The following is a 113,493-nucleotide window of genomic DNA, read 5'->3' on the forward strand; positions in this document are numbered from 1 at the left end:
TGCCCGTCTGCCGGGGCTATCATCCAGTACGCCAACGGGATTGTTGATTTTCAGTCAGAGCACTGCATTGGCTGCGGCTACTGTATTGCCGGGTGTCCATTTAATATTCCGCGCCTCAATAAAGAGGATAACCGCGTATATAAATGTACGCTGTGTGTGGACCGCGTCAGCGTCGGGCAGGAACCTGCCTGCGTGAAGACCTGTCCGACCGGGGCAATCCATTTCGGCACCAAGCAGGAAATGCTGGAAATGGGCGAACAGCGTGTGGCAAAACTGAAAGCACGTGGTTATGAACATGCCGGTCTCTACAACCCGGAAGGTGTGGGTGGCACGCACGTGATGTACGTTCTGCATCATGCCAACCAGCCGGAGCTGTATCACGGCCTGCCGAAAGAACCGCAGATCGATACCTCTATCAATCTGTGGAAAGGGGCGCTGAAACCGCTGGCCGCTGCCGGATTTATCGCCACCTTCGCCGGACTGATTTACCACTACATTGGTATCGGTCCGAATAAGGAAGTGGACGACGACGAGGAGGATCATCATGAGTAAGTCGAAAATGATTGTGCGCACGAAGTTTATCGACCGCGCCTGTCACTGGACGGTGGTGATCTGCTTCTTCCTGGTGGCGTTGTCGGGGATTTCGTTTTTCTTCCCGACTCTGCAATGGCTGACGCAGACCTTCGGTACGCCGCAGATGGGGCGCATTTTGCACCCGTTCTTCGGACTGCTGATCTTTGTGGCGCTGATGTTCATGTTTGTACGCTTTGTTCACCACAACATCCCGGATAAAAAAGATATCCCGTGGCTGAAAAACATTGTGGAAGTGCTGAAAGGCAATGAACACAAAGTGGCGGACGTGGGTAAGTACAATGCCGGACAGAAAATGATGTTCTGGTCGATCATGAGCATGATTTTCGTGCTGCTGATTACCGGCATCATTATCTGGCGTCCGTACTTTGCGCAGTTCTTCCCGATGCAGGTCGTGCGCTATAGCCTGCTTATCCATGCGGCTGCGGGGATTATCCTGATGCACGCCATCCTCATCCACATGTATATGGCATTCTGGGTGAAAGGATCGATTAAAGGCATGGTCGAAGGGAAAGTGAGCCGTCGCTGGGCGAAGAAACATCACCCACGCTGGTATCGCGAAGTTGAACGACAAGAAGCGAAAAAAGAGAGCGAGGAAGGGGTTAACTAACTCCTGACGTGCCCTGATCGTAATGGCGCTACACCAGTAGCGCCATTTTTTTGCCAAAAAAATGTCATGTTTTGATAAGCCGGATGACGGGCCTACACGCGCATTTTGCTGATGTAGGCCTGCCATCCGGCAATACGGTTTACTCCAGTTGTGAGTTCAGGCGCTCAATCTCCTCACGCCATTGCGCCTGTAACAGCGGCTTTTGATGTTTCGGCTTGCGGGCAAGATCGTCAGCCAGACGCTGCTCCAGCTCAAGAAGTTGTTCCAGCAATCCATCGCTGTCACCGTTTATTTCGGCTCTCGCATCGACCACCGTTTTGGGAACGGTTATCTCCGAGGATGTTTCCCGAATACGCGCATTGACCGCGTCCAGATCGTGCCATTCACTGAGTTCGCCGTTGTCGATCAACCAAAACCGGTTACAGCTTTGGCTAATAAGCTGACGGTCGTGACTGACCAACAACACGCCGCCGTTATAGCTTTGCAGCGTTTCTGCCAACGCCTCTTTACCTTCCAGATCCAGATGGTTGGTCGGTTCATCGAGCATCAGCAGGCTGTAGCGCGCAAGCGTTAGCCCAACAAACAGCAGCCGGGAGCGCTCACCGCCGCTTAGGGAACTGATCCGCTGCGCGTGACGAACCCACGGAAAACCCGCGCTAATCAGCGCCATTTTGCGGATATCAGGCTGCGGAGCAAACGGCTCCAGCGCGTCAAATAACGAATCGTTATCTGCGAGTTGGTGCAGCGTCTGGTCGTAATACCCCAACGTAACGCGCGGGTGCAACACCAGTGAAGGTGATGCCAGTTGTGAGTGAAACTGTTGCCAGATAAGCCTTAACAACGATGATTTCCCACAACCGTTGCGCCCGACAATCGCCACGCGATCGCCGCTTTTTAACCGGAGACCGGCAATGGAAAACAGCGTATCGGCGTCGGGAGCAGGGGCCACGGACAGATTAGTCATCTCCAGCAAACGATCCGCACGCAGGGCATCTCCCTGCAATGTTAGTGTCCACTGACTTCCTGACGTCACTTCAGTCTGTACCTCTTTCAGGCGCTGTACCTGCTTTTCCATCTGCTTGGCCTTGCGGGAAAGATCTTCGTTGTCGTAGACCCGCCCCCAGGTAGCCAGCCGTTTGGCGCTGGCGGTCACCCGGTCTATCTCCTTTTGCTCAGCCTTATGGCGCAGAGCATCGCTGATGTCTCTTTCTGCCAGAGCCTGACGCGCCGCGCTACAGGGCAGATCGAAGGCATGGAGAGTTCGATCGCGCAGGATCCAGGTTCCGTGAGTCACCGCGTCTAACAGCTGCGGGTCGTGGGAAACCACCACAAAACTGCCAGACCAGTTTTGTAAGAACTGTTCCAGCCACAGTAATGTTGGCAGATCCAGGTGGTTACCCGGCTCATCCAGCAGCAGCAGGTCAGGGTTTCGCATCAGCGCCCGCGCCAATAACAGACGCGTGTGTTGGCCGCCGCTCAGCGTGTGTGCTGTCAGAGATAAATTCTCCGGCGTGAACCCCATTTCGGCGAGCAGTGCTTCAACTCGCCACTGCTGACCTGCGCGTTCATGCTCGGGCAGTTGAGCCAGAACGGCTTCCTGCAGCGTGAGTGGCAATATTTCGTCAGGCAGATGTTGTTCTACACGGGCGAGATGGCAGTGATTTGCCTGCGCGAAAACCCCACTGGTCGGCGAAATTGTGCCATCGAGCAGTTTTAACAGCGTGCTTTTGCCGCAGCCGTTGTAACCGATAAGCCCGATGCGGTCGCCTTTTTTCAGGGTAAAGGAAAGATCGTCGAATAGCGTGCCGAATGCCGTATCAACGTGTAAGGATTGTGCGGTTAGTAATGTGCTCATTGTTGCTTACTCAAGAGTTACAGGCGTAAAAACGCCTCGTCAAACATCGCTGACGATAACCCGGTAAGCCCGAGAGAAGGGGATTTAGAAGTTAGCTTCGCTCAAGCAGAAGTTATCGCAGCACGATACCGATAACGCTTGAGCACTGGCGATCGCCAAAAGCATGTGAAACGATAAAACGTTCACAGTACAGCATAAGTATCCTCCTTATTATTTTCCAAATGTTAATCGATGGTGAAAGTGTAATCGTAAGTCACGCAGTCACGCAAGTTCTGAGCGCCCGGCAGCAGAGTGCCGCCGGGCAAACCGTCAGATAGAGGTACGACGGTAGTCGCGGTATTCTGCCTGCCAGAAGTTATCGTCAATCGCCTGTTGCAGCGCTTCGGCGGAGGTTTTCACCGCCACGCCTTGCTGCTGGGCCATTTTACCGACGGCAAACGCGATGGCGCGGGAAACGGTCTGAATATCTTTCAGCTCAGGTAACACCAGTCCTTCGCCGTTAAGCACCAGCGGTGAATACTGCGCCAGCGTTTCACTGGCCGACATCAGCATTTCATCGGTGATACGCGATGCGCCAGAAGCAATTACCCCCAGACCAATTCCCGGGAAGATATAGGCATTGTTACATTGGGCAATGGGATAGATTTTCTCTTTCCACAGTACCGGTGCGAACGGGCTACCGGTCGCAACCAGCGCGTTACCCTCGGTCCAGGCGATAATATCCTGTGGCGTGGCTTCTACGCGGGAAGTCGGGTTAGACAGCGGCATGACGATCGGACGCGGGCAATGCTTATGCATTTCGCGAATGATCTCTTCGGTAAACAGGCCAGTCTGTCCGGAAACACCAATCAGGATGTCCGGCTTAACGTTGCGTACCACATCGAGTAACGACAGCACATCTTCTTGCGTATCCCAGTGCTGCAGATTTTCGCGTTTTTGCACCAGTTTGGTCTGGAAAGAGAGCAGGTTCGGCATCTTATCGGTTAACAGGCCGAAGCGATCGACCATAAACACGCGTTGACGCGCCGCTTCTTCGCTTAAACCTTCACGCTGGATTTGCGCGATGATCTGCTCGGCAATTCCGCAACCGGCGGAACCTGCCCCGAGGAAGACAATGTTCTGTTCGCTTAACTGGCTACCGGCCGCACGGCTGGCCGCAATCAGCGTGCCAACGGTTACCGCAGCGGTACCCTGAATATCGTCGTTAAACGAGCAAATTTCATCGCGATAGCGGGTCAACAGCGGCATGGCGTTTTTCTGTGCGAAGTCTTCAAACTGCAACAGCACGTCCGGCCAGCGATGCTTCACGGCCTGGATGAATTCATCGACAAATTCGTAGTATTCATCATCGGTGATACGCGGATTACGCCAGCCCATATACAGCGGATCGTTGAGCAGTTGCTGGTTGTTGGTTCCGACGTCCAGTACCACCGGCAGGGTGTAGGCCGGACTGATCCCACCACACGCGGTATACAGCGACAGTTTACCGATTGGAATACCCATCCCGCCGATCCCCTGATCGCCAAGACCCAAAATACGTTCCCCATCGGTGACAACGATGACCTTGATATTGTGGTTAGGAACGTTTTGCAGGATATCGTCCATATTGTGGCGGTTCTGATAAGAGATAAACACGCCGCGCGCGCGACGATAAATCTCGGAGAAACGCTCACAGGCCGCGCCGACCGTTGGGGTATAGATAACTGGCATCATCTCATCAAGGTGATTATGCACCAGGCGGTAAAACAGGGTTTCGTTGGTGTCCTGGATGTTGCGCAGGTAAATATGTTTATCGATTTCGGTTTTGAATCCCTGATATTGGATCCAGGCGCGTTCAGCCTGTTCTTCAATCGTCTCGACCACTTCCGGCAGTAACCCCAGCAGGTTGAAGTTACGGCGTTCTTCCGCACTGAAAGCACTCCCTTTATTCAGTAAAGGGAATTCCAGCAGAACCGGGCCAGCGTAGGGGATGTAAAGGGAACGCAGTTTTTTAGTTTCGTTTTCCATGTCACTCACTCTTTTTTGAATAACCGTCCCTGGCACTCTTTATGATCGTATGTGGCCTGTCCGCCAGGGAAACGGCCGAAGTATAAAGCATTGTGAATGGGTTAAGGGGTTTTATAAGCAAAAACACCACTGCGGTTGCAATGGTGTTTATCTCGTTATTCAGTCAGACGTGCGAAAGGCTATTTGGCGTCAGCGCGGCGCTTTCTTCCGGTAGGATTATTGACCACGTTGGTTTTGTCACCTTCGGTCACGACTTTACGTTGATTTGAGATTTTGTGGTCCAGTCCGAGAATATGACGGGCCTGACGGTTCGATTTCATTCTAACTCCTTAATCCTGTTACTGGTTTCAAGGGCGAGTCCGTATGAGAACGGACGAAATACAACCTGATAGAAAGCCGATGTTGAAAATAGCGGCTTTCTGGATGGTCGGTCATTTAAGCTGAAAGGTCAATGCTTAAGCGGCAAATGAGAACTATCCCGTATGTGCCATGCTTTTTCTCAGCCGTCCTATACTTGTAACTCCAACGACAACACAGGAGAACGGTAATGACTATCCATAAGAAAGGTCAGGCACACTGGGAAGGCGACATTAAGCACGGTAAAGGTACCGTATCGACCGAAAGTGGGGTGTTGAATCAGCAACCGTATGGGTTTAATACCCGATTTGAAGGGGCGAAAGGCACCAATCCTGAAGAGTTGATTGGCGCGGCGCATGCAGCCTGCTTCTCAATGGCGCTTTCGCTCATGCTGGGCGAAGCGGGTTTTACCCCAGATGCCATTGATACCACTGCCGATGTTTCTCTGGATAAAGTGGATGCCGGATTTGCTATCACCAAAGTCGCGCTACACAGTCAGGTGAGCGTCCCGGGGATAGATGCCGCCACGTTTGACGGCATCATCCAGAAAGCAAAAGCCGGCTGCCCGGTATCACAGGTACTGAACGCGGAAATCACGCTGGATTATCAGTTAAAATCGTAAAGATGGTGTGCCGGATGCGACGGGGTCTTATCCGGCACCAGATGTCTTTATTGCGCCACCCAGCCGCCATCCATATTCCACGCCACGCCACGCACCTGCGACGCCCCGTCTGAGCACAAAAATAGCGCAAGCTCACCCAACTGTTGCGGCGTGACGAATTCGCGCGACGGCTGTTTTTCCGCCAGCAGGGCGTCACGCGCAGCGTCAGGCTCAGCGCCTTCGGCAATACGTTTATCGATTTGCTGCTGGACCAACGGCGTAAGCACCCAACCGGGGCACAGCGCATTGCAGGTAATACCCGTCTGCGCGGTCTCCAGCGCAATGGTTTTGGTTAATCCCACCACGCCGTGCTTCGCCGCCACATAGGCGGATTTCTCTTTTGAGGCCACCAGGCCATGAACAGAAGCGATATTGATGATGCGTCCCCAGTTACGCGTACGCATGCCGGGAAGCGCCAGGCGCGTGGTGTGAAAGACAGAAGAGAGGTTAATGGCGATAATCGCGTTCCATTTATCAACCGGGAAGGTCTCCACCGGTGAAACATGCTGGATCCCGGCATTGTTGACCAGAATATCCACACCGCCAAATTCGCTATCGGCATAGCGCATCATGTCGGCAATTTGCGCTTCATTGCTCAGGTCCGCGCCATGATAGCCCGGCGTTTTGCCATACTGCGCAATGGCATCTTTGGCGGCTTCCACATCACCAAATCCGTTAAGGATCAGGGTAGCGCCCGCTTGCGCCAGCACCTGTGCGATGCCTAATCCAATACCGCTGGTAGAGCCGGTAACCAGAGCGGTTTTTCCCGTTAAGTTCATGATGATTCTCCTTAAACAATTCCGGTGGTGTAGAAGACGCCGATAACAAACAGCACGGCCAGGCTTTTAATTACGGTAATGGCGAATATCCCGCCGTACGCCTGACGATGGCTAAGACCGGTTATGGCCAGCAGGGTAATGACCGCACCGTTATGTGGCAGGGTATCCATACCACCACTGGCCATTGACGCCACGCGGTGGAAGACCTCGAGGGGAATATTGGCGGCATGGGCGGCGGCAATAAAAGTGTCAGACATGGCGGCGAGGGCAATACTCATCCCGCCAGACGCTGAACCGGTGATCCCGGCAAGCGTAGTGATGCTGATAGCCTCATTGAGCAGCGGGTCGGGAATGGCCGCCAGCGCTTTTGACAGCACGAGGAAACCTGGCAGGGCGGCGATCACTGCGCCAAAACCGTATTCTGATGCGGTGTTCATGGCTGCGAGGATCGCGCCGCCAACCGCCGTTCGGCTCCCTTCCGCCAGGCGACCTTTAATGTTGCGATAGCCGAAGAGCACCACCAGCAGGATCCCAGAAATCAGCGCCGCTTCTACCGCCCAGATAGCGGTGATTTTACCGACTTCGGTGGTAATCGGTTTGGCAAGGCCCGGAAGTTCCAGTTGATGCGTAGCGCCATACCATTGCGGGATCCAGTGGGTAAATAGTAGGTTAAAAACGCCAACCAGGATCAGCGGAGAGATAGCAATTATCGGGTTCGGCAGGTTAATGTTATCCGGCGTTTCCGGCTCGTTTAACAGTTCAGTGCCGTACCCTTCATTCTTTGCCTGCGCTTTACGACGCTGGCGCTCGAGATAAACCAGACCGACAACGATGATAAACAGAGAGCCGATCAAACCCAGCCAGGGCGCGGCCCAGGCGTTAGTTCCAAAGAAGCTGGTCGGAATAATGTTCTGGATCTGCGGCGTGCCTGGCAGAGCGTCCATGGTGAAGGAAAACGCGCCCAGCGCAACGGTGGCTGGGATCAGGCGCTTCGGAATATTACTCTGACGGAACAGCTCCGCCGCAAACGGATACACCGCAAATGCCACCACGAACAACGATACGCCGCCGTAGGTCAACAGTGCACACACCAGCACAATCACAGGGATGGCGTGACGACGCCCGAGAATGTTGATGGCGGCGGCAACGATGGAGCGAGAAAAACCCGATAACTCGATTAACTTGCCAAACACAGCGCCCAGTAAGAACACCGGGAAGTAAAGCTTCACAAAACCGACCATTTTTTCCATAAACAGGCCGGTGAAGGCAGGGCCGACGGCGCTGGGTTCAGTGAGCAATACAGCACCTAATGCCGCGATGGGGGCAAACAGGATGACGCTATATCCGCGATAGGCTGCCAGCATCAGCAGGCCCAACGCTGCCAGGGCGATTAATACACTCATCATGACTCCTCAATATCATTGTTATAGTGGGGGTACAGAAAGAGAAGTTACGGTTTCAGGGCAAAGCGCAGCTGATGCTCTCTGCGTTGCTGGATATATTCCTTGCGCGAATCATCCCAGCGATAAAATCCCTGACCGCTGCGCAAACCGGTATCACCGTTAGCAACCTTGTCAGCGACCAGAGACATCATGTCGCTCCCGGTTGCCAGCTCCGGTAGCAGATGCCGACAAATGTCCTGTACCGTAGAAAGTCCGGTCATATCCGCCGCCTCCAGCGGACCGACCATCGCATAGCGGCGACCGAGCGAGGCGCGCATTACCTGATCCACCACCTCTGCGCTGGCGATCCCGCTTTTTACGATATGCAACGCTTCACGCAGCAGAGCGAACTGCAGGCGATTACCGACAAACCCCGGCGCGGCGCGGTCGAGCACGACGGCTTCAAGCTGCATCGAAAGCAGCAGCTGTTGCAGTTCCTGCAGATATTCCGGCTTCGTGGCCGTGCCGGGTACAATCTCAACCAGTGGAATAAAATGCGGCGGGTGCCAGAAATGGGCGATTAACAACCGCTCAGGATGGGCGAGCTTTTCTGCCAGCGCATCCGGCGGCAGGCCGCTGGTGTTACTGGCAATGACGGCCTCAGGCGCGATCAGTGCTTCCAGTTGTGCATACAACGCGTGCTTGAGATCGAGTCGCTCCGGGATGGCTTCGATCAGTAACCCGCACGCGGCAATATCGTGCAGCGAGGCAGTACCATGCAGACGACTCACAGCCTGTTCTTTGTCGTTTTTAGGAAACTGTTCGGTGGCAATCAGTTCATCCAGAATACCGCTGGCAACTGCGCCAATGTCTGCAATACGGTTGCTATCGGTGTCGTACAGCCAGACATCGTGACCATAACGGACGAAGTGGGTGGCAATACCGACACCCATTAAACCCGCGCCCAGTACGCAGATATGCTTACTTTTCATGAGATACCTCCTGCGGGCGCTCAACCGCCAGCGCCACCCCCTGACCGCCGCCTACGCACAGCGTAGCCAGCCCTTTGGCGGCGTTACGGCGGGCCATTTCGTGCAGCAAAGTCACCAGAATTCGGCAACCTGACGCCCCAATGGGATGGCCCAGCGCAATCGCGCCGCCGTTTACGTTCACCCGATCGCTGTCCCAGTTCAGGGATTCGCCAACCGCCAGCGCTTGCGCGGCAAAGGCTTCGTTGGCTTCAATGAGATCGACATCATTCAACGTCCAGCCAGCTCGCTTCAGGCACTGAAGTGATGCCTCTACCGGCCCAATGCCCATAATCGCAGGGTCGACGCCGGAGACAGCGTAGCCCGCCACTCTGGCAAGAACCGGCAGATTGAGTTCTGCTGCTTTGGCGGCGCTCATCAACATCACCGCGGCGGCGCCATCGTTGATTGAAGAGGCATTCCCTGCGGTCACCGTGCCGTTACCTGGGCGAAACACTGGTTTGAGCTGCGCCAGCTTTTCAGCCTGCGTATCCGGACGAGGCTGTTCGTCATGATCCACGACACGCGGCGGTTTTTTGCCCTGCGGGACGCTGACTGGCGTGATTTCCGCGCTAAAACGACCGGCTTCAATGGCGGCGGCCGCTTTTTGCTGTGAGCGCAGGGCAAAGGCGTCCTGCTGCTCGCGACCGATCACGAACTTATCCGCCAGATTTTCCGCGGTAATCCCCATGTGATAGTCGTTAAACGCATCCCACAGACCGTCATGCACCACGCTGTCTTTCATGCTGGCATGACCGAGCCGCAGTCCCGCCCGGGCGCCGTCGAGGAAATAGGGCGCATTACTCATGCTCTCCTGCCCACCGGCAATCACAATTTGCGCATCGCCGCAGCGAATCGCCTGGACCGCCTGATGCACCGCCTTCATGCCCGAGCCGCACACCAGATTAAGGGTTAACGCGGGCGTGGTGACCGGCAGTCCTGCGCGTAACGCCGTTTGCCTGGCAGGGTTCTGGCCGCAGCCTGCCGTCAGAACCTGGCCGAAGATCACTTCATCAATTTGCTCAGGTGCCACGGCGGTTTTTCCCAGCAGCGAACGGATCACCACTGAACCTAGTTCAACCGCGGAAAGCGGCGCCAGCGCGCCATGAAAACTGCCAATTGGGGTGCGCGTTGCCGCGACAATAACAACATCCTGCATGGTCAGCTCCTCAGCTAAAGTGCATTTCGGGGACATTTTCGGGAACGATCAGCTTGCCGGCGGTTCTGGCGACTATCTCATCCACGCTGATACCCGGCGCTCGCTCGCGCAGAATGAACGCCCCATCGGCAATCTCCAGCAGCGCCAGATCGGTAAGCACGCGTTTAATACAGGCCACGCCGGTCAGCGGCAGGGTGCAGGCGGGAAGCAGCTTTGACTCGCCGCTTTTAGAGGCATGCGTCATCACCACGATGATGTTGTCGGCTCCGGCAACCAAATCCATCGCGCCGCCCATGCCTTTCACCATTTTTCCGGGGATCATCCATGAGGCGATATTGCCGTTAACATCCACTTCAAACGCGCCGAGCACCGTCAGGTCGACGTGACCGCCGCGGATCATGGCGAAGGATTGCGCCGAGTCGAAGATTGCCGCGCCTTTGCGCGCCGTCACGGTCTGTTTCCCGGCGTTGATCATGTCAGCATCAATTTCGTCTTCCGTGGGAAACGGGCCCATACCCAGCAAGCCGTTTTCCGATTGCAGCATTACGTCCATGCCTTCAGGAATGTAGTTGGCCACCAGAGTAGGAATACCAATCCCAAGGTTGACGTAATAACCGTCTCGCAGCTCGCGGGCGACACGCATCGCCATTTGTTCACGCGTTAACATGGTCAGGCTCCTTTCTGGCGCAGGGTGCGTTGTTCAATACGTTTTTCAAACTGCCCCTGGATAATGCGGTTAACGTAAATTCCGGGGGTGTGAATTGCGGCGGGGTCCAGCTCTCCAGGAGGGACAATTTCTTCAACTTCCACGACGGTAATACGCCCAGCGGCAGCCATCAGCGGATTAAAATTTTGTGCGGTGTGGCGATAAATAACGTTGCCGTACCAGTCGGCTTTCCAGCCTTTAACCAACGCAAAATCACCGGTTATCGCCTGCTCTAAGATGTAAGGGCGTCCGGCAAACTCGCGAACTTCTTTCCCTTGCGCGACCGGGGTTCCGTATCCGGTCGCGGTAAAGAATGCCGGGATCCCCGCGCCGCCCGCGCGCAACTGCTCAGCCAGCGTGCCTTGCGGCGTCAGGATAGCTTCCAGTTCACCGCTGAGAACCTGCTGCTCAAACAGGGCGTTTTCACCTACATAAGATGCGACCACTTTGCGTACCTGGCGCGTTTCCAGCAGAACGCCAAGGCCAAAACCATCCACGCCGCAGTTGTTTGACACAACCGTAAGCCCCTGAACCTCCCGACGGCGTACTTCGGCAATCAGGTTCTCAGGGATCCCACATAAGCCAAAACCGCCCGCCAGCAGCGTCATGTTATCGGTCAGTCCTTCCAGCGCCTCTTGATAGGTGGCAACCCGTTTATCCAGTCCAGCCATATACTTGCCCCTCCTGTTGTCCTTGCCGACATCATTGGGGGTGAAAAATGATTTGTTAATTTTAAATTTGTGACTCACTCATTGGGTTTTTTTATCAATTTAATGTTAATTAAAGGTATTCAACAAGTTAAAGGAATGAGAAATGGGAATGAGCATCAAACAGTTACGCGCGTTTTTAGCGGTAGCTCACACTCTGAATTTTGCTCATGCCAGTGAAAGACTGAATATGTCGCAACCCGCTTTAAGCCTGGCGATTAAAGGACTGGAGGATTCACTGGGCGGGGCGTTACTGTTGAGAACCACCCGCAAAGTGACCCTGACGCAGGAGGGAGAAACGCTGCTCAACATGGGGCGACAGCTGCTGGCGGACTGGGAGAATACGGAAGAGGCAATGCGCCAACGCTTTACGCTGCAGCGCGGGAAAATTTCTATTGCCGCCATGCCCTCATTCGCCGCTAACGTCCTGCCATCGGTACTGAAAACGTTTCGTGATTCCTACTCCGGGATCAACGTAACGGTACATGACGTCATTAACGAACAAGTGATTGAGATGGTCAGTGAAGGGCGGGTGGAGATGGGCATCGCCTTTGAGCCGGACTCTTCAGGGCATCTGCATTTCACCCCGCTCGGCGTGGATCGTTTTATCGCGATTGTTCCGCCGACATGCAAACTGGCGGGCCGGGATCGTATTGCGTGGCGCGAATTACTGACGCTGGATTTTATCACCCTGCAACGTCCTTCCGCCGTGCGCCTGATGCTGGAAGAACAGCTGGTGCAAAGTGGGCATACGCTGGAAGTGGCGCTGGAGAGCCATCAACTGGTGACGGTTGGTCGCCTGGTGGCGAGCGGACTGGGCGGCAGCGCCGTGCCCGCATTGTGCCGCACGCAAATGACAGAGCTGGGCGCAACCTGTATCGATCTGGATACGCCGGTGATCCAGCGTCGGATCGGCGTTTTGCGTTCGGCGCATCATAAGTTATCTACCGCTTCTGAAGTGCTGGTGGATTCCCTGAAAAAGGCGTATTGCACCTGACTCTCACGCAATACGCCAACCGTTCAGCTCATGCAACCGCCCGCCAGCAGCGAACTTCACCACCACTATCACTTTTCAGCAATGCCTGTTTCTTCTCACAGCCGCTGGTTGCCAGTGGGCACCTGTCACGGAAAAAACAACCCTGGGGCAGCGTTCGGTTCCCCGGTAGTTCGGTTTTCCGTAACACCAAATCCTCCGCCAGCGGTGCTCCCGTTTTAGGGACCGAATCCAGCAATAATCGCGTGTAGGGATGGGCGGGCTGCGTGAGTACCTGCTGCGCATCGCCCAGCTCAACAATTTGCCCGAGGTACATCACCGCCACGCGGTCGCTCATATGGCGGACCACCGACACGTTGTGCGAGATCAGCACGTAGGTCAGGTTTCTGCGCGCCTGCAATGACACCAGCAGATTGAGAATTTGCGCCTGCACGGAGATATCCAGCGCCGAAGTAGGTTCATCGAGCACAATCACGTCCGGCTCTGATGACAACGCCCGGGCGATGGCAATACGCTGGCGCTGTCCACCGGAAAACGCATGCGGCAGGCGGTCGAGATATTCAGGACGAATTCCCACTTGTCGCGCCAAATCTTCAGCAAGCATACGGCGCTCACGTTCTGCAGGACGTTTTTGGATCCACACCGGTTCGGTGATAATCCGCCATACCGGTAAGCGCGGATCCAGCGATGAAAGGGGATCCTGAAAGACCATTTGCATACCGGTATGCTGCTTGTCACCACGGCGCGCATAGTTGCCCTGACTGGGTTTCAGCATCCCCATCAGCAGTTGCGCCAGCGTACTTTTTCCACAACCGGACTCACCAACAATCCCCAGCGTTTCCCCCTGACGGATCTGTAAATCCAGACCATTGAGGGCATGCACCCGTTCCGTTACCTTGCCGAGCCAGTTTTTACGCGCAGGGAAGTTGACATGAACATTCTGCAGCGCCAGTAAAAAATCAGACATGTATTGTCTCCAGTTGCGGATACCAGCAGGCAGATTGTTGATCCCCGCCTCCCTGACTGCGTAACGCAGGTGTTTCTTCACAACGGGGGCCAGCGGCAAAGCAGCGCTCGCGAAACGCGCATCCCGTCGGTAAGCAGGTTAAGTTCGGCACGGTGCCGGGAATGGCGGGCAGCAATGCGCGCGGCTCGCCGTGTTCCGGCGCGCATTTCAGCAGACCAATGGAATAGGGATGCGTCGGGCGTTGAATAACGGTTTGCGTTGGGCCACTCTCAATCACGCTTCCGGCATACATGACGTACAACCGGTCGCATAACTGTGAAACCACCGCCATATCATGGCTGATAAATAACACGGCTGTCCCGCTGGCTCGCGCTTTTAACTTCAGCAAACGCAGCACCTGCAGTTGCACCGTGACGTCCAGAGCGGTGGTCGGTTCATCGGCAATAATAAGCTCCGGTTCACACGAAAAGGCCAGCGCTATCATTACGCGCTGGCGCATCCCGCCGGAAAGCTCAAACGGGAAACGCTTCATGACTTCCGCCGCGTCCGGGATTTGCATCTCCTGGAGTAAAGCGATAGCTTTCTGACGGGCATCCGTGCGGCTTAACGCCTGATGATGGCGGATAACTTCCACCATTTGCTGACCGATGCGTCGGGTCGGATTCAGCGCCGTCATGGGTTCCTGAAAGATCATCGCTACGCGTGCGCCGCGCCATTGGCGCATTTGCTTCTCGCTGGCATTGAGCACATCTTCCCCCAGCAGCGAAACGCGTCCCTGGTGGATATGATAACTGCCTTCCGGCAGCAGACGCATGGTGAGCATGGCCGTCACGGACTTACCGGAACCGGACTCACCAACCACCCCAACGATTTCTCCGCGGTTAATATGCAGCGATACATGGTTAAGCGCATGCACGTCAGCTTTATAGCCGGGAAAACTCAAATGCAAATCTTCGATTTCCAGCACGGGTTGTGTCATGACTGTTTTCCTCCGGCTTTCGGGTCAAGCAGATCGCGAATACCATCGCCAAAGAGATTAAAGCCCACGGCGGTAATCAGAATGGCGGCGCCGGGGAAAGCGCAATACCACCACTGATCAAGCACATAGTTACGGCCTATTGCGACCATCGCTCCCCATTCAGCGCTGGGTTGCTGTGCGCCCAGACCGATAAATCCGAGCGTAGCGGCCATCAGGATCGCACTGCCGATATCCAGCGACGCTTGCACAATTAGCGGGGGCAGAGAGTTACGTAAAATGTGCCAGCTAATCAGATGCCAGCGTGATGCGCCGTAGGTCCGCGCCGCCTGCACATAGGTAAACTGGCGCACTACTAACGTTTGACCGCGTGCGAGGCGTACATAAAACGGAATACGTACGATAGCAATCGCCAGCATGGCGTTAAACAGGCTTGGACCCAACGCGGCGGCCAGCGCCATCGTCAGCACCAGCGAGGGAATGGACAGCATAATGTCCATTATTCGCATAATAATTGCATCGGCGCGTCCGCCCATGACGCCAGACAAACAGCCCAGCAGCGAACCCAATCCCCCGGCGATACCCACCACGACCAGCCCCGCAACGACCGATTGTTGGCTACCCACCAGAACGCGGCTGAACAGATCGCGGCCGACTTCATCGGTACCAAACCAGTGAGCGGCTGACGGGGGCAGCAGGCGCGCACTCAAATTGATGGCATTAGGGTCGTGAGGGGTTATCCACGGCGACAGCACCATCAGCAGCAGTATCAACACAATGATGACCCCGCCAACCAGCGTCAGCGGGCTGCTTTTCATCATCCAGAACAGTTTAGCCCAGTCCGTGCGACGGCGTGTTGTCTGAGGCGCGGCTGGCGTTTCTTGTGTGAGCATCATTGTGCGTCTCCGCGTCCAATTCGTGGATCGATCCACAAGTAGAGTAAATCCACCACCAGGTTAACCAGCACATAGGCGAAAGAGACCACCACGGCAAATCCCATTACCGCCGGGAAGTCGAGCGCCTGAATCGACGTCACCACCCAGGCACCCATTCCCGGCCAGGCGAAGACCGTTTCAGTCAGCACCGCACCGTAGAGCAGATCGCCCAATGCCAGGCCGAGAACGGTTATCGAGGGGATAAGCGCATTTGGCAACGCGTAACACAGCACGATGTACCAGCCCGGCAACCCGCTGGCGCGAGCGGTGCGAATGTAATCTTCACTCAGTTGCTCCAGCATGGCGGAGCGAATCTGACGGGCAACGATCCCCAGGTGCACAAAGGCCAGCGTCAGTGATGGCAGGATCAGATGCTGAAGCGCATTGAAAAAGACTTCGCCATTGCCTTCCAGCAGTGCATCAATCAGATAGAACCCGGTGACGTGAGTTGGCGGATCCAGCCAGTCGTCTAAACGTCCACCGCCGGGTAAAATTTGCAGATGACCATAAAACAGCACGATAACCCCCAGCCCCAGCCAGAATGCTGGCGTGGAGATACCGGTGATCGCCATCAGACGAACGAGGTGATCAAGCCAGCGGTTGCGCCAGACCGCAGATAAAATGCCCAAAGGAATACCGATAACCAGCGCCAGCAACAAGGAGCAGAAAGCCAGCTCAAGGGTGGCCGGGAAGAAGATGCGCAGCTCATCCAGCACCGGACGTCCGGTGCGAATAGAGGTGCCTAAATCGCCGTGAAAAATGTCGCTGACATAGCGAAAAAACTGGACATACAGCGGCTGGTTCAGCCCCAACTGTTGGCGAATATTTTCGACAATTTCATCACTGGCGCGATCGCCTGCCAATAGCCGCGCGGGGTCGCCAGGTATCAGGTGCGAAATAATAAAAGTGATTACGCAAACACCGATAACCACCAGAATAAGTCCCCAGCATCGCTGGCGTAAAATGCTCCAGAACGTCATTAGCTTCCCCTTGCGGAGCCAGAGCGGCTCCGCATTAACGTGGCTTATTTACTCATGGTGGAGATATTGAAGACCTGTTCCAGCATGGGGTTGAATACAAATCCTTTGACGTCTTTGTTCATCGCCAACTGATAGTTTTTCTGGAATAAATAGACGTAGGCGGCTTCATCAATCACGATAGTTTGCGCCTGCTGGTAGTCATTGGTTCTGGCAACCTGATCGGTCGTGGCCAGCGCGCTACGCAGCAACTTATCGACCTCACCGTTTTCATAGAACGAACGGTTACCCGGCAAGCCTTTCTTATCTGACTCAAACCAGTAGTTCATAAACATGTACGGATCGGCGAAATCTGGGCTCCAATTGCCAATGGCAATGTCGTAATCTCCTTTGCCCACGCGGTCACGCATGGTGGCGTTCGCCAGTTTTTCCAGCTTCACCTTAATGCCCAGTTTGCCAAGGCTTGCCTGGGTCGCGAGCGCGATAGGTTCCCAGTTGGGGTCATTATCCGAGTACAGGAAGCTCAGGCTGTCAGGTTTGGAGGCAACTTTCTCCCACGCCGCTTTCGCTTTGGCTTCATCGAAACTGTACTGCATGGCCTTGTCGTCAAAACCCCACATGCCTTCAGGGATCGGACCCCGCATTTGCTTACCGTTGCCGCTCAGGATCCCGTTTACCATGCCTTTATAATCGGTGGCCCACGAGATAGCGCGGCGTAAATCCACCTGATTGAGCGGCGCTTTACTGTTATTCAGATACAGATAGGTCACGCGCAACGAGGGATAATCCGCCACGTTAACTTTGCCTTCCTGTTTTAAGGCGGCAAGCTGGTCAACCGGAAGCGCATCGGCAATGTCGATATCACCCCGCGACAATTGCAGACGGCGAGAGGCGCTTTCACCGATGATTTTTACCGAAACCCGCTTAAACGCCGGTTTTGCACCGGCATAATATGGGTTAGGAACCAGCACCAACTGCTGTCCCTTTTGCCAGCTTTTGAGCATGAAGGGACCGGAGCCTGCCGTATTCTGCGCCAGGAATCCGCGGGCATCGTCTGCGGAATGCTCTTTTAAGACGGCCGGGTTAATAATTGAAGCCCCGTCATTGGCCAGCGTATACAGGAACGGCGCAAATGGCTGGCTGAGGGTAAACTTCACCGTATTGTTATCGATAGCCTCAACCTTCAGATCTTTCGGGAACGCTTCTGCAGGCCCCTGGCCGATTTTGAGCAAGCGTTCAAAAGATTGCTTTACCGCATCAGCCGTCACCGGCGTTCCGTCGGCGAATTTGGCATCGTTTTTCAGGATAAACGTCCACTCTTTCTGGTCGTCAGAGGCCTTCCAGCCGCTGGCCAAATCGCCTTCAACTTCCGTGGAGCCTTTACCGCCATCCGTTTTGTACTGAACCAGCCGCTGATAAGAGGGATAGGTGACCGTCCAGTCGTTGTTATCGATGGTCACGGCGGGATCGAGCGTCTGCGGATCGGCAGCTTTGCCGATCACCAGCATATCTTTGGGAACGGCGGCCTGCGCAGCGGGCAGGGCAAACGCCAGCGCAACGGCTATCAGAGCGGGGCGAAAAAACGCTTTTAACGCAAGTGTAGTCTTCATAACCAGGCTCCAGAATTAAAGGGAATGTTGTGTTGTTATGGGTGTGACAGTGTAACAATCTATCTGATCGTCAAGCAGTGGATAGCGGGCGGCATCAGGTAATTCAAAATGCCACCACTCGCTGGTGATACCGACAAAACCGCCGCCAAACATAATGGCATTGAGCAGCAGGCGGTTGCGCTGCGCAGCCGGAGGAACAGAAGGGTGCCAGGCATGGGAACGGTCGTGCATCTCATCAAAGCCCGCGCCCATATCGAGAAGATTGCCACGATCGTCCATTAGCGTAACGTCAATGGCCGTCCCGCGGCTGTGATTGGATCCTATCGCCACATCAACAACATACTGAGGATCTGGACACGCATTCCACAGCACCGCCTGCGCCTGCTGCGGGCGATACGCGTCGTATACCACAAGTTTCAGGCCCGCCAGTTGCGCAATACTGATGCTTTTCGCCAGCGCAGTGACCGCCTCGGTGTGCAACAGGCAACGAGCTTCCCGGTAGATAGGGGCGCCGGTAATGTTGTCTGCCGTAGCGTATTTAAGATCGATATGCAGCGACGGGAATATCACCGACAGATCGACCAGTTCTGGGGTTTCTGACATAGCACGTTTCCTGTTTATTGTTCGAATTGACCAAATTGTTGTTGTAACTGGCGATTGGTTTGCAGGCGTTCTGCGAGGGAGTCACCCAGTTGTGCCACCACCGCAGAGAGTAATAAGTTGAACAGACAACTCACCGGAGCCAGTGAGTCCCAGAAATGTCCGGTGTCAGTTTTCACCTGAAGTAAGTCAATGGAATAGTCTCTGGCCCACGGGCACCACACATCGGTGATTAACGCCAGCGGAATGCAGCGTTCTGTGGCAACGCGGCAATATTGTCGCGAGATAGCGGAATAGGCGCGCATATCGGTGATCACCACGTAAGGCTGGGTGAATCCTGAATTCAGCGACTCGACCCAACTGCCGGAAAGACCTTCGGAGTAGCTGACTTTAGGCCGCAGGTATTCCAGGTGACTGAAAAAGGCGTTAGCGATCCCGCGGGTGGACTGGATCCCAAGGATATACACGGCTTCCGCATGCGCCAGCCGCTGCGCTATGCGTAAAAACGTTTCGCCTTGCGCGAGTTGATAGACATAGGTAATGGCGTCGATTTCCAGTAACAGCGACTGCTGCGCGCGATCTGGCAGGCTTTGTTGCTGGTGCCAGGAGTCCAGCCGCTCGTTCATCCCCCAGGGTTGATAGGCGACGACGGGTAGCTCCCGCAGGCTGGCTTTTGCATCTTCCAGATTGCGAAAGCCCAGTTTACGCAGATAGCGTCCAACGGTAATGCCGCTGGTTCCGGTCGCTTTAGCAATACCATCCGCGGTTTCAAAAGGGATCTGCACAGCATGGGCTAACAGCCACCCGGCCACGCGCTTTTCGCTGGGCGTCAGTTGGCTAAAGGTCTGCTCTATGCGGGTAAATAACTCCGGTTTCGCTGTCATTACCTTCTCGCTGTTAATTGTTTGTCAGAGTACGGTTCACTGTTAGCAAATTAACAATGCAGGACGCGTGCCATGTTGGTAACAGCGGCACGCTGACCATTTTTGTTAAAAATCAGCCCATATCCGTTAACTAATGATCAACATTTGTGCAGCGTAGTTCAGTTTTGGTGCAGCGACAGGGGAAGAGGGGTATGAATCTGCTGATTTCGTCGGAACGATCACATTGTGGCCACGTTTTACGCCCAGACATCAGAATCAGTAATGTGAAATATAAATTTCAGCCATATCAATGGTGGCAATCTTTATTCTTATGACGTTAGGGGTATTATTTTTTGCGAACTACATTAACGGTTTGAAGCGCAAGTGTAGATATTATTTATATTATAAATGGAGTACTACAATGAATAAATTCTCCCTTTCTACAGCAGGTATTCTGGTCGCAGCGCTGTTAACCAGTGTCAGCGTCAATGCAGCAACTGATAACGCTAAAACTGAAGTGACTCCAAAAGGCATGAATTGCCAGGAGTTTATTGATTTGAACCCGCAAACTATGGCCCCGGTGGCTTTCTGGGTGCTCAATGAAGATGAAGATTTCAAGGGTGGCGATTACGTAGACTATAACGAAACCGTGACGACTGCAGTTCCTCTGACCGTTGAACTTTGTAAAAAACATCCGCAGAGCGAATTAAGCAAAATAAAAGACGAAATCAAAAAAGAATTATCCAAATAAGATTAAGTCATTATTAAAACCCAGCCAAAGTGCTGGGTTTTGCTATTTGTGACAATGTCACCTATTTATTTTGTGATACTTAAGAAAACTTTATAAAGATATAAACGCCTGTGCCGATACTGGATAAAAGTTAGCCTTTTGCAGAAGGAGTTTGTATGGCCTGGTATCCTACTCGTATTTCAACGCGTTTAACCATCGGCGGCATTCTGCTGCTTGCAGTCACGACCCTTGTTATTGTGGTGATTATGCTCTGGCGTGGTCAACCGCGCGTCGTTGAAATCAACACCGCCCTGATCGAAGAAACAGGGCAAGGTTTAACCCGCCAGTTGAGTACCGTATTGTCCCGAATTGAAGGTGAGACCGTCAGCTTGTCACGACTGGCTGAGGTGCTGCCAAATGATGAATCTCTTTACCAAAGCGTCGTTCCGCATCTGATTGGTGAAGATAAAGATTCGATTATTACCGGCGGCGGCATCTGGCCAGAACCAGACGCTTTCACCGCAGGTGTGGAGAAAAGAAGCTTTTTCTGGGCGCGTAATGCTGAAGGTAAACTGGTGTATTCCAACGACTATAACATCGAAGGGTCAAGCGGATACCACAATGAAAACTGGTATCAGCATGCTAAAGGGCATTCACAAAACAGTTGCCTATGGTCTGATGTCTACCAGGACGCCAGTTCAGGCGTCAACATGGTGACGTGCAGCGTACCTTATCAACTGGCGGGCAAGTTTGCCGGTGTCGCCACCACCGATATTCGCCTGGATAACGTCGCCACTTTCATGCAGCAGCAGGGAAACAGCACCGGTGGTTACGCGTTTGTGGTGGACAAGCAGGGACAAATCCTCTATTTCCCGCAGGCCGATCTGGCGAAATATAAAACCATTAACGATCTGGCGCAAAGCGCGCAATGGCTTATCCCGGTGGAAAACGGTCTGAAATCTCTGCGCCCAGCGGACGGGGTGAAAACGATTACGCTTGCAAATGATAACGTCCTGAATTCGGCTTCACGGGTGATGCTGTTCCCGATGGCGGATACCGGTTGGGTTGTTGGTCTTGCGACGCCTGAATCGCGTATCGTCGGCCTTGCCAAAGTGATGATGCAGGACGTGCTGGAAGTGTTGATCCCGATCATGACTCTGTTGCTGGTGGGATCCTGGCTGGTGGTTCGCCGACTGATTTCACGTCTCGATGATACCCGTCAGGCTCTCGATGACATTGCGCAGGGAGAAGGCGATCTTACCCGTCGCCTGGATGTGCGTGGCAAAGATGAGATTTCCGCTATCGCCGAAGCGTTTAACCTGTTCGTCGATAAAATCTCAGCCATTCTGATCACTGTCAGAAGCAGTAGCGTAGTGGTGGCGAATAACGCTGTCAGCCTGGCAGACAGTAATATGGAACTTTCATCTCGCGTGACGCAACAGGCCGCTGCGCTGGAAGAGAGTTCAGCGGCGATGGAACAGTTAAATGCGACCGTTCATCAAAATGCCAGTAATACACAACTGGCGGATGAACTCTCTGATAGCACCGCGCAAACGGCCAACCGCTGCGGCGATGTTATGCAGGGTGTTATCTCTACAATGGATAACGTCAGTGCCTCATCCGGCAGAATGGTGGAAATTGTCGCGGTTATCGACAGCATTGCGTTCCAGACCAATATTCTCGCCCTGAATGCCGCGGTTGAAGCCGCCAGAGCAGGTGATGCCGGGAGAGGGTTTGCCGTTGTGGCCTCCGAAGTGCGCACGCTGGCCCAGCGCAGCGCCACCGCCGCGCAGGAAATAAAAGCGTTGATTGATGAATCCGTTTCTCATGTAGGTAGCGGAAGTCAGCAAATTCACAATGCGGGCGAACGTCTGGGAGAACTGGTCAGTAATGTACGTCAGGTACGTCAGTTAATGGGGGAAATACGCGTTGCGGGTGAAGAACAACGCAAGGGCGTTTCCGAAGTTACGCTGGCCGTTACCGAAATGGACAGCACCGTTCAGCAAAACGCCTCGTTAATAGATGATGCTGCCGCGCGAACGCAGGCGCTGAAAGAGGAGGCGGAACAGCTGGCGATGCTGGTCTCATCATTCAGATTGCCTGAGCCTTCAGTTGCCTGATGGATCGGTTAAGAGCGTCCGTATTACCGGGCGCTCTTGCGTTATAAATCTAATTCGGACGACCATTAACGCCCCCAACGACTGCGAATATAGGTCACGGCTTCCTGCGTTTGCGGCTGATTAAGGTAATCTTCGCGAAACAAAATTGTGCCGTTAATGTGCGGTTCAGACTCGTTCAGATCGAGCTGTTTTTTTAGCTCCGGCACGCCGCCTTTAACCGTCCAGTCAGGTTCTTTTCGCGACGGCTCACCGACTTTGTACAACGCCACCCCAATATACAGGCGGGTGTTGGTTGATTTGACGACATCTGCCCACCATTTCGCCAACACATCGTAACGCGCCGCGTCGCGGGCAAAAGGCCAGTACAGCTGCGGGGCGATGTAGTCCAGCAAGCCTTGTTGCACCCAGCGGCGGGTGTCCGCATACGATTCATCATAGGCTGCCGCGCCGCGCGTGTCGGAGCCCGCCGGATCGTGCGAACGGTTGCGCCACACGCCCGCAGGGCTGACGCCAAATTCAACTTCAGGTTTGAGTTTCTTGATAGTTCGTGAAACCTGCGCGATCAGGCGTTGCGTGTTATCGCGCCGCCAGTCAGCTTTGGAGACAAATCCCTGGCCGTATCTTCTGAAGGTTTGGCTGTCGTTGAGCGCAGAGCCGGGAGACTCGGTATAGAAGTAATCATCGAATTGCACGCCGTCAACCGGGTAATTCTCAACGACTTCAGCCACGATACTGGTTATCCAGTCACGCACTTCGGGAATACCGGGATCTAACACAAAACGCTCGCCCGAGGTACGGATCCAGTCCCGATGCAGGACATAAACGCTGGAAGGCGTCTGTGACAGCGTGTTGTTTAATTCGGTAACCGTTGCCGGTTTAGTGTTCACGGACACGCGGTAGGGGTTAAACCAGGCATGGACTTTCATTCCGCGTTTATGCGCTTCATCGAGCATAAACCGTAACGGATCGTAACCCGGATCCTGACCAATCTTACCGGTCAGGGTATCTGACCACGGCAAGATTGTAGAATGCCACAACGCAGTGGCATCGGGCTTCACCTGGAAAAAAACGGTGTTAATACCAAGACGTTTCAGGTTATCCAGCTTGTCCGTCAGCGCCTTTTGCTGCTGGCTGATACGAACGGCAGGCGAGCTGATGTTGACGGATGAAATCGGCGGCCAGTCAAGACGCGAAACCGTTGCCAACCAGATACCGCGCACCGGCTCCTTGCTCTGCTGCGGTTTGCCCACCGGGGGCAGTGGGGTGATTTTTGAACCGGGCGGCTGTGAAGAACAACTGCCAAGTAGCAACATACTGCCTACGAGCAGCGCAAACCATTTCATGTTGGTTCGCGGCAGCCTGGCTCGGGAACGGGCGAGAATAGTCGCCAGTTTTTTCTGATAATTTGCTGAAATAAAACCGGATGCTGACATCAGATTTTGCTCTTAATTTTTCTTGTTTCGGCTGTTAGCCCAGGGATCGAACGCCGGTTCGGTGGTGTTATTTGAGGCAAGGTCATGCAGTGAATCCAGGTACAGCGCTTCAACTTCTGCCCGCGCCCACGGCGTGCGGCGCAGAAACTTCAGACTGGATTTAACGCTCGGCTCATTTTTAAAGCAGTTGATATTAATGCGTTGCGCCAGCTCAGCCCAACCATAACGATCAACCAGTGCATTGACCTGCATTTCAAGCGTTACGCCATGTAAAGGGTCTTTAGAAATATGAGCATTCATATGAAGTCCAGTTCAGTGGTTCCAGATTTTGTCAGTAGTGCAACGGGAAGAAGGTTACAAGAAAGCGGGTCGACCAGCAATGGCATCTGTTCCTCAGGCTTTCATGATTAAGAAGTAAACATCAGCCAAACATTGCTGAAGAAAAGATCTGGATTAGATGCGTTCATTAATCTTAAGTGGGTATTTATACCTGGATTGTTACTCCAGTTTCTCTTTATTTATGTATTATCGCTGTCATTCGACTATTAAAATAAAAAAACAAAAGATCTAAAAAAAGCGAAAATAACATATCCATAATGTTAACTATTGATAAAATTAAAGTAACATTTAGTAAAACATGGATATTTTGTTTTTCATGGACGAGAGTTTACATATCATGATATAATATTGCGGAAAAATTTGCAGGCTATTAATCTGCATGTAATGTAAATGAATTTCTGAGGAGACTATTCCAGTGGGACGTAAATGGGCAAATATTGTTGCTAAAAAAACTGCTAAAGACGGTGCAACGTCTAATATATATGCAAAATTCGGTGTGGAAATCTATGCTGCTGCCAAACAAGGTGAACCAGACCCAGAATCAAACTCAGCTTTAAAATTCGTTATTGAACGTGCGAAACAAGCACAGGTTCCTAAACACGTTATTGATAAAGCAATTGATAAAGCCAAAGGCGGCAGCGATGAAACGTTCGTGCAAGGGCGTTATGAAGGCTTTGGTCCAAGTGGTTCACTGATTATCGCTGAAACATTGACGTCAAATGTTAACCGTACGATTGCTAATGTGCGCTCAATTTTCAATAAAAAAGGCGGGAATATCGGAGCGGCAGGTGCTGTCAGCTATATGTTTGACAATACCGGGGTGATTGTATTTGCAGGAACAGATCCTGACCATATTTTTGAAATTTTGCTTAATGCTGATGTAGATGTTCGCGATGTAACCGAAGAAGAGGGAAACATCGTTATTTATACTGAATCTACAGACCTTCATAAAGGAATTGCAGCCCTGAAAGCCGCTGGGATTAATGAATTCTCAACAACAGAATTAGAAATGATTGCTCAATCAGAAGTTGAACTTTCACCAGAAGATTTAGAAATCTTTGCAGGACTCGTTGATGCCCTTGAAGATGACGATGATGTTCAAAAAGTCTATCACAACGTTGCAAACCTCTAATTATAAATAAAGGAATCTGTTATTGCGGCAGATCTTTAACTTATAAAGTTGTTACAAAAATATCTAGCCCGATACATTGATTATAAAAAAAGAAAAAACTTACGGTAGAAAATCAAAGTGACTGTCTGCTTTTGCTCAAGGCAGACAGTCATGTCCAGCAGTTTTCAGTCAGGATTAGCACGGGGAGCTTTTCCAGGAATGAAAAAAACCGCTTCCTGGCTTCCTGACTCGAAGGCGACAACAGCTCTGACCTTATCGTTTTTCATCACTGTGTACCAACCGGAACCGCCAAACTGAGAATGGCTAAAGAGGGATCTGCATTCGGGGTCATCTGACGAAAACTTGTTACCGTAGCAGATAAGGGAAGGGTAAGGATTTGATGGAACGGCGTCAGCTAAGGGGTATGAACTAAGCATCCATCAAATACCAAATTGCATTTAACATAATATACATTATACGCACTCACATGGAGTAAGGTAGAATCTGAAGCTCTATGGTAATCCTTGTGCTGCTCAATAATGATGGCAAAACCTCTTTTCAAATGCCGTTACCAGCGCTAACCATTTTCGACCTGTGCGGCATCACTCACTGAACATCAAAATCGATAACTGTATTTCACGCAGGCAAACCACAGACATGCCAATCTGTCTTCCTGGCATATTTCTGCCCTTATCCTTCATTATCATATAATCTTCTAAATGAAATGGCTCACCGGCAAGGACTTATGCGGTCCTTTCTGCCTTTTTCTCTCATACTGGAGATTCATTCATGGCTGACTGGAACCCTTCGCTTTATCTGCAATATGAAACTGAACGTTCAAGACCCGCAGCGGAATTACTCAACAGAGTGGCGTTAGAGAGTGTTCGTTCAGTTGTTGATCTTGGCTGTGGTCCGGGAAACAGCACGGCATTACTGCATCAGCGCTGGCCTTCGGCTGTAATAACCGGGGTTGATTCCTCACCCGCCATGCTGAATGAAGCGCGCAACGCATTACCGCAATGCCATTTTATTGAAGCGGATATCAGTCAGTTCCAGCCCGAGCATCCTGTGGATCTGCTTTACGCAAATGCGTCTTTACAATGGGTACCCGATCACTATGAACTATTGCCGAACCTGGTATCGCTGCTGGGTCGCAACGGCGTTCTGGCCGTACAAATGCCGGATAACTGGCTGGAACCCACGCATGTTCTGATGCGCGAAGTGGCTTATGAACAGGGTTTCCCGGACCGGGGTCGTGCGCCACTTCCTGGCGTACATGCCTACTATGATATTTTGACCGAAACTGGCTGTGAGGTGGATATCTGGCGTACCACGTATTATCACATTATGGATTCTCATCAAGCAATTATCGACTGGGTGAGTTCTACAGGCCTGCGCCCCTGGTTGCAGGATTTGAGAGAAAGCGAGCAACGTCAGTATCTGGCGCGCTACCACGAACTACTTCAGGAGCAATATCCACTGCAGGAAAATGGCAAAATTTTACTGGCATTTCCCCGATTGTTTATTGTTGCGCGACGCAATAATTAAGCATTTATCATCAGATAGATCACAGGAATAGTGGATCGCCTATGAGCGCCCTCGCCTTTTTAACATAAGGATCTAGTGACAATGCGAGGCATCTGCTAGTGTCTTGCCACGTGTTTCTGACGGGAGTTGTTATGTCTAAAGTCTACATTGGTGGGTGTCTTTGTGGTTCGATCCGCTTCACGGCCAGCAGTCCTAATAATTCCCATACCTGCTCCTGCGATATATGCCGGAAACATACGGGCGCACCGACCGTCGTCTGGATTGAGTTTGATGCAGAAAATGTAGAATGGACGGGAAAAGCCGGAAAACCGACAACCTGGCGCTCGTCAGAAACGAGTTGTCGAGCCTTTTGCCCTCAGTGCGGCAGTTCCGTGGGCGCTATTGATGACGCCCCGGTAATTGCACTTTTAGCCGGGGCTTTTGATGATCCTAACGATGAAGACCTGGCACCTGAGTTTCATTCGTTTTCCGATATGCAGCCAGCCTGGTGGCAAAACGAACGTAACTAAGTTAGTTGGTAATGCTTATCAGGCATGTGTTTTGCTGGCACATTTGTTTCATCGTTCATCTGCAGCAAATCAATTTCGATCGCATTGCAAATCGCATCCAGCGGCAGGTCATTGTTCTCTGTGCCAAACGGATCTTCAAGCTCTTCTGCAAGCGTGTCGAGCGAGATAAAAGTATAGGAAATCAGCACCGAGATAAACGGTGTCATGTAGTGCAGATCCACCACTAACGCGAATGGCAGCATGATACAAAACAGGTATACCGTGCGATGAAGGATCAAAGTATAAGCAAACGGGACCGGGGTATTCGCAATCCGCTCACAACCAGCCAGTACCGCAGACATATCGTTTAACCTATTGTTTAAACTATGAAATAATATGTCTGACAGTTGACCATTACGCCTGCGCACGGCCAACCACTCTCCCATCAACAACAAAATGCGGTTTGCTGGAGATTGTGAGGCAAATACCGTCTGCAGATCTTTCTCGCTGAGGTACTTCGCCAACGGCTCTGCCTGTGGCTTTCGACGTAAAGTCATGCGTAAACAGTGGGCAAACGCGATTTGCAGACGAACAAACTGCCCTAATTCGGCGTCGTCCGGTAAGGTGGTTTTTACCTCACGCAGTAGCGATCGGGAAGCAATCATCAACTGCCCCCACAGGTGTCGGGCCTCAACGTAACGTGAGTAACAGGCGTTATTGCGAAAACCTAAAAAGATTGCAATCGCCACGCCGAGGATGCTGAATGGCGCCAGGGTGAATTTGATTCCCAGCATCGTATACCACGGAAGCATGATAATAACGGCGATGGAGAGCAGGAAGTTCAGCAGCAGTCGTGAAAAGATTTTAGATAATACTGACCCATGCCAGACGAATATCAGGCGTAGCCAGTGTTGTTGGGGGCGAACGATCATGGTTTTCTTCGGGAAAATGTGAAATCCATCACATTAGACGCGATCATGATCAATGTTGCAAGTTAATCGCAACATTAACTAAACAACTTTAGCGCTGCCAGAACCACCGCGCACCGGAGTTACAGAACGGTGTAGTCATTAATAAACAATAGTATGTTGTAACTAAGGAATGTTCTATAAAAAACCCGGCCTGAGCCGGGTTGTCTTCTTAGCATAATGGCTTAACGGCTTCACGCATGCCTTTTGCCAGAATGGTATCCAGATCGGCTGAAACCTGCTCCACGAGTCCGGAAACCTGAGTCAGGTCCTGTTCCCAGTGTTCTTTAACACCCAGTACCGACTTGACTAACTCTTCGGTGCTTATCTGGCGGTCATAATGCTGGGACCACAGCTGTTGAAAACGTGCCACCCAGTGCGCATCATCCTGGACCGGATAAGCCTCACCGTTACGCTCTCCACGATAGAAAGCAATCAGCGCGGCAAGCGCAAACGTCAGGCGCGCCGGCAGTTTGCCGCTGGCCTGTTGCCCTGCCAGCAGCTGCGGCAAAATACGGGTACGGAATTTAGTCATGCCGTTCAGGGCAATAGACAGCAACTGATGCTTGATGTACGGATTGCAGAATCGACCGGTCACCGCGCTGGCGAAAGACGCCAGCTCATCGCGGGGTAAATCCAGTACCGGAATGATCTCTTCATAAATCGCTTTTTCAACGAAGGCGCAAATCTCTGCGTCATTCATCGCCTCGCCCACGGTGTCCAGCCCTGCCTGCCAGGCAACGGGAACCAGTGCGGTGTGTGCGCCGTTGAGAATCGCCACTTTTCGTTCTTTGTACGGTTTGATGTCATCAACAATCAGGACATTAAGCGGATATTTATCCAGACGCAGCTCTGCAGCTAATGACTTCGGTCCCTGAATAACGAACAGATAGAAGTGTTCTGCAGTGTCGAGGAAGGCATCGTGATAGCCCAACTCAGCTTCCAGTTTCTCCACTTCGTCACGCGGATAACCGGTAACAATGCGGTCCACCAGCGTGGAGCAAAATGCGTTGGCCTGATCCAGCCACTGAATAAATGCCTCCGGCAGCGCCCACTCCTGAGCATAGCGCAGGACCAGTTCACGCAGCGCATCACCATTGTAATCAATCAGTTCGCAAGGAATGATAATCCAGCCTTTATCCGACGCGCCATTAAAATGGCTGAAGCGTTCGAACAACAGTCGGGTCAGTTTAGCCGGATAACTCACCGCCGGTGCATCCTCAAACTTATCGCCCGCGTGGTAGCTGATGCCCGCTTCAGTCGTGTTGGAGAACACAAAACGCATATCTGGATTATGCGCCAGCTTCAGGAACTCATCGTATTCGCTATAGACGCTGATTTCGCGGTTAACCGAACGGATCAAACGGGCATCGCTTACGGCCTCGCCCTTCTCATTCAAACCACGAATGATGGTGGTATAGAGACCATCCTGCGTACTCAGAGATGGCGGGAAGGTACTTTCGATAGGACGAACAATGACTACACCAGCGTTCAGATCGGTATGTTCGTTCAGCAAATCGACTTGCCAGTCAACAAAGGCGCGCAGGAAGTTTCCTTCACCAAACTGAATAATGCGTTCAGGATACTGAGCACCGGGGAAATCGCGACGATTTAGTGTTTGCACAATGGGTTCCCTTTTTAATTAGTCATACAACCTGATTGAATTGGTCCAATAGGTTAGCAAACTTTAATACATTGAAACCCTGTTTTGATCAATCCCCGGCGACAAATTAGAGAGTTTTGTAGAAAAGTGTGGTCCCGGTCAGCTTCCCGTCAGGTATTTTTGCATAGTCCGGTATCACCCCTACTTTTTGCCATCCACAATTGTGGTAGAACAACTCAGCGTCACTCCCCGTCGCTGTATCAAGCACCAGCAGCGTTTTCCCTTGCTGACGCGCGCAGTTTTCGAGTTCGTTCATCAACGTCCGGGCAACACCACCGCGCCGCGCTGAGGGGTGAACCAGCAGCTTGGCGACATCAGCACGATGAGGTTGGTTTTCGGGTTGATCGATAATGAGCTGGACGGTACCGACAAGCACCCCCTGTGCGTTCTGTGTACCCAGAACAATCCTTTCTCCACGGTCAACGCTTTGCGCGACACTTATCCAGAAAGGCCGTGATTTATCACCACTAAAAGGGAGCATAAAGCTGACAGAGGCGCCATCATTGACGCATGTTTCAAGGATGTCGCTGAATTCATCGATTCTCGACAGAATCTGGGCCGCGCTCAGCACAAAGCAGGGTTTACAGGAAGCCATTTTTTTCTCCTTAGAATGACCCCTTCATACTGCTTTTAACAATTGCACAACACAAGGAGTCATATCATAGGATTATGTTATCTATGGCTTGTTCATCTGGATCACTAGCCAGTGATAGATAACCGTGACAACGTAACGCTGCTGTTCATCGTTTAACGCCACACCCTGAGGGATATCATGCCATTTCGCCAGACATCCCCGACAACAGGTCGCCGTGGCATGTTGAGCGATAAATACCGGATGCCCGCGCATAGGTGTCTGCTTACCGTCATTGGCAGGAAACGCGGGCGCCAGCCGTTTGGCAATAAAATCCGTGGCGTGTTGTTCGATAACCGGCGCGCCTTTATCCAGACAATACTGCCTTTCTTTCTGGCCAAGGCGAAACCGCGAGCGAAACGTTGATTTCGCCAGCCGGGCAAAAAGAGGATCGAGCGTGTTCATCAGTAAACCGAGCGCCCCAGTTGTTGCGTTAGTTGCTCCAGCACGGCGATACCCGCCAGCGAATTTCCCGCCGCATCCAGTTCCGGACTCCAGACGGCAATCGCCATCTCGTGAGGCACGATAGCCACGATACCGCCCCCCACACCAGATTTCGCCGGTAAGCCCACTCGCCAGGCAAATTCCCCTGCGTTCTGATACATGCCACTGGTCGCCATCAGCGCGTTGATCTGCCGGGCCTGCATAGGCGTAACCACCGGCTCAGCAAGATGAAAAGCATGTCCCTGATTCGCCAGAAAGACGAACGTGCGCGCCAGCTCCACACAGCTCATTTTCAGTGCGCAGTAGTGAAAGTAATTTTGCAAAACGGTGGTCACGTCGTGGTGAAAATTGCCAAAGGACTTCATTAGCCAGGCAATAGCCGCGTTACGCGCCGAGTGCTCAAACTCAGAACGCGCCACCGTCGCATCATAGGCGATATCCGAAACGCCGCTTAACGCCCGTACCACTTCCAGCATCCGTTGACGCGGTGCGCTCAGACGTCCTTGCAGCATATCGCAAACCACCAGCGCCCCGGCGTTGATAAAGGGATTGCGTGGGATCCCTTGCTCCATTTCCAGCTGCACCAGGGAATTAAAAGGATGCCCGGAAGGATCCTTGCCGACACGTTGCCAGATCTCATCTTCCTGATAGTGACGCATCGCCACGACCAGACTGAGCACCTTTGAAATTGACTGAATAGAAAAGCGCTCTTGCGCATCCCCCGCCTGATAGTGCTGTCCATCGACGGTGCAAATAGCAATACCCAGTTTTGAACCGTCGACAGAAGCTAAGGCAGGAATGTAATCAGCGACTTTACCCTGACCAATCAGCGGACGAACCTGCTGCACAATGGTCTCTAAAATTGAATTGTCCATGGCCCTGGCCACAACATGCTCCTTGCTCGCAGGTATGAAAGGCCTGCGAGTATAACAGAGCTGAATACGCAGCGTCAGGCCGGAAGGCGGAATCTGGCCACGGTCTGCATGAGCGGGTGAGATTCATGACGCAGACCGAAACATCGCAGAATTAAGGCCGGTGCCCCCGTCGGAGGCACCCACACCATCAGAGGCGGTTTTTCCAGACGGTCTGTACATTACAAAACTCATGCAGACCAAAGTGTGAAAGCTCGCGGCCAAAACCACTTTTCTTCACGCCGCCAAAAGCAACGCGGGCATCGCTGGCGCTGTAACCATTGATAAATACGCCCCCACACTCCAGGCGTGACGCCATCTTCTGCGCCAGAGCTTCATCCGCGGTGAACACCGTGGCTGATAAGCCGAAATCACTGTCATTAGCCAGCGCTAAGGCATGTTCCGCATTCTTTGCAACGGTAATCGCTGCAACCGGGCCAAACAGCTCCTGACGAAAAGCTGTCATCTCCGGGGTGACATCACCCAGAACCGTCACGGCATAGTAATTGCCCTGACCCGCGATTTTTTCCCCGCCGAGAAGTAACCGCGCGCCTTCGGCAAGGGAGGCTTCGACCTGCTGATGCAGCTCATCGCGCAGATCAAATCTTGCCATCGGACCCAGATCGTTTTCTTCGTTCAGCGGGTCGCCCATTTTGAGCGCGCTCGCGGCCGCCACAAAACGAGCCGTAAATTCTGCCGCAATTCCTTCTTCGATAATAAAGCGCTTTGCTGCCGCACAAACCTGTCCGGTATTCTGATAACGACCGGCGACCGCCGCCTTAACGGCCAGATCGAGGTCAGCATCATTAAGGACAATAAACGGATCGGAACCCCCCAGTTCAAGCACGCATTTTTTCAGCGCCGCACCCGCCTGAGCACCAATCGCCGCACCGGCTCGAACGCTGCCCGTCACCGTTACCGCCGCGATACGCGGGTCATTGATCATCTGACTTACCCCGGCGTTATCGGCATTCACCCAACCATAAACACCCGCGGGAACGCCCGCATCAGCAAAAACCTGCGCGATAATCGCAGCACAGCCGGTTACGTTTGGCGCATGCTTTAACAGATAGCCATTTCCGGCCAGCATAATTGGAATGGCGCCGCGAAGTACCTGCCAGAGCGGGAAGTTCCACGGCATGATCGCCAGAATAGTTCCAACGGGGCGATATTCAATCACCGCCTGGTTGTTCTCCACCAGCGTAGGTTCCGGGTTGAGCATCGCCGGTCCATGTTCGGCGTACCAGTCACACAATGCGGCTGATTTGGCAACTTCACCACGCGCCTGCTTGATGGGTTTCCCCATTTCACGTGAGATACACTGCGCCATCTCTTCCGCGCGATGACGCAGAGCCTGCCCGATATGACGCAGCGTTTGCGCACGGTGCTCAACGGCAGTGTGTTTCCATTCGCGGTAGCCATTCGCGGCAAGGCTCAGCGCATGTGCAATCTCTTCAGTACTGGCCCACGGCATTGCCGCCAACTTTTCACCGTTGGTAGGGTTAACGGAAATCGCATGTGTTGCTGCTGTGATAGTCATAAGTGCCTCTCTTTATCGCAGGGTATGGTCATATCATGCGCATATTTACTCTTTCTGAAAAATGAATAATATTAACCACACCATTCACGAACAGAGAATATTATGGATCTGACGCAACTGGAAATGTTCAACGCCGTCGCGGAGACAGGCAGTATTACGCAGGCCGCCGCGAAGGTGCATCGCGTGCCATCCAATCTCACCACCCGTATTCGCCAGCTTGAAGCCGACCTTGGCGTCGATCTGTTTATTCGTGAAAATCAGCGTTTGCGGCTTTCCCCGTCCGGGCACAATTTTTTACGCTACAGCCAGCGGATCCTCGCCCTGGTTGACGAGGCGAGAATGGTCGTCGCCGGCGATGAACCGCAGGGGTTGTTCTCTCTTGGCTCGCTCGAGAGTACTGCCGCTGTGCGGATCCCTGCCACGCTGGCTGAATATAATCAGCGTTACCCCAAAATTCAGTTTGCGCTGGCGACAGGTCCTTCAGGCACGATGCTGGACGGCGTGCTCGACGGGACGCTGAACGCCGCCTTTGTCGACGGCCCAATTACTCATCCAGGTCTTGAAGGAATGCCGGTCTACCGTGAAGAGATGATGATAGTCACTCCGCACGGTCATCCCCCTATCCAGCGGGCCAGCGACGTTAACGGTTGCAGCATTTACGCCTTTCGCGCCAACTGTTCCTATCGTCGCCATTTTGAAAGCTGGTTTCATGCCGATCGCGCAATGCCCGGCACCATTCATGAAATGGAGTCGTATCACGGCATGCTGGCTTGCGTCATTGCCGGTGCGGGTATCGCGCTGATCCCGCGTTCGATGCTGGAGAGAATGCCAGGACACCATCAGGTCCACGCCTGGCCGCTAAGCGAAAACTGGCGCTGGCTGAATACGTGGCTGGTCTGGCGCAGAGGGGCAATGACGAGGCAACTGGAAGCGTTTATTGAGGTATTGAACCCTCAGTTGTCGAAAAGCACGGAATAATTCGCGATTCTCAAACAACGCCATAAATAGCGTTCCGGGTGAATTCACACGCCCGGAATTTCATTAATAATGAAACAGTTAAAATTACGCGAAATGTTCGGCAGTCAATTTTGCCACCCAGTCAATGAAATGAGATCTGTATCACGAAATGATTGTATTTTAGCCAGCAAAAGTTTTAAGATCGTGGCCTTACCTTTTCGCAGCTAATCCACCTAATTGATATGACAACAGACACTGTTTCCCGCAAGGTCGCGTGGCTTCGGGTAGTTACGCTTGCCATTGCCGGTTTTATTTTCAATACCACCGAGTTTGTCCCTGTCGGTTTGTTATCCGACATCGCACAAAGTTTTAATATGCAGACCGCTCAGGTCGGGATCATGCTGACGATCTACGCCTGGGTTGTCGCCCTGATGTCGCTGCCTTTCATGCTGCTTACCAGCCAGGTAGAACGCCGCAAACTTCTGATCTGCCTGTTTGTCGTTTTTATCGCCAGCCACGTTCTCTCTTTCCTGGCATGGAATTTTACCGTGCTGGTGATCAGTCGTATCGGTATTGCTTTTGCCCACGCTATTTTCTGGTCGATCACCGCATCGCTGGCGATTCGCCTGGCTCCAGCCGGGAAACGCGCGCAGGCTCTCAGCCTGATTGCGACCGGTACCGCGCTGGCGATGGTGTTGGGCCTGCCTATCGGGCGCATCGTTGGCCAGTATTTTGGCTGGCGTACCACCTTCTTCGCCATCGGTATGGGGGCGTTAGTCACCCTACTTTGCTTGATTAAGCTCCTGCCAAAATTACCCAGTGAGCATTCCGGTTCATTAAAAAGCCTGCCGGTTTTATTCCGCCGTCCGGCATTGATGAGCCTGTATCTGCTGACGGTGATTGTGGTCACCGCGCATTACACGGCCTACAGCTATATCGAACCGTTTGTACAGACCGTCGCCGGGCTGAGCGCAAACTTTGCCACCGTGCTGCTGCTGGTTCTGGGTGGCGCGGGTATTGTCGGTAGCGTCATTTTTGGCAAGCTGGGTAATCAACATGCTTCCGTATTGATTAGTAGCGCCATTGCCCTGTTGACGGTGTGTCTGGTGCTGTTACTGCCCGCAGCGGACAGCGAAATGCATCTGGCCGTCCTGAGTATATTCTGGGGCATCGCCATTATGTTGATAGGCCTGGGTATGCAGGTCAAAGTGCTGGCGCTGGCCCCGGATGCCACCGACGTCGCAATGGCCCTTTTCTCAGGTATCTTTAATATTGGGATAGGCGCTGGCGCGCTGGTGGGAAATCAGGTGAGTCTGCACTGGTCAATGTCTACGATTGGTTACGTAGGTGCAGTGCCTGCGATTGTGGCGTTCATATGGTCGGTGATTATCTTCCGTAAATGGCCAGTATCACTGGAAGAGCAGCCTCAGCATTCATAAAAGCGTGCCCGGTAGACAATACCGGGCACGTTGTTTTAAGCGTAAGTTTTAATGATTTCCAGCACGCCGTTAATAATAAACTGCACGCCCATACATACCAGCAGGAAGCCCATCAGACGGGAGATCGCCTCAATACCGCCTTTGCCGACCAGGCGCATGATCCCGCCTGAACTGCGCAAACAGCCCCACAAGATAACCCCGACCACGGCAAAAATAATCGGCGGTGCGACCATTATCACCCAGTCCGGAAACTCAGCCCCATGACGCACGGTGGACGCCGAGCTGATGATCATTGCAATCGTACCCGGACCCGCGGTGCTTGGCATGGCCAGCGGAACAAATGCAATATTGGCAGTCGGTTCATCTTCCAGTTCTTCTGATTTGCTTCTCGCTTCCGGAGAGTCATGTGCCTTCTGCTGTGGAAACAACATTCGAAAGCCGATAAACGCAACGATTAACCCACCCGCGATACGTAACCCGGGAATCGAAATCCCGAAGGTATTCATCACCAGTTGTCCGGCATAATACGCCACCATCATGATGGCAAACACGTAAACGGACGCCATGAGTGACTGACGGTTACGCTCTGCGCTGTTCATGTTGCCGGCAAGGCCGAGGAACAACGCCACGGTGGTTAACGGGTTTGCCAACGGTAACAGGACTACCAGCCCCAGTCCTATTGCTTTAAACAAGTCCATCATAATGTCATCTTTCCTGTGCGTTAATCGTCAACGGCAAGTATACGGTGAAATCCGGGAGATAAGCCATTTTCGCGGTGTAAGGATTCATTTTTCATCCGCACGTATAAACCATAATTTTCAAACCGTTAAAATTCCACTCGCCAGATATTGAGTCTGATGATTTAGCAAAACGTGGCATTTGCTGACCCATTCATTTGACTTATATTTGCCTAAGCAATAATATCAGCCGTGACTAACTACTTGCCAGGGCAACCATTGTGAAAAGCACCAGTGATCTGTTTAACGAAATCATCCCACTGGGTCGTTTGATCTACATGGTTAATCAGAAAAAAGATCGTTTACTAAACGACTATCTGTCACCGCTGGATATCACGGCATCGCAGTTCAAGGTGCTCTGCTCTATCCGTTGCGCGGTGTGTATTACCCCTGTCGAATTGAAAAAAGTGCTGTCTGTCGATCTCGGCGCCCTGACGCGGATGCTGGACAGGCTGGCCTGTAAAGGCTGGATAGAAAGGCTTCCGAATCCACATGACAAGCGAGGCGTGCTGGTGAAACTCACCGAGCATGGCGCGGCAATTTGCGAGCAGTGTCATCAATTAGTAGGGCAAGACCTGCACCAGGAACTAACAAAAAACTTAACGGTGGATGAAGTGACCACGCTTGAGCATTTGCTTAAGAAAATCCTGCCGTAAACAGAAAGAGGTATGACGATGTCCAGACGCAATACTGACACAATCACTATTCATAGCATTTTGGACTGGATCGAAAATAACCTTGAATCGCCGCTCTCGCTGGAAAAGGTGTCAGAGCGTTCAGGTTACTCCAAATGGCACCTGCAACGGATGTTTAAAAAAGAAACCGGTCATTCACTGGGTCAATACATCCGTAGCCGTAAAATGACTGAAATAGCGCAAAAATTAAAAGAGAGTAACGAGCCGATCCTTTATCTGGCGGAGCGTTACGGCTTTGAGTCCCAGCAAACGCTGACCCGGACATTCAAAAACTATTTTGATGTTCCGCCGCATAAATACCGTATGACGAATATGCACGGCGAATCACGCTATTTGCTGCCACTCAATCAATGTAATTGCTAATCGCCAGTTAACGACGTAACCGAGGAAATCATGAAACTTCTGTCTTATGCGATGCTGGCCCTGCTGTATGTTGTTTCGGGCCAGAGCATGGCGGAACAGACCGCGCAGCCTGCCACACAAAACAGTCGTGACGCGATGATTATGCCGCCTGCGCACGATCGGTCCCCGTTCGATTTTAATCATATGGGTGCAGGCAGCGACAAATCCGACGAATTAGGTGTGCCTTATTACAATATGCGCAACCTGTAATTTTTTTGCCCCGTCACTGCGGGGCTTTTTTTTACCCTCTCGCCTGCGCAGTCTTACGCAACCGAAAGCCAAACACATTGATGTACAATCCAGCCATGATCAGCAGCGCACCGAGCAGTTGTAATCCGGTAAGCGTTTCATCCAGCAGCACGGCCGCGCTCGCCAGTCCAACAACCGGCACCAACAGCGACAACGGCGCGACACGCCAGGTTTCATAACGCCCGAGTAAAGATCCCCAGATGCCATAACCCACAATGGTCGCCACAAACGCCAGATAAACCAGTGACAGAATGGTGGTCATATCTATCGTCACCAGACTTTGGATAATTTGCGTTGGACCATCGAGAAGTATTGAGGCGAGAAAGAATGGGACAACAGGAATCAACGCACTCCATACCACCAACGACATCACCGCCGGGCGTGACGTATGCTGCATGATTTTTTTATTAAAGATATTACCGCTGGCCCAGCTTAGTGCCGCCGCCAGCGTCAGCATAAAACCGAGCATGCCGACATGCTGTCCGTTCAGACTGGCCTCAATCAGCACCAGCACGCCAAATATGGCCAGCGCAATCCCTACCCGTTGTTTACCTTGCAGACGTTCACCAAAGGCGAATGCCCCCAGAATGATGGTGAAAAACGCCTGAGCCTGTAATACCAGAGAAGCTAACCCGGCAGGCATACCGAATTTGATGGCGCTAAAGAGAAACGCGAACTGCCCAAAACTGATGGTCAGCCCATAGCCGAGCAGCAGTGAAAGCGGAATTTTCGGCCGGGCAACGAAGAAAATCGCCGGAAATGCCACCAGTAAAAAACGCAACCCAGCCAGCATTAAGGGTGGCATATTGTGTAGCCCCACTTTGATGACGACAAAGTTCAGCCCCCAAACCACAACGACCAGTAACGCTAATAACCCGTCTTTACGCGACATACCACCGCCCCTGCGAATATTAAATTTTTGTAAACAAATTAAAGTAACGGAAATCGTTGTGCCGTAACAGATCATTAATTCAGGTAGGCCACACAGGGCATTTTCGGACAACTTATTGAGTGTACATCACACTTTTAGCATGCTATTTGTTTCTGATATCTAAAAAAAACATAACAACATGCATTGTCGGGCAGGAAAATGAATATCTCTCTGAGAAGGTCCACTCTCGCGTTACTCGCGTCATCATTGTTATTAACGATTGGGCGTGGCGCCACGCTGCCCTTTATGACGATCTACCTCAGCCGACAGTACAATCTGAGCGTCGACCTGATCGGTTATGCGATGACGGTCGCACTGACCATTGGCGTCGTGTTCAGCCTTGGCTTTGGTATTCTGGCCGACAAGTTTGATAAAAAACGCTATATGCTGCTGGCTATCTGCGGCTTTGCCTCTGGCTTTATTGCTATTCCACTGGTGCATAACGTAGTGGTAGTGGTTTTGCTCTTTGCCCTGATCAACTGCGCCTACTCCGTCTTCGCCACGGTGCTGAAAGCCTGGTTTGCCGATAATCTCTCGGCGACCAACAAAACTAAAATTTTCTCGCTTAACTATACCGTGCTGAACATCGGCTGGACCGTAGGCCCACCGCTGGGCACGCTACTGGTGATGCAAAGCATTAACCTGCCGTTCTGGCTCGCTGCTGCATGTTCAGCACTCCCTCTGGTATTTATCCAGACCTGGGTAAAACGTTCACCAGCAGCATCAGAAGGTTTGAACGCCGCAGTTTGGTCCCCCTCGGTACTGCTGCGCGACAGAGCATTATTCTGGTTTACGCTGTCAGCATTTTTGGCGTCATTCGTTGGTGGTGCCTTTGCGTCCTGTATTTCGCAATACGTTATGGTGGTTGCAGACGGCGATTTTGCCGAGAAAGTGGTGGCAGTCGTCCTGCCTGTTAACGCCGCCATTGTGGTATCACTGCAATATGCCCTCGGGCGCAGGCTCACCGCCACCAATATCCGCCCGCTAATGACTGTAGGCACGCTGTTCTTTGTGGTCGGTCTGGTTGGCTTCACCTTCTCCGGCAACAACCTGGTGTTATGGGGCATTTCTGCGGCCTTTTTCACTATCGGCGAAGTCATTTACGCACCGGGTGAATACATGCTCATCGACAACATCGCGCCTGCAGGAATGAAAGCCAGCTATTTTTCCGCCCAGTCGTTAGGCTGGTTGGGCGCAGCGGTAAACCCATTAGTCAGCGGCGTCATTTTAACCACATTGCCGCCGTGGTCGCTGTTTGTGGCGCTGATGGTGGCGATCGTTCTTGCCTGGGCGCTAATGATAAAAGGTATGCGCGCCAAACCCTGGGGCCAGACGGCGGTCTGCTAATGATGATCGCGACAGAGCCAAAGCCGCTCTGTCGCGAATCTCAAATGGCGACCAGCCCTCGAACGCCTTCGGATTCCATATTTTTACCGTCACCGCTTTGAATAATGCTGCCTCGCGACATGAGTAAGTATTTGTCGGCCAGTTGCTGCGCAAAATCATAGAACTGCTCCACCAGCAAAATGGCCATGTCACCCCGGTGCGCCAGTTGAGAAATCACCTGCCCAATTTCTTTAATCACTGACGGCTGGATCCCCTCCGTGGGCTCATCGAGGATCAACAACTGCGGGCGACTGGCCAGCGCTCGTCCAATCGCCAGTTGCTGCTGTTGCCCGCCGGACAAATCTCCGCCCCGCCGATGTTTCATCTCCTGTAGCACCGGAAAAAGCGCATAGATATCATCCGGCACACGTCTGGCCTCCTGTGCTGAAAAACGGGAAAGGCCGAGCAGCAGGTTCTCTTCTACCGTCAGACGCGGGAAAATATCGCGACCCTGTGGTACATACGCCACCCCGGCCCTGACCCGCTGATGCGGCTTCCAGTGGGTGACATTTTTCTCCTGCCAGAGCACACTCCCGCTGCGGGCAGGAATAAGCCCCATCAGGCACTTAAGAAGCGTCGTTTTCCCCACGCCGTTACGCCCCAGCAGACATGTCACCTCGCCGATACGCGCCTCAAAGTTCACACTTCGCAGAATATGGCTGCCACCATAATATTGATTCAGTTCTTTCACCTGCAGCATCTGTGCTCCTTAACGCCCGAGATAAACTTCAATAACCTGCTCGTTGGCCTGCACTTCGCGCAGACTTCCCTGAGCCAGAACGCGTCCCTGGTGTAAGACCGTGACGCGATCGGCAATGGTTTCGACAAATCCCATATCGTGCTCAACAACCATCAGCGAGTGCTTCCCGGCAAGCTTACGAAACAGCTCCGCAGTGTATTCCGTCTCCGCATCCGTCATACCCGCCGCGGGTTCATCCAGCAGCAGTAAATGCGGCTCCTGTACCAACAGCATGCCAATTTCGAGAAACTGTTTTTGCCCGTGAGAAAGCAGCCCGGCGCGGCGGGCCCGCTCGTTGCCCAGCCGCAACAGCGCCAGTATTTCATCTATACGATCCCGTTGTTCGCCTGTGAGGCGCGCCCGTAAAGAGCCCCAGACAGATTTATCGCTTTTCAGCGCCAGCTCCAGATTTTCCTCCACCGTTAACGCTTCAAATACCGTGGGTTTCTGAAACTTCCGCCCAATTCCCTGACGTGCAATGGCGATGGGGTCCAGCGTTGTTAAATCGGTCGACTGATCGTATATCGCCCGACCACTTTGCGGCCTGGTTTTGCCGGTAATAACATCCATTAGCGTCGTTTTTCCGGCACCGTTGGGACCAATGATGCAACGCAGTTCCCCAACGCCAATATTGAGCGTGAGATCCGTTAACGCCTGGAAGCCATCGAAGTTAACGTTAATTTTTTCCAGCTGGAGCACCGGGTCCGTTTGGTTGCGAAACCGATCGCCTGGCATCTGGCGAGTAAAAAGCCCTTCATCTGGCTGCATTATTTGTCTCCCTTGCGAAACAGACCCATCACACCACGAGGTAAAAACAACGTAACGCCAATAAAGATCAGGCCAAGAAACAGTTGCCAGTATTCCGGCATAATGACGGTAAACAGGCTTTTAGCGCCGTTCACCAGTACGGCGCCAAATACCGGGCCAATCAGGGTTCCACGCCCGCCGAGGGCAACCCAAATCGCCGCTTCTATCGAGTTGGTCGGCGACATTTCGCTGGGGTTAATGATTCCCACCTGCGGAACATACAACGCCCCCGCCAGGCCGCACAGCACGGCGGAAAGCGTCCACACCAGCAGCTTGAAACCTTTCGGATCGTAACCACAGAACATCAGTCGGTTCTCGGCGTCGCGCACGGCAGTGAGAATTCGACCAAACTTACTGCGGGCCAGCGCCAGTCCCAGCCATATTGCCAGCACCAGCAGCATGACCGTCGCCAGAAACAGCGCGATACGGGTTGAGGTCGCGGTCACCGGAAATCCCAGAATGGTGGTAAAGCCGGTAAAACCGTTATTTCCCCCAAAGCCGGTTTCGTTGCGGAAAAACAGTAACATTCCGGCGAAAGTCAGGGCCTGGGTCATGATGGAGAAATAAACCCCTTTGATTTTTGAACGGAAGGCAAACCAGCCAAATACCAGCGCCAGCAGGCCCGGCACCAGCACAACCAACAACATCGCCCAGATAAAATGTTGCGTTCCCCACCAAAACCAGGGCAGCTCGGTCCACGACAGAAACGACATAAAGGCCGGTAATCCTTCGCCGGAAGCCTGGCGCATCAGGTACATTCCCATCGCATATCCCCCCAGCGCAAAGAAAATACCGTGGCCCAGCGAGAGCATTCCCGCATAGCCCCACACCAGATCCAGCGCCACCGCCACAATGGCATAGCAGAGAATTTTCCCGGCCAGAGTCAATGTCCACACCGATATGGCCAGCGGATGATCCGCAGGTAACAGCGCCAGAAACGGCAGAATAATCAGCGCCAGCAGTAAACCCAGCCCCAGGATGCGTGTCGCGCGTGGCGCTTTACGCGCCAGCGTTAATGTCATTGGCATCGTCATCAGTCAATAACCCTCCCTTTCAACGCGAACAGCCCCTGAGGACGTTTCTGAATAAACAAAATAATCAGCACCAGAATCATAATCTTACCGAGAACCGCTCCCACCTGAGGCTCAAGAATTTTGTTGAAGATCCCAAGCCCAAACGCAGCGGCTACACTCCCCGCGAGTTGTCCCACGCCGCCCAGCACCACCACCAGAAACGAATCAATAATGTAGCTTTGCCCCAGCTCCGGTCCTACGTTGCCTAACTGCGAGAGCGCTACGCCCCCCAGTCCGGCAATCCCTGAACCAAGACCAAAGGCCAGCATATCCACTCGTCCGGTAGGTACGCCGCAGCAGGCCGCCATATTGCGATTTTGCGTCACCGCACGTACGCGCAGTCCGAGACGGGTTTTATTCAACAACAGCCAGGTGAAGAACAGCACCAGAATGGCAAAGCCAAGCACCACAATTCGGTTCCACGGCAAAATCAGATTGGCATAAACCTGAATGCCCCCGGAAAGCCATTCCGGATTTGCGACTTCAAGGTTTTGCGCGCCGAAGGACATACGCACTAACTGGATAAGCATCAGACTGATCCCCCACGTTGCCAGCAGGGTTTCGAGCGGACGCCCGTATAAATGGCGGATCACTCCGCGCTCGAGTAGCATTCCAACCCCAGCGGTAAGCAAAAAGGCGACCGGTAGTGCAATAACCGGATACCAGGCCAACCATTGCGGGAAAAACTGGCCCATCAGCTGTTGCACCATCCAGGTACCGTAAGCGCCGAGCATTAACATCTCACCATGCGCCATATTAATGACGCCAAGTAAGCCGTAGGTTATCGCCAGACCCAATGCCGCCAGCAGCAAAATGGAGCCCAGCGACAATCCCATAAATGCCTGTCCAAGAAGATCGCCAACCTTCATGCGATGCGCGATGGCATTCAGGCTTTCGTCAGCGGCAGCACGAACGCGGGCATTCGGTTCATGTTCAGCATGGGTGAATGGCTGCAGGCGCGCCTGGGTTTCAGGATCGTTCGACGCCCCTAGCAGTTCGATTGCCTGACGTCTGATCTCAGGCGAAGTACTGGTCAGTTGCAGGTTTGCCAGTGCAATAGCCAGTAAAGATTTCACGCCAGCATCGGGCTCCTGGGCCAGTCGTTGCTGCAAAAACGGCAGCATCCCCGGCTGGGCCTCACGCTGTAATGTACGCGCTGCCCCGCTCCTTTGCGTGACACTGTCACTTAAGAGCTGGTGGACGGCCAAGGTTCCGGCAACCAGATTACGCAGGCGGTTAGTCAGGCGGATTTTTTTTAGCTCCCCGTTCGGGCCTGCCGCCGTTCCTAGCGGTTGTACGTGCGAGCCGTTCATGATGAACGCGTTTTTCGCGTTATCTGTCAGCAGGTTCTCATCACTCAGCGCTTTGAGCACCGGCAAGCGTTGAACATCGGGTTTTACCGACCATTGTTCTAGCAAGGCGGCCTGCTGAGTCCGGTTGGCGGCGGTAAAGGTATCGGCATCTGCGGCCTGCGCTATCCACGGCAAAAGCCACGTCAGCAACAACACACCACGAATAAAGCGCATGGCTTTCATGAGCATTCTCCAAAGCGTTGCCCTCCCGCAGGAGGGCGTAAGATCAGTTGCTGGCGGTTTTAACGGGCTGTTCAGATTTTTTATCATTACCGGCGATATACGGACTCCACGGCTGGGCGCGAACCGGCGCTTCGGTTTGCCACACCACGTTAAACTGGCCGTTGCCTTCAATCTCGCCAATCATGACGGGTTTATGCAGGTGATGGTTGGTCGCATCCATGGTCAGGGTAAATCCTGATGGTGCCGCGAATGATTGTCCTGCCATAGCCGCCCGGACTTTATCCACATCGGTAGTTCCGGCTTTTTCTACTGCCTGCGCCCACATATGCAGGCCAACATAAGTGGCTTCCATAGGGTCGTTGGTCACCACCGAATCAGCATTCGGTAGCTTATGCGCTTTGGCATACGCCCGGTAATCCGCGACGAACTTCTTGTTGGCCGCATTATCTACGGACTCAAAGTAGTTCCACGCAGCCAGGTTGCCCACCAGCGGTTTAGTATCGATACCGCGCAACTCCTCCTCACCCACAGAGAATGCCACCACCGGTACATCCGTGGCTTTCAGGCCCTGGTTCGCTAACTCTTTATAGAATGGAACGTTAGAATCCCCGTTGATGGTCGATACCACCGCCGTTTTTCCCCCTGCGGCGAATTTTTTAATACTGGCAACAATGGTCTGGTAATCGCTGTGTCCGAATGGGGTATACACCTCTTCGATGTCTTTATCAGCCACGCCTTTCGAATGCAAAAAGGCGCGTAAAATTTTGTTAGTCGTACGCGGATAGACATAGTCCGTACCCAGCAGGTAGAAGCGCTTAGCGCTGCCGCCGTCCTCACTCATCAGATACTCAACCGCCGGGATCGCCTGCTGATTAGGCGCAGCGCCGGTATAGAAGACGTTAGGCGACATCTCCTCACCTTCATATTGCACCGGGTAAAACAGCAGACCGTTCAATTCTTCAAATACCGGTAAAACCGATTTACGCGAAACCGATGTCCAGCAGCCGAAAACCGCCGCTACCTTGTCCTGGCTCAGTAACTGACGTGCTTTTTCAGCAAATAACGGCCAGTTCGAGGCTGGGTCAACCACCACCGGTTCCAGCTTTTTGCCCAACACACCGCCCTGCGCATTGATTTCATTAATAGTCATCAACGCCACATCTTTCAGCGGCGTTTCGGAAATAGCCATGGTGCCGGATAACGAATGCATGATGCCAACCTTAATAGTGTCGGCCGCCTGAACGCTAAAACTCATTCCCATTGCGACAACAGAGGCGGAAAGCGCAAAAGCTTTTAAAAATGTACGACGCTGCATAGTTTCACTCCTGAAATTAGTCTTGTTGAAAGCTCCGGTGCAGCCGGGCAGACAAAACGGTGCAAATTAAGGGTATTCAGAAGTGATAAGGCAAAAACGATGCCAGATATTAAAACATCATATAAAATCAATGAATTAGAATTTTAGGCACAAAAATCAGTATTAATTTTTGCCGCCAGAAGGATTAATCGCGTGAAACATTGAACCACAATGAGACAACTCTGCATTATAAACGTGCAACAATCTGTGTCTGTCACACACGGTCATAACGGCGTGCCCCGGTATAAAAACATGGTTATTTGTTCGCAGATAACCGTGCCTTGTCACTATTATTTATTTTTCCCGACGTAATCACGTCAAAATTTTACTTTTCCGCCGAAATAATCACACAGTTCAGCCTTTGTTTAAGATTGAATTGCTACTATAGTCATAAGCGAGGTGAACTTAAGGTAAGAGAGGAAACTCACAAATAAAGGAGCATTTACTATGCTGGGTAATATGAATATTTTTATGGCTGTTCTGGGAATTATTTTATTTTCCGGTTTCCTGGCCGCGTATTTTAGCCACAGATGGGATGATTGATGAACGGAGATAGTCCTGAACCGACCCGGCCCCTTGCTGCGTAGCTGCACAAGGGGCCATTTTTTTACCTGAATTCCCCCTTCCGGCACCTTTTCCCTGATGTACAGATAAAAAAAACCGCCGGATAAACCAGCGGTAAATGCTTGCATGGATAGATTTGTGTTTTGCTTTTATACGCTACCTGGCAATTCCCTGCGAAGATAACGGATAGTTGGCTAATCTATCATCGACAACCCCAATGAACGTTAAACGAAACGTAACTACCTTCTATAAGTCATGTTGGCCGCTAATGAGATTCTTGCAAACCGTACAGTAATCCATGTCATCGCCATGGTTATAAAATGAGCTATTTATTGCTTCATAGTGTATGGTAAGCACCCCATCACAAGGACAATCAATATGTCGATACTCAAAGATATTAAGATGCGTACTTTACGACCAGTGAAAAGTACCTGTCCTCACTGCTGCCGCCAGTCAATGCACAGCCTGTCGAGAATAAAAAACAACATAACGTTAGTCTGCCCCAACTGCGGCAATACCTACCTTCCTTCCCAAAGCAAACCAGTCAAGTAACGTAAGAACAGGAAAACAATGCCGACCTTTCACCAGCAGCACTCCCTACCCGAGCGTCTCTATGAGATGCAAGGCATCAATACCCAACAACGATTCATTTTGCTGAAGAAAAAATCCAGCTAACAACCGGGCACCACGCCCGGTTCAATTTTCTGGCTGACCTGTCTTAAGCGCTCAAGCCACGATGTTCCAGCATGGGTTCCATGCGCGGTTCACGCCCGCTCCACTGGCGATAAAGTTCAGTTAAATCAGTGCTGTTTCCGCGGGACAAAATTGCTTCGCGGAATTTCTGTCCGTTTTCACGGGTTAATCCGCCCTGCTCTACGAACCACTGATAGCCGTCATCGGCCAGCATTTGCGTCCACAGATAGGCATAATAACCTGCGGCATAACCGCCACCGAAGATATGGGCAAAATAACTGCTGCGATAACGCGGCGGCACGGCCTTGAGATCCAAACCTTCCGCCGCCAGCGCCTGCTGTTCAAATTGATCGACCGGATGAGATGACTCGCTCAACTCCAGAGAGTGCCAGCGCATATCCAGCAATGCAGCGCTGAGCAGTTCGGTCATGTCGTAACCTTTGTTAAACAGACTGGCCCGCTGCATTTTATCCCGCAATGCCTGCGGCATTTGCTCCCTGGTATCAACATGTCGGGCAAAACGGGCAAAGACCTGAGGATGGCTCGCCCAGTGTTCATTGATCTGTGAAGGAAACTCGACAAAATCACGCGGAGTGTTGGTCCCAGAAAGCGTGGCATAACGCTGAGTGGCGAACAGACCGTGCAATGTATGTCCAAATTCATGAAATAGCGTAATAACATCATCCCACAGCAGCAATGCAGGCTGATCCTGCGCAGGTTTTTGATAATTACAGACGTTGTAAATAACCGGTTTGGTTTCGTTAAGCAGCGATTGCTCAACAAAATTGCCCATCCAGGCTCCGCCGCTTTTTGATTCCCGGGCAAAGAAATCACCGTAAAATAGCGCCAACCCTACGCCATCATGATCGAATATTTCCCATACCCGAACATCCGGGTGATAAACCGGAATGTCGAATCGCTCAACGAATTTGATGCCAAAGAGTTGATTGGCCGTCCAGAAAACGCCCTCGTTCAGCACCGAATCCAGGGCAAAGTAAGGTTTGAGCTGTGCCTCATCAAGGTCATATTTCTCACGACGGACCTGCTCGGCATAAAACGACCAGTCCCAGGCCTCGGCGCTAAACGACTCGTGTTCTTGAAAGATAACGTTCTGGATTTCAGCCTGCTCATTCAACGCCCGCGCCCGCGCGGCTGGAACAATAGCTCGCATAAATGTCAGTGCCGCTTCCGGCGTTTTTGCCATCTGGTCGGCAATTTTCCAGGCTGCGTAATTGGCAAAACCAAGCAGTTGCGCCTGCTGCATCCGGATTGCTACCAGTCGCTGAATAATAGCTCGCGTGTCGTTGCCATCATCATTTTCAGCCCGCGTCCATGCGCGGGTGAACAGTTTTTCGCGGGTCTGACGATCGCGTAAAACCGCAAGCGCCGGTTGCTGTGTTGTGTTTAATAGCGGGATAACCCAACGCGCTTCAAACCCTTTCGCCCTTGCAGCTTCGGCGGCAACGGCAATTTCTTCTGTGCTCAGCCCCTCCAGATGCCGGATATCATCCACCACCATAGCACCTGACGTGTTTGCTGCCAGCAACCGTTGATTGAACTGGCTGGTCAGCGTGGCTGACTCCGTATTGAGCGCTTTAAGTTTGGCTTTATCGGTCTCGTTCAGACGGGCGCCGGCCAGTACAAAACGCTGATACACGACCTCCAGCAGACGTATTGATTCGCTATCCAGACTTAACGTACCACGCCGTTGCCAGACAGCTTCGACACGGGCGAAAAGCGCGCCATTGAGATAAATATCATTGGCAAGATTCGCCAGCTCTGCGGAAAACTCTTCGTCAAGGCGCTGTAGTTCATCGTTGGTGTGCGCCGCCGTCATCGCGAAGAAAACGCTGGTCACGCGCGTGAGCAGCACCCCGCTTTGTTCAAGCGCCAACAACGTATTAGCAAAATCAGGAACCTGTGAGTTTTGCACAATAGCGTCGATCTCGGCGCGTTTTTGCCGCACGCCTTCATCAAACGCTGGACGATAATGCTGCACGTCGATCTGATCAAACTGCGGTGCCTGATATGGCAATGTGCTGTGGTGTAAAAATGGATTCGTTAACGACATCTTTCACTCCTGAAAACGATTTGTTTACCAGAGTAGACTTCCCGGTAATCGACCGCAATCGCGTTAAGCAGGAATAGCTCTGAACGGAAATGACGTGCTATGGTAGTACTACATAAAAAGCGTTGAGGAACAGTGAGATGATCGTTTTAGTAACCGGAGCAACCGCAGGTTTTGGTGAGTGCATTACGCGTCGTTTTATTGAGAATGGGCATAAAGTTATTGCCACCGGACGCCGCCAGGAGCGCCTGCAGGAACTCAAAGATGAGCTGGGTGACCGCCTCTATACCGCGCAACTGGACGTACGTAATCGTGCATCAATTGAAGAGATGCTGAACGCCTTACCCGCTGAATGGCGCGATATTGATGTTCTGGTCAACAACGCGGGACTGGCGCTGGGCCTTGAGCCAGCCCACAAGGCCAGCGTTGAAGACTGGGAAAATATGATCGACACCAACAACAAAGGCCTGGTTTATATGACCCGTGCCGTTCTGCCAGGCATGGTTGAGCGCAACCGCGGTCATATTATCAATATCGGTTCTACCGCGGGAAGTTGGCCATACGCTGGCGGGAACGTCTACGGTGCGACCAAAGCGTTTGTTCGCCAGTTTAGCCTGAATTTACGTACTGACTTACACGGCACTGCGATTCGCGTTACCGACATTGAACCGGGTCTGGTTGGCGGTACGGAATTCTCAAACGTACGTTTCAAAGGCGATGACGCTAAAGCTGAAAAAGCCTACGAAAATACCACTGCGCTGACCCCGCAAGATGTTACAGAAGCGGTATGGTGGGTGGCGTCCTTACCCGCTCATGTCAACATTAACACCCTTGAAATGATGCCTGTCACACAGTCTTTTGCCGGACTGAGTATTCATCGGAGCTAATTTCTCTGCCCGGCCTTACGCCGGGTATAGATAGCCTGAAATAAGTGATAAGATCTCCGGGTTAACTCTCTAAAAAGTAAGAATGAATGACCGTAGAAACGCAGCTCAACCCTACACAACCGGTAAATCAACAGATTTACCGTATTCTTCGTCGTGATATCGTGCACTGTCTGATTGCACCCGGTACGCCGCTGTCGGAGAAAGAGGTTTCCGTACGCTTTAATGTGTCACGCCAGCCGGTACGAGAAGCATTCATCAAACTGGCAGAGAACGGTCTGATTCAGATCCGCCCGCAGCGTGGCAGCTACGTAAACAAAATTTCGCTGTCGCAGGTGCAGAACGGCTGTTTTGTTCGCCAGGCAATTGAATGTGCCGTGGTCCGCCGCGCCGCATCACTGATCACCGATAAACAGTGCTATCAGCTCGAACAAAATCTGCATCAGCAGCGCATCGCGATTGATCGAAAACAAATCAATGATTTCTTCCAGCTAGATGACGAATTTCATCAGAAACTGGCTTTAATCGCTGAGTGCCAGCTCGCCTGGGACACCGTTGAGAATATTAAGGCCACGATTGACCGCGTTCGCTATATGAGCCTGGATCATATCTCTCCGCCTGAAATGCTGCTGCGTCAGCATCACGATATTTTTACCGCACTTGAGAAACATGATGGCGATGCCGTTGAGCGCGCAATGATGCTGCATCTCCAGGAAATTGGTGAGTCCGTTCAGCTAATCCGTCAGGAAAATAGCGACTGGTTCAGCGAAGATTAATATTACGCTCACCTCACACCGAGGTGAGTTTCTCCTGCCTTCCCCTCTCCCGCACATCTGCACAAAAAAAGCTGTGATTTTGATCGAAAACAAAAAAAATCATTAACGAGAAGCGTATTTATATTGCGCCCGTTACGTGGGACTAGAGCCCACGGGCTTTGACGGTAAGTTGGAAAGGAGAAAACACCATGAAAACATACGATCGTAATCGTAACGCAATCACCACTGGCAGCCGCGTCATGATTAGCGACACCGGACTTACAGGCCGCATTACAGCGATAGATACCGATGGCCTGACCGCTGAGCAAATTCGCCGCGGGAAAACAGTGGAAATCGAAGGGTGTGAAGGTAAATATGCCCCCCTCGAACTGATTCGTTTGGGCATGAACTAATTGGTGTGAATGCCAGAAAACAATGCGCCATCTGGCCTGTTTATAGCCAGATGGCGACTTAAATGATGTTCTCGTTACTTCAGTTTTGCAGCATACTTCGCAACGGTTGCTTTCGCCCCTTCAGCCAGTAAAGCAAGGTAGGCTTGTGTGACCTGATTCTTGAACAATTCTACCTGCGGCAGTTCACGACCAAAAATAGCATCGATCGCCAGCAGCGCCTGGACACGATCTTCGCCCTCGTTACTGCTATGCACCGCTTTCTGGATCACCGGTAACAGCGGATCGCTGATTTCAATCGCCTGGCCCTGATCATCCACACCGCCGACGTAACGCATCCAGCCAGCCACGCCCAGCGCCAGCAGTTCAAAGTGGCTACCGTGCACAATGTGCCAGCGAACGGAGTCCAGCATACGCTGCGGCAGTTTTTGACTGCCGTCCATCGCGATCTGCCAGGTGCGATGACGCAGTGCCGGGTTGCTGTAGCGCTCAATTAACAGATCGGCATAGTGCGGAAGATCCACACCTTTCACTTTTAACGTGGGCGCTTGTTCCTGCAACATCAGCGCGCGCGCGGCGAGGCGATAATTTTCATCGCCCATGCAATCGTTAATGTGCTGATATCCCGCCAGATACCCCAGATAAGCAAGGAAAGAGTGGCTGCCGTTGAGCATACGCAGTTTCATCTCTTCAAACGGAATGACATCAGCAACCAGCTCCGCTCCCGCCTTCTCCCATTCAGGGCGGCCAGCGACAAAGTTATCTTCAATAACCCACTGACGGAACGGTTCACATGCCACGCCTGCCGGATCGCGTACGCCGGTAATGTGTTCAATTTTGTCCAGCGTATCCTGGGTAACTGCAGGGACAATGCGGTCAACCATTGTCGACGGGAATGTGACATGTTGTTCGATCCACGCAGCCAGTTCCGCATCCACCGCCCGGGCATACGCGGTGACAACATTGCGTATCACATGACCGTTTTCCGGCATGTTGTCGCAGGACATCACGGTAAAGGCGGCTAAACCCGCAGCTTTGCGGCGTGCAAGCGCCTCAACCACAACGCCTGGCGCAGTTTTTGGCTGTTTTGGGTTTTGTAGATCGGCGGCAATCATTGGGTTGTCTAACATCAATTGACCGGTCGCCGGAGAATGGCAATACCCTTTCTCGGTAATGGTCAGGGAAACAATCGCAACCTGCGGTTCACTCATCGCAGCCAGTACGCTTTCCAGCCCATCAACCTGCGCATGCAGCGCATTTTTCACCACGCCCACGACTCTTGCAGTCCATGCATCTGCGGACATTTCTGCAACGGTATACAGGTTATCTTGCTGTTTCAGATCGGCAATCTGCTGCTCGCCGCCAATCAGGTTCACTTCGCAATAGCCCCAGTCACTGCCGTGATCCGCAGCGAGAATGTCAGCGTAAACCCCCTGATGTGCGCGGTGAAATGCGCCAAACCCCAGATGAACAATACGCGGGACCAGTTTTGTACGATCGTAGTCGGGAAGTGCAGCCTTTGCCGTTAAGAGCTTGTTTTGCATGGTATGACCTACTTATCAATGAAATCAGGATTGATTCAGAGTAACGCCTGTATGGTTGTATGTTTTGATTTGCATTAAGCTTTTAATGATTGGTATGACATCACTTAAAGCTGTGTACCATAAAAGGTAAATTTGGCGGCATATTGCCGCCAAAGGATATTAATGTTTCTGCCACTGCTGGTATTCACGTTTAAGCCTTTGCGGTGCAGTTTCCGGCATCATCAGCAAACCAATAACTGAGATGACGCCAAGTACAATCACATAGGTTGCGAGTCCATAATAATGTCCACCAGTTACTTGCAGAATTTTTACTGCTACTAAACCAAGAATCCCACTACCAATTAGCGATCCCAACTGCCAAATTAATGCTATTCCGCTACAACGAATATGAGTCGGGAAAAGCTCTGGGAAATAAGATGCCTGAGGTGCATAACACATACTATGCCCAACGCTCAGTACCAGGATCATTACTATTTGCGTAAGCCAAAAGCTATCCTGATTGATTGCAAGGAAGAAAGGAATAATCATAACAACCTGGAGCAATGCGCCGATAATATAAACTGGTTTACGCCCAATTTTGTCGCATAGCGAGCCCATCATCGGTATTGCAATTATTTCTATAATCACCGCAACAATCATTGTCTCCATCAAGATATTTGCATCGAGATTGTTTGCCTTACCGTATGCAAGGACAATCACTGTAAACATTGCAAATGTGCAGGCCTCAATCAGCTTCGCACATACTCCCTTAACGACAATTCCCGGAAAATCACGGATAACTTCAACTAATGGACGTGATTCTTCTGCTTTTGTCTCCCTAATCTGAGCAAAGACTGGTGATTCATCAATTTTTAAGCGGATAAATAACCCAACAATAACCAGCAACAGACTTAACAGGAACGGTATACGCCACCCGTAATCCATCATTGCCTCTGGAGAAAGTGTGGCATTTAACAACGCAAAGAGTGCTAACGGCAGAAGAAAACCAACTGGGGCACCGATTTGAACCCAACTCGAAAAAAATCCACGATGTTTGGGCTCAGAATATTCAGCAGTCATCAATACTGCACCGGCTTGTTCTCCTCCAACACCAAAGCCCTGTAATACACGAATAAATATAAGTAAAGCTGGAGCCCATACACCTATTTTTTCATATGTAGGTAACAACCCAATACAGAATGTCCCTAAGCCAACGATTAATATAGTAATAACCAGTGCTTTTTTGCGCCCGACCTTATCGCCAATATGCCCAAAGACAATTCCTCCTAATGGTCTAGCCAGGAAACCAACGGCATAGGTTGCAAAAGCAGCCAGCGTACTAATTAACGGATCGTCACTTGGGAAAAATAAATGACCAAAAAAGAGTACGGCTGCTGTCCCATATGCAAAGAAGTCATAGTATTCGGCAGCAGTACCAATTGCGGAGGCTGAAGCCACTCTGCGAATAATGGGTTTATTATCTACGTTATTTTTAATATCGACTGAACTAACCATAAGTTTTACCTTCTGTAGGGTATTGAGTTAATCAACATCTTTCGTACGTAAAATTTATATTTACCAGTTCCACAACGTGCCATCTTCCAGACGAGCAACAGGCAGATATGCAGGGTCATACGGATATTTCGCCGCCAGCTTTTCATCAAACTCGATCCCAAGACCTGGTTTGTCTCCAGGATGCATATAGCCGTTATCAAAGGTCCAGTTGTGCGGGAACACTTCCAACATTTGCTCGGAATACCCCATATATTCCTGTACGCCGAAGTTCGGCACCCACAGATCAAAGTGCAACGCAGCGGCCATGCATACTGGAGACAGATCGGAAGGTCCATGCGAACCGGTACGTACCTGATACAGCGACGCGAAATCGGCAATTCGACGCATGCCAGTGATACCGCCCGCATGGGTGATGGTGGTGCGGATATAGTCGATCAATTGCTCTTCGATAAGCTGTTTGCAGTCCCAGATGCTGTTGAAAACTTCCCCTACCGCAATCGGCGTGACCGTATGCTGGCGGATCAGGCGGAAGCATTCCTGGTTTTCAGCCGGGGTTGGGTCTTCCATCCAGAACAGACGGTATTGCTCGATGCTTTTGCCGAAACGGGCCGCTTCAATTGGCGTCAGACGGTGGTGCATATCGTGCAGAAGATGTTCGTTGAAACCAAACTTGTCGCGCACGGCTTCAAACAGTGTTGGTGTGAAATCGAGATACTTCTCCGTTGACCATAACTGCTCTTCTGGCCACTGCCCTTTGGTGGCGGGTTCGTAGGCCAGTCCTTTGCCTTTGGACATACCGTAAGTGGTTTTCATACCCGGCACGCCGCACTGCACGCGAATTGCTTTAAAGCCCATCTCTTTATGGCGCGCATAATCTTCGAGTACGTCATCAACGGTATGGCCTGTGGTGTGACAGTAAACCATAACGCCTTCACGAGATGCACCGCCGAGCAACTGGTACAACGGCATATTCGCCGCTTTCGCTTTGATGTCCCACAATGCCATATCCACCGCGGAAATCGCCGACATGGTGACCGGACCACGACGCCAGTACGCGCCTTTGTAGAAAAACTGCCAGATATCCTCAATTCGGTGCGCATCGCGACCAATCAGTTGCGGACAAACATGATCTTTCAGATAGGACGCTACGGATAACTCGCGTCCGTTTAACGTGGCATCTCCCAGCCCAGTGATCCCATCGTCTGTGGTAATTTTCAACGTGACAAAATTACGCCCCGGACAGGTGACAAACACTTCAGCCCCAACAATCTTCATCTCTTATTCCTTGCATTTGTTCTTGTGATGCAGGAAATTTACCCAACTGAGCTACTACCATACAAGTATGAAGATCAAAAAAACGCTGATTGATCACAAAAAAGGCGCTATGCGCGCCCCCACCCAGCCACAATAATCAGCATGCCGCACAATGCCACCAGCGCGCCTGACCAGTCGTACAGGCTAAGTTTTACGCCGTCAACAATGCGTAGCCATAGCAACGCTGTCACCACGTAAACTCCACCATAGGCCGCGTACACACGCCCGCTTGCTGTCGGATGCAGCGTCAGTAACCAGACGAATAAGGCCAGTGACATCCCGGCGGGTATCAGCAGCCAGGCCGTAGCCCCTCGCTTAAGCCAGAGCCAGGGTAAAAAGCAGCCAATGATTTCGCATAACGCAGTGATGAAAAAAAGGAATGTGGTCTTAAGCATTGATGTTATTCAGTTACCTTCGGTTTAACCATGATACGACAGAATGTCGTTAGCGTATCCATCACCGCAGAGTGGGTATGCCCGCAAGCCAGAATAGTGTAGAATTTAGCCCTGTTTTATTGTTTTTTCCCTTTCCCATAAAAGGAATTCACCATGAATATTACACTGACCAAACGCCTGTGCCTGACGGCTATGCTGACGCTGGCTGCGGCTGTGTACACCTCTTCCGCATTTGCTGAAACCAGTAAATTGATCATTGAATCCGGGGACAGTGCGCAAAGTCGTCAACAGGCAGCAATGGAAAAGGAACAATGGAACGATACGCGTCAGTTACGCCAGAAGGTCAACAAGCGTGTAGAGAAAGAGTGGGACAAAACCGACGCTGCTTTCGATAGCCGTGATAAGTGCGAACAGAGCGCAAATATTAATGCGTACTGGGAGCCCAACACCCTGCGCTGCCTCGACCGCCGCACTGGCCGCACCGTTGCCCCATAATGATTGCACTTTGAAAGATATTGAAAGGATACGATATGACTAGCGCCCTCAGTGTTAAGCTGCGCCCGCTGGAGCGTGAAGATTTACGATTTGTCCATCAGCTTGATAACAACGCCAGCGTAATGCGTTACTGGTTTGAAGAGCCTTACGAAGCATTTGTTGAGCTGTCAGATCTGTATGACAAGCATATCCACGACCAAAGCGAACGTCGCTTTGTTGTGGAATGCGACGATGAAAAAGCCGGACTGGTGGAGCTGGTTGAAATTAACCATGTGCACCGCCGGGCAGAATTCCAGATCATTATTTCGCCGGAATATCAGGGCAAAGGTTTGGCTTCCCGGGCTGCTAAGCTGGCGATGGATTACGGCTTTACCGTACTTAACTTATATAAGCTGTATCTGATCGTTGATAAAGAGAACGAAAAAGCCATCCACATCTACCGTAAACTCGGCTTTATGGTCGAAGGCGAACTGATTCATGAATTCTTTATCAACGGCCAATACCGCAACACAATCCGCATGTGTATCTTCCAGCAGCAGTATCTGGCAGAACATAAAACGTCAGGTCCTAACCTGCTGCAACCTACCGCTCAGTAAAGACTGACTAATAGTAATCGATGGTGTTTTCAATCGAGTAATGGTGTTCAACTGCCGGCTTCACGCTCTCGTCAACGATAACAAGCTGGCAGTTGACAGGATTAGCATAGTCATCATACTTGCACGTTTGTTTTACATTACCTAACGGATGGTTATTGAGCAGGCTTACCGCGGTGTAATCCAGCTTCTTCAACGGGTCAACCGACGGTTTGGCATCAACCTGCAAGGTATTGTCCTTATTGACGGTGGTTTTACCCAGCGGGTAACCTTCCGCATCATAGCGATATTGCACCTTCATCTCTTTCCCCGTGGCGGAAACGACAAAACCGTTATCGTCGGTATCCCATACCACGCCCGCCGCAGGCAGTTCTGCTAACTGACATTTACCCTGTAAGCGGATCCGTTTTTCCAGCGTTTTGGCGTCCCGGTAATAGTTAGCATCCAGGACCAGCGCCATGCCGGTATTGCTTTCAATATCATGCAATTCAAGCGTATCGAAGCACCCTTCCTGTGAGAGCGTACCGACAACGCGCTTGGTGACTTCACCTTTGTCATTAAGCAGCGTCTGGCTGAAATCTTTTACCGGCCCGCGCAGCGGATCGAAATCAAATTCATTGGAAAAACTGGCCATTTCCGGCGTAAAGGAATCCAGGCCTTTGGCGTTATCACACCCGGCCAACACGACGCACAGGAAACCTAACAAGATCTTTTTCTTCACATTTTTCACCGGGATAAGAAGATAATTCTCAATCATATTAGCAAATACAGTTATTTACACCAGAAATGCTAATCTTAGTCCAGGTCGATCATAAAGGAGCTGATGATGAAATACATAACAGGAATTGCCGCGCTCTTACTGGCCGTCGCGTCCCCGCAGGTTTTGGCGGCACCGGCGTCATGTGAACGCGTGAAAAGCGATATCGAACAGCGCATCATTAATAATGGCGTTGCTGAATCTAGCTTTACGCTGAACATTGTTCCCAACGATCAGGCCGATCAGCCTGATTCACTGGTCGTGGGACATTGTGCAAACGATACGCACAAAATTCTCTATACCCGAACCAACAGTGGCAACGCCCCTGCCAATAGCACCCCTGCCCAGGACGGGCACGTCGCCGAACCGCAATAAATCACGCCCTCCGTGCGCGGAGGGTCACTCCAGTTTGATATGCATTAAGATGACATACCCATAAGTGGGTAAACTCAAACCATTATTAGCATGCTATTAATTTCGTTATAGAAATTAATATATAGCGATAACTATAATGGGGTGAGTAATGTCAAAAACTGAGCAATATGGAGGCATTAGCCGCAGGACGTTAGTGAAATCCTCGGCAATCGGTTCGCTGGCGCTTGCCGCGGGTGGGCTGTCGTTACCTTTCGGAATGCGCACTGCCGCCGCAGCGGTACAGCAGGCGATACAACCCGTTGAAGAAAAAGTGGTTTGGGGCGCTTGTTCCGTAAACTGCGGCAGCCGTTGTGCCCTGCAACTCCACGTTAAAGATAATGAAGTCGTTTGGGTGGAGTCCGATACGACCGGGGACGATATTTATGGTCAACACCAGGTTCGCGCCTGTTTGCGTGGGCGCTCAATCCGTCGACGGATCAATCATCCGGATCGCCTGAATTACCCCATGAAGCGCGTGGGCAAACGCGGTGAAGGTAAATTTGAGCGTATAACCTGGCAGGAAGCACTGGACACCATCAGTGCCAGTTTGAAAAATACCGTGCACAAATACGGTAACGAGGCCGTGTATATCAACTACACCTCTGGCATTGTAGGCGGCAACATTACTCGCTCCTCCCCTTATGCCTCGCTGGTCGCTCGCCTGATGAACTGCTATGGCGGATTCCTGAGTCATTACGGCACCTACAGTACCGCACAAATCGCGGCGGCAATGCCTTATACCTACGGTTCAAACGAAGGCAACAGCACCTCCGATATCGAAAACACGAAGCTGGTGGTGATGTTCGGCAATAATCCCGCCGAAACGCGTATGAGCGGAGGTGGAATAACTTACTTCCTGGAACAGGCCAGGGAGCGCTCTAATGCCCGGATGATCGTCATCGACCCGCGTTATACCGATACCGCAGCGGGTCGTGAAGATGAATGGATCCCTATTCGTCCGGGGACCGATGCCGCATTAGTAGCCGGAATCGCCTGGGTCCTGATTCACGAAGATCTCGTTGACCAGACGTTTCTGGATACATACTGCATCGGTTACGACGAGAAAACCCTGCCCGCCGACGCACCCGTTAATGGGCACTACAAAGCCTATATTTTGGGCAACGGTGATGACGGTATCGCTAAAACTCCCCAGTGGGCCTCACATGTTACCGGGATCCCAGCGGAGCGCATTATCAAACTGGCTCGGGAAATCGGCAGTACCAAACCCGCATATATTTGTCAGGGCTGGGGTCCGCAACGCCAGGCTAACGGCGAGCTGACCTCACGCGCAATCGCGATGTTGCCGATCCTGACCGGCAACGTTGGCATCAACGGCGGCAATAGCGGTGCACGAGAATCAACCTACACCATCACGATTGAGCGTATGCCGCTGCCAGAGAATCCCATTAAGACCCAGATATCCTGCTTTAGCTGGACCGACGCAATCGTCCGGGGCCCGGAAATGACCGCTACCCGCGATGGCGTACGTGGGAAAGATAAGCTCGACGTGCCGATTAAATTTATCTGGAACTACGCGGGCAACACCATCACCAATCAGCACTCAGATATCAATAAAACGCATGAGATCCTTCAGGACGACACGAAATGCGAAATGATTGTGGTCATCGAAAACTTCATGACCTCTTCGGCCAAATATGCCGATATTCTGTTGCCTGATTTAATGACCGTCGAACAGGAAGACATCATTCCTAACGATTATGCAGGCAACATGGGTTACCTCATTTTTATTCAACCCGCGACGTCGCCTAAGTTCGAGCGCAAACCGATCTACTGGATAATGAGTGAAGTCGCAAAACGTCTTGGCGATGATGTCTATCAACGGTTTACTGAAGGCCGTACCCAGGAGCAGTGGCTTCAGTATCTGTATGCAAAAATGCTGGCTAAAGACCCCGCGCTCCCGACTTATGACGAGCTGAAAAAAATGGGGATCTATAAACGCAAAGATCCTGACGGACACTTTGTCGCCTATAGAAAATTCCGCGAGGATCCACAGGCCAACCCGCTCAAAACGCCGTCTGGCAAGATTGAAATTTACTCCAGCCGACTGGCGAAAATTGCCAGTACATGGGAACTGCAAAAGGACGAGGTAATCAGTCCGCTTCCCGTTTATGAATCCACGTTTGAAGGGTGGGATGACCCGAAACGCAGTTCATTCCCGCTGCAGATGTTTGGTTTCCACTACAAATCCCGCACCCACTCCAGCTACGGCAATATCGATGTTCTCCAGGCGTCCTGTCGTCAGGAAGTATGGATAAATCCAGTCGATGCCCAAAAACGGGGGATTGCAAATGGCGATATGGTGCGAGTCTTTAACGATCGCGGTGAACTGCGTATCCCAGCCAAAGTAACGCCACGAATCTTGCCCGGAGTAAGCGCAATGGGCCAGGGTGCATGGCACGATGCCGATATGGCTGGCGATAAGATTGACCACGGCGCCTGCGTCAATACGTTGACAACTCAGCGCCCGTCTCCGCTGGCAAAAGGCAACCCACAGCATACTAACCTGGTCGAGATCGAGAAGGCATAAGGACTAACCCATGACAACTCAGTATGGATTTTTTATTGATTCCAGCCGTTGCACGGGGTGTAAAACCTGCGAACTGGCCTGCAAAGATTACAAGGATCTCACTCCCGACGTCAGTTTCCGGCGTATTTACGAATACGCTGGAGGCGACTGGCTGGAAGATAACGGCGTCTGGCAACAGAATGTCTTTGCCTATTACCTCTCCATTGCCTGTAACCACTGCGAAGATCCGGCCTGCACCAAGGTTTGTCCCAGCGGCGCTATGCATAAGCGTGAAGATGGTTTTGTGGTGGTGGATGAAGACATATGCATAGGCTGTCGCTACTGCCACATGGCCTGCCCGTACGGCGCACCGCAGTACAATGCCGCCAAAGGTCATATGACCAAGTGCGATGGTTGTCATGATCGCGTGGCCGACGGCAAAAAGCCCATCTGCGTCGAGTCCTGTCCGCTGCGCGCGCTGGACTTTGGCCCAATTGATGAGCTGCGCAAAAAGCACGGTGAACTGGCGGCGGTCGCTCCGCTGCCAGGTGCGCACTTCACCAAACCGAGCATTGTGATCAAACCCAACGCCAATAGCCGCCCGACCGGGGATACCACGGGTTATCTGGCGAATCCGCAGGAGGTGTAACATGGGCAATGGATGGCATGAATGGCCGCTGGTCCTGTTTACGGTGCTGGGCCAGTGCGTGGCCGGAGCGCTGATAGTGAGTGGCTATGGCTGGCTGACCGTTAAAGACGAGGTGGCAAAACAACGTATCGTGCGCAGCATGTTTTTTCTGTGGCTGGTAATGGGCATCGCCTTTCTCGCCTCGGTAATGCACCTGGGTTCGCCACTGCGCGCCTTTAACTCGTTGAACAGAGTTGGCGCATCTGCGCTAAGTAACGAAATCGCCAGTGGTTCACTGTTTTTCGCCGTCGGTGGCCTGTGGTGGCTGGCGGCGTTTCTCGGTAAAATGCCCGCAGCGTTAGGTAAAATCTGGCTGCTGGTGGGCATGCTGCTGGGTCTGGTATTTGTGCTGGCGATGACCAGCGTCTACCAGATAGACACTGTCCCGACCTGGTATAACGGCTACACTACGGTGGCATTTTTTATGACGATGTTGCTAAGCGGACCGCTGTTTGCCGCCCTGCTGCTGCGTGCTGCGGGTGTTTCCTCTGGCACCGCCAGATTCGCCTACGTGAGCGTTTTGGCCCTACTGGTGATCGTGGCGGTTATTGTTCTGCAGGGACTGTCGCTCGGCGGGATCCACAGTTCGGTGCAATCCGCCAGCGCGCTGGTTCCCGACTACGGAAGCTTGCAGGTCTGGCGCATCATTCTGCTGGCCGCCGGTCTGGGCTGCTGGATATGCCCGCTTATTCGTCGTAAAGCACCGTCCGTCGGCGGCCTGGCGCTGGGCTTAGTGTTAGTCCTCGCCGGTGAAATCATTGGCCGCGGATTGTTTTACGGTTTACATATGACAGTCGGAATGGCTGTTGCAGGTTAACTTTCGGGTGCGGGGCAACCCGCACTGTTCAGGATTGTTTGCATGACCCATTTTTCGCAAGGTGACAACTTTTCTACCGCGGCGCGCGTACTCGGCGCACTGTTTTACTATGCGCCAGATAGCGCGGAAGCCTCTGCATTAGTCAGCGCGTTAAGAGCCGATGGCTGGCAGGCGCAGTGGCCGCTCGATCAGGCAATGCTTTTCCCGCTGGCTGCACGGCTACAAGCCGAGGTCGATGAGCCTCTCCCGCAGGCCTGGCAACGCCTGTTTGTCGGTCCATATGCGCTACCCTCTCCGCCCTGGGGATCTGTCTGGCTGGATCGCGAAAACGTGTTGTTTGGCGACTCTACGCTGGCACTTCGTCAGTGGATGCGGGACAACGGCATCCAGTTTGCCATGCAGCAAAATGAGCCAGAAGATCACTTTGGTTCACTGCTGTTGCTGACGGCCTGGCTTGCTGAAAATGAACGCCACACCGAGTGCGAACAGCTGCTGGCCTGGCATCTGTTCCCGTGGTCATCCCGCTTCCTTGATGTGTTTATCGAAAAAGCTGATCATCCGTTTTACCAGGCGCTGGGGGAGCTGGCCCGTATGACGCTGGCGCAATGGCAGTCGCAGTTACTGATCCCGATAGCCGATAAGCCACTTTTTCGTTAGTTTCACCACAGGCAGGATGTGTCCTGCCTGTGTAGCATTCCGTTGCGCACGCTGAGCTTTTGCTTCTGTTGCCAAATAGCCGCAAAATAAAGCGTCTGAAATTTCCTGTCTGGCCACTCATGCATCATTTACATGCTTATCCTGACCTGCGCGCCATGTTCCGCCGCCTGCTGATTGCTGCGGTGATTGGTATCCTTGCTGCGTTGGCCGTCGCAGGATTTCGCCACGCCATGCTCCTTCTTGAATGGTTGTTCCTGAGCAATGACACAGGGAGTCTGGTCAACGCGGCAACAAACCTTTCCCCTGTAAGACGCATGCTGACACCTGCGTTAGGAGGGCTGGCGGCGGGTTTGCTGCTTTGGGGATGGCAAACGTTCAACCGGTTACGCCCGCAGGCTCCCACTGATTACATGGAAGCCTTGCAAACTAACGGACAATTTGACGTCAGTGCAAGCCTGGTGAAATCGCTGGCCTCGTTACTGGTCGTCTCCAGCGGGAGTGCCATCGGGCGCGAAGGTGCCATGATTTTACTGGCAGCGCTGGCAGCCTCCAGCTTTGCTCAACGCTTCACCCCGCGCACAGAATGGAAGTTATGGATTGCCTGCGGAGCCGCTGCGGGTATGGCCGGAGCGTATCATGCCCCACTGGCGGGCAGTCTATTTATTGCTGAAGTGTTGTTTGGCACCTTGATCCTCGCTTCACTGGGACCGGTGGTGGTATCCGCCGTCGTCGCCTTGCTCACCACCAATATGCTGAGCGCCAGCAATGCGCTGTTGTATGCCGTGCACTTCACACGGGAACTGCATGCGCTGGAATACGTCATGATCATCAGCACCGGTCTGGCTGCCGGCGTTTGCGGACCGCTATTCATGTGGTTGATGACCGCCAGCCATAATGGGTTTTTGCGCTTAAAACTCTCGCCCCCGTGGCAACTGGCGCTCGGCGGGCTGATCGTCGGCCTGCTGTCATTGCTCACGCCTGCGGTCTGGGGTAATGGCTACAGCGTGGTGCAGTCATATTTACTCTCCCCACCGCTGCTGGCCGTGGTGAGCGGGATCTTCATCTGCAAATTACTGGCGGTGCTTGCCAGCAGTGGTTCCGGTGCGCCTGGCGGTGTGTTTACGCCAACGCTGTTTGTCGGTCTTTCGGTGGGTATGCTGCTGGGACGAGTGTGGGGATTATGGCTTCCGGGTCCGGATGAGATCGCCATTCTGCTGGGATTAACGGGGATGGCCACGCTGCTGGCAGCGACCACGCATGCGCCAATAATGTCGACACTGATGGTTTGTGAAATGACCGGGGAGTATCGTCTGCTCCCCGGATTGCTGATTGCCTGTGTGGTGGCGTCTGTGCTGTCGCGAACGTTACGCCAGGACTCTATCTACCGACAACACGCTGCCGAGCATTGACAGACGGATGTACTGAGACAGCTCGCGTTGCTCTGCGCGAGGCAGATAAGGCAGTTCACCGATCAGCGGTGCGGGTAATTTTTTGCCCAGCACATCAATGATTTCCGCATAATGTGCCAGCCCCGGGTTGATTCGGTTCGCGACCCAGCCAATCAAAGGCAGTCCGTCGCTGGCAATCGCCTGTGCGGTGAGGATGGCATGATTAATACAGCCTTCCTGGATACCCACCACCATCAGTACCGGCAGTTGTTCCTGCACCACCCATTCAGATAACGGACGCAGATCGTTCATCAGGCTCCGCCAGCCTCCGGTGCCTTCAACGACAACGTGATCCACTTTTTCGCTGAGGCTTGCGAGGCCGTTGGATAACAGGGTGTAATTGACCGGACCACTATGCGCTACGCTGCTTTCATCCTCACTCAACGCTATCGGGTTGACCGCCTCGTAGGGCAATTCGATAGTGGACACGCTTTGCAGCACCAGCGCATCTTTATTGCGCAGACCTTCAGGTGTCTCTTTGCTTCCTTTGGCCACGGGTTTGTAGCCCGCAACGCTTTTACCCCCTGACGCTAACGCTTGTAGTAATGCGCGGGAAACCACGGTCTTCCCAACAGAAGTGTCTGTACCTGTAATAAAGAAACGCTTCAGCATCACTAACTCCACCGTTATGCTTTGAAAATATAAGTCAGGAAAATAATACAGTGGAGAAAGTCTAAGGTATGACGACGAGAATCGGCTTGAGATAGCGCAATTTTTCGTACAACAGTTAAAAAATGTTAACCCTGTAATAGACGAATCAACAAAGAACCGTTATACATCGCGTCCTTCACGAGCGCCGCCCCTGCCATCGTCCCTTGATTGGTGAACTGCGTACTTTCGACGACAATATGCTGACTGTAGGCCGGGAGCGCTTGCTGACGAATGCTGTCAGCAATAGTGGGAAACAAAATATCCGCCGCTTTACTGAGCGGCGAACCAATCAATATCTTTTGCGGGTTGAACAAATTCACCATGATGGCAAGAATCCGTCCGACATGGGTCCCGACGCCGCTAATGATATCTTTCGCCAATAAATCCCCCTGCATCGCCGCCAGACACAGCGCGTCTACCGTTAACGGTTGCCCGTGTAGAGAAGAACTCATTGACTGCTTCAAGCGTACCTGTGCCAGTTCGAGCACGCTGTCGACGCTGGCGATCGTTTCCAGGCAACCATGGTTGCCGCAATAACAGCGTTTGCCGTAGGGGTCCACCTGGGTATGACCAATTTCCACCAGGCTACTGCTGCCGGCATGCAGTAGATGACCGTCGGTGATTACTCCGGCCCCCACGTTATGATCGATCACCACCTGAATGACGTCGCGTGCGCCGCGCGATGCGCCAAAAAGCGCCTCGGCCATAGTCCAGGCGCTGATATCGTGCTGAATATAGACCGGCACGCCGGTATGATTTTCAAGCGCTTCACCCAGCGGCATCTCTTTGACATCGTCGTAGAATGGCATGCGATGAACGATACCGTTTTCAGTATCAATAATGCCGGGTAAGGTAATGGCGATGGAGGTTAAGCGCTCCAGCTTTTGCTGGTGGCGGATGAAAAACTGATCGACCTGGGTAATAACGCGTTCCAGCAATGGTGTTTCACTGACCAGCGCCATTTCAAGACAATCTTCAACCACCAGTTTGCTGCTCAGATCGCGCAGCGCCAGAAAGATCTCGCCGCGACTGATACGAATGGATAAATAGTGCCAGGCTTCCGTTTCCACAACCAGCCCAACGGCCGGACGTCCACGGCTGCCCGCTTCCTTGATTTCCAACTCTTGCACCAGGTGCGCTTCGAGCATTTCGCGGACAATTTTAGTAATACTGGCAGGCGCCAATTGTGCCAGGCGAGAGAGATCAATACGCGATACCGGACCCAGCTGATCAATCAGGCGATAAACCGCGCCCGCATTGGTCTGCTTAATTTGATCGATATGCCCAGGCTGACTATCAGCAACCACCACTTACTCCCTTTATTTTCGCGCTCCGAAATAATCTGCGGGCTATGGTGAAGCACTTCAATGGCTTCCGTCAACTTTTTACTTAGCCTTGTGATTTACTGCACATTTTCGCCCATTTTTAAACTAAATTAATCGCCTGAACGGCCGCCAGCAGTTGCTCGCGAAAGCGTTGCGCGGCGTGACTTTGCTCATGATGTTTTGGCCACACTAGCCACATTTCCGAAACGGCATCTTCTTCCGCTATCGGGATCCAACACATTTCATACAATTGCACCCGTTTAAAGGAAGCGGGAAGAATGGAAACGCCTAATCCTGCGGCCACCAGCCCGATGATAGTCATCGCCTCACCAACCTCCTGAGTGATAGTCGGCTTCAGTCCATAGCGACGCATGAGGCCAAGAATATCGTCATACAACCCCGTCCCCACATGCGGATCAAAAAAGACAAATGGCTCATTGGCCAACTCCGCCAATGTGACCACGGGCTTTTGCGCCAACGGATGCGCGCGCGGGATCATCGCCATCAGCGGCTCATGCAGAATGATTTCACGCTCCAGCGTTTCCGGAAGCTGCGTGTTGCGCAGAAGTCCCAAATCCAGCGTTCCTTCATTGAGCGGAGCAATTTGCTCGCGCGTGTTCATTTCACGGGTTTGCATATGTACAGCGGGGTAGCTCTGGCGAAAGAGGGATAACGTATCTGAAACCGCTTTGATAAACGGTGCCGATGACGTAAAGCCGATACGCAATTCCCCCGCTTCTCCCAGATGCAGACGCTCAGCCCTGGCAGCGGCCTCATTAACCAGCCCCAGGATCTGCCGACTGTCTGCCAGAAACTGCTTTCCGGCTGAGGTCAGCGCCACGCTGCGGTTAGTGCGCGCCAGAAGTCGGGCGCCGACCTGCTGCTCGAGGATCTGGATTTGCTGGCTCAGCGGCGGTTGCGAAATATTCAGCCGTGCCGCCGCCCGGCCAAAATGCAATTCTTCGGCAACCGCTACAAAGTAACGTAAATGACGCAGCTCGATATTCATATTTTTAAGATATCATTTGAGATTATTAATATATTAGACAGAATAATGCGATTTTCATACTCTTAAAGCTAGTCATGTAGAGGTAATTGATTGAGCAAGGATTTCAAGTGAGCCGTACAACCACTGTCGATACCGCGCCGACAAGCGATGTTGATGAACAGAGAGTTACCCCGCCGGATAGTTTTATCAAACGCGGAACATCCCCATTTATGCGCGTCACGCTGGCGCTGTTTTCGGCCGGACTGGCGACATTTGCTCTCCTCTATTGCGTGCAACCCATACTGCCAGTGCTCTCGCACGAGTTTGGGGTCTCTCCCGCCAGCAGCAGTATTTCGCTTTCCATCTCAACGGCGATGCTCGCGATCGGTTTACTGTTTACCGGTCCACTTTCCGATGCGATAGGCCGCAAGCCGGTGATGGTTACCGCCCTGCTGCTCGCGTCCTGTTGTACGTTGCTTTCGACGATGATGACCAGCTGGCACGGTATTTTAATCATGCGTGCGCTGATAGGTCTTTCGCTCAGCGGCGTGGCGGCAGTGGGAATGACCTATCTGAGCGAGGAAATACATCCCAGCTTCGTCGCCTTCTCAATGGGCTTATATATCAGCGGTAACTCGATTGGTGGTATGAGTGGCCGTTTAATAAGCGGCGTGTTTACCGACTTTTTTAACTGGCGTATCGCGCTGGCGGCGATCGGTTGTTTTGCCCTCGCCTCCGCGCTGATGTTCTGGAAAATCTTGCCGGAATCTCGTCATTTCAGACCAACGTCGCTGCGACCGAAAACGCTGTTTATCAACTTTCGTTTGCACTGGCGCGACAGAGGGTTGCCGCTGCTGTTTGCGGAAGGTTTTTTACTGATGGGGTCGTTTGTCACGCTGTTTAATTACATCGGCTACCGTCTGATGCTCTCGCCGTGGGAACTCAGCCAGGCGGTTGTCGGTCTGTTGTCCGTGGCCTATCTGACCGGGACCTGGAGCTCACCGAAAGCGGGGTCGATGACCACCCGCTATGGACGTGGTCCGGTAATGCTCTTTTCAACCGGCGTGATGCTGGTTGGACTGTTGATGACCCTGTTCACATCACTGTGGCTGATCTTCGCCGGGATGCTGCTCTTTTCAGCCGGGTTCTTTGCCGCGCACTCCGTGGCAAGCAGTTGGATTGGACCACGGGCAAAACGCGCTAAAGGCCAGGCATCTTCCCTGTATCTGTTCAGCTATTATCTGGGTTCCAGTATTGCCGGTACGCTGGGTGGCGTATTCTGGCACAGCTACGGCTGGAACGGCGTGGGCGGATTTATCGCCCTGATGCTGGTGCTGGCGTTGCTGGTCGGTGCACGTCTGCACCATCGTCTGCACGTATAATCCACGATGCCCGGGTTCCGGGCATCGCCTTCATCAACCAGGCTGTAACGTCTGAGCCCCCATTTGCAGGGCAATAACCGTCCCGTTCATCGCTATATGCAGCATAACCGGCATCAGCAGGCCGTTGCTTTTCAGTCTGGCGATGATCAAAACCTGCGACACAAGAAACAGCATCAGCAACGTGCGCAGATCCACATACTGGGTATGCATGATGGCAAAAATGACCGATACCACCACCGACGACAGCCAAGTTTTATTATTGAACCAATACTGGAATGCGTTGAATAAACAGCCCCTGAAAACAATCTCTTCATACACTGGCGCAATAAATATCAGGGTCAGAGTGGATAACCACAGCGCGTAGCTGTTTAGGGATATCTGGCTGGTCACCCACGCTTCGGTTTGTCTGAGGCCCAGAAACCATGGCAGGATAAGCTGAATAAACAGCAGCGCCACGAACAAAATGGCAAACCACCTGGCGTTGAAAATTCCCTTTCCCAGCCCCTCTCTTTTTCTGAAGAAGAAGTAATACAGCGGGACCAGCACAACAAATTCCAGCGCAAACAGCAGCGGAAAAAGTAGCCCTTTGGCAAGCAGAACCTGGCTGGCGGGGAAAAACAACGGAAGAAACGTGAGGCCAAACATCAGCAAAAACATGGTAAAACAGCCAGCAACCGCTTTGGTCCTGACGATATACAGGTTGTCGGCATCCTGTGACATACGATCTCCTTGCGCTTATCAAAGATAACTTGATGAATTATCAATATATGATAAAAATTCTCATTATCACTGACAACCTACCAACTTTTACGCAATGCCCACGGTTTACAACGCGTATAGCGTTACAGACTCTTTTCAGCGGAACATTCTCATCAGCTACTCAGTGGAGAATCCGCCAGCGGCAACGAAAAACGGAAACAGGCCCCTGCCGTCGAATTAATCAGGCGGATATCTCCCCCATGCAGTTCGAGCATTCTGCGCACGATCAGTAAGCCCAGACCACCACGCTCAGCCCGCTGCTCACGGGGTAGTAACGCCGTCGGGCGCTGAAATAATACTTCGCGAACAGCCTCTTCGACGCCAGGCCCGCTGTCCTGCACTTCTGCTAACAAGCGGTCTTCCTCACGCCAGACTTTTAACCACACTTCGCCCCCGTCAGGCGTATGACGGATAGCGTTATCCAGCAAATTCGTGACGATTCTTTCCATCATCGATAAATCGGCATTCACCAGCGGTAACGGACCAATTACGTCAAGGTGCAACTGCAAATGACGCGTGGCAACGGGTAGATCAAATTTCTGTGCCACATCCTGGATCAGCTCGCCAATAGCAAAACGTTCACGCTGTGGTTTTATGCCGCCATGCTCAAGTCTCGCCAGCTCAAAAAGCTGTTGTGACAGATGGCGAACCTTATGCCCCTGGCGCAGTGCAATGCTTAGATAATGCCGATTTTCCTCCGGCGTCATCGTATCGGCTTTCAGTGACAGCATTTCCAGATACCCCAGCAGTGAAGTGAGCGGCGTACGTAAATCGTGCGAAATATTAGCGATAAACTCTCTGCGCTGACGATCGCTGTCAGCTAATAAATCCCATTGGTGAGCAATTTTCTGTGCTAACTCAATAAATGCATTGTTCAGCAACGCAATTTCATTCGCCGGAGTTAAATCGGGCTTTTTATGCGCCAGCTGTTTGATGACGCTAATGCTGTCCTGCTCCAGATTAACCACCTGACCGGTCAGCCTTTTCACCGGATTCGTCACCCATCTCCACACCAGGTACCCCGCGATTGCACCGGCTAATAAAACCAGTATTAACGTCCCGGTCACGGTGTTCCAAAGCGTTTTTTGCCAGGCGGTATTCGCCAGCATATTGAGATCTTCGCCCTGGAGAATAATGTACAAATAGCCATGCAGCTTGCCATTAAATAAAACTGGCGCGGCGCTGAATACCTTTTGCTGGCTGCTGCGCGGATCATTGCCATAAACGGGCAGCTCGTCCGAATTAAGGAAAACCTGGATCGGCTGTACGCTAATGTTCTGGCGCTGAATATGCCCAGGCGGAGCGGCATCAGCAAGTATCTCGCCTGACGGTGAAACCAGATACAGCTCCACGCTAGGGTTGAGCGTCATCAGGTGATTAAACAGTCCTTTTAAGGTCTGCCGATCAACCTGCCCGCTGGCATCAATAAGCGACTCACTTTTGACAATTTTGCTTGCCAATTCCAGCGAGAGCCTTTGCACCATAGCGTCGCCATACTGTTTACTGCTGCGGATCTGGACAACGCTGACCGCAACCGCGCAAATCAACATAATAGCGGTAAAGACCAGGGTCAGACGCTGGCTCAGCGACAATCGATAAATCATGGTTGATGCTCCGCGTTAACCGCAGCAAGCTTATAGCCCCGTCCCCACACGGTAAGAATAATTTCCGGCTCCGCAGCATCTTTTTCAATTTTGGTGCGCAGGCGATTAATATGACTGTTCACCGTATGCTCATATCCTTCGTGCTGGTAGCCCCACACCTGGTCTAACAACGCCTGACGCGAAAAGACCTCCCCGGGATGGCGGGCGAAAAAATAGAGCAGATCGAATTCACGCGGCGTTAAATCGAGGGATTTACCCTGCAGGCGGACTTCCCGGGCTAATGGATCAATCTCCACACCATGGACGGTGATAATCCCCGCCTCCATACGCAGGTTCTGACTCATCGCCTCCTGACGGCGAAACAACGCCTTCACCCGGGCCATCAATTCCAGCACCGAGAAAGGTTTGGCTAAATAATCATCGGCGCCCATTTCCAGCCCCAATACGCGGTGAGTTTCACTGGTGCGAGCGCTGATAATAATGACAGGTAGATAGAAACTCATTTGCCGAATGCGACGACAAATTTCCAGACCGTCCACCCCCGGCAGCATTAAATCGAGGATAACGGCATCCCAGACGTGCTTCTCCAGTAGCTCGACCGCTCGTGCCCCATCAGCCTCATGAATAATTTCGTACCCCTCATCCTTCAGGCTAAGTTGCAAAAGTGAGGCGATATCGCTGTCATCTTCCACCAAAAATATCTTTTTCGCGCCTGCCATCAGTGTCATCCCCCTCTCGTCATGCTGAAAGCTTACCTCAGGCAAGGGGCGGAAGTTATCACAAAATTTTTAACTTTTCGTGAGGAATCAGGGATACGCATGCGTCCAGTATGTCGTTATAGATAGGTCAGGCATCAACAGGGAAACGTCGATTTGTTTTCCTTAACATGAAAATAAAAAGGAAAAGTTATGCAGAAAAAACATCCACTTCGGGAAGCTGATGTTACCGCCGAGTCCGTTTTTTTTATGCAACGACGACAGATCCTCAAAGCTCTTGGGATAGGCGCTGCGGCGGCTTCGCTCTCTTCCCCGACACAGGCCGGTCTGTTGAATTGGTTTAAAGGCAACGATCGCCCGTCTGCACCAGCGGGCAAACCGCTCGAGTTCACAAAACCAGAGATCTGGCAAAACAATCTGCCCTTGACGCCGGAAGACAAGGTAACGGGCTACAACAATTTCTACGAATTTGGTCTGGATAAAGCCGATCCTGCCGCGAATGCCGGTAGCCTGAAAACCGATCCCTGGACGTTAACCATCAGCGGTGAAGTGAACAAACCTTTAACGTTGGATCATGATGCGCTGACGACTCGTTTTCCATTAGAAGAGCGTATTTACCGGATGCGCTGCGTTGAGGCGTGGTCGATGGTTGTACCGTGGGTCGGCTTTCCTTTGCATAAATTATTGGCGCTGGTTGAGCCCACCAGCCACGCCAAATACGTCGCCTTTGAAACACGCTACGCGCCTGATGAAATGCCCGGCCAGAAAGATCGCTTCATTGGTGGCGGGTTGAAGTATCCCTATGTTGAAGGTTTACGTCTGGATGAGGCCATGCACCCGCTTACCCTTCTGACCGTGGGCGTGTATGGCAAAGCGTTGCCGCCGCAAAACGGAGCGCCAATACGCCTGACCGTACCCTGGAAGTACGGCTTCAAGGGCATTAAATCGATAGTCAGTATTAAGCTGACGCGTGAACAGCCGCCGACGACCTGGAATATGTCGGCACCTAACGAATACGGTTTTTACGCCAACGTAAATCCGCAAGTCGATCACCCCCGCTGGTCTCAGGCCACAGAGCGTTTTATCGGTTCGGGTGGCATTCTCGATGTGCAGCGACAGCCCACGTTGCCTTTTAATGGTTATGCCGATGAGGTGGCTTCTTTATATCAGGGCATGGATCTACGGGAGTATTTTTAAGTGAGGTTAACCGCAAAACAGATAACCGGCCTGAAAGTACTGCTGCATCTCGCCGGTTTATTACCCCTGCTATGGCTCTTCTGGGCCGCGCAGCGTGGTGAGTTGGGGGCCGACCCGGGTAAAGATATCCAGCACTTTACGGGCATCACCGCGCTGAAGTTTCTGCTTGCTACCCTGCTGGTGTCACCGCTTGCCCGCTACGCAAAGCAGCCGTTGTTGTATCGCACCCGTCGATTATTAGGGTTATGGTGTTTTGCATGGGCCACGCTGCATATGACCAGCTATGCGCTGCTGGAGTTGGGTATACAAAATCTGGGATTATTGGGACGTGAACTGGTTTCACGCCCATGGTTAACGTTGGGCATGACTGGTTGGATAATCTTATTCCTGCTGACGCTGACCTCCACGCAAGCCGCGCAACGTAAAATGGGCAAACGCTGGCAAACGTTGCACAACTACGTCTACCTGGCGGCCGTTTTGCTTCCGCTGCATTATCTGTGGTCGGTAAAAGTGTTATCACCGCTCCCCATTATTTATGCCCTCTGTTTTATCGTGCTACTGGCTTTTCGCTATAAAAAGCTGTTACGCAGAGTCGCGTACAAAGGTGTGTTTATGAAAAGTGAATGAATCACGGTAAACTTCTCATCACACCTAAACAGAACGAGAACAAAAAATGAGTAACAATGATAATTACCATCAGCTCACCCGCACGTTCCAGCGGCTCTCTCGCTTCTCCCACCTCTCGGCAATCGCCAGTTGGGACATGTTTACCATGATGCCATCTGGCGGCAGCAAAGCTCGCGGCGAAGCACTGGCCGAGCTGAGCGTGCTTGAGCACCAGTTGTTAACCGACCCGAAGGTGGCAACGTGGATCGCCGCAGCCCAACAGGAAGACCTTAACGATGTTGAGCAAGCCAACCTGCGCGAAATGTCGCGACTGCATCATCAGGCATCCTTACTACCTGAATCGTTGGTAGAAGCGAAATCACTCGCGGGTAGCCGCTGTGAGCATGCCTGGCGCAGCCAGCGACCAGCCAATGACTGGGAGGGATTTTCCGAAAACCTGAAAGAGGTCGTGAAGCACAGTCGTGAAGAAGCCCGGCTGCGTGCCGAAGCCACAGGCTGTTCGCCGTATGACGCGCTACTGGACATATTCGAACCAGGGATGACCAGTGCCCAATTGGATGTCTTGTTTGCAGACGTTAAGAGCTGGTTACCGGATCTGCTCAACAAGGTGGTGGCAAAGCAGTCTCAGCAGTCGCTCATCGCCCCGGTTGGGCCTTTCCCAACCGCAATCCAGCGAGAGTTGGGCCTTGAAACGATGGCGCAGTTGGGATTCGATTTTACGGCTGGTCGACTGGATATCAGTGCGCACCCCTTCTGTGGTGGCGTACCTGAAGATGTGCGTATCACCACCCGCTATGATGAAAACGAATTACTTAGCGCGCTGTTTGGCGTGATCCATGAAACCGGTCACGCCCGCTACGAGCAAAATCTGCCGCACAGTTGGTCAGGGCAACCTATCGCACTGGCACGCTCAACCGCTATTCATGAGTCCCAGAGTCTGTTCTTTGAGATGCAACTGGGGCGCAGTAAAGCATTTCTGACGCGGTTAATTCCTGCTGTGACGCGCCACTTTGGCGATCAGGCTGCGTTTGAAGAAAGCAATTTCATCGCCTGGAACCAGCAGGTTAAACCCGGTTTTATCCGTGTTGATGCCGACGAGGTGAGCTATCCTGCTCACGTTATCCTGCGTTATGAAATCGAACGCGCGCTCATTAATGGCGATATTGAAGTAGATGATATCCCGGCATTGTGGAATGAGAAAATGCAGTCCTGGCTGGGGCTGTCAACCATCGGTAACTATCGTAACGGTTGTATGCAGGATATTCACTGGACCGATGGCGGCTTTGGCTACTTCCCTTCCTATACTTTAGGCGCCATGTATGCGGCGCAGTTATTCAGTGCCGCTAACCGCGCATTGCCTGATTTAGAGCAGTCTATTGCGCAAGGTGAGTTTGGTGCCCTGTTTGACTGGTTACGTCAGAATATCTGGCAGCATGGCAGCCGTTTTACCACTGAACAGCTTATTACCCAGGCCACCGGAGAGCCGCTCAGCAGCCGTTATTTCCGCGCTCACCTGGAAGCCCGCTATTTGTAATCTCATACCGTGAGTCATTGTACATATCGTTACACGCCGAAACCAATGACTCACGGAAGCCCTGTGATTACAGCGATATAGTTATTTCAACGGCCCCGCAGTGGGGTTGAATGAAAAACCAAATCGAGGGTATGAGAATGAAAAAAGTATTAGCTCTGGTTGTTGCCGCTGCTATGGGTCTGTCTTCTGCTGCATTTGCTGCTGAAACAACTGCTACCACCGCTCCGGCTGCTGCTGCAACCACCAAAGCAGCTCCGGCAAAAACCACTCATCATAAAAAACAGCACAAAGCAGCGCCGCAGAAAGCGCAGGCTGCCAAGAAACACGCTAAAAAATCCACCACAAAACCGGCTGTAGAACAGAAAGCGCCAGAGCAGAAAGCTCAGGCTGCTAAAAAACACACCAAAAAAGCAGCGACCAAACCCGCTGCAGAACAAAAAGCACCAGAGCAGAAAGCTCAGGCAGCTAAAAAACACACCAAAAAAGCCGTAAAACACGACACCGCTAAACCCGCTGCTCAGCCAGCTGCATAACACATTTGTAGTTACTATGGCGTCCCCCACGCCATAGCATACGGCGCTAAATCGACCTGATTTAGCGCCGCCTTTTGGAGGGTAAAATGGTGTCACATTATCGCTTTGAGTTCATTCTTATTACCCTGATAATTTGCGCCCTCATTGCCATGCATTTTTATCTTTCCTGAGTGTAGTTATCTGATTTTACTCCCACTTTCCCGCCGTCCCGTCTATAGTATTAACTGAGGGTTTGCTGTTAAAAATCATAATTCCCCACCAGAGTGTGATATGCATAAAACCATTGCTGTGTTACTGGGTTCAATTTGTTTACTTCCTGTCGTTGCGCATGCGGACCAGCCTGCAACGGCCAGCGCTGAAGCTGAAAACGTAAAAACGCTGTTTTTTGGTCATGACGATCGCATAAAAGTGACTGACCCAACGCAATCTCCTTGGGACGCTATCGGGCAACTGGAAACCGCCAGCGGTAACCTGTGTACCGCCACGCTCATATCACCACGTCTGGCACTGACTGCCGGACACTGCTTACTCACCCCCCCGAAAGGCAAGCCGGATAAAGCCGTGGCATTACGCTTCGTGTCGAAAAAGGGTGTCTGGCGCTACGAGATCCACGGCATTGAAGGACGGGTAGATCCCTCGCTCGGAAAACGTTTAAAAGCCGATGGCGATGGCTGGATTGTGCCGTCTTCCGCTGCCCCGTGGGATTTTGGTCTGGTGGTGCTGCGTTACCCACCTTCTGGCATCACACCGCTGCCATTATTTGAAGGTGATAAAGCGGCATTAACCGCGGCGCTGAAAACCGCAGATCGTAAAGTTACGCAGTCGGGCTACCCGGAAGATCATCTCGATGATTTGTACACGCATCAGGATTGCGTGGTGACCGGTTGGGCACAGAATACCGTCTTGTCGCATCAGTGCGACACACTCCCGGGCGACAGCGGTTCACCATTAATGTTGAAGACAGATACTGGCTGGCAGTTGATTGGCGTACAAAGCTCCGCTCCGGCGGCGAAAGATCGCTGGCGGGCCGATAATCGCGCCATATCCGTGACCGGTTTTCGCGATAAGCTGGATGAGTTGGCGAAGGAATAACCTATGCTGCCCGTAGTAACGGGCAGCACTGAGATCAGGCAAGTTTAATCATTACCATTCCGGCAAGCAGCAGCGCCACACCGATCCAACCTTTATGATTCAGGCGCTGACCAAACAATACCCAACCTGCCGCTAACGTCGCGGCAATCCCGAAGCCGCCCCACAAGGCGTAGGCAACAGAAAGGTCGATACCTTTTACCGCCTGGGACAGCGCGCTAAAGGCCGCTAACACGGCTACCAGCGACAGCACGCCATAAGTCTTGCGGCGAAACCCATCTGAAAATTTCAAAAAGACGTTAGCGACGATTTCGAGCACAATGGCTATGCCAAGCCATGCGCCGTGAACCCACTCAAACTGCTGCATGGCTCACCTCTCTGCCCGCCTTTGTCGGTTTTCGTGTACCGGATTTAATCAGCACAATACCTAACACCAGCGAGACCAGTCCAGCCACCTTCATCGTGGACAAGGTTTCGTCAAATAACAGCACGCTGAACAGCGTAATAAATAAAATACCGATACCTTCCCATAAGGCATAGGCCACACCAAGGGCAATTTTTTTAACGGCAAAACTGAGAAAAATATACGATAAGGCAATCATTACCAGCATTAAAATAAAGCCCGAATTACCATGACCGACACTTGCCCATTTCATTGACAGCGTACCAGTAATTTCAGCCGCGATGGCCAGACCTAATAATATCCAGTAAAACATAATGCTTCTCCTGCTTGAGAATATAGTCCTTTGGGCCTACTGCATGCAGTAAACCAAAAAATAAAATTAGTTAGCTCAGCGCACAGCGCCAGCTCAGGCAGAAGAAGGGACTAAAGCGCGTTGCGCCAGTGTTGCTCACCCGCAAGCAAGAAAGTGGAGGAGGTACGAAGAAGTGAAGGTAAACGCAAAAACATCCTGAACATATTGTCCATAATATTACAATTATCCGCAGTGTTGCTTCTCATCATCGCGGATGATAATTGTCCTCGGTAGTTAAACACAGATGATTTGTACCATAGCTTCAATGCGAACTCAAAGTCTTTTCACTTCTTTACCTGCCCCATTTGATTTTTGTTATAACGGCTCGACGCAAATCACATTATTATTCAGATTCAAAAATGAAAAATGCAGGAATACACATGGCGAAACCGATCATCACGCTTAACGGCCTAAAAATAGTCATTATGCTGGGCATGCTGGTTATCATCCTGAGCGGCATCCGCGTTGCCGCAGATATCATCGTCCCATTTATTCTGGCGTTATTTATTGCCGTCGTGCTTAACCCCGTGGTGCAGCGGATGGTCAAACTTCGCATACCGCGCGTAATAGCGGTATCATTGCTCATTGTTATTATTGTGATGCTAATGGTGTTGCTATTAGCGTATTTAGGTACATCCTTAAATGAGCTTGCGCGAACGCTGCCGCAGTATCGCTCTTCACTGGTTATCCCACTCAAAAACCTTGAGCCGTGGTTACAGCGCGTAGGGATCGGCGTTTCCGTGGATGAACTCGTCAAATATATCGACCCGAACGCGGCAATGACGCTGGTGACCAATTTACTGGCGCAGTTGTCTAATGCCATGTCTTCGATATTTTTACTGCTGTTGACGGTGGTTTTTATGCTGCTGGAAGTACCGCAGTTACCCAACAAACTCAAACAAATGATGAGCCGTCCCATTGAGGGAATGGCGGCGATTCAACGCGCCATCGACAGCGTTTCCCACTATCTGGTGCTCAAAACGGCGATCAGCATTGTGACCGGGCTGGTGGCCTGGGGCATGCTCGCCGCACTCGACGTGCGTTTCGCTTTTGTCTGGGGACTGCTGGCGTTTGCGCTCAACTATATTCCTAATATCGGTTCGGTGCTGGCCGCCATTCCCCCTATTGCTCAGGTGCTGGTATTTAGCGGCCTTTATGACGCCCTGGTGGTTTTCGCAGGTTATCTGGTCATTAACCTGGTGTTCGGGAATATCCTCGAACCGCGAATCATGGGACGTGGACTTGGGTTGTCTACGCTGGTGGTGTTTCTGTCGTTAATCTTCTGGGGCTGGTTACTGGGGCCTGTCGGGATGCTGCTTTCTGTACCGCTGACCATCATCGTGAAAATCGCGCTTGAGCAAACCAACGGCGGTCAAAGCATTGCCGTGTTGCTGAGCGATCTCAATAAAGAGTGAATTCGCCCCGCCATTGCGGGCATTTTTATCGTTTAGCGCGTAGCACGTAGCGCCAGAACGGCGCTACACAACGTAAATAACGCAATTATCCAGGCCATAGTCCATGGCGTTCCGTCGCTGAAGGCGGCCAGCAGCAATGACGAGATAATGCCGCTACCGTATTGTAACGCGCCAATCAGCGCGGAGGCTGAACCGGCGATGCTCGGTACCGCGTCCAGCGCGGCAGCGGTTGAAGTAGCAGCAATAATGCCATTCATTGAGAAAAACAGAAAAACGGTGATGATAATGGCTTCAACGCCACCAGACTCCAGCTTAACCAGCACTGCAAGCGCCACTGCAGCCAGCGCTGCCAGCATCGTCGCATACTTTAGCAGTTGCTCCAGAGAATGCCGTTGCACCAGACGACGGTTTACTACGCTCATGACCATGACTCCGACAATATTGAGCGCAAACAGCCAGCCGTAATGCTGTGGTTCAACATGATAATAGCTAATATAAACAAACGGCGAACCGGTAATAAACGCATACGCGGCAACGTAATAACACGTCAGGCTCAGGGTGTAGCGCATAAAACGTCCATTGGCGAATAGCGAACGATAATTACGAAATGCGCCAGCTAAAGAAGCTTTCACCCGTTTCTCTTCCGGCAATGTTTCCGGCAGCCAGTTTAAGGAGATAAACATCAGCGCTCCTATCACCGCCAGCAGCCAAAAAACAGAGTGCCAGGTGCTCAGGCGAATAATTTGTCCGCCAATCAACGGTCCTGCTATTGGCGCAATCGCCATGACCAGCACCAGAGTTGAAAGCATTTGCGCCGCGCGAGTACGTGCAAAGAGATCGCGGATCATCGCCCGCGCCAGCATAGGTCCGGTACAGGCTCCAAGCGCCTGAAAAACTCGCCAGAAAACAATTTGCGTAATACTCGTGGACATCGCACATCCTGCGGAGCCGATGATAAAAAGCACCATGCCAATTAACAGCGGTTTACGCCGTCCCAGATGATCGCTTATCGGCCCCCAAATCAATTGCGCAATGGCGAAACCTACCAAAAAACCGGTGATCGTCAGTTCTACATTGCCATGCAAATCCTCTGCCATTGTCGGCATTGCCGGAAGATAAATGTCGGTGGAAAGCGAGGCAAAGGCCATCAGGCCACTGAGGATCAGAATAAAAGTAAGACCAGTCTGGCTTGCTATAGCCGCCGACGAGGCATGTTTACGTGTACTCATAGCGCCCTGTTATGTTCTAAAAAGTCAGGAAGCAGTATATACACGGCGTTTTACGGTGATTAGACGGTTAAAACCGTATGGGTTTATGAGCGGTAATCATGAATAGCGGAGTATTAAAAAGACGGCCTCCGCAGAGGCCGTCTTGGTTTGCGCTGACGATTACAGCGCTTTCAGGATCGCATCCACGCTGGCTTTGGCATCGCCAAACAGCATATGGGTGTTTTCTTTAAAGAACAGCGGGTTCTGCACGCCAGCATAGCCGGTGTTCATAGAGCGTTTGAACACGATAACGTTCTGCGCTTTCCATACTTCCAGCACCGGCATACCGGCGATTGGGCTACGCGGATCGTCCTGCGCCGCCGGGTTTACCGTATCGTTGGCGCCAATCACCAGCACGGTATCGGTATCGGCGAAATCATCATTGATTTCATCCATTTCCAGCACGATGTCATAGGGTACTTTGGCTTCCGCCAGCAGTACGTTCATATGACCTGGTAAGCGCCCTGCTACCGGGTGAATACCGAAACGTACCTTGATGCCGCGCGCGCGCAGTTTCTCGGTGATTTCAGCAACCGGATATTGCGCCTGTGCCACGGCCATGCCATAGCCCGGGGTGATTATCACGGAGTGCGAATTCTTAAGCATTTCTGCCGTGTCTTCCGCATTAATCTCACGATGCTCACCGACTTCTTCATCAGACCCCGTAGAAGAACCGTCAGAACCAAAGCCACCGGCAATCACGCTGATAAACGAACGGTTCATCGCCTTACACATGATGTAAGACAGGATCGCACCGGAAGAACCGACCAGCGCACCGGTGACGATCAGCAGATCGTTGCTGAGCATAAAGCCCGCCGCCGCCGCCGCCCATCCTGAATAGGAGTTAAGCATTGAAACGACGACCGGCATATCCGCACCGCCGATGGACGCCACCAGATGCCAGCCAAAGGCTAACGCAATAATGGTCATCACCAGCAGCGCCAGAACCTGCAGACCCACGCTTTCGGTACGAACAAACACCACCAGCAGCAGGAAAGAAACAACCAGTGCCGCCAGGTTCATTTTGTGACGATTCGGCAGCATCAGCGGTTTAGAAGAGATCTTACCGCGCAGTTTGCCAAACGCCACCACGGAACCGGTAAAGGTCACCGCACCGATGAAGATACCAAGGAACACTTCCGTCAGGTGAATGTTAACCAGAATCGGTTCCAGGCCCGTGTCGTGATACAGGTAGCTGTTGAAACCCACCAGTACCGCCGCCAGACCGACGAAGCTGTGCAGAATCGCCACCAGTTCCGGCATCTCGGTCATCTCGACTTTCTTCGCCAGACGAATACCAATCGCGCCGCCGATGATCATCGCCACCAGGATCCACGCAACGTTGCCGGTCTCCGGGCCAAAAATCGTGGCAATCAGCGCAATCGCCATCCCGGCGATACCGTAGTTGTTACCCTGTTGAGAGGTTTCGTGTTTCGAAAGCCCCGCCAGGCTGAAAATAAACAGGATCGCGGCAACAATGTATGCAGCTGTAACTAATCCTCCAGACATATGTTACCCCTTAGTTTTTCCGGAACATTTTCAGCATGCGCTGAGTCACGGTGAAGCCACCGAAAATATTAATGCTGGCAATAAGCACCGCGATAAAGCTCAGGAAACTCACCCAGCCACCCTGGCCAATTTGCAATAACGCCCCGACAACGATGATCCCGGAGATAGCGTTTGTCACGGACATCAGCGGAGTGTGTAGCGCGTGCGACACATTCCAGACCACGTAGTAACCCACTACACAGGAAAGCGCGAACACCGTAAAGTGACCCAGGAACTCTTTCGGCGCGACATCAGCAAGCCAGCCAAACAGTATGACGACCAGTGCCATCAACGCATATTTGCGCCACGGTGAGGCCGGTTTTTTCTCTTCTTTCGGCGCGGGCGCGGCTTTTGGCGCAGCCTGCGGCTGAGCTGAAACCTGGATCGGCGGCGCAGGCCAGGTGATTTCACCCTCGCGAACCACCGTAACGCCACGTACGACTACGTCGTCAAAATCGACGGTGATATTGCCGTCTTTCTCTTTGCACAACAGCTTGAGCAGGTTAACGAGGTTCGTGCCATAAAGCTGGGAAGACTGCGTCGGCAGTCGGCCTGGCAGATCGGTATAACCAATAACCTTCACCCCGTTCTCGGTAGTGGTCACCTGGTTAGGCACGGTATATTCGCAGTTACCGCCGTTTTGCGCGGCGAGATCGACAATCACGCTGCCCGCCTTCATCGAATCGACCATTTCGCGGGTGATCAGTTTCGGTGCCGGTTTGCCCGGAATCAACGCGGTGGTAACGATAATATCAACGTCTTTCGCCTGCGCGGCGAAGAGCGCCATTTCGGCTTTGATGAACGCTTCGGACATCACCTTGGCGTAACCGTCGCCGCTGCCGGCCTCTTCTTTAAAGTCCAGTTCGAGGAATTCAGCGCCCATACTCTGAACTTGCTCTTTCACTTCCGGACGGGTGTCAAAAGCACGAACGATAGCGCCCAGGCTGTTTGCCGCACCGATAGCAGCCAGACCTGCCACACCCGCACCAATCACCATGACCTTGGCAGGTGGAACCTTGCCCGCGGCGGTGATCTGCCCGGTGAAGAAGCGGCCAAATTCATGAGCGGCTTCAACAATGGCACGATACCCGGCGATATTCGCCATCGAGCTTAAGGCATCAAGCGACTGCGCGCGCGAAATACGCGGCACGGAGTCCATCGCCATAACCGTCACGTTGCGCTCTGCCAGCTTTTGCAACAGCTCAGGGTTTTGCGCGGGCCAAAGAAAACTCACCAGCGTCGTGCCCGGGTTGAGCAACGGGATTTCCGCCTCTTCCGGCGCGTTGACCTTCAGGATGATCTCTGACTGCCAGACGGCATTTCCGTCAACAATTTCTGCGCCTGCTTGTACAAACGCCTTATCGTCAAAACTTGCCAGTTGACCTGCACCGCTTTCAACCGCGACGCTGAAACCCAACTTAAGCAGCTGCTCAACCGTCTTCGGCGTAGCTGCGACGCGGGTTTCATTGGTTAACCGTTCTCTTGGTATGCCAATTCGCATAATGTTCCCTTCCATCTGTATTTGTGATGATGGTTTATCAATGTTCGCACGAGGCATGCGCGCACTCTCGAAAGAGGTCAGTGTTACCCCAATAAAATAAAACAGTAACAAACTCTGTATAACCTACTGAAAATGACGCCTGTGATCTAGCGCCAAAAAACAGTATTTATTATGAAATTCGCGAAATAGAGATGAATCGGACCGCTGGCAGATAAAATACCCTAAAAATAGTCCACAAAGGCCGATAATTCGCTCAAGCGAAGCGGCAAAACATGATTACGTGCCTGCCAAAAACAATTGATTAACATTAAATTAACTTATGAAATTCAACTGCTTTATCAGTTTTGGTCGCCAAACGCCGAAATTTCCGACATATCACAAAATGTTATCTGTGTTGTTACGTCACGTGGCACGATGAGTGAAAAATGACGCAGACACTGACACAATTTAAATGCAATAATCAGCGACGTTTCTAGTCAATAACAATACCAGTACCTGGTTTGCGCAAGGCGAAGGATTATTTTTATGAAGCTTAAGAACACTCTCCTGGCGTCCGCACTTATTTCTGCGACTGCTTTTTCTGTAAATGCAGCGACAGAATTGACGCCGGAGCAAGCGGCTGCCCTGAAACCCTATGACCGCATTGTGGTTACCGGTCGTTTTAATGCTATCGGTGACGCGGTGACCGCCGTATCACGCCGTGCAGATAAAGACGGTGCAGCCTCCTTTTATGTTGTTGATACCTCAGATTTTGGCAGCGGCGGTAACTGGCGCGTTGTAGCCGACATCTATAAAGCCGATGCTGAAAAAGCGGAAGCGTCCAAAAACCGTGTCATTAACGGCGTGATGGAATTACCGAAAGATCAAGCCGTTCTGATAGAACCATTCGATACCGTTACGGTGCAGGGCTTCTACCGCAGCCAGCCTGAAGTGAACGATGCCATCACCAAAGCAGCGAAAGAGAAAGGCGCTTACTCCTTCTACATCGTGCGCCAGGTCGATGCCAACCAGGGCGGCAACCAGCGTATTACCGCATTTATCTATAAAGCTGATGCGAAAAAACGCGTAGTACAAAGCCCTGATGCGATCCCAGCAGATTCAGATGCCGGACGTGCCGCATTAGCCGCCGGTGGCGAAGCCGCGAAGAAAGTTGAGATCCCAGGCGTTGCGACTACCGCGTCTCCGAGCGCTGAAGTCGGTCGTTTCTTCGAAACGCAATCCACCAAAGGTGGGCGTTACACTGTCACGCTACCGGATGGAACCAAAGTTGAAGAACTGAACAAAGCAACCGCCGCTATGATGGTGCCGTTCGACAGCATCAAGTTCACCGGTAACTATGGCAACATGACTGAAATCTCTTACCAGGTTGCCAAACGCGCAGCGAAGAAAGGCGCTAAGTATTATCACATCACCCGCCAGTGGTCTGAACGTGGTAATAACATGACCATCAGCGCTGACCTGTATAAGTAATACTCAGTACCTTATCAGGTCTACAGCCTTGTAGACCTGATAATTTCCCGCCATCCTCCCCTCTGGCCAAACAAAAACAGCAGTATTAAGACTACTTTTCACACTATTAGTCACAAATCTCTCTATCCCCATTGCATGCGTTCTCTTCTCTCCGTAAAATCCCGCGCCTTAGTGGCTTTCACCATTTTTATGCGGTTTGCCAAAATAATTATTCTCTCACTCTCGTTTTTGTCACTGGATACAAATGGAAAAGAAATTGGGTCTGAGCGCACTCACCGCGCTGGTTTTAAGCTCAATGCTCGGCGCTGGTGTTTTCAGCCTGCCACAAAATATGGCGGCGGTAGCAAGCCCGGCTGCATTGCTGATTGGTTGGGCGATTACCGGTGCAGGTATCCTTTTGCTCGCCTTTGCCATGCTGATTCTGACGCGTATCCGTCCTGAACTGGATGGCGGTATATTTACCTATGCACGTGAAGGTTTCGGTGAGCTGATTGGTTTCTGTTCCGCGTGGGGATACTGGCTGTGTGCTGTTATCGCTAACGTTTCGTATCTGGTGATTGTTTTCTCTGCGCTCAGCTTCTTTACCGACACGCCGGAGTTACGTCTGTTTGGCGACGGTAATACCTGGCAGTCGATTGTTGGCGCATCGGTGCTGTTGTGGGTGGTCCATTTTCTGGTGCTGCGTGGTGTGCAAACAGCAGCCAGTATTAACCTGGTGGCGACGCTGGCGAAATTACTGCCGCTTGGTCTGTTTATCGTGCTGGCGTTTATGCTGTTTAAGCTCGACACCTTTACCCTCGATTTTACCGGCGTAGCGTTGGGCGTTCCCGTCTGGGAGCAGGTAAAAAACACCATGCTCATCACCCTGTGGGTTTTCATCGGTGTGGAAGGCGCGGTGGTGGTTTCAGCTCGTGCCAGAAACAAACGCGATGTCGGACGCGCTACGCTGCTGGCGGTACTCGCCGCGCTGGGCGTTTATCTGCTTGTCACCCTGCTGTCTCTGGGCGTTGTCGCGCGTCCCGAACTGGCGGAGATCCGCAACCCGTCAATGGCCGGTCTGATGGTGAAAATGATGGGGCCATGGGGTGAAATTATTATTGCCGCAGGCCTGATTGTCTCCGTGTGCGGTGCTTATTTAAGCTGGACGATTATGGCGGCGGAAGTGCCGTTCCTCGCCTCCACGCACAAAGCGTTTCCACGCATTTTTGCGCGGCAGAACGCGCAAGGCGCGCCATCGGCGTCGCTGTGGCTAACCAATATCTGCGTACAGATTTGCCTGGTGCTGATCTGGCTCACAGGTTCCGACTACAATACGTTATTAACCATCGCCTCAGAAATGATTCTGGTGCCCTATTTACTGGTCGGCGCATTTCTGCTGAAAATTGCCACTCGTCCAATTCATAAGGCTGTCGGTATCGGAGCGAGTATTTATGGCATATGGTTATTGTATGCGTCAGGTCCGATGCACCTGCTGCTGTCTGTGGTGCTGTATGCGCCAGGGCTGCTGGTCTTCCTTTATGCCCGTAAAACACACGCGCATGAAAACGTATTAAAACGCCAGGAAATGGCGCTGATCGGCCTGCTGCTTGTTGCTGCTGTTCCGGCGACCTGGATGTTGATGGGGTAACATTGTCCCCATCGTTCGCGACACATGGAGATTACGATGGGTAAAAAACCCCCTTTGCCAATTCTTATCACCGGAGGAGGTCGACGTATCGGCCTCGCCGTCGCATGGCACTTTATTAATCAAAAACAGCCAGTTATCGTTAGCTACCGCACGCATTATCCGGCTATTGATGGCCTGCGAGATGCGGGGGTGCTGTGTATCCAGGCTGATTTTTCCACCGATGAAGGCGTACTGGCCTTTGCGGATGAGGTCAAAGCACAGACGGATGGCCTGCGAGGTATTGTGCATAATGCCAGTGCCTGGCTTGCAGAAAAGCCCGGTGCGCCGTTAACCGAAGTGCTGTCAGCCATGATGCAGATTCACGTCAATACCCCCTACCTGCTCAACCACGCGCTGGAAGGATTGCTGCGCGGGCATGGACACGCGGCCAGCGATATTATCCATTTTACGGATTATGTTGTAGAGCGTGGCAGCGATAAGCACATTGCTTATGCAGCCAGCAAAGCGGCGCTGGACAACATGACCCGCTCGTTCGCGCGCAAACTGGCACCGGAAGTAAAAGTGAACGCGATTGCCCCCTCGCTAATCCTGTTTAACGAGGGTGACGATGCAGAGTATCGTCAGCAGGCATTGAACAAATCACTGATGAAAACAGCGCCGGGTGAAAAAGAGGTCATTGATTTAATTGACTATCTGTTGACCAGCTGTTTTGTCACCGGGCGTAGTTTTGCCCTTGATGGCGGACGTCATCTGCGTTAGTGCAGTTTAATCCAACAAAAAATAAGCAACCATGCGCTCAGGCCCCAGCACACCACTGAACCGCCGAGCGCAACGGGTAAGCGCATAAATCCGGTGAAATACCACAGCGAAACGAGGTAGACAAAATAGGGAATAATCGACCACATGCTGAATACAATGGTTGTACGCAACGCTTCGATCCCACGTTCACTGGCCACGATATAGTGGGCAATCAACGCAAAGGTCGGGAACAACGGAATTAATCCGGCAATATAGTAGTTCTTTGTTTTCGCCAGCACACCAATTAACACCACCACCAGCGCACCGAGCGCCGCTTTTATAACGAGTCCCATCACCCTGCCTTAACACATCAATAACATCAGCCTCTAGCATAACGGAAGCGTTCTTGTTTAGAAAAGATTAATGGAAGGAAAAACCGGGGCGGTGTATGTTGGCGTTTTATATTCAAAATGAATGATATGAACACCATCGTATTTGTTGAAGATGATCCCGAAGTTGGCTCGTTGATTGCAGCCTATCTGGCCCGGCATGATATTGAGGTTATCGTTGAGCCTCGAGGTGATTTGGCCGAGGAGAAAATCCTGCAAGTTCAACCCGATTTGGTGTTATTAGATATCATGCTGCCGGGCAAAGATGGGATGACTATCTGCCGCGATTTGCGTGGACGCTGGCAGGGTCCTATTGTCCTGCTCACCTCGCTGGACAGCGATATGAACCATATTCTGGCGCTGGAAATGGGTGCCTGTGACTATATTCTGAAGACAACGCCGCCAGCAGTGCTGCTTGCTCGCCTGCGTCTGCATCTGCGCCAGAATGAACACTCAGTCCAGTCTAAAGGCATTCAGGCGGCAACCATCACGCCGCACACGACGCTGCGCTTTGGCACACTCACTATCGACCCAACCAATCGTTCCGTACTGCTCGGCGGCGAGCAAGTCTCTCTTTCCACCGCAGATTTTGAATTACTGTGGGAGCTGGCAACCCATGCCGGGCAAATTATGGACCGCGATGCGCTGCTGAAGAACCTGCGCGGCGTAAGTTATGACGGCATGGATCGCAGCGTTGATGTCGCGATTTCCCGGTTACGCAAAAAACTGCTCGATAACGCGACTGAGCCCTATCGAATCAAAACGGTGCGCAACAAAGGTTATCTGTTTGCACCGCACGCCTGGGACGATGAGCCTCAAATGTAATCCCACCGGGTCGACCATTATACGTTACACCGTCACTTATAATATCACCCAGATTTGGGTGATGAAGAAGGTGTGTATCGTCACCGCGAATTAGTCAGCCCTCAAGTAAGATCCAAGCCTTCCCTTTCACGGAAGGCTTTCTTTTGTGTCAACTACACGTCAGCCCGTCGTATTTTTTCCAACGGTAATTTACTGCAGAAATAATCCAGCAGCCGATAAAGACGCCAATAATCGCAAACCCGACATTCCCCATATGGTCACTCAACTCGCTGACGGTATCCCACAAACCTCCCTGGAGCGAAAATGCGTCAGAGAGAAGCCCCAGCGCCTCCAGCCCGCCAATAAATAGCGCAACAATTACCGAGGTCCCGGTGATGGTCATATTGTAATAGAGCTTACGCTGCGGCTTATTGAATGCCCATCCGTAGGCCTCAACCATCAGGATACTGTCAAGGCAGTCAATCAGCGCCATGCCGCAGGTAAACAGCGCCGGGAACACGAGAATTGACCACACCGACATGCCACTGGACGCGCTTGAAGCAGAAATTCCGAGCAGAGAAATTTCAGTAGCGGTATCAAAACCCAGGCCAAACAAAAAGCCGACAAAATACATATGCCAGTCTTTGCCTACCAGCCGAAACGCCGAGCGGAAAAGCCAGTTCAGCGGGCCTGAAACTGTCATATCCTCTGTGGTGCCATCGTAAGTACCGGTGCGTTTTAGATGACGAAAAGCCTTCCAGACATGACAGAAAATAACGAGATTAATGGTAGCCAGAATCAGCAGAAATACGGCAGAGACCGTGGTACCTATCAGACCGCCGACATTCTGAAACCATGCCATGTGTTGCTTAAACACGCTGGTGGTCAACGCAATGCCAATGCTTGCCAGTACCACAATGGTGGAATGCCCCAGGGAAAACCAGGCTCCCGTCGTCAGGGCGCGTTTTTTCTGCTGCATAAGTTTGCGCGTAGCGCTATCTATCGCGGCGATATGATCGGCATCAACAGCATGGCGCAAACCATAGCACCATGCGATCAGACTAAGCGCCAGTAACGACGTGTTGTTGCTAAACGCGGTGAAAGCCCACAGCCACGCCACGATGTTTGCCCCGATGAGTAAGACCATCAACAAAATAATGTTCGGGCGCTTTTTTAATAATAAAAACAATGCGTTCATTGCTCACAGCCTGTCAAATTTGCGCTAAAAAACACACTACACCGCCGTTCACTGATTGATTAATAAAACATTTACCAGGCTAATGATAACTCTAAAGAATTACCAGCCCAGTGTCGTAGATCAAAATTGATTACCCCCAAAAGCGAGTTCCGCGCTCGCTAACTCTGCGATGCGCAGGGGTATCGTGGCGCAGTCTCCTTCTTGCAGAAACCAGGCAGACGACAACCCACACCAGGCAATAATCCACATCAGCAAACGCTGCCGTTCAATCCTCGCGATTTCAGACACAATATTTACCCGTTGTGCGAATCTTTCTGGCTCAATGGCGACAGGTTTGGTGGGATCGGCAAGATCGGGATTAGTAAAAATATTGGCGTAATCAAAGCCACGCTCGCCCACCAGCCCTTTAGGATCGATAGCCAGCCATCCTTTCGTTCCGAAATCAAGAATATTGCCGTGGTGTAAGTCACCGTGCAATACGACTTCATTCTGGGGAGAGGAGAGCAATACGTTTGCCACCTCTGCACAATGCGTCAGGATGCCGACATGCTTTTTCGCGGCAGGAGCCAGATCGCGAAACCAATAAAGTAGCGGTGTTAACGCAGGCGTTGACGCATTCCGGGGGAGATGGAGTCGACTGGCTGCATGGCAAATAATGCGACAGGCCTGCGCATCATTGCCGGACCAGGACATGTCCGCTAAAGACCCCGCCCCTGTTGCACGTTCTAACAGAATCGCCCCTGCTGCATGAGCAAGCACTTTCGCAGCACCATTCCCGTTCCACCAGACCATTAGTTCGCAGCCGTTTCGTTCACTGTCATCGTCGGTGAGTTTGAGTATGGCTTTCTGACCATCTTTGGTCACCACGGGCAAAAGCTGTGATGTGTGCGTCTCAAGCGGTTGGCCATCAGGAGTAAGTCCCCAACGGCTGAGCCAGGAGTTGAACAGACTATTTTCCAAACATTATCCTCATTTTTTTCGCCGGAAATGACCCTCGACAGGTACGGTGTAGACATTATTCCTGCTTTCTGCTGGTTGGGCCACAACGACCCACGCCCACCATTCCTGGCTTATCGTGTAGAGCACTAAAGGGCACACCCTTGCGTATCGGTGTGCCATGCTGACTGTGTTTTTTCAATAGAGGAAGACACGATGATCACGTTATGCAAAGCCTGTGGAACATCCTATGAGGTGGCAGACGCCCTTCCTGAACATTGCGATATCTGCCAGGACGAACGTCAGTATGTCCCCGCGACCGGGCAGGAATGGGTCGATTTTGCCGCACTTTGTGCTTCGCACACAAATAAGTGGCGGCAACATGACAGCACCCTCCTCAGCATCCGCACCGTTCCTGGTTTTGCAATTGATCAACGGGCGTTTATTCTGCGTACTCCGGAAGGCAATATTTTATGGGACTGCATTGCCACGCTCGACGACGCCACAAAAATGCTAATAACGTCCCTGGGCGGGCTTAAGGCCATCGCGATTTCGCATCCTCATTACTACACCACCATGCAAGACTGGGCTGACGAATTTAACGCTCCCATTTATCTCCATGCCAATGACCGCAAGTGGGTAATGCGCGACAGCCCATGGATTAAATTTTGGGATGGCGACACCCTGGAACTGACACGCGACGTCAGTGTGATACGCCTCGGCGGACACTTTGCTGGCGGCTGCGTTCTGCACTGGGCGCGAGATGAAGGCGTGGTGCTTTCCGGCGATATCGTTCAGGTCACCCCTGGGGCGCATGCCGTCTCCTTTATGTGGAGCTACCCCAATATGTTGCCATTGCCAGCCGCAACGGTCAGCGACATTACCCACCGCCTGAGTACGGTGAAATTTAAGCAACTCTATGGTGCGTTTGAAGGGAAAGACATAACGAAAAATGCCGATGACATCGTGCAGCGCTCAGGTGAAAAGTACGTTTCCTGTCTCAAGTAAGCAGGCTGCCTGTCACTGACGTTCACCAGGATGAAATGGGATAGAAATGATAGGCCGCTCCGATGACAGACACATTCACTATCACACTGATAATGAAGTAGGTTTTGAATGGCTGTTTTTGTGTTTTATGGCGAAAGAGTTGTTGAGCGGCTATCGCGCCACCCCACCCGCCAACAACGCCAAACAGCAGCAAAGTGGACTCCGGCACTCGGCGCCAGGCCCTGCGCGCTGCCATTTTATCCGCACCGTACATTGCCAACGTCAGTATGTTGGCGAGCAAAAACCATATAACAAAGGGATGCGAGGTGAAAATGCAGCCTAACGCTGCGAAAATGAGTAGTAAATAACAACAGCGATTGAAATTCATATTTTTATATCACAGCAATTTTGAGAGTATCGGTGAGCATTATATTATGTATTCGGTGATTTTTTATGAAGAAGCTGTTTGTACAGTTTTATCTCCTGCTGTTTGTCTGCTTTCTGGTGATGACCCTGCTGGTCGGCCTGGTCTATAAATTCACCGCAGAGCGCGCAGGCAGACAATCGCTCGACGATTTAATGAAAAGCTCGTTATACCTGATGCGCAGCGAGCTTCGCGAGATCCCGCCACGTGACTGGGGTAAAACGCTGAAGGAGATGGATTTGAACCTCTCCTTTGACCTGCGCGTTGAACCGCTAAATAAGTACACGCTGGACGTTCAAACAATGCAACGTTTGCGCGAAGGCGATATCGTGGCGCTTGACGATCAGTACACATTTATTCAACGGATCCCACGCAGCCATTACGTGCTGGCCGTCGGCCCGCTTCCCTATCTCTATTTTCTCCATCAAATGCGCTTGCTGGACATCGCGTTGATGGCGTTTATTGCCATCTCGCTGGCCTTTCCGGTACTTATCTGGATGCGTCCGCACTGGCAGGAAATGCTACGACTGGAAGCTGCTGCACAGCGTTTTGGGGAAGGACATCTGAGCGAACGCCTCCATTTTGACAGCGGTTCCAGCTTTGAGCGATTGGGTATCGCGTTTAACCAGATGGCAGACAATATCAATGCGCTAATCGCCAGTAAGAAACAACTTATCGATGGCATTGCCCATGAGCTTCGTACCCCACTGGTACGCTTACGTTACCGGCTGGAAATGAGTGATAACCTCACCGCGCAGGAATCCCAGGCGCTGAATCGCGATATTGGCCAACTGGAAGGGTTAATCGAAGAATTACTGACCTATGCCCGGCTGGACCGTCCGCAAAATGAACTGAAGCTCAGCGTACCGGATCTGGCCGTTTGGCTGACAACCCATCTGGAGGATGTGCAAAGCGTAAACCCTGAGCGTGCGGTGCGCTTACGCCATCTTAATATTGGCGACTACGGCGCGCTGGATATGCGCCTGATGGAGCGCGTACTGGATAATCTACTGAATAACGCCCTACGCTATTGCCAGTCTACGGTGCAAGCGAGCCTGTTATTGAATGGCAATCAGGCAACGCTGGTTGTGGAGGATGACGGTCCCGGTATTGCTCCAGACGCCCGCGAACAGGTTTTTGAACCGTTTGTACGCCTTGACCCCAGCCGTGACCGGGCGACCGGTGGTTGCGGGCTTGGGCTAGCCATTGTTCACTCGATCGCATTGGCTATGGGCGGTACGGTCGTTTGTGATGAAAGTGAACTCGGCGGCGCCCGCTTTTGTTTCAGTTGGCCCGTCTGGCATAACATTCCTGAAATTTCAGCTGCCTGACCCATTCGGCTCGGTGGTCAAATGGTGTAGGTTGTGCTATAAAAAAGTATGTTGTAACTAAAATGGTAAATCTATGGCCCGTTACGATCTCGTCGACCGCCTGAACGGCACCTTCCGCCAGATGGAGCAAGAGCTGGCGCTTCTGAACGACAATCTGTTGCAGCAGACGCTGCTGATTGCGCGCGTCTTCTCGTTACCGGAAGTGGCCAAAGAGGCAGAGCATGCCCCACTGCAGAACATTGATGTTAAGCAACATTTAGGTAAAGAGGCTGAAACGCTGGCGCTACGCCACTATCGTCATCTGTTTATCCAGCAACAGTCCGAGAATCGTAGCAGCAAAGCGGCCGTCCGCCTGCCAGGCGTACTGTGTTACCAGGTAGATAACGCAGCTCAGCGCGCTCTGGAAGAGCAAATACAGCGTATTAACCAGCTAAAAACCACCTTCGAGCGCATTGTCACGGTGGAATCAGGGCTGGCACCGGCAGCGCGTTTCGAATGGGTGCATCGTCACCTGCCGGGACTGATTACACTGAATGCCTATCGTACGCTCACCCTTGTCAGAGAGCCTGCCACCCTGCGATTTGGCTGGGCCAACAAACACATTATTAAAAATCTGAAACGCGATGAAGTACTGCAACAACTGGAAAAAAGCCTGACGTCGCCGCGCAGCGTACATCCCTGGACGCGGGAAGAGTGGCAGGCGAAGCTTGAACGGGAATATCAGGATGTCGCCGCCCTGGGCCAGCAGGCGCGCCTGAAGATTAAACGGCCGGTAAAAGTGCAGCCCATCGCCCGCGTCTGGTACAAAGGAGAACAAAAGCAGGTGCAATATGCCTGCCCGACGCCCTTGATCGCGTTGCTCAACAATGAAAACGGCATGACCGTACCAGATATCGGCGAGTTACTGAATTATGATGCCGATAATGTTCAGCATCGTTTTAAACCTCAGGCGCAGCCGTTGAGATTGATTATTCCCCGGCTGCACCTGTACGTTGCGGATTAACTGCCTGACCGCATACTGCCAACCATCAGTTCCGGGCGTACCCAGCTGTCAAACTCCGCTTCGGTTAGATACCCCAGCGCCAGGGCGGAGGCTTTTAACGTCAGCCCCTCTTTGTGCGCCTTTTTGGCAATTTCAGCGGCTTTATCATAACCGATATGGGTATTGAGCGCGGTCACCAGCATTAGCGACTCGTTGAGCAGTTGATCGATTCGTTCACGATTAGGCTCGATTCCTGTCGCGCAGTGCTCGTTAAAGCTTTCCATACCGTCAGCCAGCAGACGCACCGACTGCAGGAAATTGTGGATGACCATTGGTCGGTAAACGTTGAGCTCAAAATTACCTGACGCTCCGCCCATGTTGATGGCGACATCGTTGCCCATTACCTGACAGCAAAGCATGGTCAGCGCTTCACACTGGGTAGGATTGACCTTACCCGGCATAATGGAGCTGCCCGGTTCATTTTCAGGAATCGAAATTTCGCCAATCCCGCAACGTGGACCGGATGCCAGCCAGCGCACATCGTTGGCGATTTTCATCAGCGATGCCGCCAACCCTTTTAGCGCGCCGTGGGCGTGAACCAGTGCATCGCAGGTAGCTAGCGCTTCAAATTTATTCGGTGCGGTAACGAACGGCGCACAGGTAATGTCCCGCAATTCATCCGCGACCCGACGGGCATATTCCGGATGCGTGTTCAGTCCGGTCCCTACCGCGGTTCCTCCCAGCGCCAGTTCCGCCACGTGGGGTAAGTTGTTTTCAATGTGTCTGAGGTTATGTTCAAGCATTGCCACCCAGCCGGAAATCTCCTGGCCGAGCGTAAGCGGGGTTGCATCTTGCAGATGTGTACGACCAATTTTGACGATATCCGCGAAAGCGTGTGATTTATCACTGAGCGTTTTGGTTAACACATTTAACTGCGGGATCAGTGAGTTACGCAGTGCCAGCAGCGCGGCAACGTGCATTGCGGTCGGGAACACATCATTCGAGCTTTGGCTTTTATTAACATCATCGTTGGGGTGAACTTTCCGTTCCATCCCCCGCACGCCGCCCAGCAACTCGCTGGCCCGGTTTGCCAGCACCTCGTTCATGTTCATATTGCTTTGTGTTCCTGACCCGGTTTGCCAGATGGCCAGCGGAAACTCATCGCGGTGTTTATCCGCCAACACCTCATCTGCGGCCTGCATAATAGCCCTGGCTTTATCCTCCGCCAGTAGCCCGAGATCCTGGTTAACCTTTGCTGCGGCGCGTTTCGTCAGCGCCAGCGCATGGATCAGCGAGACCGGCATTTTCTCCGTAGAGATACGAAAATGCTCCAGCGAACGTTGGGTTTGCGCGCCCCAAAGCTTATCGGCTGGAACATCAATCGCCCCCATTGAATCATTCTCGCGGCGTACCGTTACCATTACCTGCTCCTTACATTAACAATTGATTAGGTTATGTTTCGACATTGCCCATTTGCATTGGTCTTATGAGTATTAACGAGGATTAATCTGTCGTTTGGTGGTTCGTGCGGTAAAAAAAAACCGCCCCGAAGGGCGGCTGACGTTACTTAACGCAGCGTGCGCACTGCGACGTCTGAATCTGTTTGAAGAAATCGTTGCCTTTGTCATCCACCAGGATAAACGCCGGGAAATCTTCCACTTCAATTTTCCAGATGGCTTCCATCCCCAGTTCAGGGTATTCCACACACTCCAGACTCTTGATACTGCCCTGGGCCAGCACCGCTGCCGGGCCGCCGATGCTGCCTAAGTAGAAGCCGCCATGCTTATGACAGGCATCGGTCACCTGCTGGCTGCGGTTGCCTTTCGCCAGCATGATCATGCTGCCACCTGCGGACTGAAGCTGGTCAACATACGAATCCATACGCCCTGCCGTGGTTGGTCCAAGCGAACCAGAGGCATAGCCTTCCGGCGTTTTTGCCGGGCCAGCGTAATAGATCGGATGATCTTTAACATACTGCGGCAAACTTTCGCCGTTATCCAGCCGTTCTTTCAGTTTCGCATGCGCAATATCACGGCCAACAATAATGGTACCGTTAAGCGACAGACGTGTAGAAACCGGGTACTGCGACAGCTGAGCCAGGATCTCTTTCATCGGACGATTGAGGTCAACGCGTACCGCTTCGCCTTCTCCCGCCTGGCGCAACTCTTCTGGTATAAATTTGCCTGGATTATGCTCCAGTTTTTCGATCCAGATACCTTCACGGTTGATCTTAGCTTTGATATTTCGATCGGCTGAGCAAGAAACGCCCATACCAACCGGACACGACGCACCGTGACGCGGCAGGCGGATCACGCGGATATCATGAGCGAAGTATTTCCCGCCGAACTGCGCGCCCAGCCCCAAATTCTGTGCCTCAATCAGCAGCTCTTTTTCCAGCTCCACATCGCGGAATGCCTGACCATGTTCGTTACCTTCGGTCGGCAGCTCATCGTAATATTTAGCCGACGCCAGTTTCACCGTTTTCAGCGTGGCTTCCGCTGACGTTCCACCGATCACAAACGCAATGTGATACGGCGGACAGGCCGCTGTTCCCAGCGTTCGCATTTTCTCAACCAGGTAATTTTTTAATTTGCCCGGCGTGAGCAGCGCTTTGGTCTCCTGGTACAGATAGGTTTTGTTCGCCGAACCACCGCCTTTGGCAATACACAGGAATTTGTATTCATCGCCATCGACGGTATACAAATCTATCTGTGCCGGCAGGTTGGTACCGGTGTTCACCTCTTTATACATATCCAGCGCGGCGTTTTGTGAATAGCGCAGGTTGTCTTCGATGTAGGTGTTATACACACCGCGCGCCAGCGCAGCTTCATCACCGCCGCCGGTCCAGACGCGCTGACCTTTTTTACCCACGATAATCGCGGTGCCGGTGTCCTGACAGGTCGGCAAAATACCTTTTGCCGCAATATCAGAGTTACGCAGGAATTGCAGGGCCACATATTTGTCGTTTTCGCTGGCCTCCGGGTCACGCAGAATGTCGGCCACCTGCTGCTGATGCGCAGGACGCAGCATAAACGATGCATCATGGAAGGCCTGACGAGCCAGCAGCGTTAAGGCTTTCGGCGCGACTTTAACAATCTCCTGCCCTTCAAATTCGGCAACGGAGACATGGTCGCTGGTCAGCAGATAGTATTCGGTATCATCCTTTTTGAGGGGGAAAGGATGCTGATAATGAAAGGGTTTGTTTGACATTGTGCTCTCACTTACTGCTCGGTCTGGTTATTCTCTGGGCAGATGTTCCATTGCCCTGCTTCCCTGCCGCAGGTCGGGTTGTAGAAGGAAAGGCTTTCTGCAACCGGAATTACTCAGGGTATTAAAAGCGAGTCACCATATCCTACACAATTTTTTAACAAAAACTGAGACAAGTACGACTTTTTACATGTGCAGGTTACTTCGCTCAGGGTTTCTTGGTTTAATAGCCGTAGAAAATTCCACATTGAAACAGGGCTTGAGAATGCAAAAACTCATCAACTCAGTGCAGAACTACGCCTGGGGAAGTAAAACTGCGTTAACGGAACTTTATGGGATTGCCAACCCCACTCAGCAACCGATGGCTGAGCTGTGGATGGGCGCGCATCCGAAAAGCAGTTCGCAGGTTCTGGACGCTAACGGCCAGACGGTCGCTCTGCGTGATGTCATCGAACACGATAAATCCGCACTGTTAGGCGATGCCGTTGCGAAACGCTTTGGTGAACTGCCTTTCCTGTTTAAAGTGCTGTGCGCCGCGCAACCTCTTTCGATTCAGGTTCATCCTAACAAGCACAACTCTGAAATCGGATTTGCCAAAGAAAACGCGGCGGGGATCCCGATGGATGCCGCCGAGCGCAATTACAAAGATCCTAACCACAAACCGGAACTGGTTTTTGCTTTGACACCGTTCCTGGCGATGAACGCATTCCGCGAGTTCTCTGACATTGTCGCATTGTTACAACCGGTTTCCGCCGCGCATCCGGCTATTGCGCATTTCCTGCAGGAACCGAGCGCGGAACGTCTGAGCTATCTTTTCGCCAGCTTGCTGAATATGCAGGATGAGGAGAAATCCCATGCGCTGGCGATCCTGAAATCGGCGCTGAACAGCCAGCAGGGTGAACCGTGGCAAACCATTCGCCTGATCGCCGATTTCTATCCGAATGACAGCGGGCTCTTCTCCCCGCTGCTGCTCAATGTGGTGAAGCTCAATCCTGGCGAAGCGATGTTCTTATTTGCCGAAACCCCACACGCCTACCTGCAAGGTGTGGCGCTGGAGGTAATGGCTAACTCGGACAACGTGCTGCGCGCTGGACTGACGCCAAAATACATTGATATCCCGGAGCTGGTCGCCAACGTTAAGTTTGTCGCTAAGCCAGCCAATCAACTGCTGACCACGCCAGTTAAGACTGACAGCGAACTGGACTTCCCCATTCCGGTCGACGATTTTGCGTTCTCCTTGCATGAACTGACCGCCAATGGCGCAGATATCAGTCAGCAAAGTGCGGCCATTTTGTTCTGCATCGAAGGTGAAGCTGTGCTGAGCAAGGGCGAGCAGCGTCTGGTGCTGCAGCCGGGTGAGTCGGCCTTTATTAGCGCGAATGAATCGCCGGTAAACGTCAGCGGCACGGGCCGTTTAGCTCGGGTTTATAACAAGCTGTAGCAAGATACTGATATTTTTAACAACTCTTGCTAAGCTGTAGTGAGTTAAAGACATGTCACTCCTCCAGGCGTCTTCAAACGCCTGGTTTTATTTTATGGATATCAAAATGAAAAAATCGCTGGTAGCTGCGGGTGTGGTGGTTGCACTGGGTATCGTCTGGACGGGCGGCGCCTGGTACACAGGAAAGAAACTCGAAACGCATCTCGCCGAGATGGTGACGCAGGCAAACGATCAGTTAAAACGCTACTCCCCAGAGGCGGGCATTGAACTGAGTTATCAAAACTACCAGCGCGGCGTGTTCAATAGCCAACTGCAGTTGGTGGTGAAACCTGTCGCCGGTCAGGCAGATTCCTGGCTGAAACCGGGACAAAGCATCGTCCTGAATGAAACCGTGGATCACGGTCCTTTCCCGCTGGCTCAGCTGAAATCACTGAATCTTGTTCCGGCAATGGCCTCCGTGAAAACGACGCTGGTCAATAACGACGTGACGAAGCCGCTGTTTGATATTGCCAAAGGTGAGACGCCATTCATCATTAATTCCCGTATTGGCTACAGTGGGGATACCCGTTCCGATCTCTCCCTCAAACCGCTGAACTACGAGAAAGGCGACGAAAAAGTGGCCTTTAGTGGCGGGGAGTTCCAGTTTACGGCAGATAAGGATGGTAATGCGGTGTCGCTGACTGGCGAGGCGCAAAGTGGCCTGGTCAATGCCGTCAATGAGTATGATCAGAAAGTACAAGTTACTTTCAATAACCTGAAAACTGAAGGTTCCAGCAGTATCGCAAGCTTTGGTGAGCGCATCGGCGATCAGAAATTGTCCCTCGAAAAACTGTCGATTTCAGTCGAGGGCAAAGAGCTGGCGGTGCTGGAAGGCATGGGTATCGATGGCAAATCCGATCTGATTAACGATGGCAAAACCGTCAACAGCCAGTTGGATTACACCCTGAACAGCCTGAAATTGCAGGGCCAGGATATGGGGAGCGGTAAGCTGACGTTAAAAGTTGGCCAGATTGACGGTGAAGCACTGCACCAGTTCAGCCAGCAGTACAGCGCCCAAACCAAAGCGCTGATGGCGCAGATTGATGTGGTCCAAAATCCTGAGCTTTATCAGCAGAAAGTCACCGAAGCCTTCTTTAATGCGCTACCGATTTTGATGAAAGGCGAACCGGTTGTCACCATTGCTCCACTGAGCTGGAAGAATGCAAAAGGTGAAACCACATTTAATCTGTCACTGCTGCTAAAAGATCCGACCGCAAACACGGTGGAGCCGCAAACGCTGGCCCAGGAAGTGGATCGTTCCGTCAAATCGCTGGATGCGAAACTGACCATCCCTGTCGATATGGCGACTGAGTTCATGACGCAAATTGCCAAACTGGAAGGATATCAGCAGGAAGAAGCGGCTGGTCTGGCGAAGCAACAGGTTAATGGCCTGGCGGCGATGGGGCAGATGTTCCGCATTACGACTTTGCAGGACAACGTTATCGGCACCAGCCTGCAATACGCAAACGGCCAGGTGACGCTGAACGGACAAAAAATGCCGCTGGATGAGTTTGTTGGTATGTTCGGTATGCCTTCTCTTACACAGCCGGATGCCCCTGCCATCCCGCAACAATAATCACTCGTCAGTGACAGGCCCGATAACAGTGTTTATCGGGCTTTATTATTTCGCCGCCACCAGACGAGCGGAAAGCGTCAGATTGCGTGAATGACCTTCATCGTGGGCAATGCGTTGTAGCATACGTTCAGCAAGGGTGTATCCCATTTCACGCGCGGGCGAACAGGCCCAGGTAATCGGGATATCGTCCAACGCGTTTTCCGCCACATCAGCGAATCCGGCCAACGATATTTGCTGTTCGAAATAGCGATCGACACCAATTTCACCACTCTGACGTCCTGCTCTCATCAGGCCAAACCAGGCGCCTATGGCGATTATTTCGTTGTAGCACACCACCGCGCTGATCGTGGGATTGCGGCGTAACAGCGCCGTTACCTCTTCTGCGGCCTGCTTCTGGCTGGATGAGCACTCCAGCACCCAGTCGCTATGAAACGGTAAACCATATTTTAGTAAAGTTGCACAATAGCCGCCGACGCGCTCAGCACGAGTCAATGAAGAACTCTGCCCGCCCAGCCAGGCAATACGCTGGTGTCCGTGGCGGATAAGATGTTCAACCAGTAACTGTGCAGCCTGCATGTTATCGGGCCTGACGGTGTCTGCGTCATCCATGTAGCTGGCGCGTGATGCAAATACCACCGGGATCCCTTTATCAGCGGCCAACTGTTGCAGTGCATCACTGCTACCGGCGGCCCCGGCAATGACCACGCCATCCACCCCCTGGTTGAGTAACATCGCGAAACGCTGCGCCAGCTGCTCCCCATCTTTACCGCCGTGCAGTAAGAAGACCATGCGCCCCTGTGCTTCTAACGCTTCCGTCAGACCTGCCGTCAGCTCGGCGTAAAACGGCGTTGAAAGATCGCGTACAATCAAACCAACTACTCCGCTCTGCCCGCCGCGCAGCGCTGATGCCTGGCGGTTACGCACAAACCCCAGTTGCTCAATAGCAGCATTCACCCGCTCCCCAGTCGCTGATGAAATTCGCCCTTTTCCACTGAGCACCAATGAGACGGTGCTGACCGAAACCCCCGCAGCCAGCGCAACATCATGGATGGTTATTTTTTTGGCTATAGCCATAAAAACAGAAAACTCCCTGATAACGTGACGGATAAAACGTTTTATCAATCACTTATATTTATACCCCCTATTATCGTTCGATAATGTGATTTATACCGCACTAAAATTAGGTAAAACGTTTTATCTTCTCGCCATCATTAGTCAGCTAGCCTTTACAAGGAGTCGTTTGATGACGGCGAGAACCACACCAAAAATAACGTTATGGGAATTTTTCCAGCAGTTGGGCAAAACCTTTATGCTGCCTGTAGCGCTGCTCTCATTTTGCGGGATCATGTTGGGGATCGGCAGCTCGTTGAGTAGCCATGATGTCTTGACGCTGATCCCGGCGTTGGGGAATCCGGTGCTTCAGGCCATCTTTACCTGGATGAGTAAAGTTGGCTCATTTGCGTTTAGCTTCCTGCCAGTCATGTTCTGTATTGCCATTCCTCTGGGCCTGGCGCGCGAGAACAAAGGCGTTGCGGCGTTTGCCGGTTTTGTCGGTTATGCGGTCATGAACCTCGCCGTCAATTTCTGGTTAACCGCCAAAGGTATCTTACCCACCACAGATGCGGCGATCCTGAAAGCCAACAACGTGCAAAACATTCTGGGGATCCAGTCGATCGACACCGGGATCCTCGGTGCCGTTATTGCCGGGATCATTGTCTGGATGCTGCATGAACGCTTCCACAACATTCGTCTGCCGGATGCGCTGGCGTTTTTCGGTGGTACGCGCTTTGTGCCTATCATCTCCTCGGTGGTGATGGGATTGGTCGGGCTGGTCATTCCCTTGATTTGGCCGGTTTTCGCCATGGGCATTACCGGACTCGGTCACATCATCAATAGCGCGGGGGAATTTGGTCCTATGCTGTTTGGTACCGGTGAACGTCTGTTGCTGCCTTTTGGCCTGCACCATATTCTGGTGGCACTCATTCGCTTCACCGAAGCTGGCGGCACACAGGAAGTTTGCGGCCATAGCGTGAGCGGCGCACTGACTATTTTCCAGGCTCAACTGAGCTGCCCGACAACGCAAGGTTTCTCTGAAAGCGCAACACGCTTCCTGTCCCAGGGTAAAATGCCGGCGTTCCTCGGCGGTTTACCGGGTGCGGCATTAGCCATGTACCACTGCGCACGCCCTGAAAATCGTCATAAAATTAAAGGGTTATTAATTTCTGGTCTGATTGCCTGTGTCATCGGCGGTACAACTGAACCACTTGAGTTCTTATTCCTGTTCGTCGCTCCGGTTCTGTATGTAATCCACGCCCTGCTAACCGGTCTTGGCTTCACCGTGATGGCGGTGCTTGGCGTCACTATCGGTAACACTGACGGTAACCTGATTGACTTCGTGGTGTTCGGCATCCTGCACGGATTGTCCACCAAGTGGTACCTGGTCCCTGTTGTCGCGGCTATCTGGTTTGCGGTGTACTACGTGATCTTCCGCTTCGCCATCACGCGCTTCAATTTGAAGACGCCGGGCCGTGAAGTCGAAATTGCCAGCAATATCGAAAAAGTAATGGCCGGAGCGCCTGGTAAATCAGGTTACAACGTCCCTGCTATTCTGGCGGCGCTGGGCGGCGCGGAAAACATTGTCAGCCTGGATAATTGCATCACCCGTCTGCGCTTGTCAGTGAAAGATATGTCGCTTGTTAACGTACAGGCTCTGAAGGACAATCGTGCCATTGGCGTAGTACAACTCAATCAGCATAACCTTCAGGTCGTTATCGGTCCGCAGGTCCAGTCAGTGAAAGACGAGATCGCGGTTCTGATGAACACCGTACAGGCTTAAGGATAACAATATGTTTGATTTTTCAAAGGTTGTGGACAGGCACGGTACCTGGTGTACTCAGTGGGATTACGTTGCCGACCGTTTTGGTTCAGCCGACCTGCTGCCATTCACCATCTCCGATATGGATTTTGCCACCGCACCTTGCATTCTGGAGGCGCTGACTCAGCGCCTGTCACATGGCGTGTTGGGTTACAGCCGCTGGAAAAACGATGAGTTTCTGGCGGCGATAAGCCATTGGTTTCTTTCGCGACATAACACCCAAATAGATCCTCAGTCGCTGGTATACGGCCCCTCGGTCATCTATATGGTGTCGGAGTTGATCCGCCAGTGGTCATCCGTGGGCGATGCGGTGGTTATCCATACTCCGGCGTACGATGCGTTTTACAAAGCGATTGAAGGTAATCAGCGCCAGGTGTGCGCAGTCGGACTAGAAAAACGCGCCGACGGCTGGTTTTGCGACATGGTTGCGCTGGAGAAAGCCCTGTCTCGACCTGAAAGCAAAATTCTTCTGCTTTGCAGCCCACAAAACCCAACGGGCAAAGTGTGGACGCGCGACGAGCTGGAAGCCATGGCGGAACTGTGTCAGCGCCATGGTGTAAAAGTTATCTCCGATGAGATTCATATGGATATGGTATGGTCAGACCGGCCGCACATCCCGTGGAGTAACGTCGCGCGTGGCAGTTGGGCACTGCTCACTTCCGGCTCAAAGAGTTTTAATATTCCGGCACTAACCGGGGCTTACGGACTCATTGAAGATGCTCAAAGCCGCAACGATTACCTCAGCGCGTTAAAAGGCCGCGATGGTCTTTCCTCGCCTGCGGTGCTGGCGCTTAGCGCACATATTGCCGCTTATCAACAGGGTGCAAGCTGGCTTGATGCGCTGCGCGATTATCTTGCCAGCAATCTGCATTACGTAGCTCGTGAACTTAATGCCGCATTCCCCGAACTCAACTGGCAGATTCCGCAATCCACCTATCTGGCATGGATTGACCTGCGTCCGCTCAATATTGATGACCATGCCTTGCAGGATGCTCTCATCCACCAGCAGAAAGTGGCTATCATGCCGGGATACACCTACGGAGAAGAAGGTCGCGGTTTTGTACGTCTCAATGCCGGATGCCCGAGATCCAAGCTTGAAAAAGGCGTTCAGGGGCTGATTAACGCCATCCGTTCTGTACGCTAATTAAGTTTGCGCAATGAAATTATTCATTGCGCAACATAGCTTTTTATCCCGATTTTTTCATATAATACGACGCACTTTACCTAAATACACGAGTGCGACCATGATTGATACTTCCCTCCCCCTGACCGACGTCCATCGCCACCTTGATGGTAACATCCGTGCCCAAACGATCCTGGAACTGGGTCGTCAGTTCAATTTAACGCTTCCGGCACAAACGCTGGAAACGCTGATCCCTCATGTGCAAGTCACATCAACTGAGCCGGATTTAGTGAGCTTTTTATCCAAGCTCGACTGGGGCGTGAAGGTACTGGCCTCGCTGGATGCGTGTCGCCGCGTGGCATTTGAGAATATTGAGGATGCAGCACGTAACGGCCTGCACTATGTAGAATTACGTTTTTCACCCGGCTATATGGCGATGGCGCATCAACTCCCCGTTGCGGGCGTGGTTGAAGCCGTCATTGCCGGCGTTCGCGAGGGCTGCAAGACCTTTGGCGTCGAAGCTCGCTTAATTGGCATTATGAGCCGTACCTTTGGCGAAGCCGCCTGCCTGCAGGAACTGGATGCGCTGTTAGCCCACCGTGACCATATTACGGCACTGGATCTGGCTGGTGACGAACTCGGTTTCCCGGGCAGTCTGTTCCTGTCGCATTTCAATCAGGCGCGCGACGCCGGCTGGCGTATTACCGTGCATGCGGGCGAAGCCGCGGGACCAGAAAGTATCTGGCAGGCTATTAAAGAGCTGGGCGCAGAACGTATTGGTCACGGCGTAAAAGCCGTTGAAGATCGTGCATTGATGGATTACCTCGCCGAACACCGTATCGGCATCGAATCCTGCCTGACATCGAACATTCAGACCAGCACCGTCGCCTCTCTGGCAACCCACCCGCTGAAAACATTCCTTGAGCATGGCGTTTTAGCCAGCTTGAATACGGACGATCCGGCGGTACAGGGTGTGGATATTATTCACGAGTACACCATTGCCGCGCCAGCGGCAGGACTCACGCGCGAACAGATCCGTCAGGCGCAAATCAACGGCCTGGAAATGGCATTTCTGAGTAACGAAGAAAAACGTGCCCTGCGCGAGAAAGTCGCCGCAGCGTGACGGTTAAAGTGCCGGATGAGATGCTGAGCATCGCCATCCGGCATTTGCCTAATCAGGCAAGGCACAGCGTCGAGCGATGTTTCGCAGATTCAAGACCCAGCTCAATCAGCTCCATGATTTGAATAGCTTGTCTCGCCGGTACCGGGTTTTCACCGTGACCATTTAGCGCATCACGAATGCCAGCATAGTACGCCGGGTAATTACCCGGTACAGTCAGCCAGGTCTCTTCAACCTGCTCTTCGCCTTCTATTCGCGTCAACACGCCATCGCGCATGTCGTAACCCCAGTCTTCCTGAGGCAGTCGCTCGCCATTTTTCAGGCGCTCTTCCTGCGGGTCAAGACCATACTTCACATAGCTGCCACGCGATCCGTGCACGATATAACGGGCCGACTCAGCGGCAGCAAGCATGGTGCCGTGCAGAATCACACGACGCTGCGGGTAAGTCAGGATGGCATGGAAGTAATCCGTCGCTTGCGCACCTGGGCGGAGCTGAGCCAGGTCTACCGTCATGCTGACGGGCAAACCAAACAGGTTAATCGCCTGATCCAGAAGATGCGGTGCTAAATCATACCAGATGCCGCTTCCCGGCCCCCCCTGTTCACGCCAGCGGTCACGAACCTGGGGGCGGAATCGATCGAAATGGGATTCGAAATACGCCACCTCCCCCAAAACGCCATCCGCCAGCAGGGCTTTCAACGTCAGAAAATCACTGTCCCAGCGGCGGTTATGGAAAACGGACAGCACGCGGCCAAGGCTACGCGCCAACGCATCCAGTTCGCGCGCTTGTGACAGTGTCACGGTGAAAGGCTTATCAACAACCACATGTTTGCCCGCTTCCAGCGCAGCCTTCGCTAACGGGAAGTGAGTGTCATTAGGCGTGGGGATCACAATCAGGTCGATATTCGGATCGTTAAAAAGGTGTTTAGGCTCAGCAACAACCGCCACCGTTGGCCAGTCTGCCTTCACTTTTGCTTCATCACTACTGGAAACCGCAGCCAGTTCGAGGCCCGGTGTGCCCACAATCAGGGGGGCATGGAAGGTTTTACTGGCGTAACCATAGCCAATTAGCCCAACGCGGATGTTGTCACTCATGTTATAGCCTCTCAATTCAGGACTTATCTATTTCACACCATACCCTGCAACGTCTCAATAGTTTAATAACCATTGCGCTACAAAGGTTGTTTATTAACTTAAGTCAAACATATGCCACTTATGCTTAACTTGCAGCGAAAAAGAGGGAGAAATCGTTCCCAATTATCTTGCTGTATTATTGAGAGATTAGTAACATTTGCAGCCTGTGTTTATGGATAAATCAAAGCAAATGTCATCAGTAATGAATCGTCTTATTGAATTAGCAGGTTGGATTGTTCTCACCGTCTCTGTGATCCTGCTGGGTGTTGCCAATCATATTGACAATTACCAGCCACCGGAGCCCGTTGCTGCTGTTCAGAAGAAATAAGCATCTGCAGTCCCTTATAACCCGGCAATTAACATCGAGTAACGGCAGGGTTTGGCAGCAAAAGATCGAATTTTGTCAAAAAAAGAGAATAATGCCGCATCCCACTCCGGTGCATATTGCCTGCTGTAGCGAAGCGCGTTACCCTTACCGCAGGTGCGCATAGCGCCTGCTTTTCCACAGGTATGAACACTCTTCTCACATTTGCGCGTCAATCCGCTTTTACCTGTGCATGTTGTTTATTATTTATATTTACTACTCCGTTGGTATTATTTTATTAATATGGATTTCCATTTATGACTGTTCAGGATTACTTATTAAAATTCCGCAAAATCAGTTCACTCGAAAGTCTGGAAAAACTGTTCGACCATCTTAACTACACGCTCACCGACGATAGCGACATTATCAATATGTATCGCGCTGCAGACCATCGCCGTGCGGAGCTTATCTCAGGAGGTCGTCTGTTTGATGTTGGTCAGGTACCCAAATCAGTCTGGCATTACGTGCAATAAAGAAGAAAGTAGCGCTCAACGTTAAAAGCTTTATAATAATTGCCCCAAAATGAATGGCATGTTTGATTGCGCGCGTAAACCTGGAGAAGAGATGACTACCACACCGGCACAACGTATCGGGGGCTGGCTACTTGGGCCACTGGCCTGGCTGTTAGTCGCATTGTTGAGCGCTTCGCTGGCGTTATTACTTTATGTCACTGCGCTGGCTACACCGCAAACCTTCCAAACGCTGGGTGCGCAAAGTACGGCAAATTTGCTGTTATGGGGCGTCTCTTTTATTACCGCGATTGCCATGTGGTATTACACGCTGTGGCTGACGATTGCGTTTTTCAAACGCAGAGCCTGTGTGCCTAAGCATTATATTCTATGGCTGCTGATCTCCGTGTTACTGGCGATGAAAGCGTTTGCGTTTTCACCGGTTCCGGACGCCTTTGCCGTGCGCCAACTGCTGTTCCCATTGCTGGCTGCAGCACTGCTGGTGCCCTATTTCAAACGCTCGCAACGCGTTAAATCGACGTTTGTGAATCCGTAATAACCCTACAGTTAACCTGTTGTCGCCTGTTGTAGATTGTCAGATAATAGGCGGCTTTTTTATTTCAGGCCGAAAAATGACTGATTACCTGCTGCTGTTTGTCGGAACTGTACTGGTCAATAACTTTGTACTGGTCAAGTTTCTGGGGCTCTGCCCGTTTATGGGCGTTTCTAAAAAACTGGAAACCGCAATGGGTATGGGCCTTGCCACGACGTTTGTCATGACACTGGCATCCATCTGCGCATGGCTGATTGACACATGGATCCTCATTCCACTCAATCTCATCTATCTGCGCACGTTGGCTTTTATTCTGGTCATCGCCGTCGTCGTGCAATTTACCGAGATGGTTGTACGCAAAACCAGCCCTGCACTTTACCGCCTGTTGGGGATCTTCCTACCGCTGATCACCACTAACTGCGCGGTATTAGGCGTGGCGTTACTGAATATCAATCTCGGTCATAACTTTTTACAGTCGGCGCTATACGGTTTTTCCGCCGCCGTCGGCTTCTCACTGGTGATGGTACTGTTCGCCGCGATCCGCGAACGCCTCGCCGTGGCGGACGTGCCTGCTCCGTTTCGCGGTAATGCGATTGCGCTGATTACCGCTGGTTTAATGTCATTGGCCTTTATGGGCTTTAGTGGTTTGGTGAAGTTGTAATGAATGCTATCTGGATTGCCGTTGCCGCAGTGAGTCTACTGGGTCTGGCGTTCGGCGCTATTTTGGGTTACGCCTCACGACGTTTTGCCGTCGAAGATGATCCTGTCGTGGAGAAAATTGATGAAATTCTCCCGCAAAGCCAGTGTGGACAATGCGGCTATCCGGGCTGTCATCCTTACGCTGAAGCGATCGGCTCTCAGGGCGAAAAAATCAACCGTTGCGCACCCGGAGGCGAAGCGGTGATGTTAAAAATTGCCGCCCTGCTGAACGTCGACCCGCAGCCGATTGATGGTGATGAACACGATGTTACCCCCGTGCGTATGCTGGCGGTCATTGATGAAAATAACTGTATCGGTTGTACAAAGTGCATTCAGGCCTGCCCGGTTGATGCGATCGTGGGCGCGACCCGCGCCATGCACACGGTGATGAGCGATCTCTGCACCGGGTGCAACCTGTGCGTTGATCCGTGCCCGACGCAATGTATCGAATTACGCCCGGTGGCCGAGACACCTGATAGCTGGAAATGGGATTTAAACACCATCCCTGTGCGCATCATTCCCGTGGAACAACATGTTTAAGTTATTCTCTGCATTCAGAAAAAACAAAATCTGGGACTTTGATGGCGGCATTCATCCACCAGAAATGAAGACCCAGTCGAACGGTACGCCGCTGCGACAGGTTCCGCTGGCGCCACGCTTTGTTATTCCGCTGAAACAACATATTGGCGCGGAGGGTGAGCTGTGCGTAAACGTTGGCGACACCGTGCTGCGTGGTCAGGCGTTAACCCTTGGGCGTGGTAAAATGCTTCCGGTACATGCGCCAACGTCAGGCACCGTTGTTGCTATTGCCCCGCATTCTACTGCACATCCATCGGCATTAGCTGAGCTGAGCGTTATTATTGACGCCGATGGCGAAGATCGCTGGATTGAGCGAGACGGCTGGGCCGATTACCGTTCCCGCAGCCGGAAAGAGCTGATCGCACGTATTCACCAGTTCGGCGTCGCCGGACTGGGTGGCGCGGGTTTTCCCACCGGCGTTAAGCTGCAGGGCGGCGGAGATAAAATTGAAACGCTGATCATTAACGCTGCTGAATGCGAGCCGTACATTACGGCTGATGACCGCCTGATGCAGGACTGCGCGGCGCAGGTCGTCGAAGGTATCCGCATCCTGGCGCATATTCTTCAGCCACGCGAAATTCTACTGGGCATTGAAGATAACAAGCCACAGGCAATTTCCATGCTGCGCGCGGTGCTGGCTGATTCACACGATATCAGCTTACGCGTGATCCCCACCAAGTACCCGTCAGGCGGGGCCAAACAGTTAACGCAAATCCTGACCGGCAAGCAGGTTCCCCACGGGGGACGCTCTTCAGATATCGGCGTGCTGATGCAAAACGTTGGAACCGCCTACGCGATTAAACGTGCGGTGATTGACGGAGAACCGATTACCGAACGTGTCGTGACGCTGACCGGCGAAGCCGTCAGCCGTCCGGGCAACGTCTGGGCGCGTTTAGGCACGCCGGTTCGTCATCTGCTCAATGACGCGGGCTTCTGCCCTTCCGCTGACCAGATGGTGATTATGGGCGGGCCGCTGATGGGCTTTACGCTGCCGTGGCTGGATGTACCGGTGGTGAAGATAACCAACTGTCTTCTGGCGCCCTCTGCCAGTGAAATGGGAGAAACGCCGGAAGAGAAAGGCTGCATTCGCTGTAGCGCATGCGCCGATGCCTGTCCGGCCGATCTCCTGCCGCAACAGCTTTATTGGTTCAGTAAAGGGCAGCAGCACGACAAAGCAACGGCGCACAATATCGCGGACTGCATTGAATGCGGTGCCTGCGCCTGGGTATGCCCAAGCAATATTCCACTGGTGCAGTATTTCCGTCAGGAAAAAGCCGAGATTTATGCCATTAGTCAGGAAGAAAAACGTGCCGCTGAAGCGAAAGCGCGATTTGAAGCCCGACAGGCGCGACTCGAACGTGAAAAAGCAGCACGTCTTGAACGTCACAAAAGCGCTGCCGTTCAGCCTGCGGCTAAAGATCATGATGCCATTGCCGCCGCGCTGGCTCGCGTAAAAGAAAAGCAGGCTCAGGCAATGCAGCCGGTGGTCATTCAGGCTGGCGAAAAACCAGACAATAGTGCCGTGATTGCCGCACGCGAGGCGCGTAAGGCGCAAGCTCGCGCAACCCGGATGGAAAACCCTCCCCAAGCTGGAGGCAGCAGCACAGAGGTCGATCCGCGTAAAGCTGCAGTGGAAGCGGCAATCGCTCGCGCCAAAGCCCGCAAACTCGAGCAGGAAACCGTAACGGAAACAGCCGAACCGGTGGATCCGCGTAAAGCTGCAGTGGAAGCGGCAATCGCCCGCGCCAAAGCCCGCAAGCTTGAGCAGGAAACCGTAACGGAAACAGCCGAACCGGTGGATCCGCGTAAAGCCGCCGTGGAAGCGGCAATCGCCCGCGCCAAAGCCCGCAAGCTTGAGCAGCAGACGGTTACGGAAACAGCCGAACCGGTGGATCCGCGTAAAGCCGCCGTGGAAGCGGCTATCGCCCGCGCCAAAGCTCGCAAGCTCGAGCAGCAGGCGGTTACGGAAACAGTCGAACCGGTGGATCCGCGTAAAGCCGCCGTGGAAGCGGCTATCGCCCGCGCCAAAGCTCGCAAGCTCGAGCAGCAGACGGTTACGGAAACAGTCGAACCGGTGGATCCGCGTAAAGCCGCCGTCGCGGCCGCTATTGCACGCGCTCAGGCAAAGAAAGCCGCCCAGCAGCAGGTTGTAAACGAGGAATAAATGGTATTCAGAATAGCAAGCTCCCCTTATACCCATAACCAGCGCCAGACATCGCGTATCATGATGCTGGTATTACTGGCTGCATTGCCGGGGATCGCCGCTCAGCTGTGGTTCTTTGGCTGGGGTACGTTGTTCCAGATAGTTCTGGCCGCCATCAGCGCTATCGCCGCCGAAGCGGGCGTGCTTAAACTGCGCAAACAACCCATTGCCGCGATTTTAAAAGACAACTCCGCGTTGCTCACCGGGTTACTGCTGGCCGTGAGTATTCCCCCGCTCGCCCCCTGGTGGATGGTAGTTTTAGGCACGGTATTCGCCGTTATCATTGCTAAACAGCTGTATGGCGGCCTCGGTCAGAACCCGTTTAACCCCGCCATGATTGGTTACGTGGTGCTGCTTATCTCATTCCCGGTACAGATGACAAGCTGGCTGCCGCCGCATGAAATTGCGGCGACTGTGCCTGGTTTTTTTGACGCCCTGAACGTTATCTTTAGCGGACATACCGCCAGCGGCGGGGATATGAACACGCTGCGTATGGGTATTGATGGTATCAGTCAGGCAACACCTCTCGATACCTTTAAGACTTCGCTGCATGCGGGACGTACTGTTGAGCAGGTGATGCAATACCCAATCTACAGCGGCATGCTTGCAGGCGCTGGCTGGCAGTGGGTTAACCTTGCCTGGCTGGTGGGCGGCGTCGTGTTGCTATGGCAGAAAGCGATTCGCTGGCATATCCCGGTTAGCTTCCTACTGTCGCTCGCCGTTTGTGCCACTTTAGGCTGGATTTTCTCGCCAGATTCGCTGGCCTCGCCTCAGTTGCACCTACTTTCCGGCGCGACCATGCTGGGTGCATTCTTTATTCTTACCGATCCCGTTACAGCATCAACAACCAACCGTGGCCGCCTGATTTTTGGCGCACTTGCGGGCCTGTTAGTGTGGTTGATTCGCAGTTTTGGCGGTTATCCTGATGGCGTGGCTTTTGCCGTATTGCTGGCAAATATCACGGTTCCCCTGATTGATTATTACACCCGCCCTCGCGTGTACGGACATCGCTAAGGACTCCCTATGCTGAAAACGATTCGTAAACACGGTATTACTCTGGCGCTGTTTGCAGCGGGCTCGACGGGGTTAACCGCGGCAATCAATCAATTAACCAAGTCCACCATTGATGAACAGGCCGCGCTGCAGCAAAAAACGCTGTTCGATCAGGTTCTGCCTGGCGATCGCTACAATAATAACTTGTCCGAAAGTTGTTATCTGGTCGATGCGCAGGCGTTGGGCAAAGGCACTCACCGAGTGTATATTGCCCGCCAGGACGATCGTCCCGTTGCAGCAATTCTTGAAGCTACGGCGCCAGATGGTTATTCCGGGGCTATTCAACTGCTGGTTGGTGTCGATTTTTCGGGTACCGTGTTGGGTACGCGGGTGACCGAACATCATGAAACGCCAGGGCTGGGTGATAAAATCGAACTGCGACTGTCCGACTGGATCACCCACTTTAGCGGCAAAACGATCGCTGCGGGTAACGACGCTCACTGGGCGGTGAAAAAAGACGGCGGCGACTTTGACCAGTTTACTGGCGCAACCATTACGCCGCGTGCGGTAGTTAATGCAGTAAAACGCGCCGGTTTGTATGCGCAGACGCTGCCCGCGCAACTTCCTCAACTTAGCGCCTGTGGAGAATAAACCATGAGCGAAATTAAAGACATTATTGTCCAAGGGTTATGGAAAAATAACTCCGCGCTTGTGCAGTTACTCGGGATGTGTCCGCTGTTGGCCGTCACCTCGACCGCCACTAACGCGCTGGGCCTGGGACTCGCGACTACGCTCGTCCTGACGCTGACGAACCTGACGATTTCTGCCCTTCGTCGCTGGACACCGCC

114 protein-coding genes and 1 pseudogene (2 of these 115 running past the window's edge) are annotated in these 113,493 nt (G+C 52.3%); 57 read left to right on the forward strand and 58 right to left on the reverse strand.

Annotated elements, in window-relative coordinates; genetic code table 11:
* Both fdnH and fdnI read left to right on the forward strand, forming a co-directional pair.
* Positions 1-552, forward strand: the 3' portion of a protein-coding gene (gene fdnH / locus OGW44_RS02390; RefSeq protein ID WP_016153107.1) for a formate dehydrogenase N subunit beta. 333 nt of this gene lie to the left of the window's left edge; only the last 552 of its 885 coding nucleotides appear in the window; its start codon lies off the left edge, out of view; its stop codon occupies positions 550-552.
* Complete coding sequence (fdnI, locus tag OGW44_RS02395) at positions 545-1,201, forward strand: formate dehydrogenase-N subunit gamma (RefSeq protein WP_016153106.1); 657 nt, start codon at positions 545-547, stop codon at positions 1,199-1,201. Before fdnH ends, fdnI begins: the two co-directional genes overlap by 8 nt.
* 139 nt (positions 1,202-1,340) lie before the next feature.
* Here fdnI and OGW44_RS02400 read toward each other — a convergent pair whose 3' ends face one another.
* The 3 genes from OGW44_RS02400 to sra form a co-directional block, all read right to left on the reverse strand.
* On the reverse strand, positions 1,341-3,056 hold the full coding sequence (locus tag OGW44_RS02400) for an ABC-F family ATP-binding cassette domain-containing protein (RefSeq protein WP_185654613.1): 1,716 nt from the start codon (positions 3,054-3,056) through the stop codon (positions 1,341-1,343).
* Between the two features lie 309 nt (positions 3,057-3,365).
* Positions 3,366-5,063 carry a malate dehydrogenase gene (maeA, locus tag OGW44_RS02405; RefSeq protein ID WP_016153104.1) on the reverse strand — a complete coding sequence of 566 codons (1,698 nt, stop codon included), beginning with the start codon at positions 5,061-5,063 and terminating at the stop codon, positions 3,366-3,368.
* Between the two features lie 179 nt (positions 5,064-5,242).
* Positions 5,243-5,383, reverse strand: a complete 141-nt coding sequence (sra, locus tag OGW44_RS02410; RefSeq protein ID WP_016153103.1) for a stationary-phase-induced ribosome-associated protein — start codon at positions 5,381-5,383, stop codon at positions 5,243-5,245.
* Between the two features lie 227 nt (positions 5,384-5,610).
* Here sra and OGW44_RS02415 point away from each other — a divergent pair, with 227 nt between their 5' ends.
* Positions 5,611-6,042: an OsmC family protein gene (locus tag OGW44_RS02415; protein ID WP_016156542.1), complete on the forward strand. Its 432-nt coding sequence runs from the start codon at positions 5,611-5,613 to the stop codon at positions 6,040-6,042.
* Positions 6,043-6,089: 47 nt separating this feature from the next.
* Here OGW44_RS02415 and OGW44_RS02420 read toward each other — a convergent pair whose 3' ends face one another.
* From OGW44_RS02420 to OGW44_RS02445, 6 genes are read right to left on the reverse strand one after another with little or no spacing between them, the layout of a single operon-like run.
* Entirely contained in the window at positions 6,090-6,860 is a 771-nt protein-coding gene (locus OGW44_RS02420) for a 3-hydroxybutyrate dehydrogenase (protein WP_065554443.1), read from the reverse strand.
* A gap of 11 nt (positions 6,861-6,871) precedes the next feature.
* Positions 6,872-8,266: a GntP family permease gene (locus tag OGW44_RS02425; RefSeq protein WP_196615732.1), complete on the reverse strand. Its 1,395-nt coding sequence runs from the start codon at positions 8,264-8,266 to the stop codon at positions 6,872-6,874.
* Positions 8,267-8,310: 44 nt separating this feature from the next.
* On the reverse strand, positions 8,311-9,234 hold the full coding sequence (locus OGW44_RS02430; protein WP_185654612.1) for a 3-hydroxyacyl-CoA dehydrogenase family protein: 924 nt from the start codon (positions 9,232-9,234) through the stop codon (positions 8,311-8,313).
* Positions 9,224-10,429 (reverse strand): acetyl-CoA C-acetyltransferase, encoded by a 1,206-nt coding sequence (locus tag OGW44_RS02435; protein ID WP_185654611.1) that lies wholly within the window; start codon positions 10,427-10,429, stop codon positions 9,224-9,226. The genes OGW44_RS02430 and OGW44_RS02435 overlap by 11 nt, the downstream gene beginning before the upstream one ends.
* Before the next feature lie 10 nt (positions 10,430-10,439).
* Entirely contained in the window at positions 10,440-11,096 is a 657-nt protein-coding gene (locus OGW44_RS02440; RefSeq protein ID WP_016153097.1) for a CoA transferase subunit B, read from the reverse strand.
* A gap of 2 nt (positions 11,097-11,098) precedes the next feature.
* Positions 11,099-11,806 carry a CoA transferase subunit A gene (locus OGW44_RS02445; protein ID WP_016153096.1) on the reverse strand — a complete coding sequence of 236 codons (708 nt, stop codon included), beginning with the start codon at positions 11,804-11,806 and terminating at the stop codon, positions 11,099-11,101.
* Between the two features lie 142 nt (positions 11,807-11,948).
* On the opposite strand from OGW44_RS02445, the gene OGW44_RS02450 reads away from it, so the two are divergent.
* The gene (locus OGW44_RS02450) at positions 11,949-12,839 is read left to right on the forward strand and encodes a LysR family transcriptional regulator (protein ID WP_016153095.1); all 891 of its coding nucleotides are present in this window, start codon (positions 11,949-11,951) and stop codon (positions 12,837-12,839) included.
* A gap of 28 nt (positions 12,840-12,867) precedes the next feature.
* Here the strand turns inward: OGW44_RS02450 and OGW44_RS02455 are convergent, their stop codons facing one another.
* The 7 genes from OGW44_RS02455 to OGW44_RS02485 are packed head-to-tail and all read right to left on the reverse strand — an operon-like array spanning position 12,868 to position 19,785.
* A complete protein-coding gene (locus OGW44_RS02455) occupies positions 12,868-13,803 on the reverse strand; it encodes an ABC transporter ATP-binding protein (RefSeq protein WP_016156538.1) in 936 nt (311 codons plus the stop codon).
* Entirely contained in the window at positions 13,796-14,782 is a 987-nt protein-coding gene (locus OGW44_RS02460; protein WP_101700661.1) for an ABC transporter ATP-binding protein, read from the reverse strand. The genes OGW44_RS02455 and OGW44_RS02460 overlap by 8 nt, the downstream gene beginning before the upstream one ends.
* Positions 14,779-15,675: a D,D-dipeptide ABC transporter permease gene (gene ddpC, locus OGW44_RS02465; RefSeq protein WP_016156536.1), complete on the reverse strand. Its 897-nt coding sequence runs from the start codon at positions 15,673-15,675 to the stop codon at positions 14,779-14,781. Before ddpC ends, OGW44_RS02460 begins: the two co-directional genes overlap by 4 nt.
* Entirely contained in the window at positions 15,672-16,694 is a 1,023-nt protein-coding gene (locus OGW44_RS02470) for an ABC transporter permease (protein ID WP_016153091.1), read from the reverse strand. Before OGW44_RS02470 ends, ddpC begins: the two co-directional genes overlap by 4 nt.
* A gap of 44 nt (positions 16,695-16,738) precedes the next feature.
* Entirely contained in the window at positions 16,739-18,301 is a 1,563-nt protein-coding gene (locus OGW44_RS02475; RefSeq protein ID WP_185654610.1) for an ABC transporter substrate-binding protein, read from the reverse strand.
* Between the two features lie 15 nt (positions 18,302-18,316).
* Positions 18,317-18,904 carry a D-alanyl-D-alanine dipeptidase gene (gene ddpX / locus OGW44_RS02480; protein ID WP_016156534.1) on the reverse strand — a complete coding sequence of 196 codons (588 nt, stop codon included), beginning with the start codon at positions 18,902-18,904 and terminating at the stop codon, positions 18,317-18,319.
* A gap of 14 nt (positions 18,905-18,918) precedes the next feature.
* Positions 18,919-19,785, reverse strand: coding sequence for a MurR/RpiR family transcriptional regulator (locus tag OGW44_RS02485; protein ID WP_016156533.1), 867 nt, complete (start codon positions 19,783-19,785; stop codon positions 18,919-18,921).
* Between the two features lie 400 nt (positions 19,786-20,185).
* Here OGW44_RS02485 and hdeB point away from each other — a divergent pair, with 400 nt between their 5' ends.
* Together hdeB and OGW44_RS02495 are read left to right on the forward strand one after the other, a co-directional pair.
* Positions 20,186-20,515: an acid-activated periplasmic chaperone HdeB gene (hdeB, locus tag OGW44_RS02490; RefSeq protein WP_003019999.1), complete on the forward strand. Its 330-nt coding sequence runs from the start codon at positions 20,186-20,188 to the stop codon at positions 20,513-20,515.
* 155 nt (positions 20,516-20,670) lie between these two features.
* The gene (locus tag OGW44_RS02495; RefSeq protein ID WP_185654609.1) at positions 20,671-22,614 is read left to right on the forward strand and encodes a methyl-accepting chemotaxis protein; all 1,944 of its coding nucleotides are present in this window, start codon (positions 20,671-20,673) and stop codon (positions 22,612-22,614) included.
* A gap of 65 nt (positions 22,615-22,679) precedes the next feature.
* Here the strand turns inward: OGW44_RS02495 and OGW44_RS02500 are convergent, their stop codons facing one another.
* Both OGW44_RS02500 and OGW44_RS02505 read right to left on the reverse strand, forming a co-directional pair.
* Entirely contained in the window at positions 22,680-24,047 is a 1,368-nt protein-coding gene (locus OGW44_RS02500; RefSeq protein WP_047359101.1) for a glycoside hydrolase family 10-like protein, read from the reverse strand.
* Between the two features lie 12 nt (positions 24,048-24,059).
* Positions 24,060-24,347, reverse strand: coding sequence for a VF530 family protein (locus tag OGW44_RS02505; protein ID WP_016153085.1), 288 nt, complete (start codon positions 24,345-24,347; stop codon positions 24,060-24,062).
* 454 nt (positions 24,348-24,801) lie between these two features.
* Here OGW44_RS02505 and OGW44_RS02510 point away from each other — a divergent pair, with 454 nt between their 5' ends.
* Positions 24,802-25,518: a YebC/PmpR family DNA-binding transcriptional regulator gene (locus OGW44_RS02510; protein WP_046276377.1), complete on the forward strand. Its 717-nt coding sequence runs from the start codon at positions 24,802-24,804 to the stop codon at positions 25,516-25,518.
* A gap of 218 nt (positions 25,519-25,736) precedes the next feature.
* On the opposite strand, the pseudogene OGW44_RS25740 reads toward OGW44_RS02510, so the two are convergent.
* Positions 25,737-25,829, reverse strand: a pseudogene (locus OGW44_RS25740) (alpha/beta hydrolase); the annotation flags it as partial.
* Between the two features lie 457 nt (positions 25,830-26,286).
* Here OGW44_RS25740 and tam point away from each other — a divergent pair.
* Both tam and OGW44_RS02520 read left to right on the forward strand, forming a co-directional pair.
* On the forward strand, positions 26,287-27,045 hold the full coding sequence (gene tam / locus OGW44_RS02515; protein ID WP_016157955.1) for a trans-aconitate 2-methyltransferase: 759 nt from the start codon (positions 26,287-26,289) through the stop codon (positions 27,043-27,045).
* 131 nt (positions 27,046-27,176) lie between these two features.
* On the forward strand, positions 27,177-27,554 hold the full coding sequence (locus OGW44_RS02520; protein WP_016153082.1) for a GFA family protein: 378 nt from the start codon (positions 27,177-27,179) through the stop codon (positions 27,552-27,554).
* On the opposite strand, the gene OGW44_RS02525 is transcribed toward OGW44_RS02520, so the two are convergent.
* The 6 genes from OGW44_RS02525 to sad all read right to left on the reverse strand — a co-directional run bounded on the left by OGW44_RS02525 (position 27,551) and on the right by sad (position 33,690).
* Complete coding sequence (locus OGW44_RS02525; protein WP_016153081.1) at positions 27,551-28,465, reverse strand: bestrophin family protein; 915 nt, start codon at positions 28,463-28,465, stop codon at positions 27,551-27,553. The genes OGW44_RS02520 and OGW44_RS02525 overlap by 4 nt on opposite strands.
* A 208-nt stretch (positions 28,466-28,673) precedes the next feature.
* Positions 28,674-30,125: a tagaturonate reductase gene (locus OGW44_RS02530; RefSeq protein WP_185654608.1), complete on the reverse strand. Its 1,452-nt coding sequence runs from the start codon at positions 30,123-30,125 to the stop codon at positions 28,674-28,676.
* 106 nt (positions 30,126-30,231) lie between these two features.
* On the reverse strand, positions 30,232-30,759 hold the full coding sequence (locus tag OGW44_RS02535) for a GNAT family N-acetyltransferase (protein WP_185654607.1): 528 nt from the start codon (positions 30,757-30,759) through the stop codon (positions 30,232-30,234).
* Between the two features lie 81 nt (positions 30,760-30,840).
* Positions 30,841-31,200 carry a DUF4186 domain-containing protein gene (locus OGW44_RS02540; RefSeq protein WP_016153078.1) on the reverse strand — a complete coding sequence of 120 codons (360 nt, stop codon included), beginning with the start codon at positions 31,198-31,200 and terminating at the stop codon, positions 30,841-30,843.
* A complete protein-coding gene (gene glsB, locus OGW44_RS02545; RefSeq protein WP_016153077.1) occupies positions 31,200-32,126 on the reverse strand; it encodes a glutaminase B in 927 nt (308 codons plus the stop codon). The genes OGW44_RS02540 and glsB overlap by 1 nt, the downstream gene beginning before the upstream one ends.
* Positions 32,127-32,301: 175 nt before the next feature.
* A complete protein-coding gene (gene sad, locus OGW44_RS02550; protein ID WP_185654606.1) occupies positions 32,302-33,690 on the reverse strand; it encodes a succinate-semialdehyde dehydrogenase in 1,389 nt (462 codons plus the stop codon).
* A gap of 102 nt (positions 33,691-33,792) precedes the next feature.
* Between sad and ptrR the strand changes: the two genes are divergently transcribed.
* Both ptrR and OGW44_RS02560 read left to right on the forward strand, forming a co-directional pair.
* Positions 33,793-34,668 carry a putrescine utilization regulator PtrR gene (gene ptrR / locus OGW44_RS02555; RefSeq protein ID WP_185654605.1) on the forward strand — a complete coding sequence of 292 codons (876 nt, stop codon included), beginning with the start codon at positions 33,793-33,795 and terminating at the stop codon, positions 34,666-34,668.
* Positions 34,669-34,889: 221 nt separating this feature from the next.
* Positions 34,890-36,086, forward strand: a complete 1,197-nt coding sequence (locus tag OGW44_RS02560) for a sugar transporter (RefSeq protein ID WP_016156486.1) — start codon at positions 34,890-34,892, stop codon at positions 36,084-36,086.
* Positions 36,087-36,121: 35 nt separating this feature from the next.
* Here OGW44_RS02560 and OGW44_RS02565 read toward each other — a convergent pair whose 3' ends face one another.
* Positions 36,122-36,787: a MarC family NAAT transporter gene (locus OGW44_RS02565; protein ID WP_016153073.1), complete on the reverse strand. Its 666-nt coding sequence runs from the start codon at positions 36,785-36,787 to the stop codon at positions 36,122-36,124.
* Positions 36,788-37,044: 257 nt separating this feature from the next.
* Between OGW44_RS02565 and marR the strand changes: the two genes are divergently transcribed.
* The 3 genes from marR to marB are packed head-to-tail and all read left to right on the forward strand — an operon-like array spanning position 37,045 to position 38,130.
* Entirely contained in the window at positions 37,045-37,479 is a 435-nt protein-coding gene (gene marR / locus OGW44_RS02570; RefSeq protein WP_016153072.1) for a multiple antibiotic resistance transcriptional regulator MarR, read from the forward strand.
* An 18-nt stretch (positions 37,480-37,497) separates the two neighbouring features.
* On the forward strand, positions 37,498-37,881 hold the full coding sequence (gene marA, locus OGW44_RS02575) for an MDR efflux pump AcrAB transcriptional activator MarA (RefSeq protein ID WP_003032424.1): 384 nt from the start codon (positions 37,498-37,500) through the stop codon (positions 37,879-37,881).
* Positions 37,882-37,911: 30 nt separating this feature from the next.
* Positions 37,912-38,130, forward strand: a complete 219-nt coding sequence (gene marB, locus OGW44_RS02580) for a multiple antibiotic resistance protein MarB (protein WP_016153071.1) — start codon at positions 37,912-37,914, stop codon at positions 38,128-38,130.
* A gap of 31 nt (positions 38,131-38,161) precedes the next feature.
* Here the strand turns inward: marB and eamA are convergent, their stop codons facing one another.
* Positions 38,162-39,061 (reverse strand): O-acetylserine/cysteine exporter, encoded by a 900-nt coding sequence (eamA, locus tag OGW44_RS02585; protein WP_019076776.1) that lies wholly within the window; start codon positions 39,059-39,061, stop codon positions 38,162-38,164.
* A 198-nt stretch (positions 39,062-39,259) separates the two neighbouring features.
* On the opposite strand from eamA, the gene ydeE reads away from it, so the two are divergent.
* Positions 39,260-40,447, forward strand: coding sequence for an efflux MFS transporter YdeE (gene ydeE, locus OGW44_RS02590; protein ID WP_047359042.1), 1,188 nt, complete (start codon positions 39,260-39,262; stop codon positions 40,445-40,447).
* Positions 40,448-40,487: 40 nt separating this feature from the next.
* On the opposite strand, the gene urtE is transcribed toward ydeE, so the two are convergent.
* From urtE to urtA, 5 genes are read right to left on the reverse strand one after another with little or no spacing between them, the layout of a single operon-like run.
* Positions 40,488-41,186, reverse strand: coding sequence for an urea ABC transporter ATP-binding subunit UrtE (urtE, locus tag OGW44_RS02595; RefSeq protein WP_047359041.1), 699 nt, complete (start codon positions 41,184-41,186; stop codon positions 40,488-40,490).
* A gap of 9 nt (positions 41,187-41,195) precedes the next feature.
* The gene (urtD, locus tag OGW44_RS02600; protein WP_016153067.1) at positions 41,196-41,993 is read right to left on the reverse strand and encodes an urea ABC transporter ATP-binding protein UrtD; all 798 of its coding nucleotides are present in this window, start codon (positions 41,991-41,993) and stop codon (positions 41,196-41,198) included.
* Complete coding sequence (gene urtC, locus OGW44_RS02605; RefSeq protein WP_046276388.1) at positions 41,993-43,066, reverse strand: urea ABC transporter permease subunit UrtC; 1,074 nt, start codon at positions 43,064-43,066, stop codon at positions 41,993-41,995. The genes urtD and urtC overlap by 1 nt, the downstream gene beginning before the upstream one ends.
* Positions 43,066-44,640: an urea ABC transporter permease subunit UrtB gene (gene urtB, locus OGW44_RS02610; protein WP_131350743.1), complete on the reverse strand. Its 1,575-nt coding sequence runs from the start codon at positions 44,638-44,640 to the stop codon at positions 43,066-43,068. The genes urtC and urtB overlap by 1 nt, the downstream gene beginning before the upstream one ends.
* A 43-nt stretch (positions 44,641-44,683) precedes the next feature.
* A complete protein-coding gene (gene urtA / locus OGW44_RS02615) occupies positions 44,684-45,955 on the reverse strand; it encodes an urea ABC transporter substrate-binding protein (RefSeq protein ID WP_016156478.1) in 1,272 nt (423 codons plus the stop codon).
* Positions 45,956-46,441: 486 nt separating this feature from the next.
* Between urtA and mgtS the strand changes: the two genes are divergently transcribed.
* On the forward strand, positions 46,442-46,537 hold the full coding sequence (gene mgtS / locus OGW44_RS02620; RefSeq protein WP_003032406.1) for a protein MgtS: 96 nt from the start codon (positions 46,442-46,444) through the stop codon (positions 46,535-46,537).
* Between the two features lie 399 nt (positions 46,538-46,936).
* Positions 46,937-47,110 carry a YnfU family zinc-binding protein gene (locus OGW44_RS25620; protein ID WP_213083734.1) on the forward strand — a complete coding sequence of 58 codons (174 nt, stop codon included), beginning with the start codon at positions 46,937-46,939 and terminating at the stop codon, positions 47,108-47,110.
* A 166-nt stretch (positions 47,111-47,276) separates the two neighbouring features.
* Here OGW44_RS25620 and dcp read toward each other — a convergent pair whose 3' ends face one another.
* Entirely contained in the window at positions 47,277-49,322 is a 2,046-nt protein-coding gene (gene dcp, locus OGW44_RS02625; RefSeq protein WP_185654604.1) for a peptidyl-dipeptidase Dcp, read from the reverse strand.
* A gap of 137 nt (positions 49,323-49,459) precedes the next feature.
* Between dcp and ydfG the strand changes: the two genes are divergently transcribed.
* From ydfG to ydfZ, 3 genes are all read left to right on the forward strand, one after another.
* Complete coding sequence (ydfG, locus tag OGW44_RS02630; RefSeq protein WP_016153061.1) at positions 49,460-50,206, forward strand: bifunctional NADP-dependent 3-hydroxy acid dehydrogenase/3-hydroxypropionate dehydrogenase YdfG; 747 nt, start codon at positions 49,460-49,462, stop codon at positions 50,204-50,206.
* An 86-nt stretch (positions 50,207-50,292) separates the two neighbouring features.
* On the forward strand, positions 50,293-50,979 hold the full coding sequence (locus OGW44_RS02635) for a GntR family transcriptional regulator (RefSeq protein ID WP_016153060.1): 687 nt from the start codon (positions 50,293-50,295) through the stop codon (positions 50,977-50,979).
* Positions 50,980-51,167: 188 nt separating this feature from the next.
* A complete protein-coding gene (ydfZ, locus tag OGW44_RS02640; RefSeq protein WP_003032393.1) occupies positions 51,168-51,371 on the forward strand; it encodes a putative selenium delivery protein YdfZ in 204 nt (67 codons plus the stop codon).
* 74 nt (positions 51,372-51,445) lie between these two features.
* Here the strand turns inward: ydfZ and OGW44_RS02645 are convergent, their stop codons facing one another.
* The 4 genes from OGW44_RS02645 to OGW44_RS02660 form a co-directional block, all read right to left on the reverse strand.
* The gene (locus OGW44_RS02645; RefSeq protein ID WP_185654603.1) at positions 51,446-52,912 is read right to left on the reverse strand and encodes a mannitol dehydrogenase family protein; all 1,467 of its coding nucleotides are present in this window, start codon (positions 52,910-52,912) and stop codon (positions 51,446-51,448) included.
* Between the two features lie 159 nt (positions 52,913-53,071).
* The gene (locus OGW44_RS02650; RefSeq protein WP_049041486.1) at positions 53,072-54,406 is read right to left on the reverse strand and encodes an MFS transporter; all 1,335 of its coding nucleotides are present in this window, start codon (positions 54,404-54,406) and stop codon (positions 53,072-53,074) included.
* Between the two features lie 60 nt (positions 54,407-54,466).
* Entirely contained in the window at positions 54,467-55,681 is a 1,215-nt protein-coding gene (gene rspA / locus OGW44_RS02655; RefSeq protein WP_016153056.1) for a starvation-sensing protein RspA, read from the reverse strand.
* Between the two features lie 107 nt (positions 55,682-55,788).
* The gene (locus tag OGW44_RS02660) at positions 55,789-56,115 is read right to left on the reverse strand and encodes a YnfA family protein (protein WP_185654602.1); all 327 of its coding nucleotides are present in this window, start codon (positions 56,113-56,115) and stop codon (positions 55,789-55,791) included.
* A 153-nt stretch (positions 56,116-56,268) separates the two neighbouring features.
* Between OGW44_RS02660 and OGW44_RS02665 the strand changes: the two genes are divergently transcribed.
* A complete protein-coding gene (locus OGW44_RS02665; RefSeq protein ID WP_075848238.1) occupies positions 56,269-56,610 on the forward strand; it encodes a DUF1283 family protein in 342 nt (113 codons plus the stop codon).
* A 35-nt stretch (positions 56,611-56,645) separates the two neighbouring features.
* The gene (gene speG / locus OGW44_RS02670; protein ID WP_286454020.1) at positions 56,646-57,206 is read left to right on the forward strand and encodes a spermidine N1-acetyltransferase; all 561 of its coding nucleotides are present in this window, start codon (positions 56,646-56,648) and stop codon (positions 57,204-57,206) included.
* 7 nt (positions 57,207-57,213) lie between these two features.
* Here the strand turns inward: speG and OGW44_RS02675 are convergent, their stop codons facing one another.
* Entirely contained in the window at positions 57,214-57,924 is a 711-nt protein-coding gene (locus OGW44_RS02675) for a YnfC family lipoprotein (RefSeq protein WP_029139534.1), read from the reverse strand.
* 102 nt (positions 57,925-58,026) lie between these two features.
* Between OGW44_RS02675 and OGW44_RS02680 the strand changes: the two genes are divergently transcribed.
* The 6 genes from OGW44_RS02680 (at position 58,027) to clcB (ending at position 64,472) form a co-directional block, all read left to right on the forward strand.
* Complete coding sequence (locus tag OGW44_RS02680; protein WP_085951053.1) at positions 58,027-58,335, forward strand: DUF1161 domain-containing protein; 309 nt, start codon at positions 58,027-58,029, stop codon at positions 58,333-58,335.
* 148 nt (positions 58,336-58,483) lie between these two features.
* Positions 58,484-60,922 carry a selenate/tellurate reductase subunit YnfE gene (gene ynfE / locus OGW44_RS02685; RefSeq protein ID WP_185654601.1) on the forward strand — a complete coding sequence of 813 codons (2,439 nt, stop codon included), beginning with the start codon at positions 58,484-58,486 and terminating at the stop codon, positions 60,920-60,922.
* A 10-nt stretch (positions 60,923-60,932) separates the two neighbouring features.
* Complete coding sequence (locus OGW44_RS02690) at positions 60,933-61,550, forward strand: DMSO/selenate family reductase complex B subunit (RefSeq protein WP_046276317.1); 618 nt, start codon at positions 60,933-60,935, stop codon at positions 61,548-61,550.
* Between the two features lies 1 nt (position 61,551).
* Complete coding sequence (locus tag OGW44_RS02695; protein ID WP_185654600.1) at positions 61,552-62,406, forward strand: dimethyl sulfoxide reductase anchor subunit family protein; 855 nt, start codon at positions 61,552-61,554, stop codon at positions 62,404-62,406.
* Positions 62,407-62,448: 42 nt separating this feature from the next.
* Positions 62,449-63,063, forward strand: a complete 615-nt coding sequence (gene dmsD, locus OGW44_RS02700) for a Tat proofreading chaperone DmsD (RefSeq protein WP_185654599.1) — start codon at positions 62,449-62,451, stop codon at positions 63,061-63,063.
* Positions 63,064-63,182: 119 nt separating this feature from the next.
* On the forward strand, positions 63,183-64,472 hold the full coding sequence (gene clcB / locus OGW44_RS02705; protein ID WP_181598254.1) for a voltage-gated ClC-type chloride channel ClcB: 1,290 nt from the start codon (positions 63,183-63,185) through the stop codon (positions 64,470-64,472).
* Here clcB and bioD read toward each other — a convergent pair.
* From bioD to ynfL, 3 genes are all read right to left on the reverse strand, one after another.
* Positions 64,428-65,123: a dethiobiotin synthase gene (gene bioD / locus OGW44_RS02710; protein WP_016153046.1), complete on the reverse strand. Its 696-nt coding sequence runs from the start codon at positions 65,121-65,123 to the stop codon at positions 64,428-64,430. The genes clcB and bioD overlap by 45 nt on opposite strands.
* Before the next feature lie 125 nt (positions 65,124-65,248).
* A complete protein-coding gene (gene mlc / locus OGW44_RS02715) occupies positions 65,249-66,469 on the reverse strand; it encodes a sugar metabolism global transcriptional regulator Mlc (RefSeq protein ID WP_016153045.1) in 1,221 nt (406 codons plus the stop codon).
* A gap of 118 nt (positions 66,470-66,587) precedes the next feature.
* Positions 66,588-67,496, reverse strand: coding sequence for a multidrug efflux transcriptional activator YnfL/SxtR(Kp) (gene ynfL / locus OGW44_RS02720; RefSeq protein WP_016153044.1), 909 nt, complete (start codon positions 67,494-67,496; stop codon positions 66,588-66,590).
* A 107-nt stretch (positions 67,497-67,603) separates the two neighbouring features.
* Here ynfL and ynfM point away from each other — a divergent pair, with 107 nt between their 5' ends.
* Positions 67,604-68,857, forward strand: coding sequence for a multidrug efflux MFS transporter YnfM/SxtP(Kp) (gene ynfM / locus OGW44_RS02725; RefSeq protein ID WP_016153043.1), 1,254 nt, complete (start codon positions 67,604-67,606; stop codon positions 68,855-68,857).
* A 33-nt stretch (positions 68,858-68,890) separates the two neighbouring features.
* On the opposite strand, the gene OGW44_RS02730 is transcribed toward ynfM, so the two are convergent.
* The 3 genes from OGW44_RS02730 to OGW44_RS02740 form a co-directional block, all read right to left on the reverse strand.
* Entirely contained in the window at positions 68,891-69,577 is a 687-nt protein-coding gene (locus OGW44_RS02730; protein ID WP_019076761.1) for a CPBP family intramembrane glutamic endopeptidase, read from the reverse strand.
* Positions 69,578-69,729: 152 nt separating this feature from the next.
* Complete coding sequence (locus tag OGW44_RS02735; protein WP_185654598.1) at positions 69,730-71,220, reverse strand: sensor histidine kinase; 1,491 nt, start codon at positions 71,218-71,220, stop codon at positions 69,730-69,732.
* Positions 71,217-71,939, reverse strand: coding sequence for a winged helix-turn-helix domain-containing protein (locus OGW44_RS02740; protein ID WP_016153040.1), 723 nt, complete (start codon positions 71,937-71,939; stop codon positions 71,217-71,219). The genes OGW44_RS02735 and OGW44_RS02740 overlap by 4 nt, the downstream gene beginning before the upstream one ends.
* Positions 71,940-72,128: 189 nt before the next feature.
* Here OGW44_RS02740 and msrP point away from each other — a divergent pair, with 189 nt between their 5' ends.
* The 6 genes from msrP to OGW44_RS02765 all read left to right on the forward strand — a co-directional run bounded on the left by msrP (position 72,129) and on the right by OGW44_RS02765 (position 76,919).
* Complete coding sequence (gene msrP / locus OGW44_RS02745) at positions 72,129-73,133, forward strand: protein-methionine-sulfoxide reductase catalytic subunit MsrP (protein ID WP_016156462.1); 1,005 nt, start codon at positions 72,129-72,131, stop codon at positions 73,131-73,133.
* Positions 73,134-73,760, forward strand: coding sequence for a protein-methionine-sulfoxide reductase heme-binding subunit MsrQ (msrQ, locus tag OGW44_RS02750; protein WP_181635463.1), 627 nt, complete (start codon positions 73,134-73,136; stop codon positions 73,758-73,760).
* A 46-nt stretch (positions 73,761-73,806) separates the two neighbouring features.
* On the forward strand, positions 73,807-75,294 hold the full coding sequence (locus tag OGW44_RS02755) for a carboxypeptidase M32 (protein ID WP_095715962.1): 1,488 nt from the start codon (positions 73,807-73,809) through the stop codon (positions 75,292-75,294).
* 137 nt (positions 75,295-75,431) lie between these two features.
* A complete protein-coding gene (gene asr / locus OGW44_RS02760; protein WP_003028934.1) occupies positions 75,432-75,827 on the forward strand; it encodes an acid resistance repetitive basic protein Asr in 396 nt (131 codons plus the stop codon).
* 86 nt (positions 75,828-75,913) lie between these two features.
* Positions 75,914-75,997: a small membrane protein YdgU gene (gene ydgU / locus OGW44_RS25745; protein ID WP_049259791.1), complete on the forward strand. Its 84-nt coding sequence runs from the start codon at positions 75,914-75,916 to the stop codon at positions 75,995-75,997.
* A gap of 100 nt (positions 75,998-76,097) precedes the next feature.
* Positions 76,098-76,919: a trypsin-like serine peptidase gene (locus OGW44_RS02765; protein WP_104651635.1), complete on the forward strand. Its 822-nt coding sequence runs from the start codon at positions 76,098-76,100 to the stop codon at positions 76,917-76,919.
* Between the two features lie 34 nt (positions 76,920-76,953).
* On the opposite strand, the gene mdtI is transcribed toward OGW44_RS02765, so the two are convergent.
* The 3 genes from mdtI to OGW44_RS25750 all read right to left on the reverse strand — a co-directional run bounded on the left by mdtI (position 76,954) and on the right by OGW44_RS25750 (position 77,913).
* Positions 76,954-77,283 carry a multidrug/spermidine efflux SMR transporter subunit MdtI gene (gene mdtI, locus OGW44_RS02770; RefSeq protein WP_065554463.1) on the reverse strand — a complete coding sequence of 110 codons (330 nt, stop codon included), beginning with the start codon at positions 77,281-77,283 and terminating at the stop codon, positions 76,954-76,956.
* Positions 77,270-77,635, reverse strand: coding sequence for a multidrug/spermidine efflux SMR transporter subunit MdtJ (gene mdtJ, locus OGW44_RS02775; RefSeq protein ID WP_161623250.1), 366 nt, complete (start codon positions 77,633-77,635; stop codon positions 77,270-77,272). The genes mdtI and mdtJ overlap by 14 nt, the downstream gene beginning before the upstream one ends.
* Before the next feature lie 107 nt (positions 77,636-77,742).
* Entirely contained in the window at positions 77,743-77,913 is a 171-nt protein-coding gene (locus tag OGW44_RS25750) for a protein YdgV (RefSeq protein WP_085951052.1), read from the reverse strand.
* Positions 77,914-78,051: 138 nt separating this feature from the next.
* Here OGW44_RS25750 and OGW44_RS02780 point away from each other — a divergent pair, with 138 nt between their 5' ends.
* Entirely contained in the window at positions 78,052-79,086 is a 1,035-nt protein-coding gene (locus OGW44_RS02780) for an AI-2E family transporter (RefSeq protein WP_065554464.1), read from the forward strand.
* A 32-nt stretch (positions 79,087-79,118) separates the two neighbouring features.
* On the opposite strand, the gene OGW44_RS02785 is transcribed toward OGW44_RS02780, so the two are convergent.
* The 3 genes from OGW44_RS02785 to pntA all read right to left on the reverse strand — a co-directional run bounded on the left by OGW44_RS02785 (position 79,119) and on the right by pntA (position 83,403).
* Positions 79,119-80,315: a multidrug effflux MFS transporter gene (locus tag OGW44_RS02785; RefSeq protein ID WP_049268639.1), complete on the reverse strand. Its 1,197-nt coding sequence runs from the start codon at positions 80,313-80,315 to the stop codon at positions 79,119-79,121.
* Positions 80,316-80,474: 159 nt separating this feature from the next.
* Positions 80,475-81,863 carry a Re/Si-specific NAD(P)(+) transhydrogenase subunit beta gene (pntB, locus tag OGW44_RS02790; RefSeq protein ID WP_016153031.1) on the reverse strand — a complete coding sequence of 463 codons (1,389 nt, stop codon included), beginning with the start codon at positions 81,861-81,863 and terminating at the stop codon, positions 80,475-80,477.
* 10 nt (positions 81,864-81,873) lie between these two features.
* Positions 81,874-83,403: a Re/Si-specific NAD(P)(+) transhydrogenase subunit alpha gene (gene pntA, locus OGW44_RS02795; protein ID WP_029139532.1), complete on the reverse strand. Its 1,530-nt coding sequence runs from the start codon at positions 83,401-83,403 to the stop codon at positions 81,874-81,876.
* Between the two features lie 525 nt (positions 83,404-83,928).
* Here pntA and ydgH point away from each other — a divergent pair.
* From ydgH to folM, 3 genes are all read left to right on the forward strand, one after another.
* Positions 83,929-84,873: a DUF1471 family protein YdgH gene (gene ydgH, locus OGW44_RS02800; protein ID WP_016156455.1), complete on the forward strand. Its 945-nt coding sequence runs from the start codon at positions 83,929-83,931 to the stop codon at positions 84,871-84,873.
* A 244-nt stretch (positions 84,874-85,117) separates the two neighbouring features.
* Positions 85,118-86,500, forward strand: a complete 1,383-nt coding sequence (locus OGW44_RS02805) for an amino acid permease (protein ID WP_016153028.1) — start codon at positions 85,118-85,120, stop codon at positions 86,498-86,500.
* Between the two features lie 36 nt (positions 86,501-86,536).
* Positions 86,537-87,259, forward strand: coding sequence for a dihydromonapterin reductase (gene folM, locus OGW44_RS02810; RefSeq protein WP_049041460.1), 723 nt, complete (start codon positions 86,537-86,539; stop codon positions 87,257-87,259).
* Here the strand turns inward: folM and OGW44_RS02815 are convergent.
* Positions 87,256-87,591 (reverse strand): GlpM family protein, encoded by a 336-nt coding sequence (locus OGW44_RS02815; protein ID WP_016153026.1) that lies wholly within the window; start codon positions 87,589-87,591, stop codon positions 87,256-87,258. The two genes, folM and OGW44_RS02815, sit on opposite strands and share 4 nt — an antisense overlap.
* Before the next feature lie 117 nt (positions 87,592-87,708).
* Here OGW44_RS02815 and rstA point away from each other — a divergent pair, with 117 nt between their 5' ends.
* On the forward strand, positions 87,709-88,452 hold the full coding sequence (gene rstA / locus OGW44_RS02820; RefSeq protein WP_016153025.1) for a two-component system response regulator RstA: 744 nt from the start codon (positions 87,709-87,711) through the stop codon (positions 88,450-88,452).
* 148 nt (positions 88,453-88,600) lie between these two features.
* On the opposite strand, the gene OGW44_RS02825 is transcribed toward rstA, so the two are convergent.
* Together OGW44_RS02825 and OGW44_RS02830 are read right to left on the reverse strand one after the other, a co-directional pair.
* Positions 88,601-89,629: a HoxN/HupN/NixA family nickel/cobalt transporter gene (locus tag OGW44_RS02825; protein WP_049041457.1), complete on the reverse strand. Its 1,029-nt coding sequence runs from the start codon at positions 89,627-89,629 to the stop codon at positions 88,601-88,603.
* Between the two features lie 120 nt (positions 89,630-89,749).
* Positions 89,750-90,589 (reverse strand): aminoglycoside phosphotransferase family protein, encoded by an 840-nt coding sequence (locus tag OGW44_RS02830; RefSeq protein ID WP_049041455.1) that lies wholly within the window; start codon positions 90,587-90,589, stop codon positions 89,750-89,752.
* A 192-nt stretch (positions 90,590-90,781) separates the two neighbouring features.
* Between OGW44_RS02830 and OGW44_RS02835 the strand changes: the two genes are divergently transcribed.
* Positions 90,782-91,573, forward strand: coding sequence for an MBL fold hydrolase (locus tag OGW44_RS02835; RefSeq protein ID WP_019076747.1), 792 nt, complete (start codon positions 90,782-90,784; stop codon positions 91,571-91,573).
* 22 nt (positions 91,574-91,595) lie between these two features.
* On the opposite strand, the gene OGW44_RS02840 is transcribed toward OGW44_RS02835, so the two are convergent.
* On the reverse strand, positions 91,596-91,940 hold the full coding sequence (locus OGW44_RS02840) for a DUF1294 domain-containing protein (protein WP_049041453.1): 345 nt from the start codon (positions 91,938-91,940) through the stop codon (positions 91,596-91,598).
* Positions 91,941-92,005: 65 nt separating this feature from the next.
* Here OGW44_RS02840 and rstB point away from each other — a divergent pair, with 65 nt between their 5' ends.
* Positions 92,006-93,307, forward strand: coding sequence for a two-component system sensor histidine kinase RstB (rstB, locus tag OGW44_RS02845; protein WP_185654597.1), 1,302 nt, complete (start codon positions 92,006-92,008; stop codon positions 93,305-93,307).
* A 73-nt stretch (positions 93,308-93,380) separates the two neighbouring features.
* Positions 93,381-94,310, forward strand: coding sequence for a DNA replication terminus site-binding protein (gene tus / locus OGW44_RS02850; RefSeq protein ID WP_019076745.1), 930 nt, complete (start codon positions 93,381-93,383; stop codon positions 94,308-94,310).
* On the opposite strand, the gene fumC is transcribed toward tus, so the two are convergent.
* Positions 94,307-95,710 carry a class II fumarate hydratase gene (gene fumC, locus OGW44_RS02855; protein WP_016156445.1) on the reverse strand — a complete coding sequence of 468 codons (1,404 nt, stop codon included), beginning with the start codon at positions 95,708-95,710 and terminating at the stop codon, positions 94,307-94,309. The genes tus and fumC overlap by 4 nt on opposite strands.
* Positions 95,711-95,852: 142 nt before the next feature.
* Positions 95,853-97,499, reverse strand: a complete 1,647-nt coding sequence (gene fumB / locus OGW44_RS02860) for a class I fumarate hydratase (RefSeq protein WP_185654596.1) — start codon at positions 97,497-97,499, stop codon at positions 95,853-95,855.
* Positions 97,500-97,761: 262 nt separating this feature from the next.
* Between fumB and manA the strand changes: the two genes are divergently transcribed.
* Both manA and OGW44_RS02870 read left to right on the forward strand, forming a co-directional pair.
* Complete coding sequence (manA, locus tag OGW44_RS02865; protein ID WP_049041450.1) at positions 97,762-98,937, forward strand: mannose-6-phosphate isomerase; 1,176 nt, start codon at positions 97,762-97,764, stop codon at positions 98,935-98,937.
* Positions 98,938-99,043: 106 nt separating this feature from the next.
* Positions 99,044-100,552 (forward strand): YdgA family protein, encoded by a 1,509-nt coding sequence (locus tag OGW44_RS02870; RefSeq protein ID WP_029139531.1) that lies wholly within the window; start codon positions 99,044-99,046, stop codon positions 100,550-100,552.
* A 45-nt stretch (positions 100,553-100,597) separates the two neighbouring features.
* Here the strand turns inward: OGW44_RS02870 and OGW44_RS02875 are convergent, their stop codons facing one another.
* A complete protein-coding gene (locus OGW44_RS02875; protein ID WP_016153014.1) occupies positions 100,598-101,626 on the reverse strand; it encodes a Mal regulon transcriptional regulator MalI in 1,029 nt (342 codons plus the stop codon).
* Positions 101,627-101,795: 169 nt separating this feature from the next.
* Here OGW44_RS02875 and malX point away from each other — a divergent pair, with 169 nt between their 5' ends.
* From malX to add, 3 genes are all read left to right on the forward strand, one after another.
* Positions 101,796-103,388 carry a maltose/glucose-specific PTS transporter subunit IIBC gene (gene malX, locus OGW44_RS02880; RefSeq protein WP_016153013.1) on the forward strand — a complete coding sequence of 531 codons (1,593 nt, stop codon included), beginning with the start codon at positions 101,796-101,798 and terminating at the stop codon, positions 103,386-103,388.
* Positions 103,389-103,398: 10 nt separating this feature from the next.
* Positions 103,399-104,571, forward strand: coding sequence for a MalY/PatB family protein (locus tag OGW44_RS02885; protein ID WP_049041657.1), 1,173 nt, complete (start codon positions 103,399-103,401; stop codon positions 104,569-104,571).
* A gap of 100 nt (positions 104,572-104,671) precedes the next feature.
* Positions 104,672-105,673 carry an adenosine deaminase gene (add, locus tag OGW44_RS02890; protein ID WP_094169216.1) on the forward strand — a complete coding sequence of 334 codons (1,002 nt, stop codon included), beginning with the start codon at positions 104,672-104,674 and terminating at the stop codon, positions 105,671-105,673.
* A 52-nt stretch (positions 105,674-105,725) separates the two neighbouring features.
* On the opposite strand, the gene OGW44_RS02895 is transcribed toward add, so the two are convergent.
* On the reverse strand, positions 105,726-106,766 hold the full coding sequence (locus tag OGW44_RS02895) for an oxidoreductase (RefSeq protein ID WP_016153010.1): 1,041 nt from the start codon (positions 106,764-106,766) through the stop codon (positions 105,726-105,728).
* Positions 106,767-107,007: 241 nt separating this feature from the next.
* Here OGW44_RS02895 and blr point away from each other — a divergent pair, with 241 nt between their 5' ends.
* The 9 genes from blr to OGW44_RS02940 all read left to right on the forward strand — a co-directional run.
* Positions 107,008-107,133 (forward strand): division septum protein Blr, encoded by a 126-nt coding sequence (blr, locus tag OGW44_RS02900; protein ID WP_019076739.1) that lies wholly within the window; start codon positions 107,008-107,010, stop codon positions 107,131-107,133.
* 293 nt (positions 107,134-107,426) lie between these two features.
* Entirely contained in the window at positions 107,427-107,642 is a 216-nt protein-coding gene (gene ydgT, locus OGW44_RS02905; protein ID WP_003832804.1) for a transcription modulator YdgT, read from the forward strand.
* A 91-nt stretch (positions 107,643-107,733) separates the two neighbouring features.
* Entirely contained in the window at positions 107,734-108,174 is a 441-nt protein-coding gene (locus OGW44_RS02910) for a DUF2569 domain-containing protein (RefSeq protein WP_185654595.1), read from the forward strand.
* 76 nt (positions 108,175-108,250) lie between these two features.
* Positions 108,251-108,832, forward strand: coding sequence for an electron transport complex subunit RsxA (gene rsxA / locus OGW44_RS02915; RefSeq protein WP_003029144.1), 582 nt, complete (start codon positions 108,251-108,253; stop codon positions 108,830-108,832).
* Complete coding sequence (gene rsxB / locus OGW44_RS02920; protein WP_006684670.1) at positions 108,832-109,410, forward strand: electron transport complex subunit RsxB; 579 nt, start codon at positions 108,832-108,834, stop codon at positions 109,408-109,410. Before rsxA ends, rsxB begins: the two co-directional genes overlap by 1 nt.
* The gene (rsxC, locus tag OGW44_RS02925) at positions 109,403-111,613 is read left to right on the forward strand and encodes an electron transport complex subunit RsxC (RefSeq protein WP_185654594.1); all 2,211 of its coding nucleotides are present in this window, start codon (positions 109,403-109,405) and stop codon (positions 111,611-111,613) included. Before rsxB ends, rsxC begins: the two co-directional genes overlap by 8 nt.
* Positions 111,614-112,666: an electron transport complex subunit RsxD gene (gene rsxD, locus OGW44_RS02930; RefSeq protein WP_094169213.1), complete on the forward strand. Its 1,053-nt coding sequence runs from the start codon at positions 111,614-111,616 to the stop codon at positions 112,664-112,666.
* 9 nt (positions 112,667-112,675) lie between these two features.
* Entirely contained in the window at positions 112,676-113,296 is a 621-nt protein-coding gene (gene rsxG, locus OGW44_RS02935) for an electron transport complex subunit RsxG (protein WP_016153006.1), read from the forward strand.
* Between the two features lie 3 nt (positions 113,297-113,299).
* Positions 113,300-113,493, forward strand: the start of a protein-coding gene (locus OGW44_RS02940) for an electron transport complex subunit E (protein ID WP_185654593.1). The gene runs 499 nt beyond the window's last position; 194 of the gene's 693 nt are visible here — the first part of the coding sequence; it begins with the start codon at positions 113,300-113,302; its stop codon lies beyond the right edge, outside the window.

The organism is Citrobacter sp. Cb023 (genome assembly GCF_030336805.1).
Lineage (GTDB): Bacteria > Pseudomonadota > Gammaproteobacteria > Enterobacterales > Enterobacteriaceae > Citrobacter > Citrobacter braakii.

What these genes read in the sequence shown, in the direction of transcription:
- marB (WP_016153071.1), top strand. Translation starts at nt 37,912, where the DNA reads ATGAAACTTCTGTCTTATGCGATGCTGGCCCTGCTGTATGTTGTTTCG.
- urtC (WP_046276388.1), bottom strand. Translation starts at nt 43,066, where the DNA reads ATGACGATGCCAATGACATTAACGCTGGCGCGTAAAGCGCCACGCGCG.
- OGW44_RS02690 (WP_046276317.1), top strand. Translation starts at nt 60,933, where the DNA reads ATGACAACTCAGTATGGATTTTTTATTGATTCCAGCCGTTGCACGGGG.
- OGW44_RS02645 (WP_185654603.1), bottom strand. Translation starts at nt 52,912, where the DNA reads ATGCAAAACAAGCTCTTAACGGCAAAGGCTGCACTTCCCGACTACGAT.
- OGW44_RS02505 (WP_016153085.1), bottom strand. Translation starts at nt 24,347, where the DNA reads ATGAATGCTCATATTTCTAAAGACCCTTTACATGGCGTAACGCTTGAA.
- OGW44_RS02765 (WP_104651635.1), top strand. Translation starts at nt 76,098, where the DNA reads ATGCATAAAACCATTGCTGTGTTACTGGGTTCAATTTGTTTACTTCCT.
- urtB (WP_131350743.1), bottom strand. Translation starts at nt 44,640, where the DNA reads ATGAAAGCCATGCGCTTTATTCGTGGTGTGTTGTTGCTGACGTGGCTT.
- dmsD (WP_185654599.1), top strand. Translation starts at nt 62,449, where the DNA reads ATGACCCATTTTTCGCAAGGTGACAACTTTTCTACCGCGGCGCGCGTA.
- OGW44_RS02695 (WP_185654600.1), top strand. Translation starts at nt 61,552, where the DNA reads ATGGGCAATGGATGGCATGAATGGCCGCTGGTCCTGTTTACGGTGCTG.
- ydeE (WP_047359042.1), top strand. Translation starts at nt 39,260, where the DNA reads ATGAATATCTCTCTGAGAAGGTCCACTCTCGCGTTACTCGCGTCATCA.
- rsxD (WP_094169213.1), top strand. Translation starts at nt 111,614, where the DNA reads ATGGTATTCAGAATAGCAAGCTCCCCTTATACCCATAACCAGCGCCAG.
- hdeB (WP_003019999.1), top strand. Translation starts at nt 20,186, where the DNA reads ATGAATAAATTCTCCCTTTCTACAGCAGGTATTCTGGTCGCAGCGCTG.
- OGW44_RS02525 (WP_016153081.1), bottom strand. Translation starts at nt 28,465, where the DNA reads ATGATCGTTCGCCCCCAACAACACTGGCTACGCCTGATATTCGTCTGG.
- OGW44_RS02535 (WP_185654607.1), bottom strand. Translation starts at nt 30,759, where the DNA reads ATGGCTTCCTGTAAACCCTGCTTTGTGCTGAGCGCGGCCCAGATTCTG.
- ydfG (WP_016153061.1), top strand. Translation starts at nt 49,460, where the DNA reads ATGATCGTTTTAGTAACCGGAGCAACCGCAGGTTTTGGTGAGTGCATT.
- OGW44_RS02635 (WP_016153060.1), top strand. Translation starts at nt 50,293, where the DNA reads ATGACCGTAGAAACGCAGCTCAACCCTACACAACCGGTAAATCAACAG.
- ydfZ (WP_003032393.1), top strand. Translation starts at nt 51,168, where the DNA reads ATGAAAACATACGATCGTAATCGTAACGCAATCACCACTGGCAGCCGC.
- rstA (WP_016153025.1), top strand. Translation starts at nt 87,709, where the DNA reads ATGAATGATATGAACACCATCGTATTTGTTGAAGATGATCCCGAAGTT.
- urtA (WP_016156478.1), bottom strand. Translation starts at nt 45,955, where the DNA reads ATGCAGCGTCGTACATTTTTAAAAGCTTTTGCGCTTTCCGCCTCTGTT.
- pntA (WP_029139532.1), bottom strand. Translation starts at nt 83,403, where the DNA reads ATGCGAATTGGCATACCAAGAGAACGGTTAACCAATGAAACCCGCGTC.
- folM (WP_049041460.1), top strand. Translation starts at nt 86,537, where the DNA reads ATGGGTAAAAAACCCCCTTTGCCAATTCTTATCACCGGAGGAGGTCGA.
- OGW44_RS02815 (WP_016153026.1), bottom strand. Translation starts at nt 87,591, where the DNA reads ATGGGACTCGTTATAAAAGCGGCGCTCGGTGCGCTGGTGGTGGTGTTA.
- msrP (WP_016156462.1), top strand. Translation starts at nt 72,129, where the DNA reads ATGCAGAAAAAACATCCACTTCGGGAAGCTGATGTTACCGCCGAGTCC.
- OGW44_RS02420 (WP_065554443.1), bottom strand. Translation starts at nt 6,860, where the DNA reads ATGAACTTAACGGGAAAAACCGCTCTGGTTACCGGCTCTACCAGCGGT.
- OGW44_RS02560 (WP_016156486.1), top strand. Translation starts at nt 34,890, where the DNA reads ATGACAACAGACACTGTTTCCCGCAAGGTCGCGTGGCTTCGGGTAGTT.
- OGW44_RS02740 (WP_016153040.1), bottom strand. Translation starts at nt 71,939, where the DNA reads ATGGCAGGCGCGAAAAAGATATTTTTGGTGGAAGATGACAGCGATATC.
- OGW44_RS02425 (WP_196615732.1), bottom strand. Translation starts at nt 8,266, where the DNA reads ATGATGAGTGTATTAATCGCCCTGGCAGCGTTGGGCCTGCTGATGCTG.
- rspA (WP_016153056.1), bottom strand. Translation starts at nt 55,681, where the DNA reads ATGAAGATTGTTGGGGCTGAAGTGTTTGTCACCTGTCCGGGGCGTAAT.
- OGW44_RS02500 (WP_047359101.1), bottom strand. Translation starts at nt 24,047, where the DNA reads ATGTCAGCATCCGGTTTTATTTCAGCAAATTATCAGAAAAAACTGGCG.
- urtD (WP_016153067.1), bottom strand. Translation starts at nt 41,993, where the DNA reads ATGCAGCCAGATGAAGGGCTTTTTACTCGCCAGATGCCAGGCGATCGG.
- OGW44_RS02565 (WP_016153073.1), bottom strand. Translation starts at nt 36,787, where the DNA reads ATGATGGACTTGTTTAAAGCAATAGGACTGGGGCTGGTAGTCCTGTTA.
- add (WP_094169216.1), top strand. Translation starts at nt 104,672, where the DNA reads ATGATTGATACTTCCCTCCCCCTGACCGACGTCCATCGCCACCTTGAT.
- rstB (WP_185654597.1), top strand. Translation starts at nt 92,006, where the DNA reads ATGAAGAAGCTGTTTGTACAGTTTTATCTCCTGCTGTTTGTCTGCTTT.
- fumB (WP_185654596.1), bottom strand. Translation starts at nt 97,499, where the DNA reads ATGTCAAACAAACCCTTTCATTATCAGCATCCTTTCCCCCTCAAAAAG.
- OGW44_RS02430 (WP_185654612.1), bottom strand. Translation starts at nt 9,234, where the DNA reads ATGAAAAGTAAGCATATCTGCGTACTGGGCGCGGGTTTAATGGGTGTC.
- clcB (WP_181598254.1), top strand. Translation starts at nt 63,183, where the DNA reads ATGCATCATTTACATGCTTATCCTGACCTGCGCGCCATGTTCCGCCGC.
- OGW44_RS02735 (WP_185654598.1), bottom strand. Translation starts at nt 71,220, where the DNA reads ATGATTTATCGATTGTCGCTGAGCCAGCGTCTGACCCTGGTCTTTACC.
- OGW44_RS02730 (WP_019076761.1), bottom strand. Translation starts at nt 69,577, where the DNA reads ATGTCACAGGATGCCGACAACCTGTATATCGTCAGGACCAAAGCGGTT.
- tus (WP_019076745.1), top strand. Translation starts at nt 93,381, where the DNA reads ATGGCCCGTTACGATCTCGTCGACCGCCTGAACGGCACCTTCCGCCAG.
- manA (WP_049041450.1), top strand. Translation starts at nt 97,762, where the DNA reads ATGCAAAAACTCATCAACTCAGTGCAGAACTACGCCTGGGGAAGTAAA.
- OGW44_RS02780 (WP_065554464.1), top strand. Translation starts at nt 78,052, where the DNA reads ATGGCGAAACCGATCATCACGCTTAACGGCCTAAAAATAGTCATTATG.
- OGW44_RS02650 (WP_049041486.1), bottom strand. Translation starts at nt 54,406, where the DNA reads ATGGTTAGTTCAGTCGATATTAAAAATAACGTAGATAATAAACCCATT.
- OGW44_RS02805 (WP_016153028.1), top strand. Translation starts at nt 85,118, where the DNA reads ATGGAAAAGAAATTGGGTCTGAGCGCACTCACCGCGCTGGTTTTAAGC.
- bioD (WP_016153046.1), bottom strand. Translation starts at nt 65,123, where the DNA reads ATGCTGAAGCGTTTCTTTATTACAGGTACAGACACTTCTGTTGGGAAG.
- rsxA (WP_003029144.1), top strand. Translation starts at nt 108,251, where the DNA reads ATGACTGATTACCTGCTGCTGTTTGTCGGAACTGTACTGGTCAATAAC.
- OGW44_RS02520 (WP_016153082.1), top strand. Translation starts at nt 27,177, where the DNA reads ATGTCTAAAGTCTACATTGGTGGGTGTCTTTGTGGTTCGATCCGCTTC.
- mgtS (WP_003032406.1), top strand. Translation starts at nt 46,442, where the DNA reads ATGCTGGGTAATATGAATATTTTTATGGCTGTTCTGGGAATTATTTTA.
- speG (WP_286454020.1), top strand. Translation starts at nt 56,646, where the DNA reads ATGACTAGCGCCCTCAGTGTTAAGCTGCGCCCGCTGGAGCGTGAAGAT.
- tam (WP_016157955.1), top strand. Translation starts at nt 26,287, where the DNA reads ATGGCTGACTGGAACCCTTCGCTTTATCTGCAATATGAAACTGAACGT.
- OGW44_RS02660 (WP_185654602.1), bottom strand. Translation starts at nt 56,115, where the DNA reads ATGCTTAAGACCACATTCCTTTTTTTCATCACTGCGTTATGCGAAATC.
- pntB (WP_016153031.1), bottom strand. Translation starts at nt 81,863, where the DNA reads ATGTCTGGAGGATTAGTTACAGCTGCATACATTGTTGCCGCGATCCTG.
- OGW44_RS02540 (WP_016153078.1), bottom strand. Translation starts at nt 31,200, where the DNA reads ATGAACACGCTCGATCCTCTTTTTGCCCGGCTGGCGAAATCAACGTTT.
- OGW44_RS02825 (WP_049041457.1), bottom strand. Translation starts at nt 89,629, where the DNA reads ATGAACGCATTGTTTTTATTATTAAAAAAGCGCCCGAACATTATTTTG.
- urtE (WP_047359041.1), bottom strand. Translation starts at nt 41,186, where the DNA reads ATGCTGCAGGTGAAAGAACTGAATCAATATTATGGTGGCAGCCATATT.
- blr (WP_019076739.1), top strand. Translation starts at nt 107,008, where the DNA reads ATGAATCGTCTTATTGAATTAGCAGGTTGGATTGTTCTCACCGTCTCT.
- ddpX (WP_016156534.1), bottom strand. Translation starts at nt 18,904, where the DNA reads ATGTCAGAAACCCCAGAACTGGTCGATCTGTCGGTGATATTCCCGTCG.
- rsxB (WP_006684670.1), top strand. Translation starts at nt 108,832, where the DNA reads ATGAATGCTATCTGGATTGCCGTTGCCGCAGTGAGTCTACTGGGTCTG.
- fumC (WP_016156445.1), bottom strand. Translation starts at nt 95,710, where the DNA reads ATGGTAACGGTACGCCGCGAGAATGATTCAATGGGGGCGATTGATGTT.
- rsxC (WP_185654594.1), top strand. Translation starts at nt 109,403, where the DNA reads ATGTTTAAGTTATTCTCTGCATTCAGAAAAAACAAAATCTGGGACTTT.
- OGW44_RS02665 (WP_075848238.1), top strand. Translation starts at nt 56,269, where the DNA reads ATGAATATTACACTGACCAAACGCCTGTGCCTGACGGCTATGCTGACG.
- OGW44_RS02440 (WP_016153097.1), bottom strand. Translation starts at nt 11,096, where the DNA reads ATGTTAACGCGTGAACAAATGGCGATGCGTGTCGCCCGCGAGCTGCGA.
- ptrR (WP_185654605.1), top strand. Translation starts at nt 33,793, where the DNA reads ATGGATCTGACGCAACTGGAAATGTTCAACGCCGTCGCGGAGACAGGC.
- mdtI (WP_065554463.1), bottom strand. Translation starts at nt 77,283, where the DNA reads ATGCAGCAGTTTGAGTGGGTTCACGGCGCATGGCTTGGCATAGCCATT.
- sra (WP_016153103.1), bottom strand. Translation starts at nt 5,383, where the DNA reads ATGAAATCGAACCGTCAGGCCCGTCATATTCTCGGACTGGACCACAAA.
- ddpC (WP_016156536.1), bottom strand. Translation starts at nt 15,675, where the DNA reads ATGATGCTCACACAAGAAACGCCAGCCGCGCCTCAGACAACACGCCGT.
- OGW44_RS02680 (WP_085951053.1), top strand. Translation starts at nt 58,027, where the DNA reads ATGATGAAATACATAACAGGAATTGCCGCGCTCTTACTGGCCGTCGCG.
- OGW44_RS02485 (WP_016156533.1), bottom strand. Translation starts at nt 19,785, where the DNA reads ATGACAGCGAAACCGGAGTTATTTACCCGCATAGAGCAGACCTTTAGC.
- OGW44_RS02445 (WP_016153096.1), bottom strand. Translation starts at nt 11,806, where the DNA reads ATGGCTGGACTGGATAAACGGGTTGCCACCTATCAAGAGGCGCTGGAA.
- asr (WP_003028934.1), top strand. Translation starts at nt 75,432, where the DNA reads ATGAAAAAAGTATTAGCTCTGGTTGTTGCCGCTGCTATGGGTCTGTCT.
- malX (WP_016153013.1), top strand. Translation starts at nt 101,796, where the DNA reads ATGACGGCGAGAACCACACCAAAAATAACGTTATGGGAATTTTTCCAG.
- OGW44_RS02495 (WP_185654609.1), top strand. Translation starts at nt 20,671, where the DNA reads ATGGCCTGGTATCCTACTCGTATTTCAACGCGTTTAACCATCGGCGGC.
- dcp (WP_185654604.1), bottom strand. Translation starts at nt 49,322, where the DNA reads ATGTCGTTAACGAATCCATTTTTACACCACAGCACATTGCCATATCAG.
- OGW44_RS02755 (WP_095715962.1), top strand. Translation starts at nt 73,807, where the DNA reads ATGAGTAACAATGATAATTACCATCAGCTCACCCGCACGTTCCAGCGG.
- OGW44_RS02415 (WP_016156542.1), top strand. Translation starts at nt 5,611, where the DNA reads ATGACTATCCATAAGAAAGGTCAGGCACACTGGGAAGGCGACATTAAG.
- ydgU (WP_049259791.1), top strand. Translation starts at nt 75,914, where the DNA reads ATGGTGTCACATTATCGCTTTGAGTTCATTCTTATTACCCTGATAATT.
- fdnI (WP_016153106.1), top strand. Translation starts at nt 545, where the DNA reads ATGAGTAAGTCGAAAATGATTGTGCGCACGAAGTTTATCGACCGCGCC.
- ynfL (WP_016153044.1), bottom strand. Translation starts at nt 67,496, where the DNA reads ATGAATATCGAGCTGCGTCATTTACGTTACTTTGTAGCGGTTGCCGAA.
- ynfE (WP_185654601.1), top strand. Translation starts at nt 58,484, where the DNA reads ATGTCAAAAACTGAGCAATATGGAGGCATTAGCCGCAGGACGTTAGTG.
- rsxG (WP_016153006.1), top strand. Translation starts at nt 112,676, where the DNA reads ATGCTGAAAACGATTCGTAAACACGGTATTACTCTGGCGCTGTTTGCA.
- OGW44_RS02895 (WP_016153010.1), bottom strand. Translation starts at nt 106,766, where the DNA reads ATGAGTGACAACATCCGCGTTGGGCTAATTGGCTATGGTTACGCCAGT.
- OGW44_RS02470 (WP_016153091.1), bottom strand. Translation starts at nt 16,694, where the DNA reads ATGACGTTCTGGAGCATTTTACGCCAGCGATGCTGGGGACTTATTCTG.
- OGW44_RS02435 (WP_185654611.1), bottom strand. Translation starts at nt 10,429, where the DNA reads ATGCAGGATGTTGTTATTGTCGCGGCAACGCGCACCCCAATTGGCAGT.
- OGW44_RS02400 (WP_185654613.1), bottom strand. Translation starts at nt 3,056, where the DNA reads ATGAGCACATTACTAACCGCACAATCCTTACACGTTGATACGGCATTC.
- OGW44_RS02450 (WP_016153095.1), top strand. Translation starts at nt 11,949, where the DNA reads ATGGGAATGAGCATCAAACAGTTACGCGCGTTTTTAGCGGTAGCTCAC.
- sad (WP_185654606.1), bottom strand. Translation starts at nt 33,690, where the DNA reads ATGACTATCACAGCAGCAACACATGCGATTTCCGTTAACCCTACCAAC.
- OGW44_RS02885 (WP_049041657.1), top strand. Translation starts at nt 103,399, where the DNA reads ATGTTTGATTTTTCAAAGGTTGTGGACAGGCACGGTACCTGGTGTACT.
- maeA (WP_016153104.1), bottom strand. Translation starts at nt 5,063, where the DNA reads ATGGAAAACGAAACTAAAAAACTGCGTTCCCTTTACATCCCCTACGCT.
- OGW44_RS02840 (WP_049041453.1), bottom strand. Translation starts at nt 91,940, where the DNA reads ATGAATTTCAATCGCTGTTGTTATTTACTACTCATTTTCGCAGCGTTA.
- OGW44_RS25620 (WP_213083734.1), top strand. Translation starts at nt 46,937, where the DNA reads ATGTCGATACTCAAAGATATTAAGATGCGTACTTTACGACCAGTGAAA.
- marA (WP_003032424.1), top strand. Translation starts at nt 37,498, where the DNA reads ATGTCCAGACGCAATACTGACACAATCACTATTCATAGCATTTTGGAC.
- OGW44_RS02460 (WP_101700661.1), bottom strand. Translation starts at nt 14,782, where the DNA reads ATGACACAACCCGTGCTGGAAATCGAAGATTTGCATTTGAGTTTTCCC.
- OGW44_RS02875 (WP_016153014.1), bottom strand. Translation starts at nt 101,626, where the DNA reads ATGGCTATAGCCAAAAAAATAACCATCCATGATGTTGCGCTGGCTGCG.
- OGW44_RS02870 (WP_029139531.1), top strand. Translation starts at nt 99,044, where the DNA reads ATGAAAAAATCGCTGGTAGCTGCGGGTGTGGTGGTTGCACTGGGTATC.
- OGW44_RS02835 (WP_019076747.1), top strand. Translation starts at nt 90,782, where the DNA reads ATGATCACGTTATGCAAAGCCTGTGGAACATCCTATGAGGTGGCAGAC.
- eamA (WP_019076776.1), bottom strand. Translation starts at nt 39,061, where the DNA reads ATGTCGCGTAAAGACGGGTTATTAGCGTTACTGGTCGTTGTGGTTTGG.
- ydgT (WP_003832804.1), top strand. Translation starts at nt 107,427, where the DNA reads ATGACTGTTCAGGATTACTTATTAAAATTCCGCAAAATCAGTTCACTC.
- ydgH (WP_016156455.1), top strand. Translation starts at nt 83,929, where the DNA reads ATGAAGCTTAAGAACACTCTCCTGGCGTCCGCACTTATTTCTGCGACT.
- OGW44_RS02785 (WP_049268639.1), bottom strand. Translation starts at nt 80,315, where the DNA reads ATGAGTACACGTAAACATGCCTCGTCGGCGGCTATAGCAAGCCAGACT.
- OGW44_RS02475 (WP_185654610.1), bottom strand. Translation starts at nt 18,301, where the DNA reads ATGAAGACTACACTTGCGTTAAAAGCGTTTTTTCGCCCCGCTCTGATA.
- OGW44_RS02910 (WP_185654595.1), top strand. Translation starts at nt 107,734, where the DNA reads ATGACTACCACACCGGCACAACGTATCGGGGGCTGGCTACTTGGGCCA.
- OGW44_RS02455 (WP_016156538.1), bottom strand. Translation starts at nt 13,803, where the DNA reads ATGTCTGATTTTTTACTGGCGCTGCAGAATGTTCATGTCAACTTCCCT.